Source organism: Rhodopseudomonas palustris (genome assembly GCF_003031265.1).
In the GTDB taxonomy this organism is placed as follows: Bacteria; Pseudomonadota; Alphaproteobacteria; order Rhizobiales; family Xanthobacteraceae; genus Rhodopseudomonas; species Rhodopseudomonas palustris_H.
The window spans coordinates 113657-227577 of the sequence record NZ_CP019966.1 but is presented as its reverse complement, the minus strand read 5'-3'; the positions used below and the strand labels follow the sequence as shown (position 1 = coordinate 227577).

Genomic DNA, 113921 nt, shown 5'->3' with positions numbered 1-113921 from the left:
CGACGATGATGCCGCTGCGGGCGAGGTGATCCTGCATCAGGCCAACGAACAGCTCCTGACCTTTGACGTCGAGCGCCGAGGTTGGCTCGTCCAGCAGCCAGATCGGCCGCCGCACCACCAGCAGGCGGGCGATCGAGAGCCGCCGGCGCTGGCCGGCCGACAGATACGCCGCCGGCAGTTCGGCGGCGTGGCCGAGCCCGACCGCCGTGATGGCGGCGCTCAGATCGGTGCGCTCGCCGCCGAGAAAGTCGCGCCAGAAGCCGAGATTTTCAGCGACGCTGAGCGACGGCTTGAGCGCGTCGCGGTGGCCGAGATAGTGCGCCTGTTCGGCGACCGGCGTATCTGGTTCCCCGCCGTCGATCGTGATGGTTCCACCCTCAGGTGTCAGCAGCCCGGCGATCAGCCGCAGCAGCGACGTCTTACCGGCGCCATTATGTCCGATCAGCGCCAGCGCCTCGCCGCCGCTCGCCTCGAAGGCCAGTCCGGCGAATACCTCGCGGCCACCTCGTACACACCGTAAGTCGCGCCCCGACAGCCGCATGCATCCCAACCTGTTCCGCTCCGGGATCGGAACGGCCTGCTCACAAATCGATGCGCTCGCCTGTCATTGTCGAACTGGCGGCGCAATTGGAAAGGTTCTATAAGCCGGAACTTGATGCAGCACACGATCGGCGCCTGCAAGCCGGACGGCCTGCCCCTCCGGAGCCAGCATACAAGCTCGCCCAATCGAAAACGATAATCTGGGACCCGCCTTACATGACCTCGCTCGACAGCTTCAAATGCCGGAAGATCCTCAAGGTCGGCAGCAAGTCTTACGTCTATTACAGCCTGCCCACCGCCGAGAAGAACGGCCTGAAGGGGATTTCCCGTCTGCCCTACTCGATGAAGGTGCTGCTGGAAAACCTGCTGCGCAACGAGGACGACCGCACCGTCAAGAAGGCGGACATCATGGCGGTCGCCAAGTGGATGCGGAAGAAGGCGCTGGAGCACGAGATCGCATTCCGCCCGGCGCGCGTGCTGATGCAGGACTTCACCGGCGTGCCGGCGGTTGTCGATCTGGCGGCGATGCGCAACGCGATGCAGAAGCTCGGTGGTGATGCTGAGAAGATCAATCCGCTGGTGCCGGTCGACCTCGTCATCGACCACTCGGTGATCGTCAACTTCTTCGGTAACAACCAGGCTTTCAAGAAGAACGTCGCCGAGGAGTACAAGCAGAACCAGGAGCGCTACGAGTTCCTGAAGTGGGGCCAGAAGGCGTTCTCGAACTTCTCGGTGGTGCCGCCCGGCACCGGCATCTGCCACCAGGTCAATCTCGAGTACTTGGCGCAGACGGTCTGGACCAAGAAGGAGAAGATGACGATCGGCCGCAAGACCGGCACCTTCGAAGTCGCCTATCCGGACACGCTGGTCGGTACCGACTCGCACACCACCATGGTCAACGGTCTCGCCGTGCTCGGCTGGGGCGTCGGCGGCATCGAGGCGGAAGCTGCGATGCTCGGCCAGCCGCTGTCGATGCTGCTGCCGGAAGTGGTCGGCTTCAAGCTCAAGGGCGCGCTCAAGGAAGGCGTCACCGCCACCGACCTGGTGCTCACCGTCACCCAGATGCTGCGTAAGCAGGGCGTGGTCGGCAAGTTCGTCGAATTCTTCGGCCCGGGCCTCGACAACCTCTCGGTCGCCGACAAGGCCACGATCGCCAACATGGCGCCGGAATACGGCGCGACCTGCGGCTTCTTCCCGGTCGACGGCGAAACCATCGATTACTTGAAGACCTCGGGCCGTGCCTCGGCGCGGGTCGCGCTGGTCGAGAAGTACAGCAAGGCGCAGGGCCTGTTCCGCACCTCCAAGTCGCCGGACCCGGTGTTCACCGTGACGCTGACGCTGGACCTCGCCACCGTCGAGCCGTCGATGGCCGGCCCGAAGCGCCCCGAAGGCCGCATCGCGCTGTCGTCGGTCTCGGAAGGCTTCGCCACCGCGATGGCCAACGAGTACAAGAAGGCGCTCGACGGCGCCCGCTACAAGGTGGAAGGCCGCAACTTCGATCTCGGCCACGGCGACGTGGTGATCGCGGCGATCACCTCGTGCACCAACACCTCGAACCCGAGCGTGCTGATCGGCGCCGGTCTGTTGGCGCGTAACGCCGCGGCCAAGGGCCTCAAGGCGGCGCCGTGGGTGAAGACCTCGCTGGCCCCGGGCTCGCAGGTCGTCGCCGAGTATCTGGCGAATTCGGGTCTGCAGAAGGATCTCGACAAGGTCGGCTTCAACCTCGTCGGCTTCGGCTGCACCACCTGCATCGGCAACTCCGGCCCGCTGCCGGAAGAAATCTCGAAGTCGATCAACGACAACGGCATCGTCGCCGCCGCGGTGCTGTCGGGCAACCGCAACTTCGAAGGCCGCGTCTCGCCGGACGTGCAGGCCAACTACCTAGCCTCGCCGCCGCTGGTGGTCGCCTACGCGCTCGCCGGCTCGGTGACCAAGAACCTCGCGGTCGATCCGATCGGCACCGGTAAGGACGGCAAGCCGGTGTACCTGAAGGACATCTGGCCGAGCACCAAGGAGATCAACGCCTTCGTCAAGAAGTACGTGACCTCCAAGATCTTCAAGGCGCGCTACGCCGACGTGTTCAAGGGCGACACCAACTGGCGCAAGATCAAGACGGTCGAGTCCGAGACCTACAAGTGGAACATGTCGTCGACCTACGTGCAGAACCCGCCGTACTTTGAAGGCATGACCAAGCAGCCGGAGCCGATCACCGACATTGTCGACGCCCGCGTCCTGGCGCTGTTCGGCGACAAGATCACCACTGACCACATCTCGCCGGCCGGTTCGATCAAGCTGACGTCGCCGGCCGGTAAGTACCTGACCGAGCGTCAGGTGCGCCCGGCCGACTTCAATCAGTACGGCACCCGCCGCGGCAACCACGAAGTGATGATGCGCGGTACCTTCGCCAACATCCGCATCAAGAACCACATGCTGAAGGGCGCCGACGGCAACATTCCGGAAGGCGGCCTGACCAAGCACTGGCCGGACGGCGAGCAGATGTCGATCTACGACGCCGCCATGAAGTACCAGGAAGAGAAGGTGCCGCTGGTGGTGTTCGCCGGTGCCGAATACGGCAACGGTTCGTCGCGCGACTGGGCCGCGAAGGGCACCCGTCTGCTCGGCGTTCGCGCCGTGATCTGCCAGAGCTTCGAGCGCATCCATCGCTCGAACCTGGTCGGCATGGGCGTGCTGCCGCTGACCTTCGAAGAGGGCACCTCGTGGGCCTCGCTCGGCCTCAAGGGCGACGAGAAGGTCACGATCCGCGGCCTCGAAGGCGACCTGAAGCCGCGGCAGATGCTGGAAGCCGAGATCACCTCGGCCGAGGGCAAGCGCAAGCGCGTGCCGCTGCTGTGCCGCATCGATACGCTCGACGAACTCGATTACTACCGCAACGGCGGTATTCTGCACTACGTGCTGCGCAAGCTCGCGGCCTAACAGCCGCGATCTTCGTCGATAGGCGCAGAATGCCTCACTGCGAAGTGAGTGGCAGGTGAACGGAAGGCGGCCTATGCAAATGGCCGCCTTTTCGTTTTAAGGCTCCTCGATGGATGGCGGCGCGCCGCCGTCCCGAAGCATTCGGCAAAGGCGGTTCGGCAAACGACGATGAATGGTGTTGGTGGATTTTCGCGGTGGTCCGGCGCACTCGGCCTGTGCGTGACGATCGCGACGGCCGATCTTGCTGCCGCCGAGCCCCGCGCCGTGGTCGAGCTGTTCACCTCGCAAGGCTGCTCGTCCTGTCCGCCGGCGGACAAAATCATCGGCGAACTCGCCCGCGATCCGTCGGTGATCGCCCTCAGCCTGCCGATCGACTATTGGGACTATCTCGGCTGGAAGGACACCCTGGCCGACTCCCGTTTTACCGCTCGCCAGAAAGCTTACTCGCAAGTGCGAGGCGATCGGGACGTGTTCACCCCGCAGGTGATCGTCAATGGGTCGGCGCACCTTGTCGGCAGCAACCGCGCCGGCATCGAGGGCGCGATCAAGACCACCGACAAGACCGCCGGGGTGATGACCGTGCCGGTCTCGGTGGCGGTCGAAGGCAAAGAGATCAAGGTCTCGGTCGCCGCGGCGCCCCAGGGCGAGACGACCAAGAGCGGCGAAGTCTGGATCTGCGCGGTGTCCAAAGCGATCCCGATCGAGATCGGGCGCGGCGAGAACCGCGGCCGGCACGTCACCTACCACAACGTGGTGCGCAATCTGCTGAAGGTCGGCGATTGGACCGGCGCGGCGGAGCACTGGACGGTGCCGCTTGAGAACGTCGTCGGTGACGGCGTCGATGCGGCGGCGGTCTACGTGCAGAACGGCAGCCGTGAGAAGCCCGGCGCGATGCTCGGGGCCGCGTTCACGTCGCTGAACTGATCGTCTGCCGGGTGCGATCTGGCGGAAATAGCCAGAGCTGCTTTGCGCGCTTGGCTGCGCGCTTCCCGACTGGGAGCAAGCCGGCCCCTCAAAACAAAAAAGGACCAACTTGCGTCGGCCCAGGAGGGGGATCGAGGTTCTGCGTACAGGCCCGATCCCGACTGCTTCGGGGGGCTGGGGGCTGAGGAATCCGAAGCCGAAGGGACCGGGCCAACGCAGTGATAGTGTTATTGCAAGCGGGCTTGGCGGGCGCTGGGCGAAAATCGGGCGGCAATAAGAATTCGGCTAACGAAGGCGTGAGCCGCGTGCGCAAGGGCGCTGTTTCGGCGCCTGCTGCTTTCGGTCCCCTTGCGGCCCGTCGCCGGCGGCGCAATCATGTCAGCGTCGTGACAGGAGGCGCCGATGGATATGATTTCCGGGGAGGCTGACCCCAGCGAGAGCCGCGCAGCGGAGCGCCCAGGCACCGCACCGCTGCAGGGACTGGTTACTTTCAACCGCCTGGAGCTCAATCGCATCCTCAATCTCTATGGCCGGATGGTCGCGGCCGGCGAGTGGCGCGATTACGCCATCGACTTCCTGAAAGACACTGCGGTGTTCTCGATCTTCCGCCGCGCCTCGGAAGTCCCGATCTATCGCATCGTCAAGGATCCGCGGCTCGCCCGCAAACAGGGCGCGTATTGCGTCATCGGCGCTTCCGGCCAGATCCTGCGCCGCGGCCATGAACTCGAACGTGTGCTGCTGGTGATCGACCGCAAGCTGGCGCTGGTCTGACCTGAGCTGCGGCGGAGCCGGGGCGAAGCGTCTCGGTGGCCCCCCGCGTCATCGCTCGGCTTGTCCGGCGACCCAGTATCCCAGAGCGCCAGTGATCAGCGTCAACTCTCTCGAATACTGGGCCCTCCGCTTTTCGGAGGGTTACGGCATTATGGGCTGTTCGGCAGCGCTTCTGCTTCGGGCACCGTCTGCCCGCCGTCCCCCAGCGTCCGCTGCATCAGCACCGAGTCCAGCCAGCGACCGAACTTGAAGCCGACGTCGGTATGGGTGCCGATCGGCACGAAGCCGCCTTTGCGGTGGAGGGCGATCGAGGCGGCGTTGGCGGAATCGCCGATCACCGCGATCATCTGGCGGAAGCCGCGCTCGGTGCATGCGGTGATCAGGTCACGCAGCAGCGCGCTGCCGATGCCGCGGCGGTGGGCCGCCGGATCGAGATAGATCGAGTTCTCGACCGTGAACCGATAGGCCGGCCGCGGCCGGTAGGGGCCCGCATAGGCGTAGCCGGCAATCGCCCCGTCCGCCTCCGCGACCAGATACGGAAAGCCGGCTTCGGTCAGAGTGCTGAACCGCCGCGTCATCTCGGTAAGGTCGGGCGGGCTCAGCTCGAAGGTCGCGGTGCCGAACCGCACCGCCTGCTCATAGATTGCGGTGATGGCCGGCAGGTCGGCGGTGATCGCCGGGCGGATGACGAGGTCGGACATGTGAAATTCGGACTCGGAGCGGATCGCCAATCTCAGCGTCATACGCGGGCTTGACCCGCGTATCCATCCTCTTCGCCATGACGCTTGGCTGGCTTGCAGGAGGCTGCCTGCAGCAGGATGGATCGCCGGGTCGAGCCCGGCGATGACATCTGACATGCGAAGCGTCCTGCTGCTCCCGGCGGTCCCGGTCCGTCAAAACAAAAGCCCCGGCGCTGGGCCGGGGCTTCGAGCTGTCAGGTCTGGGAGGAGACCGTTATTCCTTCTGTCCGAGCAGCTGAAGCAGCAGCGTGAACAGGTTGATGAAGTTCAGGTAGAGCGACAGAGCGCCGGTAATGGCAGCCCGCTCGGCGACGTCGCCGCCCATCGAGCCGTAGCCGTAGATGTAGTCGTTCTTCAGGCGCTGGGTGTCCCAGGCGGTCAGGCCGGCGAACACCAGCACGCCCACCACCGAGACGATGAACTGCAGCATCGACGAGGCGACGAACAGGTTCACCAGGCTGGCGATCACGACGCCGAACAGGCCCATGATCAGGAACGAACCCATCCCGGTCATGTCACGCTTGGTGGTGTAGCCGTAAAGGCTCAGCGCACCGAACGCGGCCGCGGTGATGAAGAACACCCGGACGATCGAGGTGTGGGTGTAGACCAGGAAGATCGACGACAGCGAGATGCCCATCAACGCCGAGAACGCCCAGAACAGAAGCTGTGCGGTCGCCGGCTTCAGGCGGTTGATGCCGAAGGAGATGACAAACACCATCGCCAGCGGGGCGAGGATGAAGACCCACTTCAGCGGGCTGACGAACATCGCCACGCCGAACGAGGTCAGCATGGTGTTGCCGACCCGCGCGGCAGCCGCGCCGGCGTCCGTGGTCACGGCGCCCATATAGACGCCGAGCGCCGCCAGGCCGGTGATGGCCAGGCCGATCGTCATGTAGTTGTAGATGCGCAGCATGTAGGCGCGCAGCCCGGCGTCGACGGTCGCGGTTTCGACGCGTCCGGCGGCCCGGCCGAAGGGAGAAGTGTAGTTGCGGTCCAAGTCCGACATGGTCGAGATCCCGAGTTGGTCTGGCCGGTCGCGAAGGGTGGCGAAAGCCAGTACTAATTTATCCGGACGGTGGCGAAGAATGTGCGCTTAAAGTTGAGCCAAGATCCCAGTCAGGACCCAAAATTAACGTCTGTTCATCGAGCCGTCCGACCCATGCTGATATGTGGGAAACTAACACGGACGGGGCAAGCTTTAATGCGCGGCTGAATGTCGCTCCGCTCTGAAGGGTAAAGAAATCGGCGTCCGACCTTGGTCGAAAATGGCCATTTCCCAGTCGTAACAGGACCCGCCAGAGCGGTGCGCCAGCGCGCCGCGCCGCCCGTTCCGCCGGCGCTGCATACTATAAATTTCGCAAAACGGAAGCTGGTTTCTGGTTGAGCGCCAGCCACGTGCCGATCAGTCCGAGGCCGACCGTGACCACCAGAGCGGCCACCACCACGCCGGCCGCCGAGCCGGCCTGCCAGGCGAAACTCAGCGTCATTAATCGTGTGACAATCAGCCACGCGGCGACCGAGCCCGCCAGCACGGCGAACGCCGCGGTGGCGAGACCAATCAGCGCATATTCGAGCGCAAAGGCGCCGATCAGCCGTCCCCGGGTGGCGCCCAGCGTCTTCAGGATCACCGCGTCATAGACCCGGTGGCGATGGCCGGCAGCGAGCGCGCCGCCCAGCACCAGGATGGCGGAGATCAGCGTCACCGCGCTGGCGCCGCGCACCGCCAGCACCAGGTTCGACACCACGCCGCCGACCGTCTCCAGCGCTTCGCGCACCCGCACCGAGGTCACCACCGGAAACCGGTCGGCGACCTGCTTGATCACCGCGGCGTCGCTCTGCGGCGTGCTGCCGCTTTCGGTCAGCGTGGCGATGTGGGTGTGGGGCGCGCCGCGGAAGGTGTCCGGTGAAAACACCAGGACGAAATTGATCCCGAGGCTCTGCCAGTCGATGCTGCGCAGGTTCGAGATCGTGGCGGTGATCTCGCGGCCGAGCACATTGACGGTGACCTTGTCGCCGATCGACAGCCCAAGTCCCTGCGCCAGCTTCTTGTCGAACGACACCAGTGGCGGTCCGCTATAGTCCTTGGGCCACCAACGTCCCTCGACCACCTTGGAACCGGCCGGGACATCGGCCGCATAGGTCAGGCCGCGATCGCTCTGCAGCACCCACTCGGCGTCCGGCGCCGGCTTGAGGTCTTCGGCGCGAACGCCGCGCGCGGCGACGATCCGGCCGCGCAGCATCGGCACGTCTTCCAGCGTGGCGTTCGGCGCGATCTGGCGCAGGAATGTGCCGAATTGATCAGTCTCGCTGGAGGGGATGTCGATGAAGAAGAAGGTCGGTGCCTTCTCGGGCAGCGCAGCGCTAAACTGCCGCCTCAGGTTACCGTCGATCTGCGAGACGGTGACCAGCACCGCAAGGCCGAGACCCAGCGACAGGACCACTGATGGTGTCAGCGCACCGGGGCGGTGAATGTTGGCGACGGCGAGCCGCAGCATAGTGATGCGCGACCGCGGCAGCCGGCGCGCGATCGCCATCAGTCCGGCGGCGACGCCGCGCAGCAGCACGAAGATCGCCAGGGTGGCGCCGATCACGGCCAGCGCAACGCGCTTGTCGTAGGCGAGCCCGATCACCACCGCGAGCAGCACCGCGACGACCGCGGCGATCAAGGCGATGTGCTTCAGCCGGGGGCGATGGCCGTCGGCGGTCGCGGCCTCGCGGAATAGCATCGCCACCGGGACGTCACGCACCTGCGCCAGCGGCCACAATCCGAACGCCAGTGCGGTGAGCAGGCCGTAGACCAGCGATAGCGCCAGCTCACCGGGATGCAGCGCCGCCACCACCGGCAGCGGGAGTAACTGCCCGAACAGTCCAACCAGCGCGAACGGCATCGCGGCGCCGAGCGCCAGCCCGATCGCCGCCCCGATCAGCGCGAGCACGATCACCTGGGTGAGATAGATCGCGAACACGTCGCGCCCGGTGGCGCCGACCGCCTTCAGCGTTGCGATCACGTCGCGGCGGCGATCAATATGGCTCTTCACCGCATTGGCGACGCCGACGCCGCCGACCACCAACGCGGCGAGGCCAACCAGGGTCAGGAATTGAGTGAAACGGGTAATGGTGCGTTCGAGCTGCGGCGAGGCGTTGCCGCGGGTGCGGATTTCCCAGCCGGCCTGCGGCAGTGCCGCGCGGGTGTCATCGACCAGCCGCTGCGCTGCGCGATCGTCCGTACCGTTGTCCGGCAGCCGGACCCGGTAGGTCCAGCGCACCAGGCTGCCGGGCTGCAGCAACTGGGTCGCGCGCAAGCCGTCGTCGCTGATCAAGAAGCGCGGACCGAAGCCGATATTGCCGGACAGCTTGTCCGGCTCGGCCGCCACTGCGCTGCGGATCTGGAAGGTGGCGCTGCCGATCGTAACCTTGTCGCCGATCTTCAGATCGAGCCGCGCCAGCAGGGCCGGATCGGCGGCTGCCCCAAAGGCATCGTCACGCCGGGCGAGCAGGTCGGCCACCGGCATCGGCGGTTCGAGTTTGAGTGCGCCGAGCAGCGGATAGGCGCCGTCGACGGCCTTCAGCTCGACCAGAGCCGAGCGGCCATCGTCGGTGCGTGCCATGCCGCGCATCGTGGCGGCGACCGAGACATCGCCGCGGCTGCGCAGGAACGCCACTTCGTTCGGCGTCGCTTCGCGCTGGATCAGCGAGAACGCGGCGTCACCGCCGAGCAGCGTGCGTCCCTCGCGGGCGAGCCCGTCGCCGAGGCTGGCTGCCACCGAACCGACGCCGGCGATCGCCATCACGCCGAGCGCGATGCAGGCGATGAAGACGTAGAACCCGTTCAACCCTCCGCGCATCTCGCGAAGCGCGTAGCGGAGTGGCAGCGACCACGAACGGATGCGGGGCGGCGTCTCGGTCAGGACCGTCATCGATCAGGCCGACCGTGCGCGTGCGGCGGAGCCCGGCTGTGTGGTGTCGATCCGGCCAGAGCGCAGTCGCACCACGCGGTCGCAGCGTTGCGCCAGCCCGGAATCGTGCGTGACCAACACCAGCGTCATGCCGCGCTCGGCATGTTTGGCGAACAACAGGTCGACGATCTGCTTGCCGGTGGTCTCATCGAGATTGCCGGTCGGCTCGTCGGCCACCAGGATCGCCGGATCGGGCGCGAGCGCGCGGGCGAGCGCGACGCGCTGCTGCTCGCCGCCCGAGAGCTGCGAGGGGTAATGATGCAGACGTTCGCCGAGACCGACCGAGGCGAGCTCGCGGGCCGCGCGATCCGCGGCACCAGCCTGACCGGCCAGCTCCAGCGGCACCGCGACGTTTTCCAGCGCCGTCATTGTCGGGATCAGATGGAAGGACTGAAACACGATTCCGATCTGGCGGCCGCGGAAGCGGGCCAGCGCGTCCTCGTCCAAACCATTGAATGAGGTGCCGCCCACCACCACCTGACCGCTGTCGGGCCGCTCCAGCCCGGCCATCACCATCAGCAGGGTGGACTTGCCGGAGCCGGACGGGCCGATCAGCCCGATCGTCTCGCCGGTGCCGACGCGCAGGCTGATATCCTTGAGGATGTGCACCCGCGCGGCGCCGCTGCCCAGCGACAGGTTGACGTTGGAGATCGCGATGCTGTCCGGCGCGCCGCCGGCCAATGACGAGGGTTCAATGAGACTGTCCATGGCTGCCTCATATGGCTATTCAATCGTGGCGGTCGAGGGGTGGGCGCGCACGATCGCGCTGGTCCTGGGACTTGGAATGATGGCGGCGCTGCCTGGACAAAGTGCGCGGGCCGAGACCGCCGCAAAGCCGCTGAAGGTGGTGGTGCTCGGGGACTCGCTGACCGCCGGCTATGGCCTGCCGGCTGCCGATGCGTTTCCGGCCAAGCTGCAAAAGGCGCTCAAAGCCAAGGGCATCGACACCGAGATGGTGAATGCCGGCGTGTCGGGTGATACGGCCAGCGGCGGCCTGGAGCGGCTCGACTGGTCGGTGCCGCCCGATGCCGATGCGGTGATCGTCGAGCTTGGCGCCAACGATGCGCTGCGCGGCACCGATCCGAAGGTCCCGCGCAAGGCGCTCGAAGAGATCCTGAAACGGCTGAAGGCGCGCAAGCTGCCGGTGCTGCTTGCCGGCATGCTGGCGCCGCCGAATTACGGCAAGGATTACGCCGCGCAGTTCGACGCGATCTACCCGGATCTCGCCAAGCAATACGACGTGCCGCTGTATCCGTTCTTCCTCGACGGCGTCGCTGCGGTGTCGAACCTCAATCAGGCCGACGGCATTCATCCGACCGCGGCGGGCGTCGACATTATCGTCGAGCGGATTTTGCCCAGTGTCGAGGCGCTGCTCCGCCCGCTCCTGGTGCAAAGCCGCTGAGAAAGCGGCAGTTCCGCCTTAAGGGCCGGATTGCCCTCAGCTTTCTGGGCCCCACGAGGGCTGCGCTGTAGCGCTGTTACACAAACGCGCTACACAATCGTATCGTTGATTCGCCGGACGTTTTGCGGACTGCCGTGCCCCACGCGGGACGGTCCCCACGATCGGGATAGGCAGCCGCAATCGGCCTCAGGTTCGAGGGTGTGCCGATGCCGCGTTTGTTTACGGGACTGGAGATTCCGGCCGAGATTGGCCAGACCCTGTCGAGTTTACGTGGCGGACTACCGGGGGCGCGCTGGGTCGATCCGGACGATTATCATCTCACCTTGCGGTTCATCGGCGACATCGACGGCGTCACCGCCAACGAGATCGCCTCGACGCTGTTTCGGGTCAATCGCAAGCCGTTCGAAGTCACGCTGCAGGGGCTGTCGAGCTTCGGCGGCAAGAAGCCCCGCGCGGTGGTCGCCTCGGTGGTGCCGTCAAAGCCGCTAATCGAGCTGCAGGCCGAACTCGAGCGGCTGATGCAGCGGGTCGGTCTCGATCCCGAGGGACGGAAGTTCACCCCGCACGTCACGCTGGCGCGGCTGCGCGGCGACGTTTCCAGCCGCGATGTCGCCGACTATCTGTCGATCCGCGGCTACTTCCCGTCCAAGGTGTTCAAGGCCGAGCGGTTCGTGCTGTATTCGGCCCGCGCTTCGACTGGCGGCGGCCCCTATATCGTCGAAGCGCCGTACGAGCTGAATGCCTGACCAGGCACCTCGTTATCGCGCATAGCTCTCCGACCGATTCCCGGCTTGCATTTTGCCGCCCGATCAGGCGGTAAAAGGCCGCATGTCCTCGCCGCACTCGCTCCGCCAGCAATATCAATCCCTGATCGCCTCCGGCAGCATCGAAGCCGATCCGGCGCAGGCTCGCGCGGTGCAGGCCTTCACGCTCCTCAACGAGACGCTCGACGGCTATAAGCCACCGAAAAAGCAAGGCTTTTTCGGACGTCTGTTCGGCGGCGGCGATGCCGGCCAGGCCCCCCCGCAGGGGCTCTACATCCATGGCGAGGTCGGCCGCGGCAAGACCATGCTGATGGATCTGTTCTTCGACGCGAGCCCGATCGCGTTGAAGCGACGGTCGCATTTTCACGAGTTCATGGCCGAGACCCATGATCGCATCAACGGCTTCCGCCAGGCGATCAAGCGCGGCGATATTCCGGATGCCGACGTGATGGAGCTGACGGCGGCCTCGATCCTCGACGAGGCCTGGCTGCTCTGCTTCGACGAATTTCACGTCACCGACATCGCCGACGCGATGATCCTCGGCCGGCTGTTCACCAAATTGTTCGAGCTCGGCACCGTGGTGGTGGCGACGTCGAACGTCGCGCCCGATGATCTCTACAAGGGGGGCCTCAACCGCTCGCTGTTCATGCCGTTCATCGGCCAGGTGAAGCGGCATATGCGGGTGATCCGGCTCGACGCGCGAACCGATTACCGTCTGGAGAAATTCGCCGGCATGAAGGTCTGGCTGACGCCGGACGATGCCGAGGCGGCCGCGACCATCGACCGGGCGTGGCACCGGATCACCGGGACGACGAAGGGTGAGCCGCGCGACATCTCGATCAAGGGCCGTATCCTGCACGTGCCGCAGGCCGATCATCACGTCGCGCGCTTCTCATTCGCCGATCTGTGCCAGAAGCCGCTGGGCGCCAGCGATTACCTGCGGCTCGCACATGAATATCACACGCTGATGATCGATCATGTGCCAGTGATGGACTACGCCGATCGCAATGCCGCCAAGCGGTTCATCGCGCTGATCGATACTTTGTACGACAACTCGGTGAAGCTGATGGCCTCAGCCGCTGCTGAGCCGGCCCGGCTTTACCGCGCCACGGAAGGCTTCGAGGCGCTGGAATTCAATCGCACCGTCTCCCGTCTCACAGAAATGGGATCGGAATCGTATCTGGCGCTGCCGCATGGCCGGCGCGACTCCACCGCGACCGGTGAAACCACCGGACTGGTCGAAACCTAGGTGTGTTCCGAGCCTCCCGCAGTTTGCAGGGCGGCTGGCCCAACAAATGGGCGCTCGCCGACTTGAACGCATGGGGCGAAAGCGATAACCACCCAAGCGGATTTCCCACCCTCCCCACCCACGGGCTCAAAGGACTGCTTTCCCATGGCGCGCGATAAGATTGCTTTGATTGGCTCCGGCCAGATCGGCGGTACGCTGGCACATTTGATCGGGCTGAAACAGCTCGGCGACGTGGTGCTGTTCGACATCGCCGAGGGCGTGCCGCAGGGCAAGGCGCTCGACATCGCAGAGTCTTCGCCGGTGGACGGTTTCGACTCCAAGCTGACCGGCGCCAACTCCTACGAGGCGATCGAAGGTGCCCGCGTGGTGATCGTCACCGCCGGCGTGCCGCGCAAACCGGGCATGAGCCGTGACGATCTGCTCAGCATCAACCTCAAGGTGATGGAGCAGGTCGGTGCCGGCATCAAGAAGTACGCGCCCGACGCGTTCGTGATCTGCATCACCAACCCGCTCGACGCGATGGTGTGGGCGCTGCAGAAGGCCTCGGGCCTGCCGGCCAAGAAGGTCGTCGGCATGGCCGGCGTGCTCGACTCGGCGCGGTTCCGTTACTTCCTGGCCGACGAGTTCAACGTCTCGGTCGAAGACGTCACCGCCTTCGTGCTCGGCGGCCATGGTGATACCATGGTGCCGCTGGTGAAGTACTCGACCGTCGCCGGCATTCCGCTGCCGGACTTGGTCAAGATGGGCTGGACCTCGCAGGCGCGCCTCGACGAAATCGTCGACCGCACCCGCAACGGCGGCGCCGAGATCGTCAACCTGCTGAAGACCGGCTCGGCGTTCTACGCCCCGGCGTCGTCGGCGATCGCGATGGCCGAGAGCTATCTGAAGGACAAGAAGCGGGTGGTGCCGGTTGCGGCTCACCTCAACGGCGAATACGGCGTCAAGGACATGTATGTCGGCGTTCCGGTGGTGATCGGCGACAAGGGTGTCGAGCGCATCGTCGAGATCGAACTGGCCGGCAAGGACAAGGAAGCGTTCGACAAGTCGGTCGCTGCCGTTCAGGGCCTAGTCGAGGCCTGCAAGAAGATTGCGCCCGATCTGCTCGGTCGCTGAGGAACGTCTAACGAAACTGACTGCGCCGGCTCCTTGAGGGCCGGCGCAGCGTCGCGGTTCAACCGGCTGGATGCGATCTGGCGAGGGGCAATTCCATGAATATTCACGAATACCAGGCCAAGGCGGTGCTGCGCGAGTTCGGCGTGCCGGTGGGGCACGGCTTCCCGATCTTCAAGGCGTCCGAAGCGGAAGCCGCTGCCAAGCAGCTCGGCGGCCCGGTCTGGGTGGTGAAGAGCCAGATCCACGCCGGCGGACGCGGCAAGGGCAAGTTCAAGGAAGCTTCGGCCGGCGACAAGGGCGGTGTCCGCCTCGCCAAGTCGATCGATGAGGTCAAGGAATTCGCCAAGCAGATGCTCGGCGCCACGCTGGTGACGGTGCAGACCGGCGCCGACGGCAAGCAGGTCAACCGCCTCTACATCGAGGAAGGCTCCGAGATCGACAAGGAGTTCTACCTGTCGCTGCTGGTCGATCGCGCCACCTCGCGGATTTCCTTCGTGGTTTCGACCGAAGGCGGCATGTCGATCGAAGACGTCGCCCACGAGACCCCTGAGAAGATCGTGTCGTTCACCGTCGATCCGGCGACCGGCATCATGGGCCACCACGGCCGCACCGTCGCCAAGGCGCTGAACCTCAAGGGCGATCAGGCCAAGCAGGCCGAAGCGCTGGTGGCCAAGCTGTACGCCGCGTTCGTTGCCAAAGACATGGACATGCTGGAGATCAACCCGCTGGTGCTGACCAAGCAGGGCGATCTGAAGTGCCTCGACGCCAAAATCTCCTTCGACGGCAACGCGCTGTACCGCCACACCGACATCCAGGCGCTGCGTGACGAGACCGAGGAAGACGCCAAGGAAATCGAAGCGTCGAAGTACGACCTCAACTACGTCACCCTCGACGGCACCATCGGCTGCATGGTCAACGGCGCCGGCCTCGCGATGGCGACGATGGACATCATCAAGCTGTACGGCATGTCCCCGGCCAACTTCCTCGACGTCGGTGGCGGCGCCAGCAAGGAGAAGGTGACGGCGGCGTTCAAGATCATCACCGCCGATCCCAACGTGAAGGGCATCCTGATCAACATCTTCGGCGGCATCATGAAGTGCGACGTGATCGCCGAGGGTGTCGTCGCTGCGGTCAAGGAAGTCGGTCTCGACGTGCCGCTGGTGGTCCGCCTCGAAGGCACCAATGTCGAAGCCGGCAAGAAGATCATCAAGCATTCCGGCCTCAACGTGCTGCCCGCCGACAACCTCGACGACGCCGCGCAGAAGATCGTCGCCGCCGTGAAGGGAGCCTGAGGCCGCTTCTCGGCCTCTCCGCTGCCTCCGACCATTCCGTTCGACCGCGAAAGCATCACCGACCATGTCCATTCTGATCGACAGCAACACCCGCGTTATCTGCCAGGGCTTCACCGGCAAGAACGGCACCTTCCATTCCGAGGCGGCGATCGCCTACGGCACCAAGATGGTCGGCGGCACCTCGCCGGGCAAAGGCGGTTCGACCCACCTCGGCCTGCCGGTGTTCGACACCGTCCGTGAGGCGCGCGACAAGACCGGGGCGGACGCGTCGGTGATCTACGTGCCGCCGCCGGGCGCCGCGGATGCGATCTGCGAGGCGATCGACGCCGAGATTCCGCTGATCGTCTGCATCACCGAGGGCATCCCGGTGCTCGACATGGTGCGGGTGAAGCGGTCGCTGAACGGTTCGAAGTCGCGTCTGATCGGGCCGAACTGCCCGGGCGTGATGACCGCCGGCGAGTGCAAGATCGGCATCATGCCTGCCAACATCTTCAAGCCGGGTTCGGTCGGCATCGTGTCGCGCTCCGGCACCCTGACCTATGAGGCGGTGTTCCAGACCTCGGCCGAGGGCCTCGGCCAGACCACCGCGGTCGGCATCGGCGGCGACCCGGTCAAGGGCACCGAATTCATCGACGTGCTGGAGATGTTCCTGGCCGACGACAAGACCGAGTCGATCATCATGATCGGCGAGATCGGCGGGTCCGCCGAAGAAGACGCTGCCCAGTTCCTGATCGACGAGGCCAAGCGCGGCCGCAAGAAGCCGATGGTTGGATTCATCGCCGGCGTCACCGCCCCTCCCGGCCGCCGCATGGGCCACGCCGGCGCGATCATTTCGGGCGGCAAGGGCGATGCGGCCTCGAAGACCGCCGCCATGGAAGCGGCTGGCATTACGGTGTCGCCGTCGCCGGCGCGGCTCGGCAAAACGCTTGCCGAAAAATTGAAGTCCTAATTCAAACCTTGTGTCGTTCCGAGCTTACATTTCCCTAGAATAGGATAAAAGGTGCACTATGTTGCTGATCCGGTAACCGGATCAGCTTATCGCGATTAAGTCGCGATCTCATAATCAGGAAGCAATCATGTCTCGCCAGGACGCGAATGCGGCTTTCGCCCTATCTTCGTTTCTGCAGGGCGCCAACGCCACCTACATCGACGATCTATACTCCCGGTATGAAAGCGATCCGTCCTCGGTCGATGCCGACTGGCAGGCATTCTTCCAGAGCCTCAAAGACGCCCCCGGCGACATCCAGAAGAACGCCGAGGGTCCGTCCTGGGAGCAGGCGAACTGGCCGCTGACCCCGGGGGACGAGCTGACCTCGGCGCTCGACGGCAACTGGAACCAGGTCGAAAAGGCCGTCGGCCAGAAGATCCAGGCCAAGGCCCAGAGCCGCGGCGTCGAGCTGTCCTCCGCCGACGTGCTGCAGGCCACCCGGGACTCGGTCCGGGCCCTGATGCTGATCCGCGCCTACCGTATGCGCGGCCATTTCCACGCCAAGCTCGATCCGCTCGGCCTGTCGCCGGCGAAGGATCACGAGGAGCTGGACATCCGCTCCTACGGCTTCACGGAAGCCGATCTCGACCGCAAGATCTTCCTCGATCACGTCCTCGGCCTCGAATACGGCTCGCTCCGCGAGATCGTCGCGATCTGCGAGCGCACCTACTGCCAGACCATGGGCATCGAGTTTCTGCACATCTCCAATGGTGCGCAGAAGGCCTGGATCCAGGAGCGGATCGAAGGTCCGGATAAGGAAATCAGCTTCACCCGCGAGGGCCGGCGCGCGATCCTGATGAAGCTGATCGAGGCCGAGGGCTTCGAGAAGTTCTGCGACCTGAAGTTCACCGGCACCAAGCGGTTCGGTCTCGACGGCGGCGAAGCGCTGATCCCGGCGCTGGAGCAGATCATCAAGCGCGGCGGCAATCTCGGCGTCCGCGAAATCGTGCTCGGCATGCCGCATCGCGGCCGCCTCAACGTCCTGACCCAGGTGATGGCCAAGGCCCATCGGGCGCTGTTCCACGAGTTCAAGGGTGGCTCGGCCAACCCGGACGAGGTCGAAGGCTCGGGCGACGTCAAATATCACCTCGGCGCCTCGTCGGACCGTGAGTTCGACCACAACAAGGTCCACCTGTCGCTGACCGCCAACCCGTCGCACCTCGAGATCGTCGATCCGGTGGTGCTCGGCAAGGTGCGCGCCAAGCAGGATCAGCACGGCGATCTGCCCGAAGAGCGCATCTCGGTGCTGCCGCTGTTGATGCACGGCGACGCCGCGTTCGCCGGCCAGGGCGTGGTCGCCGAGTGCTTCGCGCTGTCCGACCTGAAGGGCTACCGCACCGGCGGTTCGATCCACTTCATCGTCAACAACCAGATCGGCTTCACCACCTATCCGCGCTATTCGCGCTCCTCGCCGTATCCGTCGGATGTGGCGAAGATGATCGACGCGCCGATCTTCCACGTGAACGGCGACGATCCGGAAGCGGTGGTGTTCGCCGCCAAGATCGCGGTCGAGTACCGGCAGAAGTTCCACAAGCCGGTCGTCATCGACATGTTCTGCTACCGGCGGCACGGCCACAACGAAGGCGATGAGCCGTCGTTCACCCAGCCGCTGATGTATCGCAAGATCGCCGGTCACCCGACGACGCTGGAAATCTACTCCAAGCGCCTGATCGCCGACGGCGTCATCACCGAGGGCGAGGTCGAGAAGGCGCGGGCCGATTGGCGCGCCCGGCTCGACGCCGAGTTCGAGGCCGCGTCCAGCTATCGCCCGAACAAGGCCGACTGGCTCGACGGCAAGTGGGCCGGCTTCAAGTCGGCCGACCAGGACGAAGAACCGCGCCGCGGCATCACCGGCGTCGATCTTCCGACCCTGAAGGAGATCGGTCGCAGGATCACCAAGGTGCCGGAGGGCTTCCGCCTGCACCGCACCGTGCAGCGCTTCCTCGAAAACCGCGCCCGCGCGATCGACTCTGGCAACGGCCTCGACTGGGCGACCGGCGAAGCGCTGGCGTTCTGCACCATGCTGCTGGAAGGCCATCGCATCCGGCTGTCGGGTCAGGACTCCGAGCGCGGCACCTTCTCGCAGCGCCATTCGGTGCTGATCGATCAGGAAGACGAGACCCGCTACACCCCGTTCAATCACCTCTCGCCCGACCAGGGGCACTATGAGGTGATCAACTCGCTGCTGTCCGAAGAAGCGGTGCTCGGCTTCGAATACGGCTACTCGCTGGCCGAGCCGAACGCGCTGACGCTGTGGGAAGCTCAGTTCGGCGACTTCGCCAACGGCGCCCAGGTGCTGTTCGACCAGTTCATCTCGTCGGGCGAGCGCAAGTGGCTGCGCATGTCGGGCCTGGTTTGCCTGCTGCCGCACGGCTACGAGGGTCAGGGCCCCGAACATTCGTCGGCCCGTCTGGAGCGCTATCTGCAGATGTGCGCCGAAGACAACATGCAGGTGGTGTATCCGACCACGCCGGCGAACTACTTCCATGCGCTCCGCCGTCAGCTCAAGCGCGAGATCCGCAAGCCCTTGATCCTGATGACGCCGAAGTCGCTGCTTCGCCACAAGCGGGCGGTCTCGCGGCTCGAAGAGCTCGGCCCCGATACCAGCTTCCACCGCGTGCTGCTTGACGACGCGCAGACGCAGCCGGACGACAAGACCAAGCTGGTGGCGGACGCCAAGATCCGCCGCGTCGTGGTGTGCTCCGGCAAGGTCTACTACGACCTCTACGACGAGCGCGAGAAGCGCGGCATCGACGACGTCTATCTGCTGCGCGTCGAGCAGCTCTATCCGGTGCCGGTGAAGACGCTGGTGCACGAGCTGTCGCGTTTCAAGGAAGCGGAGCTGGTGTGGTGTCAGGAAGAGCCGCGCAACATGGGCGGCTGGCACTTCATCGAGCCGTATCTGGAGTGGGTGCAGAACCAGATCGAAGCCAAGCATCGCCGGCCGCGTTACGTCGGCCGTCCCGCTTCCGCGGCGACTGCGACCGGCTTGATGTCGAAGCACCTGGCGCAGCTCAAGGCGTTCCTCGACGAAGCGTTGCGTTGACGCATCGGGCCGCCGCCTGACTGCGGCCCTTCGGTTTTTCCTGAGTTTGGATCACGGGGCGGGCGCCGGCGCGACAGCCGCGACGCTGCAAAAGGACGAAGACGATGACTGAAATTCGCGTTCCGACGCTCGGTGAATCGGTGACCGAGGCGACCATCGGCCGCTGGTTCAAGAAGCCGGGCGAGGCGGTGGCCGTCGATGAGCCGCTCGTCGAGCTCGAAACCGACAAGGTGACGATTGAAGTGCCGGCCCCGTCGGCCGGCACGCTCGGCGAAATCGTCGCCAAGGACGGTGAGACTGTCGCGGTCGGCGCGCTGCTCGGCCAGATCACCGATGGCGCCGCCCCGGCCAAGCCGGCCGCCGCGGCTCCGGCGAAGGCCGCTGCCCCCGCCGCTGCGCCTGCTCCGGCGGCTCCGGCCCCCGCGGCTGCTCCCGCTGCCAAGGCTCCGCCATCCGACGCGCCGCTGGCCCCGTCGGTGCGCCGGCTGTCGACCGAGAGCGGCGTCGACGCCTCGACCGTGCCGGGCTCCGGCAAGGACGGCCGCGTCACCAAGGGCGATATGCTGGCGGCGATCGAGAAGGCGGCCTCCGCGCCGACCCCGGTCAGCCAGCCCGCCGCCGCCGTGCAGGTCCGTGCGCCATCGCCGGCCGACGATGCCGCGCGTGAAGAGCGCGTCAAAATGACTCGTCTGCGCCAGACCATTGCGCGCCGGCTCAAGGAAGTTCAGAACACCGCCGCGATGCTGACGACCTTCAACGAGGTCGACATGACCAACGTCATGGCGCTGCGCGCGCAGTACAAGGACGTCTTCGAGAAGAAGCACGGCGCCAAACTCGGCTTCATGGGCTTCTTCACCAAGGCCTGCGTTCAGGCTCTGAAGGACATCCCGGCGGTGAACGCCGAGATGGACGGCACCGACCTGATCTACAAGAACTACTACCACATCGGCGTCGCCGTCGGCACCGACAAGGGGCTCGTCGTGCCGGTGGTGCGCGACTGCGACGAGAAGTCGATCGCCGACATCGAGAAGAGCATCGTCGACTACGGCAAGCGTGCCCGCGACGGTCAGCTCAAGATCGACGAAATGCAGGGCGGCACTTTCACGATCACCAATGGCGGCATCTACGGTTCGTTGATGTCGACCCCGATCCTGAACGCGCCGCAGTCCGGCATTCTCGGCATGCACAAGATCCAGGAACGTCCGGTGGTGATCGGCGGCAAGATCGAAGTCCGCCCGATGATGTATCTGGCGCTGAGCTACGATCACCGCGTGATCGACGGCAAGGAAGCGGTGACCTTCCTGGTCCGCGTCAAGGAGAGCCTGGAAGATCCCGCGCGTCTCGTGCTGGATCTCTAAGACTGGAGTAAGTGCCGGCGGCGCGTCCCTGCGCGCCGCCGCTGACCTTGGGGGAAACGATGCCGCCGATGCCGACCGAGATCACGGTGCTGGGCTGGAGCGTGGTGCTGCTGATCGTGCAGATGTTCCTGGCTTCGATCCCGACGACCATGGAGCTCGGCGGCGACTATCAGGCGGGGCCCCGGGACGAGCCGCGAACGCCGAAAGGCCGCTTCGCCGGCCGCGCCAACCGCGCCTTCCGCAATCTGCTCGAAACCTATCCGGCCTTCGTCGGCCTCGCGCTGGCGTTGGCGGTCACCGGCAAGACCGGCGGCTACGCCGCAACGGCTTCGGTAGTCTGGCTGATCGCCCGCGCATTGTATGCGCCGCTGTACATCATCGAAATCCCGTTCGCCCGCAGCATTGTGTGGTTCGTGTCGCTGCTGGCGCTGATCGCGATGCTGGTCCGGCTGCTGAGCTGAGGCGCCCATGAACGATCGCGTCGTCATCATCACCGGAGGCAGCCGCGGCATCGGCCGCGCCACGGCGCTGGGTTGTGCGAAGCGCGGCTTCAAGGTCGTGATTGGCTACGCCAGCAATTCCGCCGCGGCCAACGAGGTGGTGACCGAGATCGCAGCCAGCAACGGCAAGGCGATCGCGGTGAAATGCGACGTCGGGCACGAAGAGGACATCCTGGCGCTGTTCGCTGCCGCGGACGCTTTCGGTTCGCTCGGCGCGCTGGTCAACAATGCCGGCATCGTTGGCCCGACCGCGCGGGTCGACGAAATGTCGGCCGAACGCATCCAGCGCATCATGGCGGTCAACGTTACCGGCAGCATTCTGTGCGCCCGCGAGGCGGTGAAGCGGATGTCGACCCGGCACGGCGGCCAGGGCGGCGTGATCATCAATCTGTCGTCGGTCGCGGCGAAGCTCGGCTCACCGAACACCTATGTGGACTACGCTGCCTCCAAGGGCGCGGTCGACTCGTTCACGGTCGGTCTCGGTCACGAAGTCGCCGGCGAGGGGATTCGCGTCGCGGCGATCCGGCCCGGCCTGATCGACACCGAAATTCACGCGTCCGGCGGCGATCCGGAACGCGCCCACCGGCTCAGCGTGAACGTGCCGATGAAGCGCGTCGGCCGCGCCGAAGAAATCGCCAACGCCGTCGTCTGGCTGCTGTCGGACGAGGCTTCCTATGTCACCAGCGCCATCTTCGACGTGTCGGGGGGACGATAGTCGCTCCGGCGCCAACTCACAGGATTGATCTATGGCCACCTACGATCTCGTCGTCATCGGTACCGGCCCCGGCGGCTACGTCTGCGCGATACGCGCGGCACAGCTCGGCCTCAAGGTGGCGGTGGTGGAAAAGAACCCGACGCTCGGCGGCACCTGCCTCAATGTCGGCTGCATGCCGTCGAAGGCGCTGCTGCACGCCTCCGAGCTATTCGAGGAAGCCGGGCATTCGTTCGCCAAGATGGGCATCGGCGTGTCGGCCCCGAAGCTCGATCTGCCGGCTATGATGAACTTCAAGCAGCAGGGGATCGACGGCAACGTCAAAGGCGTCGAATACCTGATGAAGAAGAACAAGATCGACGTACTGGCCGGCAGGGGCAAGATCCTCGGCACCAGCAAGGTCGAGGTGACGGGTGCCGATGGCAAGGCCACCAGCGTCGAGACCAAGTCGATCGTGATCGCTTCCGGCTCGGCAGTGGCTCAGCTCAAGGGCATCGAGATCGACGAGAAGCGCGTGGTGTCGTCGACCGGGGCGCTGTCGCTCGACAAGGTGCCGGGCAAGCTGATCGTGGTCGGTGCCGGCGTGATCGGACTCGAGCTCGGCTCGGTGTGGCGCCGTCTCGGCGCCGAAGTCACCGTGGTCGAATTCCTCGACCGCATCTTGCCGGGCATGGACGGCGAGGTGGTCAAGCAGTTCCAGCGCATTCTCGAAAAGCAGGGCTTTGCGTTCAAGCTCGGCGCCAAGGTCACCGGCGTCGACACCTCGGGCGCCAAGCTCGCCGTGAAGGTCGAGGCGGCGGCCGGCGGCAATCCGGAGACGCTCGAAGCCGACGTCGTGCTGGTTGCGATCGGCCGCGTTCCCTACACCGAAGGCCTCGGCCTGAAGGAAGCCGGCGTTGCGCTCGACGAGCGCGGCCGGGTGGTGATCGACGATCACTTCGCCACCAGCCTGAAGGGCGTGTACGCGATCGGCGACGTGGTGCGCGGCCCGATGCTGGCCCACAAGGCGGAGGACGAAGGCGTCGCGGTCGCCGAACTGATCGCGGGCAAGGCCGGCCACGTCAATTACGATGTCATTCCGGGCGTGGTGTACACGACGCCGGAAGTGTCGAGCGTCGGCAAGACCGAAGAGGACCTCAAGCAGGCCGGCGTCGCCTATACGGTCGGCAAATTCCCGTTCACTGCCAACGGACGCTCCAAGGTCAACCAGACCACCGACGGCTTCGTGAAGATCTTGGCCGACGCCAAGACCGACCGCGTTCTCGGCGTTCACATCATCGGCCGCGAGGCCGGCGAGATGATCCACGAAGCGGCCGTGCTGATGGAGTTCGGCGGCTCCGCCGAGGATCTGGCCCGCACCTGCCACGCCCACCCGACCCGATCGGAGGCCATCAAGGAAGCCGCCCTTACGGTCGGCAAGCGCGCCATCCATATGTGACGGAGAGCCGGCCTTGGCCGGCGCGACGGATGGTGGCGTGATGAAAGGTCGATTGTGGCAGCCCCTGTGGGTGCTGCTGGCGGTTCTGTTCCTGATCGAGGCGTGGTTCTGGGACCACGTCGAGCCGCTGATCGCGCGTATCGTCGCGCTGATTCCGCTGCGCGAGCTCAAAGAGCGGCTGGCGCGCTGGGTCGACCATCTGTCGCCTGCGATGACGCTGCCGGTGTTTTTGGTGCCGGTGGCGCCGCTGTATCCGCTGAAGCTGTTCGCGTTGGCGTTGCTCGCCCAAGGCCACTGGATCGCCGGGCTCGGCATCTTTGCGGCCGCGCAGGTGTTCGGCCTCGGCGTTGCCGCCTTCATCTTCGACGTCACCAAGCCGAAGCTGCTGCAGCTTCGCTGGTTCGCCGCCACCTACCGCTGGGTGATCGAACTGCGCGCCAAGGCGCATGCCATCGTGGCGCCGATCATGGCCCAGATCCGCGCCAAGCTCGCCGAGCTGCTGAAGGGTGACGGCGACGGCTGGGGATCGAAGGCGCTGCGCCGGATCGGCGCGCTCCGCCGGCGCATTCGCACGGCGCGGTAGGCTCAGGATTCAAATCGCTTCGTCGCGCGAACCGAGGCTCGGTCCGCGCGATGTTCGTTTTGGCTCACATCAGATGCACGGCGTGCGGCGCGAACAGGCCGATCGCCATGAAGCCGAGGCCGCCGATCGCCAAGAGGCCGGACAGCCAGGCCAGCACCATCATGCCGGTGATGATCGTCGCCGATGCCAGTACGATGCCGATCTGGAAGGCCGCCGAGGCGACTTCGTAGTGATGATAGCGAGCCATCGCCAGGTCGCGATCATGTTCGGCATGCTTGGCGCGTTCGGCGAGCTGTTCGGAGCCTTCGCCGGTCTCCGGTTCGGAGCGATAGCGCGCCGCGGTCTTCTGCCAATCGTCGATTTGCTTTTGCAGCGCCGCCTTGGTGGCCTCGTCCGGCACGGTGCCGAGGCTGAGCCGCGCGTGTTCGGATACCGCCTGCACCGTGGTGCGACGGATACTCTTAGCCTGGAAGAACGCCCACAAGTTCGAGGCTTCGACGTTCTTGGCGAGAGCTTCGGTCTGCGCACCTTTGCCGAGCGTTTCTGAGAACGCCAGGAACAGCGCGATCACTGAAATCAGCAGCGCGATGCCCTTGTTGGAGCCCGATGCATGCTCGGCATGCTCCGCGTGCTCCATGCTTTCGTGCGCCCCCATCGTCCGGAATCTCCTGTCACAGCAATCATTACGCCTGCATCGAGCAGGCCTTGTAGCACCGCGATCTTGTCAGTTGGATAAATGGCAGGGTCAAGGCCGCCGGCACCGGACTAACAGCTTAGCCGAGGCACGCCCGCTGCTCAGGCCCGGGGATGGGCGCTGTTATAGACTTCCAGCAGCCGCTCGGTATCGATCCCGGTATAGACCTGCGTGGTCGACAGCGAGGCATGACCGAGTAATTCCTGGATGGCACGCAGATCTCCGCCGCGACTAAGCAAATGCGTCGCAAACGAATGCCGCAGCGCGTGGGGTGTCGCGCTGTCGGGCAGCCCGAGGCCACCGCGCAGCCGCTCCATCGCCAGCTGAATGATTCGCGGGCTGAGCGGTCCGCCGCGGGCGCCGACGAACATCGGCCCATCGGGCGGCAGGTTGTAGGGGCAGGCCGCTGCATACTCGGCGATCTGCTCGAGCACGTTTTGCAGCACCGGCACCATCCGGGTCTTGTTGCCTTTGCCGTGCACGATCAGGGTGTCGCCCTTGCCGGGCGCTGGCACGTCACGGCGCTTCAGGCCGAGCGCTTCGGAGATACGCAGGCCGGATCCGTACAGCAGCGCCATCACGGCGGCGTCGCGAATCAGCACCCAGGTCTCGCGCTCCTCACCGGCGCGCTCGTCGGCGTCGGCAAGCCGCTTGGCGGCCGCAATCGGCAACGGCTTCGGCAGGCTCTTCTTGATCTTCGGCGCCCGCACCGAGGCCAGCGCCCCGACCCGGCCCTTGCCTTCGCGTTCGAGAAAACGCCCGAACGAACGCAGCCCCGCCAGCGCACGCATCAGCGAGCGGCCGGCGATCTCATCCGCCCGTCGCGCCGCCATGAAGGCGCGGACGTCGGTCGCCTCCAGCCGCGCGAACCGGCCGAGCGTGACTTCACCGCCCCAATGCTCGGCCAGGAATTGCAGAAACTGCCGGACGTCGCGCGCGTAGGCTTCCAGCGTCTTGCCGGACAGCCGCCGCTCGGCCCGCAGATGCGACAGCCATTTCGCCATCTCGGCGGTGAGATCGGCGGCCGCACAGGAGAGTTCGAGCGGCGCAGGCGCTGGGTGGGTTTTGGACATGTGTCTTGTTGCCGACCAGAACGGATGCTCTCCGTCATTGCGAGCGAAGCAATCCAGCTCAGTGCAGTAGCTTTTTGGATTGCTTCGTCGGCTTCGCCTCCTCGCAATGACGGGGATAGTGTTTCCGAATCATAGCCGATTTCCTTTCCCATTGATGAAACCGGGCTTTGGCGGCACACCGGGCCGATGGATGATTTGCCGATCAGCAGCCCGGCCTCCCACGCGCCTGCCAGCGTCGTCGACGTCCTTGTGCCGGTTGCGATCGATCAGGCCTATTCGTACCGGGTGCCGCGCGGCCTTTCGCTGAAGCCCGGCGACGTCGTGGCGGTGCCGCTGGGCGCCCGCGAAGTCCTTGGCGTGGTCTGGGCGGAGAATCCGAATCCGGACCCGCGGTTGCACAACCGCCTCAAGGATGTGGCTGAAAAGCTCGACGTGCCGCCGCTGCGCGACGAGCTGCGCCGGATGGTCGACTGGGTTTCGACCTACACGCTGTCGGCGCGCGGGATGGTGCTGCGGATGTGCCTGCGGATGGGCGAGCATCTGGGCCCGGAGCGGCAGCGCCTGGGCGTGCGGCTGGTCGGCTCGCCGCCGCAGCGGATGACGCCGGCGCGCCGGCGCCTGCTGGAGATCCTGTCGGACGGGCTGCTGCACGGTAAATCCGACCTCGCCAAGGAAGCCGGCGTCAGCCCCGGCGTGATCGACGGACTGGTCGACGAGGGGACGCTGCAGGTCGAGCCGATGCCGCGTGAGAACCCGGCACCGGAGCCCGATCCGGATTTTGCGCCGGCTGACTTTTCACCCGAGCAGGCCCGCGCTGCCGAAACCATGCGCGGCCTGGTGACCGCTGGCGGCTTTCAGGCGGCGCTGATCGACGGCGTCACCGGCTCCGGCAAGACTGAAGTCTATTTCGAGGCAGTCGCCGAGGTGATCCGGCAGGGCCGGCAAAGCCTTATCCTGATGCCGGAGATCGCGCTCACCGGGCAGTTTCTCGAGCGCTTCTCCCAGCGATTCGGCGTGCGGCCGCTGGAGTGGCACTCCGAACTGACCCCGCGCGCCCGCGCGCGCAACTGGGCGGCAATCGCCGCGGGCCAGGCTCGCGTCGTGGTCGGCGCCCGGTCGGCGCTGTTTCTGCCTTACGCCGATCTCGGGCTGATCATCGTCGATGAGGAGCACGACCAGGCCTACAAGCAGGAAGACGGCGTGCATTATCACGCCCGCGACATGGCGGTGGTGCGGGCGTCGATTGCCAAAATTCCGATCGTGCTGGCGTCGGCAACGCCGTCGGTCGAGACCGAGGTCAATGCTCGCAAGGGCCGCTACACGCGGATTCCGCTGCCGTCACGGTTCGGCGGACAGCACATGCCGCAGATCGAAGCGATCGATCTGCGGCGCGAGCCGCCGATGCGTGGCCGCTTCATTTCGCCGCGGCTCGCCGAGCAGATCGGCTTCGCGATCGAGCGCCGCGAACAGGCGCTGCTGTTTCTCAATCGCCGCGGCTATGCGCCGCTGACGCTGTGCCGCGCCTGCGGGCATCGCTTTGCCTGCACGATCTGCGACGCCTGGCTGGTCGATCACCGCTTCCGGCAGCGCCTGGTGTGTCACCATTGCGGATTCTCGATGCCGCGGCCGCCGGCCTGTCCGCATTGCGGCGCCGAGGGCTCGCTGGTTGCGGTCGGGCCCGGCGTGGAGCGGCTGCAGGAAGAGGCTGCGAGCCTGTTTCCCAATGCCCGCACCATGGTGCTGTCGAGCGATCTGATCACCTCGATCGAGACGATGCGGGCCGAGCTGAACGAGATCGCGGAGGGCCGTGTCGACATCATCATCGGCACCCAGCTCGTCGCCAAGGGCCACAACTTCCCGCGGCTCAATCTGGTCGGCGTCGTCGATGCCGACCTCGGCCTGTCCAACGGCGATCCGCGCGCCGCCGAGCGCACCTTCCAGCTGCTCAATCAGGTGATCGGCCGCGCCGGCCGCGATCAGGGCCGCGGCGTCGGCTTCCTGCAGACGCATCAGCCCGAGCATCCGGTGATGAAGGCGTTGGTCGCCTGTGACCGCGAGGCGTTTTACGCTAGCGAAATCGACATCCGGGAGCGCACGCTGTATCCGCCGTTCGGCAGGCTCGCGAGCCTGATCATATCGGCCGGTGATCGGCCGACCGCGGAAGGCTTCGGCCGTCAGCTCGCGAGCGCTGCGCCGCTCGATGAGCGGGTGCAGGTGCTGGGCCCTGCCGAAGCGCCGCTCGCTGTGATCAAGGGGCGCTATCGATTCCGGTTGCTGGTGAAATCGGTGCGCGGGTTCGATCTGTCGAACTACTTGCGCTCTTGGCTCGCCAAAGGACCCAAGACCAAAGGTAATCTGAAGCTAGAAGTCGACGTCGATCCGCAAAGCTTTCTCTGATCTTCAGCGCCGCCCGGACGACAAAAGAAAAGCCTGCCGTCATTGTCGACGGCAGGCTTTTGTCACGTGACGTCAGCGCGGCGTGCGGCTTGTTGCCGAACCAATCCGGACGTCAGGTGTTGTATCTGCAGAGGAAGCAGAACCGCTTCGCGGTTACATCACTTCCGCAACGACCCGGCCGACTCCACGGCTGGTCAGGCCGATCGCGCGCGCAGCGCCGGTCGACAGGTCGAGAACACGGCCGCGAATGAACGGACCGCGATCGTTGATGGTGACGACCACGCTACGGCCGCCGTGGGTGACGCGCAGCTTGGTGCCGAACGGCAGCGTGCGGTGCGCGGCGGTCATCGCGTTGGCGTTCATGCGCTGGCCCGACGCGGTGCGGCTGCCGGACTCATTGCCGTAGTACGAAGCCATACCGGAGAAGCTGCGGCCACCGCCGCTCTCCACCGACGCATTGGCCGAGCGCCAGTCGCTGTGGTGGCTATGGTGGTGGTGGCGGTGATGCCGGCTGTTCGCCGAGGCTTCGCCTACCGATCCGCCAAGGAAGACAGAGGCGACGATCATCGCCGCGGCCGCAGCCGGCCCGGTGGTGAGCAGCGCCGGTGTTTTCTTTCGAACCATATCCTATCCTTAAGTCGAGTATTGCCCCATATGCGGCAAGTGGAACCCCCGTCCCTATGTTCGTGGTCGAACGAGTGGCCTTGTAATGAGGCTGAATATAGGCGGTCAATCCTCCATATTTCGCGCTGCAATATTTGGTGATCTTTCGCAGTACAGCGCGGTACTCTGATATTAACAACTATTTTACTTCTCGAATACTTCGAGTGCTTGTCGTATACTGAATTACGAAGTTTTCATGAACGCCGGCGGCGAATCACGCAAGTAATCGATTGTTAAGGCTGAGCGCGTGCGCCGATGGCGGTTTTGCAACCCCAAATAGAGAAGTTGCGACCAGCGGGATTAGCCCCATGCGTGGCGCGAGGGGGCTCCGAGCCTTGTGCTTGGCGCCCGCGAGGCTCTTCTCCGGCTTAGTGGGCAGGTCTTTTCGGCTTCGCGACAGATCCAGGCCCACGTCCGTTCTGGCGCCGAACGGTGCGCTCACGACTGCCGCGACGTGTTCTGTCAGGCGCCTCGACGATTGATCTGCAACAAGGCGCCGCGGGCTCGTGCCATCGTGTTGCACCTGCGCGCGCGCTATGTTAGCAAAGCCGCGATTTTAAAGGCCGCCGGACCATCGTGCCGGTCAGAAATCGAAGTCCAGCTTGAATTCCAAGGGCTTAAATCGGGGGCGCCGCTTCGTGGCGACGGTTTTTTCCTTGGCCATTTGACAGCAAGAAGAGCGCGCTCGTGGCATCTGAAGATCCATCGGTTTCCGGAGTCTCCGGTCGTTACGCGACCGCTTTGTTTGAACTGGCCCGCGACGAAAAATCCATCGATGCGGTGTTGGCCGATCTGGACAAGTTCAGTGCCATGCTGGCGGGCAGCCCGGATCTCGTCCGTCTGGTCCGTAGCCCGGTGTTCGCCTCCGAGGTGCAGGGCAAGGCGCTGGCCGCGGTGCTCGACAAGGCGGGCATCACCGGCATCAGCGCCAATTTTCTGAAGGTGCTCGCTGCCAACCGTCGGCTGTTCGTCGTCGCCGACGTGATCCGCGCCTATCGCGCGCTGGTCGCCAAGTTCAAGGGCGAGGCGACCGCCGATGTGACCGTGGCCGAGAAGCTCAGCGACAAGAATCTCGAAGCGCTGAAGGCGGCGCTGAAGTCGGTGACCGGCAAGGACGTCGCCCTCAATATCAACGTCGATCCGGCGATCATCGGCGGGCTTGTCGTCAAGCTCGGTAGCCGCATGGTCGACAGTTCGCTCCGCACCAAACTCAATTCGATCAAGCACGCGATGAAAGAGGCAGGCTGATGGACATCCGCGCCGCGGAAATTTCCGCGATCCTCAAGGACCAGATCAAGAATTTCGGCCAGGAAGCCGAAGTCTCCGAGGTCGGACAGGTGTTGTCCGTCGGCGACGGTATCGCCCGCGTTTATGGCCTGGACAACGTGCTCGCCGGTGAAATGGTCGAGTTCGAGAACGGCACGCGCGGCATGGCGCTCAATCTCGAAACCGACAACGTCGGTGTCGTGATCTTCGGTGCCGACCGCGAGATTAAGGAAGGCCAGACCGTCAAGCGCACCCGTTCGATCGTGGACGCGCCGGTCGGCAAGGGTCTGCTCGGCCGCGTCGTCGACGCTCTGGGCAATCCGATCGACGGCAAGGGTCCGATCCAGGCGGTCGAGCGCAAGCGCGTCGACGTCAAGGCGCCCGGCATCATTCCGCGCAAGTCGGTGCACGAGCCGATGGCGACCGGCCTGAAGTCGATCGACGCGCTGATCCCGATCGGCCGTGGCCAGCGCGAGCTGATCATCGGCGACCGTCAGACCGGCAAGACCGCGATCGCGCTCGACGCCATTCTGAACCAGAAGTCGCTGAACGTCGAAGGCGCGCCGGAGAGCCAGAAGCTGTACTGCGTTTACGTCGCGGTCGGTCAGAAGCGCTCCACCGTCGCCCAGTTCGTGAAGGTTCTGGAAGAGCAGGGCGCCCTGGAATACTCGGTCGTCGTCGCCGCCACCGCCTCGGACCCGGCTCCGATGCAGTACATCGCGCCGTTCACCGGCTGCACCATCGGCGAGTACTTCCGCGACAACGGCATGCACGCCGTGATCATCTATGACGACTTGTCCAAGCAGGCCGTCGCTTACCGCCAGATGTCGCTGCTGCTGCGCCGTCCGCCGGGCCGCGAAGCGTATCCGGGCGACGTGTTCTATCTGCACTCCCGCCTGCTGGAGCGCGCCGCGAAGCTGAACGACGAGAAGGGCGCAGGTTCGCTCACCGCGCTGCCAGTGATCGAAACCCAGGCCAACGACGTGTCGGCCTACATTCCGACCAACGTGATCTCGATCACCGACGGCCAGATCTTCCTGGAAACCGACCTGTTCTTCCAGGGCATCCGCCCGGCCGTGAACGTCGGTCTGTCGGTGTCGCGCGTCGGTTCGTCGGCGCAGACCAAGGCGATGAAGAAGGTCGCCGGCAAGATCAAGGGCGAGCTCGCGCAGTACCGCGAAATGGCGGCGTTCGCACAGTTCGGCTCCGACCTCGACGCTGCGACCCAGCGCCTGCTGAACCGCGGTTCGCGCCTGACCGAACTCCTGAAGCAGCCGCAGTTCTCGCCGCTGAAGATGGAAGAGCAGGTCTGCGTGATCTGGGCCGGCACCAACGGCTATCTCGATGCGCTCCCGCTCAACAAGGTGCGCGCGTTCGAAGACGGCCTGCTGACGCTGCTGCGCGGCAAGGAGTCGAGCATCCTGGAAGCGATCCGCACCAGCCGCGATCTCAGCGACGACTCCGCTGCGAAGCTCAAGGCGGTGGTCGAGAGCTACGCCAAGACGTTCGCTTGATGCTGTCATGGCCGGGGTCTTCCCCGGCCATCCACGTCCTCGACGTGGCTATTCGACATCGTGGATGCCCGGGGCGAGCCCGGGCATGACGAATGTGAGGTTCGCGGTCGGATCACAGGTCAGATCGCCGGGGTGGACTGAGAATGGCTTCACTTAAAGACATGCGCGTCCGCATCGCCTCGACGAAGGCGACGCAGAAGATCACCAAGGCGATGCAGATGGTGGCCGCCTCGAAGCTGCGCCGCGCCCAGATGGCGGCGGAAGCAGCGCGGCCCTACGCCGAGAAGATGGAAGCGGTGATCTCGAATATCGCCGGTGCCGCAGCGGGTTCGCCCGGCGCGCCGGTGCTTCTGGCCGGCAACGGCAAGGACCAGGTTCACCTGCTGCTGGTGTGCACCGGCGAGCGCGGCCTGTCCGGTGCGTTCAACTCCTCGATCGTCCGCCTCGCTCGCGAGCGCGCGCTCGAGCTGATGAGCCAGGGCAAGACCGTCAAGTTCTTCTGCGTCGGCCGCAAAGGTTACGAGCAGCTGCGCCGCAACTTCGAGAAGCAGATCATCGACAATGTCGAGCTGCGCTCGGTGCGTCAGATCGGCTTCGTCAACGCCGAGGACATCGCCAAGAAGGTGATCGCCCGCTTCAATGCCGGCGAGTTCGACGTCTGCACGCTGTTCTACTCGCGCTTCAAGTCGGTGATCTCGCAGATCCCGACCGCCCAGCGGTTGATCCCGCTGGAAGTGGCGGCGCCCGCCGCAGGCGCGGTGGCGACCTCTTACGAATACGAGCCGGAAGAGGACGAGATCCTCTCGGGCCTCCTGCCGCGCAATCTCGCGGTGCAAATCTTCCGCGCTCTGCTCGAGAACAACGCGTCGTTCTACGGCGCGCAGATGAGCGCGATGGACAACGCCACCCGCAACGCCGGCGAGATGATCCGCAAGCAGACGCTGGTCTACAACCGCACCCGGCAGGCGATGATCACCAAGGAACTGATCGAGATCATCTCGGGCGCCGAGGCGATCTGACGCGACTTCACAAGGTTTTACGTCCGGTCGATCGACCGTGGACGGGTTTTCGGACTTCAGGGAGACAGTTGAAATGGCTACACCCGCCAATCAGACCGGACGCATCACGCAGGTGATCGGCGCCGTCGTCGACGTTCAGTTCGAAGGGCATCTGCCGGCCATTCTGAACGCCATCGAAACCAAGAACGGCGACAACCGCCTGGTGCTCGAAGTTGCGCAGCACCTCGGCGAATCGACCGTCCGCACCATCGCGATGGACACCACCGAAGGTCTGGTTCGCGGCCAGGAAGTCACCGACACCGGCGCGCCGATCTCGGTGCCGGTCGGCGACGGCACGCTCGGCCGCATCATGAACGTGATCGGTGAGCCGGTCGACGAGCAGGGCCCGATCAAGTCGGAAGGTCTCCGCGCCATCCACCAGGAAGCCCCGGCCTACACCGACCAGTCGACCGAAGCTGAAATCCTCGTCACCGGCATCAAGGTCGTCGACCTGCTCGCGCCCTACGCCAAGGGCGGCAAGATCGGCCTGTTCGGCGGCGCCGGCGTCGGCAAGACCGTGCTGATCCAGGAACTGATCAACAACGTCGCCCGCGCCCACGGCGGTTACTCGGTGTTCGCCGGCGTCGGCGAGCGCACCCGCGAAGGCAACGACCTCTATCACGAGTTCATCGAATCCGGCGTCAACAAGAAGGGCGGCGGCGAAGGCTCCAAGTGCGCCCTGGTGTACGGCCAGATGAACGAACCGCCGGGCGCCCGCGCCCGCGTCGGCCTGACCGGTCTGACCGTCGCCGAGCACTTCCGCGACCAGGGTCAGGACGTGCTGTTCTTCGTCGACAACATCTTCCGCTTCACCCAGGCCGGCTCGGAAGTGTCGGCGCTGCTCGGCCGTATCCCGTCGGCGGTGGGTTATCAGCCGACGCTCGCGACCGACATGGGCGCGCTGCAGGAGCGCATCACCACCACCACCAAGGGTTCGATCACTTCGGTGCAGGCGATCTACGTTCCGGCCGACGACTTGACCGACCCGGCGCCGGCGACCTCGTTCGCCCACTTGGACGCCACCACCGTGCTCAACCGTGCGATCTCGGAAAAGGGCATCTACCCGGCGGTGGACCCGCTCGACTCGACCTCGCGCATGCTGTCCGCCTCGATCGTCGGCGAAGAGCACTACACCACCGCGCGCATGGTTCAGCAGATCCTGCAGAAGTATAAGTCGCTGCAGGACATCATCGCCATTCTGGGCATGGACGAACTGTCCGAAGAGGACAAGCTGACCGTGGCCCGCGCCCGTAAGATCGAGCGCTTCCTGTCGCAGCCGTTCTTCGTCGCCGAAGTGTTCACCGGCTCGCCGGGCAAGTTTGTCGACCTCGTCGACACCATCAAGGGCTTCCGCGCGATCTGCGAAGGCAAGTACGACCACCTGCCGGAAGCGGCGTTCTACATGGTCGGCACCATCGAAGAGGCGGTCGAGAAGGGTAAGAAGCTCGCCGCTGAGGCGGCCTGAGCCGAGAGAGCACGTCATGGCCGGGCGTGTCCCGGCCATCCATCGACTCAAATCGTTTCCTGATGGACCCGCGGGTTGAGCCCGCGGGTGACCGCAGAGAGAGCAGCGAGCATGTCCACCTTCCACTTCGATCTGGTTTCGCCCGAACAAGTCGCCTTCTCCGGCCAAGTTGATCAGGTCGATATTCCGGGCGCCGAGGGTGACTTCGGTGTGCTCGCCGGTCATGCGCCGGTGGTGGCGGTGATCCGTCCGGGCATCCTCACCGTGACGGCCGGCGCCAACAAGCAGAAGATCGTGGTGCTCGGCGGCATCGCCGAAGTGTCCGAGAAGGGCCTCACCGTTCTGGCCGATGTCGCGACCGCGGCACCGGACTTGGACCTGCAGGACTTCGCCGCGACCATCCAGACCATGGAGCAGCAGATCCCCGGCAAGGTCGGCGACGAGCTCGACCGCGCGATCGAGCGCCTGGATCACTTCAAGAGCATCCAGCACGAGCTCAACACCACTGCGATGCACTGACGTCGCGACCGGGTGTTCTGAAGTTTCGAATGGCCGGGCATCGTCCCGGCCATTTGCTTTTGAGGCGGCGCTCTAAACAGTGGTCATTGCCGGGCTTGACCCGGCAATCCATCTGTTTTCTCAAGAATGATGGATGCGCGGGTCAAGCCCGCGCATGACGTACGGTAGTGAAGAAGGCGCCGCAGCTAAGCTTGAGCGGCGGCAAACCGCGAAAAACTCCGCGCAACTTCCCGATAGACTTCGCGGCGGAACGGCACGACGAGATCGGCGACGCGGTCGAGGCGCTCCCAGCGCCAGGCATCGAATTCTGGCGGCATGTTGTTGCGGACGGCGAGCGGATCAATCTCCGCCTCGCTGCCGGTGAAGCGCAGCGCGAACCATTTCTGGCGCTGACCGCGAAACACGGCGAGGCGGTGGGCTGGGCCGTCGTAAGGCGGGAAGTCGTAGCTGACCCAGTCGGTTTCGCCGAGGATCTCGGCGTTGGTCACGCCAGTCTCTTCCCAAAGTTCGCGCATTACCGCGATCCGCGGCTCTTCGCCTTCGTCGATACCGCCTTGCGGCATCTGCCATTCGAGGCCCGGCAGAATGATCTCCGGGCCGTCGTCGCGAAACCGTCGCCCAATCAGAACGCGGCCGTCGCAGCCAAACAGCGCGATGCCGACGTTGCGGCGATACGGGAGTGACTCGACAGACGGGCGCGCGGTCACGACGCCATCAGGGTGCGGAAGTAGCCGATGGTCTCCTTGAGACCGTCGGCGAGCGGCACCTTCGGCTCCCATCCCAGCTCGCGGCGGGCCAGCGAAATGTCGGGCTGGCGCTGGCGCGGATCGTCCGACGGCAGCGGCATCATCACCAGCTTCGACTTCGAGTCGGTCATCTCGATCACCATCTCGGCGAGCTGCCGAATGGTGAACTCGACCGGATTGCCGAGATTGACCGGTCCGATGAACTCATCGCCGCTCGCCATTAGCCTGGCGAAGCCGTCGAGCAGGTCGGTGACGTAGCAGAACGACCGCGTCTGGCTGCCGTCGCCGTAGATGGTGATGTCGTTGCCGGACAGCGCCTGGACGATGAAGTTCGACACCACGCGACCGTCGTTGGGATGCATCCGCGGCCCGTAGGTATTGAAGATTCGCGCGACCTTGATCCTCACCTTGTGCTGACGGTGATAGTCGAAGAACAGCGTCTCGGCGGCGCGCTTGCCCTCGTCGTAACAGGCGCGGATGCCGAGCGGATTGACGTGGCCCCAATAGCTCTCGGGCTGCGGATGCACGTGGGGGTCGCCGTAAACCTCGCTGGTCGAGGCCTGGAAAATCTTGGCGCGGGTGCGCTTGGCGAGGCCCAGCATGTTGATGGCGCCGTGCACCGACGTCTTCAACGTCTGCACCGGATCGTGCTGGTAGTGCACGGGCGAAGCCGGGCACGCGAGATTGTAGATGTCGTCAACTTCGACATACAGCGGGAAGGTGACGTCGTGGCGCATCACCTCGAATCGGGGCGTACCGACCAGATGTTCGATGTTGCGCCGCCAGCCGGTGAAATAATTGTCGACGCACAGAACTTCATGGCCTTCGGCCAACAGCTTGTCGCACAGGTGCGAGCCGATGAAGCCGGCGCCGCCGCTCACGAGAATTCGTCGGGACAATCGCATCGCTGGGTCCTGGACAGGGGCGGGTTCGGACGCGCCTCAGTCGCGGGAACGGGTGCCCATTTGGCTCGAAACGCCCGGCCGGACGCGGTCGCGTCGGCCGTTTTCCGCCGCATTGAATGGCAAGAAACCCCATGCTAGGCAAGCGCCGAAACCGTGGCTCGCTGCTGCGAGCGGCTGCCACCGGCTGCGGCGACCGCCGTCCCGGCGGTGTCGCCGACCCACGCGGGCGGCGCGTCGCCTGCTGCGACTTGCGCCAGGCGAATTCAATTCATGACCACGCCCGTCGATACCTCCAAGCTCCGCATTCTCGAAATCGGCGGCGGCTATTTCAAACTGCAATATCCAGAGCGCACCACCTGCCTGTGGACCTGGACCAAGCTGACCGACGACTTCGGCAAGCTCGACGGCTTCTCGACGCCGGACCGCGTGCTGCGCGAACTGCGCGCCGCCGGCCGAGGTGAATACGACGTCGTGGTGGTGAACAGCCTGCGCTATTCGCCCTGGCATCCGCGCTATTGGGCGCGCGGCATCTTCTACACCCCGACCAATCCGTGGGCCGCGCTGACCCGCCAATTCGGCCCCAGCGTGTTCCGCTGGGTGAAGTCGCCCGTGCCGGTGGTCGCGGTCGAGATGGACGATCACTTCGCGATCTCGAAGAGCAGCGTCTTCCTGCTCGACAAGGCGAAGGCGTATTTCAAACGCGAGCTGCCTTGCGACAAATGGCAGGCGCTGGCCGGCACCGTGCATCCGCATCTGCCGACGCTGCGCTATCGCCGCAGCGAGAAGTGGCAGCGCCGGATCGACAAGCTGCAGCCGATCTCGCTGCCGCAATTCCGGTTCGACCCACGTTGGCGGGACGCACCGTTTCCGGAGAAGACACACGACATCTTCTTCATCGGCTCGGTCGACGGCAATTCCACGGTACGGCGCGACGGTCTGCCGGAGCTGGAGCGGCTGCGGGCGGCGGGCGTGCGGATCGATCAGCCGACCGAGCGACTGCCTTACGAGGCGTTTATGGAGCGGATGTCGCATTCCTGGCTGGCGTGGTCGCCGGAGGGCATGGGCTGGGACTGCTACCGGCATTACGAAGCGCCGATCGTGCAGTCGGTGCCGCTGATGAACAACCCGACCATCGTGCGCTATGCACCGCTGCTGTCCGGTCAGCACGGCGTGTACTACGACATCGAACCCGGTGGGCTGGAACGCGCCGTCACGTCAGCGCTGGCGGATAAGGACAAGCTGCGCCGCATGGCGTTGGCTGCGCGCGACCACGTCTTCGCCCACCACACCGTGAAGGCGCACTGCGATCATATCCTGCAGACCGCGATGGCCGCCGGATGATGGTCTCGCGGCCCCTTGCCTCCGCGCGACGAGGCGGCGAGATTGGTCACGGAGTTCCCGCGTCGTTGCGAGGAGCGTAGCCACGGAGCAATGCAGGGCTCAGTTCACCGAGCCCTGGATTGCTTCGCTGCGCTTGCAACGACGAAAGGATCGGCCGCCTCACACCGCCGCGGCGAGCTGCGAGAATTCCTTGACGACGCGCTCGTAGACCGGGCGCTTGAACGGCACGATCAACTCCGGAAGATTGTGCATCGGCTCCCAGCGCCAGCTGGTGAACTCCGCCTTGTGGCCGCCGCCGGGGTGGACGACGTTGATCTCAGAGTCCGCGCCGGTGAAGCGGGCCGCGAACCATTTCTGGCGCTGGCCGCGATAGCGACCCTTCCAGGCGCGGCCTGCCACGGTGCGCGGGATATCGTAGATCAGCCAGTCCGGCACCTCGGCGAGCTTCTCGACCGAGTGGACGCTGGTTTCTTCATAAAGCTCGCGCTTGGCGGCTTCCCAGGTGTCTTCGCCGGGATCGACGCCGCCTTGCGGCATTTGCCAGACGTGGGTGTCGTCGACGTGTTCGATGCCGCCGGTGCGGCGCCCGATGAAGACGAGACCCTCCCGGTTGATCAGCATCACGCCGACGCAGGTTCGATAGGGCAGGTCTTCGTAGCGGGCCATTCCGTCAGTGCCTTCCGCATCCCCGAGGTTGGGGTGACTCAACTTGATTTTGATTTCAGCATCGCCGTTGTCAATGGCGCCAGGAGGATCCCGCGACTCTCCAAGCTCTTGCTCCAGTTGACAATTCGTTCAATCGTCACCGGAAGCGCAGAAGCCATGCCGACAGCGCTGCCCCGCTCCTTGGCGATGCTCTCCAGCCGCGCCAGCGCCTTGTCGATATCGGCGCCGGCCGGCACCTGATCGATCGTGAGATCGGCCCGCGCGAATGGGATCGCGAGCGATTTCGCCAGCGTTCCGGCGACGCTGCGCGGCGCGGTGCCGTCATCGAGATAGCCGAGTCCGCGCTTGGCGGCGTCGCGGATCACCGCCTGCATCGCCGGCTCGGTGGCGACGAACCGCGCGCCCATGAAGTTCGACAGGCCGACATAGCCCTGGATCCGGCTGAGATGCCAATTCAGGCGGTCGAGATTCTGCTCCGGTGCGCTGGAGGTCAGCAGCGTCTGCGGTCCGGGGTCGTTGTCCGGATAATCAAACGGCTCCATCGGAATCTGCAGAATGACTTCGTGGCGCTTGGTCCGCGCTTCGGTCGCCAGCTTGCCCGGGTCCGATCCGTAGGGCGTGAACGCGAGCGCCACCGCGGCCGGCAGCTTCATCACTGCATCGTTGGTGCGGGCCGCGCCGATGCCGAGCCCTCCGACCACGATCGTCACGGTCGGCATCCGCTCAGCCTTGGCGCGATCGGCATCGGTTGTCATCGCGTAGGCCGAGAACGGTTTCAGCCCGCCGGCCATCACCGGGATCATGCCGTAGCGCGACTGCTCCAGCAGTTTCGGGTTGATGCCGTCTGAGGTCGCTGGTCCTGCCGGAGGCTCGCCCTTGTCGGCGCTGTCGGTCCCGACCACGACGTCCTGACGCGTGCCCTTGGAGCCGTCGATGATGGTGATGGTCTTCTGACCGGCGGCCGCGTCTTTCGACTCAGCGGCATCCTTCTTCTCGGCGGCAGCCGCCGGAGCATTCTCCGGCTTGCCGCTTTGATCCTTCCCGGCTTCGGCCGAGGTCTGCTTGGCCTCTTCCGGGCTTGGTTTGATCTCGACCCGCACCACCGGCTCGCCGCCAAAGGGATCATTGCCGAACAGCGCGAAGCCGAGGAACACCAGCACGAACAGGCCGAGCAGCGCCGCAACCCCTTGGGTGGCGTTGAACGGCAGCCGGTAATGGCGCAGCCGCTGCCACCGGTTCCGCTTCTGACCCAGCGGGGTGCTTAGTTCGTCCGCCGCCACTGCCAACGATCTCCCGAATCAGTCGCAGGCGACGATAGCACGACACACCCGGAGACCGCCGAGGGACGCCGTGTGAGGAAGGGCCACCCAGCAAAAAGGGCGGCCTGCAGGCCGCCCTTTCAGCAGATACATCAACCTTGAGACGAGCGATCAGTTCGCTGCCTTGTTGCCGGCCGGCTTGTCGATCGCAGCCTTGTCGCCGGTGGTCTGCTTGTCGGCCGGAGCCGAAGCGTTGACCTTGATGCCGTGCAGCAGATCGGCGGCGGCCTTCAGCGCCTTGTCGTCCTTGGCTTCCGGCGGCACGTAGGACTGCGAGCCGGTCTTCTCGTCGCCGTCGGCGCCCTTCAGATGGCCGCGCAGCGAGGCTTCGCCCTTGGTGTCGGTCCGGGCCTTGAGGTCGGCCGGCACGTCCTGCATCACTTCGATATCCGGAGTGATGCCCTTGGCCTGAATCGACTTGCCCGACGGCGTGTAGTAGCGCGCCGTCGTCAGCCGCAGGGCGCCGTTGCCGGAGCCGAGCGGAATGATGGTCTGCACCGAACCCTTGCCGAACGAACGGGTGCCGACCACGGTGGCGCGCTTGTGATCCTGCAGCGCACCGGCGACGATTTCCGACGCGGAGGCCGAGCCGCCGTTGACCAGAACGATCACCGGCTTGCCCTTGGTGAGGTCGCCCGCATGGGCGGAGCGGCGCTGGGTCTCTTCGGCATTGCGGCCGCGGGTCGAGACGATTTCGCCGCGATCCAGGAACGCGTCCGACACCGTCACGGCTTCCTCGAGCAGGCCGCCCGGGTTGTTGCGCAGATCGAGGATGAAGCCTTTCAGCTTGTCGGCGCCGATCTGGTTGGTGAGGTTCGCGATCTCCTTCTTGAGCCCTTCGGTGGTCTGCTCGTTGAAGGTGGTGATGCGGATGTAGCCGATGTCGCTGTCTTCGACGCGCGCGCGCACCGAGCGGACACGGATGTTGTCGCGCACCAGCGTGACTTCGATCGGGTTGTCCTGGCCCTTGCGGACGATCTTCAGCCGGATCTTGGTATTGACCGGGCCGCGCATCTTCTCGACCGCCTGGTTCAGGGTCAGGCCCTGCACCGCCTCGTCGTCGAGATTGGTGATGATGTCGTTGGCCAGGATGCCGGCCTTCGACGCCGGGGTATCGTCGATCGGCGACACCACCTTGATCAGGCCGTCTTCCATGGTGACTTCGATGCCGAGACCGCCGAATTCGCCGCGGGTCTGCACCTGCATGTCACGGAAGCTCTTGGCGTCCATGTAGCTGGAGTGCGGATCGAGACCGGCCAGCATGCCGCTGATGGCGGATTCGATCAGCTTGGAATCGTCCGGCTTCTCGACGTAGTCGCTGCGCACCCGCTCGAACACGTCGCCGAACAGATTGAGCTGGCGGTAGGTGTCGGAGGTGGCGGCGCGAGCGGTGGCGCCCATCAGCATCGTGCGAGGTTGGGTGACGAAAAGTGTCAGCGCGGCACCGGTGACGGCGCTGAGGAGGATTACCGAAGTCTTGCGCATCATCCGCGAACCTTCTCGCCTTCATTTGCGGCCCACCATGGGCCTGGATCGATGGGAGTGCCGTCTTTACGGAACTCGACGTAGAGCACGGGCTGACTGGCGTTGGCCGCGAGGATCGAGGCGACCCGCGAGGTCGAACCCATGGTCGCGACCGGCTCTCCCGTGAGCACGAACTGCCCGATATTGACTGAAATGCGCTCCATCCCGGCGATCAGGACATGATACCCGCCACCGGCATTGAGGATCAAGAGTTGTCCATAGGAGCGGAACGGGCCGGCATAGACCACCCAGCCATCGCAAGGTGTTGTAATCTGGGCGCCGGCGCGCGTCGCCAGTGAGATGCCGCGCTCGACGCCGCCAACCCCGTCGGGGCGCCCGAATTCGCGGATTTTGGTGCCGTTGACCGGCAGCGGCAGCATGCCCTTGGCGGAAGCGAATGCGATCGCCGGGCTCAGCCGGCCGGGGTCCTTCAGCGCCGCCAGGTTGGCCTTGCCGGCAGCCGGAGCGCCCTTCTGATCGGCGGCGGCCGCAGCCTTCGCGGCGCTCTTGAGGTCCTGCTCCATCTTGGCAATCAGGCCCTGGAGGCTGTCGACCTGGCGCGACAGCGTCAGCGCCCGGCCGCGCTCGGCCTCGATGTCCTTTTCGACCGCACTCTGTTGCCGCTGCCGCTCTTCGACCAAGGCGGCGAGCCGGGTCTGGTCGGTGGTCAGGTTATTGCGGTCGGCGGCGAGCTGGTCGCGCTCGGCGGCGATCTTCTGGCGCACCGCGATCAGTTCGCCGAGATCGATAGCGAGACGCTCTGCGCGGGTCCGCAGCTCCGGCACCACGGCGCCTAGCAGGATCGCGGTGCGCAGCGACTCCAGTGCGTCTTCGGGGCGAACCAGCAGTGCGGGCGGGGCGCGGCGCCCGGCGCGCTGAAGGGCGGCCAGCACCTCGCCGATCTCGCCGCGGCGGGCGTCCAGCGATGTGCGGATTTCAGTCTCGCGCGCGTCGAGCGGGCGCAGGCGCGCTTCGGCGTCGCTGATGCGGGTTTCGACCGCCCGCACCTTGGCGGCGACGTCGATCAGTTCCTGATTGAGCTTGGTGCGGTCAGCGCCGATCGCCGCCAGATCGGCCTTGAGCTTGTCCTGCTGCTCGGCGGCGCTCTTCTGCTGCGCCCGTGCCGCTTCGAGCTCCTGCTCATGCTGCTTGATCAGGTCCGCCATCGACGGCGTCGCCGTCGTGGCGGCCGGGGCGGTCTGGGCCTTCGCCGAGGAGATCAGCGTCCCGTTCGGACGCGCCAAGTCGCCCGCCCACAAGCCCGCAGCGAGCCCGGCGGACAATAGAACCGCGGGCCGCCAAGAGCCGGCAGCCGCAGTGTGCCTCGCAGCCGTGTTGCGCGGTGCATGCATCGGTTCGCTACGGCGTCGGTTACGCACGATGGTAAGGATGTCCCGCCAAAATCGTCGCGGCCCGATAGATCTGCTCCAGCAGCATCACGCGAACCATTTGGTGCGGCCATGTCGCCCCCCCGAACGACATGCTCAGCTTTGCCTTGCGCCGCAATTCAGGCAAAAGTCCGTCTGCTCCGCCGATCACGAAAATAGTACCGGGCACCTGCTCGTCCCGCCAGCGGCCGAGCTGAGCGGCGAAGGCGGTGCTGCCGAGGCTCTGTCCGCGCTCGTCGAGCGTGACCAACACGGCGCCATCCGGCACCTGAGCGATAATCGCGGCGGCTTCTTCCGCCATCCGGGCCGGCGCCTCGCGGGCGCGGCTTTCGGCAATTTCATGGACGTCGAGGCCGCGGAAGCCGAGCTTGCGGCCGAGGTCGTCGAACCGCGCACGATAGCGCTCGGCGAGCTCACGCTCCGGCCCCTGTTTCAGCTTCCCGACAGCCAGGATCAACAATCGCATCGGCTCACGCGCCCTTTGCGCGAGAGCCGCGCTACCCATCCGTCAGACACGCGTCTTCAGCCGCGCCGACGCCACACGGACTACGATGACTACAGCGTCTTCGCCGGCGCCGGACCTTGCGTCCACAACCGTTCGAGGTTGTAGAACTCGCGGACCTCGGGACGGAAGACGTGCAACACGACGTCGCCGGCGTCGATCAGCACCCAATCGCAGTTCGGCAAGCCTTCGACGTGCGGCGCGGCGATGCCGGCCTGCTTCAGGGCCTTGACGACGTTCTCGGCGATCGCGCCAACGTGACGGTTAACCCGTCCAGTGGTGACGACCACGTAGTCGAACATCGCTGATTTGCCGCGGAGGTCGATGGTCACCGTCTCCTCCGCCTTCATGTCGTCGAGGCGGGAGAGGATCAGTTGCAGCGTCGCTTCCGCATCCGGCGCAGCCTTGAACTGCGATGCATCCGGCGCGATCGCCTCAGGGGTCGGTACTGGCGCAGTCCTGGTTGACGCGGACCGCGAAGCCTTTGCCGCGACCGATTTCGGCAAAGCCGACGTAGACAATACAGAAGTGGTCAGGGACCTTTCCTTTCACTGTATCGCGGGTGCCGACTCCCGGCGCCCACAGGCCATTCTAAAGCAATTTCCAGCAAAGTGGAATCCAGGGCGCCTTGCAGGAGCCGTAAACGCCGCCGCGCCGTCTCGCAAAAGTCACACATCCGATGTGGGGAGCGCCGCGCCGAGAGTCCAGCGAACGCGACCATCATGTCTTCCAGCTTCCGTCGGGGTTCCGCAAAGCGGTCGACGACACCGGCGATTTCAGCCCGGTGAGAAACACCCAGGCGGGCGGCTGGCGATCCGCCAGGGTTGCTGCTTCATTGGTAGGAATTCGCATTCGCATCAAACGCTGGGCGGCGGGAGCCGCGAGCGCGCGGAGGCTGGTGGGGGGACGATCGATCACAGCGATCGGGACCTCGGCCGCGATCTGCTGCCACTGCTGCCAGCGATGGAACTGAGCCAGATTGTCGGCGCCCATGATCCAGACGAAGCGAGCGCCAGGACAATGCCGGCGCAGATAGCGGAGAGTGTCTGCAGTGTAGCGGGTGCCGATGACGGCTTCGAGACGACTGACCTGGATGCGCGGATCGTCCGCGATCGCTTGCGCCGCGGCAACCCGGGCGTCGATCTCGCGCAGGCTGGAGATATCCTTTAGCGGATTGCCCGGTGATACCAGCCACCACACCCGATCGAGCATCAGCCGTTTGAGCGCGAACTGACTGATCGCGCGATGTGCCAGATGCGGCGGGTTGAACGAGCCGCCGAGCAGGCCGATCCGCATTCCCGGCGTGAACGGCGGAATCGCGCGGCGGGCTGCGGCGAGGTCCGTCGTCACCTCAGCCTCGGCGGCACGGCAGCATCACGGCCGGGTTTGTCCGCTGCCATGGATGCGATACTTGAACGTCGTCAGCTGTTCGGCCCCGACCGGTCCGCGGGCGTGGAATTTGCCGGTGGCGATTCCAATCTCGGCACCAAAGCCGAACTCACCGCCGTCGGCGAACTGCGTCGATGCGTTGTGCAGCACGATCGCGGAGTCGACTTCGCTGAGAAACTTCTGTGCCGCCTGCGCATCCTCGGCGACGATCGCATCGGTGTGATGCGATCCGTGATCGTGAATATGCGCGATCGCCGCGTCGACACCATCGACCAGCTTGGCGGCGATGACCGCGTCGAGATACTCAGTATCCCAGTCCTCATCGCTCGCCGGCTTTACCCGGGGATCGACCTGTTGCACGGCCTGATCGCCGCGCACTTCGCAACCCGAGTCGATCAGCATCGTCACCAGCGGAGCGAGATGCGTCGCTGCGGCCGCGCGGTCGATCAGTAGCGTTTCGGCTGCGCCGCAGACGCCGGTACGGCGCATCTTGGCATTCAGCACGATCGACTTGGCCATCTCCAGATCAGCGCTGCGATCGACATAAACGTGATTGACGCCTTCCAGATGCGCGAACACCGGCACCCGCGCTTCGCTTTCGACGCGGGCGACCAAGCTCTTGCCGCCGCGCGGCACGATGACGTCGACCGTTCCATCGAGGCCCGAAAGCAACAAGCCCACCGCGGCCCTGTCGCGGGTCGGCACCAAAGTAATCGCCGCATCCGGCAGCCCGGCCTCGCGCAGACCCTGCACCAGGCAGTCATGGATCGCACGGCACGAGCGGAAGCTCTCCGAGCCGCCGCGCAGGATCACGGCGTTGCCGGACTTCAGGCACAGCACGCCGGCGTCAGCCGCAACGTTGGGGCGGCTTTCGAAGATCACCGCCACGACCCCGAGCGGCACGCGGACGCGCTCGATGGTCATGCCGTTCGGCCGCTGCCAGCTTTCGGTCACGGTGCCGACCGGGTCGGCGATGCCGCGCACCACCGCGATGCCTTCGGCCATCGCTTCGACGCGCGCGGGCGTCAGCGTCAAACGGTCCAAGAATGCCGACGTGGTACCGGCCGCTTTCGCATCGGCGACATCCTCGGCGTTCGCCGCCAGGATCTTGTCGGCGCCGGCGCGGATAGCCCGCTCCATCGCTTCCAGCGCGCGGTTCTTCTGCTCCGGCGGCGCCAGCGCCAGGGTCCGCGCGGCGGCGCGGGCCTGCCGACCCAGGTCGGTCATCAGCGTCGTGAGTTCGGCGCTGCCGTCGATGGCTTTGAGCGAGGCGGTCATAGCGTTGAGCCTGAAAAATCCGTGGTAGGTCATGTAAATAGGGGGAAAAGGCCGCTCCGCCAAGCCGGTTGCGGGGAAACCGGGTGATCCCGGTCCTTTCGGCAATCGACGAGGTTGCCGCGATTTGGCGGTTCATTGCTAACCGGACGTCCACGAAACCCCTGCTTGCTAACACGCGGCAGGGGCACCGAAGGACTGCGCGTCAGGCCGGCGCCGTGCCGACGACCAGATCGTCGCGATGGATCATCTCGGCCCGGCCGGTGATCCCGAGGATCATCATCACGTCCGGCGACGACCGGCCCTTGATCTTCTCGGCATCCTCAGCGTCGTAAGCGACGAGGCCACGGCCGATCTCATGGGTGTCCGGTCCGCGCACAATCACCGCATCGCCGCGGGAAAACTGGCCGTCGACCCGGATCACACCGGCTGGCAGCAGGCTCTTGCCGGCGCGCAGCGCGCTGACGGCGCCGGCGTCGATCGTCAACGTGCCCTTCGGCTCCAGCGTACCGGCAATCCAGCGCTTTCGCGCCGTCACGGGATTGGCCGGCGTCAGGAACCAGGTGCACTTGCCACCTTCGGCGATCGCCTTGAGCGGATGATCGATCTTGCCAGAGGCAATCAGCATGTGAGTGCCGGCGGAGGTCGCGATCTTGGCCGCTTCGATCTTGGTGCGCATGCCGCCGCGCGACAGCTCCGAGCCGGCAGCGCCTGCCATGCCCTCGATTTCGGCGGTGATCGCTTCGACCACGGGAATCAGCGTGGCGTCCGGATTGCTGCCAGGCGGTGCGGTGTACAGCCCGTCGATGTCGGACAGCAGGATCAGCAGATCGGCGCTCGCCATGGTGGCGACGCGCGCCGCCAACCGGTCGTTATCGCCGTAGCGGATCTCGGTGGTGGCGACGGTGTCGTTCTCGTTGATCACCGGCACCGCGCGCCATTCCAGCAGTTTGGCGATGGTCGAGCGGGCATTGAGATAACGACGCCGTTCTTCGGTGTCCTGAAACGTCACCAGGATTTGGCCGGCGCCGATGCCGTGGGCGCCAAGCACTTCGGACCAGGTCCGGGCCAATTCGATTTGGCCGACTGCCGCTGCCGCCTGGCTTTCCTCAAGCTTGAGCGGGCCGCGCGGCAGCTTCAGCCGGCTGCGCCCGAGCGCGATCGAGCCGGACGACACCACCATCACGTCACGGCCGCCACGATGCAGCTCGGCAATGTCGGCGGCGAGCGCAGTCAGCCACCCGGCTCGGACCTCGCCGGCGACCGAGTCGATCAGCAGCGACGAGCCGACCTTGACGACGATGTGGCGGAAATCGTGAAGCTTGGGGCTGGCCATGGAGATATCGATCACAACGTCGCGGTGCGCAAAGCAGTGCGACTGGCAGGAAGAGGCTCGTTTTGCAGCACCAGGACGGGCCGCGCAAGCCGTGCGAACGGATCAGCAGACCTGCCGCGATCGAGGCCGGACGCGAGGAATCACGCGTCCTGCGGTGCCCAGGGCTTGGCTTCGGCGGGATTGTCCGCAGTGCCGATCGCCTTGTCCGAGACCGGCGCTTCGCCGATCACCGCAACCAAAGCCCGCAGCGCCTCAGGCACGCCCTGACCGGTTATGCCCGACAGCAGCAGCGGCGTCTTCTTGGCGGCGCGCTTCAGCCGGTCCTTCTGCTTCTTCAGCTCGTCCGGTTCGACCGCGTCGATTTTGTTCAGCGCGACGATTTCGATCTTGTCGACCAGCGTCTCAGCATAAGCTTCGAGTTCGCCGCGCACCGTCTTGTATGCCTTGCCGGCGTGTTCGCAGGTGGCGTCGATCAGGTGCAGCAGCACCCGGCAGCGCTCGATATGGCCGAGGAAACGGTCGCCGAGGCCGGCGCCTTCATGGGCGCCTTCGATCAGACCGGGAATATCGGCCAGAACGAATTCGCGGCCGTCGCTGTTCACCACTCCGAGCTGCGGATGCAGCGTCGTGAACGGATAGTCCGCGATCTTCGGCTTGGCGGCACTGACCTTGGACAGGAAGGTCGACTTGCCGGCGTTCGGCAGCCCGACCAAGCCTGCGTCGGCGATCAGTTTCAGCCGTAGCCAGATCCAGCGCTCTTCGCCTGGCAGGCCAGGGTTGGCGTGGCGCGGCGCCCGGTTGGTCGAAGATTTGAAATGGGCGTTGCCGAAGCCGCCATTGCCGCCTTTGGCCAGGACGAAACGCTCGCCGACTTTGGTGAAGTCGTGGATCAGCGTTTCCTTGTCCTCATCGAAGATCTGAGTGCCAACCGGCACCTTCATCACGATGTCTTTGCCGCCCGCGCCGTGGCGGTCGCTGCCCATGCCGTTGCCGCCCTTCTGCGCCTTGAAGTGCTGCTGGTAGCGGTAATCGATCAGGGTGTTCAGGCCGTCGGCGGCTTCGACGATGATGTCGCCGCCGCGGCCGCCATTGCCGCCATTGGGGCCGCCGAACTCGATGAACTTCTCGCGGCGGAACGCCACGCAGCCGTTCCCGCCGTCGCCGGAGCGGATGTAAACCTTAGCTTCATCGAGGAATTTCATGGGTCATCCGTATCGTAAGGTCGGGGGGCGCGGCAACACTTCGATCACCGTCCGCTGCTGCCGCGGTCTGAAAGTCGAAGCGACCCTCCGCCGCCTTGCACCAGCCCGAGTCCCGGGGCGATAAGCGGCGGTCACAACCGTCCGGGCCAAATATGGGGCTGTTCGCCAAAATCGCCACCGCGTCCGACCCGCGCACCGCCCGGATCGCCGGCATTTTGCTGATGCTGCTGGCGATGCTGGCGTTTTCGTTCTCCGATGCGGCCGGCAAGACGGTGGTGGCGACCTATTCGGTCGGGCAATTGCTGCTGCTGCGGGCGCTGGCCGGCTTGTTCGTGCTGTCGCCGCTGATCTGGCGCCAGCGGAAGGCGTTTCTGCGGTTGGAGCGGCCGGGGGTGCAACTGGCGCGGATGGTGATCGCGGCCTGCGAAGTCGCGGTGTTCTATCTGGCGGCCGCCTATCTGCCGCTCGCCGACGTCATCACCTTCTATCTTGCCTCGTCGCTGTTCGTCTCGGTCGGCGCCGCGTTGTTTCTGGGGGAGACCATCGACCGGGCGCGCGGAATCGCGATCGTCGTCGGCTTTGTCGGCGTGCTGATCGCGCTTCAGCCGTCGACCCAGACGATGAGCTGGCCGGCGCTGATTGCGATCCTCGCCAGCGTGCTGTTCGCCGGCCTGCTGCTACTGACGCGGTTTCTGCGCCAGACGCCCGACATGGTGCTGGCCTCGCAGCAATTCGCGGGCACGCTACTGCTCGGCCTCGTTCTGGCGCCGTCCGGCTGGATCACGCCGTCCGCAACTGATTTGGTGTGGTTTGCGATCTCGGGCGCGGTGTCGGCGGTCGGTCTGCTGTGCGTCAACCGTTCGCTGCGGCTCGCGCCGGCCAGCGTCGTGGTGCCGTATCAGTACACGATGATCATTTTCGCCGCCGCGTTCGGCTGGCTGCTATTCGGCGATGTGCCGTCGCGGGCGACCGTGGCCGGCGTCGCGATCATTATCGCGGCCGGGCTGTATCTCGGCTGGCGCGAGCGCAGCGCGCCGCGGCCGTCCGAGGGCGGTTGACTACTCGCCGACCCGCAGCGCCAGTCCGCTGAAACGTTCGCTGAGCACGCGCGCGCGTTCGCGGCGTTCCTCGATCAGAAGCTTGCGCTCGGTCGCCTCGAACGCGTCGAGGTCGGCACGGAACTCATCACGCACGTCGCGGACGGCGACGGTTTGGTCGGGCGAATCGGACATCGGGACCTCCCTGGTCGAGCTGACGCCTAACTACACGTGGTTGATGAAGATCGCGTATGCGCGAAGTTGCAGGCGGCGCGATCAGCCGGCGATGGTTAAGCGCCAATTGAACGCGCCTGCTCGCACATCAGATGCCGAAACGGCGGTCGAGATCGACGAACCGGAAGCTGAGCTGCTCGGTCCGCTCGCGGTGCTGCTCGGCTTCGGCTGCGCGGTCGGCGGTGAGTTCGACCTGCTCGATCGTCGCAGGCGCGAGCGGCTTGATTTCTTCGGCGAGGTCGCGGGCGAGGACGGCTTGGATGTAGCGATGAGCGGACATGTCGGAACTCCCTGTTTGGAAGTCCGTCCTACGCAGCCTGGGCCGCGCGCTGAACTCGGTTCCCACCGAGGCTGACGGCTCGTCCTCCGGCCGTGGTTAAGCGGTGGGTAACGGCGAGGGCGCGGCTTGATACGTCTGTCCCGAAACAACATCGGCCGGGTCACAACCCGGCCGATCCGTTCACTTCAATGATAGCGTGTCGAGGTGCTGATCAGCAGCGCCGCTTGGTGGTGCCCCACTTCTTCAGCGACGACCACACCCCGCGGGTGAGGCGGAAGCAGTCGACCGGGGTCGACGATCCGATCGACTCGAAGCGGTGCAGCTCGACGCCGGTCCATTGGAAGCCGCACTTCTCCAGCACGTTGCGCGATGCCGGATTGATCACACGGGCGGCCGAGATCATCTGCTTGGCGCCGTGCACCTCGAAGGCGAAGTCGATCACCGCCCGCGCGGCTTCGGTGGCGTAGCCGTTGCCCCAATGCTGCACGCCGAGCCAGTAACCGAGCTCCGGAGTGTCGCGGTCGCTCCAATCGACGCCGACCAGTCCGATCGGCTCGAGATCCTCGGCCTCGATCAGAAACACGCTGTCGCTGCTCTTGGGCAGCGCGGTCACGAAGCGCGCGGCGTCGTCGCGCGTGTAGGGAAACGGCATCCGCCGGGTCATCTCGACGACGCGGCGATCGTTGGCGAGCGAAGCGATGGCCTGGATGTCCGCGAGAACCGGTTTACGCAGCGTCAGCCGCTCGGTCTCGAGGACGCAAGGTCTCGCCTCGCGCAACGAGGGCGTGGTGGTCGGGATCTCCTGCAACATGGCGGGCTCCTGAAGGTGCGCCGTGAAAGGTACGCAAAGAAAAAGGGGAGGCCGGTTTTCCCGCCTCCCCTGGAGCCCTTAGTTGTGCTCCGCCGGTTTGACAGGACCCGGCGGACACATATTTTTGTCCACCGTCTATTCGGCCGCCTGCATCGCAATCGGGAGTACCGATACGTAGGTGCGGCCGTTGGCTTTGGCGCGGAATTCGACACGGCCTTCCACCTTGGCGAACAAGGTGTGATCAGTGCCCATGCCGACGTTGAGGCCGGGATGCCACTGAGTGCCGCGCTGACGCGCAATGATGTTGCCGGGAATCACGTGCTCGCCGCCAAACGCCTTCACGCCGAGGCGCTTGCCTGCGGAATCACGTCCGTTGCGCGAGGAACCGCCCGCCTTTTTATGAGCCATGGCTCGTCTCCAAAATCCGAAATACCTTTTAGATGAATCCCGTTACGGAATCATCCCGCTTTTTTGTCACGTCTGCTGCGCGCGGCGCCTTATTCGGCTGCTTCCGCAGCCGGGGCAGCCTTTGCGCGCTTGGCGCGGGGGCCGACCGAAGGCTTCTTGCCGTCGGCGAGGATCTCGGTGATCCGCAGCACGGTGATTTCATCGCGGTAGCCGCGCTTGCGCTTGGAGTGCTTGCGACGACGCTTCTTGAACGCGATCACCTTCGGGCCGCGCTTGTGGTCCAGCACTTCGGCCGCCACGGTAGCGCCGGCCACGGTGGGCGCGCCGAGAACCGGGGTGTCGCCGCCCAGCACGAGCACTTCGCCGAGCTGGACAATGCTGCCGACGTCGCCGTCGAGCTTGCCTACTTCGAGCACATCTTCCGGAACGACACGGTATTGCCGGCCGCCGGTTTTGATGACTGCGAACATCTTTTTCTTCCTTCGTGTTCGATCCCGGCCTCGGTTAACCCGGACCGGCTTTTTGGTCAGTCGATGACGGGGTGCGACGACGAAGCGTCGCGGCTTTGGTGCGGATGGACTTGAGCCGGGCGAAAGCTTCGCCTCTGGCCGCACAAAACAAATCGGCGCGAGACCTGCCCGCGCCGGTGCGTGACTTATACCCGCCACTCCGCGTCCGTCAAGGCGGAAGCCGGCAAAATGCAGCCGCGTGCGGGCCGGACGCTAAAACCAGCCGTTGCGAACGCGATGCAACCAACCGGTTCCCGGATCGTTGTCGTTCGGTTTTGAACGGGGGTACTCTCGATGGCTGAGGACAGTCTGACCACCACCAACGCCGGCATCGCCGCACACGGCGCCACCCGGCTGCCTTCAGTCGAGATCGACAGCTACAATATCGAGATCAAGGACGAGGACGGCTTTCTCGGTGACCGCGCCTCCAAGGGGGCGTTTCAGCGCCTGCTCGACGATTGGCGCAAGGCGTTGCGCGAGACCGGTGACGATCCGTTCGGGCGGCGCGACACCAAGAAGATCGCCAAAAGCGCGCTCGACGAAGCGCTGGCCGGCGACGACGTCGCCGCCGCCGCGGTGGTTCACAGCGCGATCGAGGATTTCGCCCAGGAGCTCGCTCACGTCACCAAGCGCTTCCTGCGCACCAAGGCCTGGGCCGAGACCGAGTGCATCGTGGTCGGCGGTGGCTTTCGCCAGAGCCGGGTCGGCGAGCTCGCGATCGCCCGCACCGACATTCTGCTCAAAGCGGAAGGCCACGCGGTCGATCTGGTACCGATCCGGTTTCACCCCGACGAGGCGGGGCTGCTCGGGTGCCTGCATCTGGCGCCGTCCTGGATCTTCGAGGGCCACGACAGCATCCTGGCGGTCGATATCGGCGGCTCCAACATCCGCTGCGGCGTGGTCGAGACCGCCTGGAAGAAGGCGCCCGACCTGTCCAAAGCCTCGGTGTGGAAGTCGGATTTGTGGCGGCACGCCGACGACGAGCCGACTCGCGAGGGCGCCGTGAAGCGGCTGACCCGCATGCTCAAGGACCTGATCTCGGAAGCCGAGGACGAGGGCTTCAAGCTGGCGCCGTTCATCGGGATCTCGTGCCCCGGCGTGATCAATGCCGATGGCTCGATCGAGAAGGGCGCCCAGAACCTGCCGGGCAACTGGGAGAGCAGCAAATTCCACCTGCCGCGCAGCCTGCTCGAAGGCATCCCGATGATCGGCAGCCACGATACCGCGATCCTGATGCACAATGACGGCGTGGCCCAAGGCCTCAGCGAAGTGCCGTTCATGCAGGAATTCGAGCGCTGGGGCGTGCTGACGATCGGCACCGGCCTCGGCAACGCCCGCTTCACCAACCGCCGCGACAAGGACAAGGCCAAGAAGGACCGCGAGAAGGATAAGGAAAAAGACAAAGAGAAGGACAAGGAGAAGGGTAAAAAAGACAAGGATAGCAAGGAGAAGGCCTGAGCCCGTTTGGCTGCCGGGCCTGCGCGGCCGGTGATCTGGAGCCTTCGGATCAAATCTGGCGAGAAAATCCGCCGCACCCCGCCTTGTCTATCTGTCGCTCCTCGCCTAGAACACGCCCCGACCACCGGGCGTGAATCGCCCGCTTTGGCACCAGGAGAGGTGGCAGAGTGGTTGAATGCACCGCACTCGAAATGCGGCATAGGTGCAAGCCTATCGGGGGTTCGAATCCCTCCCTCTCCGCCATTAGCCTGCAAACTGGTGTTCTGTTCGAGTGCCTCTGAGCTCCGCTGCGCCTTTCGCGTCGCAGGGGAGCAAGCTGCGGCCGCGCCGGATGACGTCGGCGACTCTAGCCCGACTCAATCGTCGATTGAAAAGCGCACGACGAAATGACCGCGGAATAGGCCGTCGGGCGGGGGCGGCGGCCGGGCGGTTTTCATCATCGAATCGATCGCGCGGTCCAGTGCATCGCTGCCGGTCGAACGGGTGATTCTGTAGTTGATTACTTGACCGGATGCGCCGATCGCGAACGACAGTGAAGCCGTCCCCTCCTGGCGAGTCTGGCGCGCGGAATCCGGATACACCTTGCGGCGATTGAATTCGGCGACCACCAGCGCTGCGTAGCTCGCCCGGGACGTGGCGGTCGATGTCTGCTGTCCTGTGTCCGCACCCATGCGTGTCCGGACGCGTGATATCTCGGAATCCCCGGCGTCGTCGGAGGTCGCGGCTGCGTGGCGCGAGGAGGGGCGAGCTGGTGCGGCGGGGTGCTTGTGGTCGCTCTTGCTGTGACGCCTGTCCGATCGCGATGGCTGCGGCCGGTTCGGCTTCGCCGAGGTCTCGACGCGGATTGGGGATTTCGGCGTCTCGACAACTTCCGGGGAAGGTTCGGGGGAGGGCGGCTGATCGTTGGCGTGCGCCGGTTCGTTGGCCGCTGGCGAGCTCTCGGGCGGTTCAGGTTGCGAACGCTCCGCCGGCGCCGGCGCCGCGACGGCTTCGGGGATATCGATGGCTGCCTCGCCGGCCGCGATGATCGTCACTTCCATCGGCGTTTCGATCGCCAGCGGCGACGACCTCTCTGTCCAGTGCAGGAAGACCATCGCGTGACAAGCGGCGACCGCGCCGACCAGCAGAAGTCGCCCGCCCGGCGAAAGCGCCAGAGTCGGCCTCTTCATCTCTGATCGCGTGGTTTGTAGTCCGGGCGCGGTGCGCGGCCACGAGGGTCGCGTTCGGTCAAGATCGCGATGCGGGACAGACCGTGGGCACCGAGTTGGTCGAGCACGGTCACCAACGCCCCGTGCCGGCATTCGCGATCGGCGCGGACATGGATGGCACGCGTTTTGTCGCCGGCGGCCAGCGTCAGGATGGCATCGCCGAGCCCGTCCACCGCGACGCCCTTGTCGCCGAGTTGGGCGTTGCCGTCGCGATCGAGCGTGACGACGATCGGCTCGGATTGCTCGACCGGTTGCGCGGTCGTCGCTTTCGGCAGATCGACCGGCAGGCCGGCGGTGAGCATCGGCGCGGTCACCATGAAGACGATGAGGAGGACGAGCATCACGTCGACGAGCGGCGTGACGTTGATCTCCGCCTGCGGGCGGAGTTCATTGCCCCGCGAGCGGATCGCTTCAAGAACGCTCATGGCGCGGCACTCCTATCGCGATCTCGCGGTGGCGCGCTCGAGGTCCGCCCCGATCAGGCGCTCGGCCTCTGCCTGCACGAAATCGTCGAGCGCGATCGCCGTCCTGTTGAACAATGCGCCGATGCGGTTGTAACCGATCGACGCCGGGATCGCGGCCGCGAGCCCCCAGGCGGTGGCCGCAAGCGCCTCGGCGATGCCGGGTGCGACCACGGCAAGGCTGGTGTCGCGCGCTTCGGCGATGCCGGCAAAGCTGGTCATGATTCCCCACACCGTCCCAAACAGGCCGACGAAAGGCGCCACCGAGGACACGATGGCCAGATTGGGCAGCCCCGCTTCGGCCTTAAGGATCAGGTCGCGCGCGGCCCGCGTCATGGCATCGACGACTTTGGCCCGACGATCGGCTTCGCTGGTGCCTCGCGGCGATGCATCGCGCGCTGCTGCGCCCGCGGCGGAGACCGTGGCGAGGATCGTTGCTTCGTCGCCGTCGCGGCTGCGGCGGAGCGCGGCCGACAGCCGCATGAACGCCACCACCGCTTCCGCGATCCAGACCCAGCTCAGGATCGATGCCGCGAGCAACAGGACCAGCACGGTTTTGACGACCGGCCCGGCCTGGGCGAACACGGCGGCGGGGGTGAGCGAGATGTCGTGCATCGAATTCTCCGTCGCAGGCCCCGTATCGACGGGGCCTGCTTGCATCCGCCATTCGGTCAGAAGGTGCCCTTGAAGCCGACGTAAAACGTGCGGCCGGGCTCCGGATAGCCCCAAGCAAGCTGGTAGTTTCTGTCGAAGATGTTCTTCACGCCGCCAGACACGGTGAAATTCTCACGCACCTTGTATTCCGTGGCGAAGTTGGCCAGCACATAGGCGCCGGTCTTCACGTAGCTGGAGACCGTCTTGTTGTTGATCACCTCCGTCTTCTGCGACCATCGTTCGTCTGCGTAGGTCACGTTCGGCGTCAGCGTCAGCCCCTCGATCGGACTGTAGGTCGCGTAGACCATGCCCTTCACGGTCGGAATGCCGGTCTGCTCGATCGTCGGGTCGATCGGATTGGTGAGCACATTGTGGATGTAGGAGATGTTGCCGCCCGCGATCAGCGTCGGAGAGAAAGCATAGTCGATCGCGAAATCGACGCCGTAGCGGTAGCCGTCGCCGACATTCTGATATTGCGTGATCGCGGAGACCTTGCCGGTGATCGGGTCGGTGTAGCTTTTGCCGGTCGCGACCGACTGCATCATGTTCTCGACCGTGGCGTAGTAGCCGAGGATCGAGACCTGGCTTTTCGGGGCGAACGCGTTGGTCCAGCCGATCTGGTAATTGATGGCACGCTCCGGCGCCAGATCGGGATTGGAGGCGCCGGTGCCGAACCGTGAGCTGAACCGCTCGAACAACGTCGGGAAGCGAGTGCGGTCAGAGATGTTCGCAAACAGCTTGGCGGTTTCTGAATAGCGCCAGACCGCCGCGGTTTGCCAGTTCAGAGCCGAAGAATCGGTCAGCCTGTAGTTGATCCAGTACGGTTCATAATAGACCGACTTGTTGACCTGTCCCAGCACGTATTCCTCGGCCTTGCCGAGGTGGCGCCAGTCGTAGCTGACGCCCTGCACCCAGTCGATTTCTGGACCGAAATGCACGGTGTTCTCGGTCGCGACCGAATAGGTGTCTTCGGTCGAGGTCTGGGCCGGTTCATCGAAGCAATTGATGTTGGCCGTCTTGGTGGTGGCGCAGGTCTTGCTCTTCGGCGTTGTCGTGCCGTTCAGGCCGTAGCGGTCGGTGTAAAGCTCGTTCCACTCGGAGTGGTTGTCGCGCCGCACGTGAGTGGCGAATTTCAGCGTATCGAACCGGCCGAAATCCTTGCCGACCTCGATCGAATTGCCGATTGCCCAATCCTGATAGATCGAGCGCGACGCGCTGCTCGAATAGCGCAGCGTCTGCGCTGCGTCGTCCCACATGTCTATCGCGTTGTCGAACGTTTCCCAGAAGGTTCGCGTCTTGACGTAGGCGTCATCGCCGATCGCGGTTTTGGTCGCCGCCGACAGGATCTGCACGTTCCAATACGGCCACGACCAGTATTTCTGCGACGCCGTCGGCTCGACATTGTAGGGCGCACCCTTCTGGCCGTTCTGGCGGATGAAGTTGATCGAGTACTCGTCCTCCGGATTCGGCGTCCATCCGGCTTTCAGGTTGACGCTCCAATCGTTCGACGACGAGAAGTCGCGGCGTCCGCCGTTCTCGATCGAGGTCGGCGTAAAGCTCGACGGCAGCTCCCAACCGTCGATCTTCTGCCAGCTCGCGCTTGCTTGGAAGTAATAGTCGTTCTGCTTGCCGCCGACCCGCCCGTAATTGCGGAATCCGTCGAATCGGCCGCCGTTGCCGAACTCGGCCTGCGAGCGCCACTCGCCTTCGATCGGCCGTACCGGCTTTTTCGTCACCAGGTTGATGGCGCCGCCGAGCCCCCCTGGACCGTCGAGCACGGAGACGTAACCCTTGGCGATCTGAATCTCGGAGATGTCGTCGGTGAGGAAGCGGGAGAAGTCGATCCGGTTGTCGGCGGGAAGATAGATGCGCACGCCGTCGATCGACAGCGGCACTTGCAGCCGGTCGAAACCGTGAACATAGATGTTGGTCTCGTTGCGCTGGCTGCCGGTGGTCCCGGCGGCTACGCCCGGCACGAGGTCGATCGCCCTGTCGAGCGTGTGCTTATCGAAGCGCTCGGTCTGCTGGTTGGAGATCGTGCTGCCGCCGAAGTTGTTGAACTCCGATGAGTTGGCGCCTGCCGCGGTCACATGAATCGTCCCCAATTCATAGACGCCTTCGTTGCCCGCTCGTGCAGCGTCGACTGAAGTCATCGTCGCTGCGCTCGCGAGCAGGATGCTCAACTGGCTCACTCGTTTCATTTTTGCCCCCTGTGAACGACGCCCCTTTGCGTCGGAAAACGAGAAGCGCCGCGGGCCTCGGTCGGCCGCCGGCGATAATGGTGTCGTGAGGTCGGTGCTCCCGCCGATCCGATCGAGCGTCACGCGACCGAGACGCGACGGTCCTGCGGTAAGCGCGTCGTCGTGCTGGGTTGTCCGGGCGGAGATACCGATCTGGAGCGTCGCCGGGTCCCCGCACGCCGAGCGACAGGTCGCTCCCTTGGCCGGCAGAAATTCTGGGAAAGCCATCACGACGTCACAATCGTATAATCCAATTACATATAATATTTGCGCTGTCCGCTTTACGGACCGCAATGGGCAAAATCGGTCACTTCGAGCGTAAGTGCCTCGGCGTTGAGCAATTCGGTATCTGAATATGCTACGTCAATCAGAAGTGGGTATTTTCAGTACCAGGCGTTGCATCTGTGCAACTCTGTAGGAAGCGATCCTTGATCGCGAGCTCGCATCGCTAGCGAAGGCTGGGCGTGCGAACTTCGGCCGCCCCGTAGTCGAAGGTCGAACTTGTTTCTTTTATTTACATACATCTCACTATGCCCTTACCTGCGTCGAGACTTTTCGATGGGCAGCAAAGGGCATGTGAGCCGAGACATGGGCGTGACCGACGACATTCGAGCTGGTGAACTCGCCTCAGACTGGTCTGGAAGCCCCGACGCCGGCGTGGTCTTCATCGGCCGCATCCACACGCCGTGGAACAGGCTGGAGGAGTGCCCGCGCCACGGCCGCGCCGATGGTCCGGTTTGCCGAATCGAAGTGTTCGAGACCTGGCTGCCGGCTCTCGCCGGCATCGACGACGGCACATTGCTCGAAGTGTTCTATTGGCTGCATCGGTCGCGGCGCGATCTACTGCTGCAGTGCCCGCGCAATGACGGCGACGCGCGCGGCACGTTTTCGATCCGTTCGCCGCTGCGACCGAATCCGATCGGCACCTCGATCGCCCGTGTCGACCGCCGCGACGGCGCCAACCTGTTCGTTCGGGGGCTCGATTGCTTGGACGGCACGCCGCTGGTCGATCTGAAGCCAGACCGCGCCGAATTTATGCCGCTGGCGCCGCCGAAGCCGGGCGACTTCCAGGTCGGCGAGCCGCGGCGATGATCGGGCCTGCCCGGCGTCTGGTCGTCCTGCTTGCGCTGACGCTGCTGATCTTCGCCGTGTGCGCGCCGGTTGTCCACGCGCGCACCGTGACGGACTCCGTGGGCCGCCGCGTCGAGGTTCCCGACACCATTACCCGAGTGTTCGCGGCGGGTCCGCCAGCCGGGATCTTTCTCTATGTGGTCGCACCGGAAAAGATGATCGGCTGGGGCCGCGCGCCACGCGACATCGACAAGCCGTTCCTGCAGCCGATGGTCCGCGATCTTCCCGAACTCGGACGGCTGACCGGGCGAGGCGATACCATCAGCGCCGAGCGATTGATGGCAGCGAAGCCGGATCTCATCATCGATCTCGGGTCGGTCAACGAGACCTATCGCTCGATTGCCGACCGCATTCAGGCGCAGACCGGGATTCCCTACGTCCTGATCGACGGTCGCTTCGAAAACACGCCCGCTGCGATCCGGCTGCTCGCGCAGATCCTCGGGGTGAGCGCGCGCGGTGAGGAATTGGCCAAAGCCAGCGAGGCGATCTTCGCCGAAGTCGACCGTGTGGTTGCGACCGTGCCCGAAGCGTCGCGTCCGCGCATTTATCTCGCGCGCGGCAATGACGGCTTCGAGACGGGATCTCGTGGCTCGATCAATACCGAGATCATCGAGCGGGTCGGCGCCGTCAATGTCGTCGAAGGCATCCGCGAGGCTGGCGGGCTCGCGCGCGTGTCGCCTGAGCATGTGATCGGCTGGGCACCGGATACGATCATCACCATCGATCCCGCCGTGCGGGATCTGATCATGAGCCGTCCCGAGTGGCAGCCGGTCCCGGCGGTTCGGAACAAGCGTGTGTTTCTGTTGCCGAACCAGCCGTTCGGCACGATCGACCTGCCGCCTTCGCTCAACCGGCTGATCGGTCTGCCGCTGCTGCTGCATGCGCTCTATCCGGCGCAGGCAACGTCCGATCTGAAGACCGAACTGCGCGACTTCTATCGTCTGTTCTATCAGGTCGATGTGCAGGACGCCGATCTCGACAGGCTCCTCGAAGGGCTTCGTCGCTGAGGTGCCGATCCTGCGCGTCACGCCGGTCGTCGCCGGCCTTGCCATCCTGTTGCTGGTCGTCGCGGTGATCGCCGCCGGGATCGGACCATATCGCATTGCGCCGGGCGACGTTGTTGCGGCGATCGTGGCGTGGATCGCTGGCGGCCACGTCGACGGGCAGATCGCGGCGGTGCTGTTTCAGGTGCGGCTGCCGCGCATCGCCGCGGCGATCTGCGTCGGCGCGGCGCTGTCGGCCGCCGGTGCCGCGTATCAAAGCCTGTTCCGCAATCCGCTGGTGTCTCCGGACATCCTCGGCGTTTCGCAGGGCGCGGGCTTCGGCGCCGTCATCGGCATTCTGTTCGGGCTGCCGGTGGTGATGATCGAAGCGCTCGGCTTCGTGACCGGATCGCTGATGGTGATCCTGGTCGTGACGCTGGCGTGGTCGCTGCGCCAGCGCGGCGATATCCTGATGCTGGTGCTGTCCGGTATCGTCGTCGGCGCGCTCGCGGCAGCGGCGATTTCGCTGGTGAAGATCGTCGCCGACCCTTACGCGCAACTGCCGATGATCACCTATTGGCTGCTCGGCAGCCTGGCCAGCATTCGGCCCGACGACATCGCAGTCGTCGCGCCGACGGTCGCGGTCGGCATGATCCCGCTGTTCCTGCTGCGCTGGCGCATCAGCGTGCTGTCCTGCGGCGACGACGACGCACGTGCGCTCGGCGTCGATGTCCGCCGCACCCGGCAGATCGTCATCGTCGCGGCGACGTTGATCACCGCGAGCGTGGTCGCGATCTCTGGCATCATCGGCTGGGTTGGCCTGATGGTGCCGCATCTCGCCCGGCTCCTGGTCGGGCCGCGCTTCGACCGGCTGCTGCCGGTGTCGATTCTGATCGGCGCGGCCTTCATGGTCGTGGTCGACACCATCGCCCGCACCGCCGCAACGATCGAGATTCCGATCGGCGTGCTGACCGCCCTGGTGGGCGGCGGTCTGTTCGTCTGGCTGATGACGCGGCGGGGATCTCGTTCGCTGTGGAGGCGCGAGTGAGCAAACGCCTCGTGCTCGACGGCGTCGCGATCGGTTATGACGGCCAGCCGCTCGCCGAAGGAATCGACCTTGCTCTGTCGGGCAGCAGCATCACTTGCCTGATGGGGCCGAACGGTGTCGGCAAGACCACGCTGTTCAAGACCGTGCTGGGGATTCTGCCACCGCTGCGCGGCCGGATCGTCATCGGCGGTCACGATATCTCGACGCTCCGCCCGGAGCAGATCGCGCGCCGCATCGCGCATGTTCCGCAAGCTTACCAGGGCGATCCGACCCATACCGTGCTCGATATCGTGGTGATGGGCCGAACCGCGCGGCTCGGTCTGTTCGCTTCGCCCGGCCGCGACGATTATGCGGCGGCCTGGCGAGCGCTGGAGGCGCTTGGTATCGCTGACATCGCCGACCGATCCGCCGACCGCATCTCCGGCGGTCAGCGGCAATTGATGCTGATCGCTCGCGCCCTGACGCAGGATACCGAACTGATCATCATGGACGAGCCCACCGCCAGTCTGGATCTCGGCAACCGCTTCGGCCTGCTCGACCAGATCCGCGCGCTGTCGGCGCGCGGCCTGTCGCTGCTGGTGTCGACCCACGAACCCGAGCACGCGTTTGCGATCGCCGATCACGTCGTGATCCTGGGGTGCGACCATCCGGTCGCAGTCGGGCCGGTCGACCGGATCCTCACTGCCGAACGGTTGCGCGCGCTTTACGGTCTCGACCTCGCGATCGAGACCACCCCGATGGGACGGCGTGTCGTCACACGCTGCGACCTGCCGGCGACGCCGGCCCGCTAACTCAGCTCCAGGAGATCCGCCCGATGGCCCCGCTTCCTCTCGCCGTCATGGTCTACGAGCCCGGGGACGCACTGGAGGAGATCCTGGCCGCCGCACGCGACCGCCTTGTCAGGCTTCCGAAAGTTCGTATCGCCGGGCTCGTGCCGCGGCTTGGACCGCGCCATTCCAACGGCCGTGCCTCATTTTGGCTCGATGATATCGTTCGCGGCGATTCGATCGCGTTGTCGCTGGATCTCGGACCGGGCTCGACCTCGTGCATTCTGAACGCCGATGGCCTCGCGATCGCGCGGATGCGACTGGCCGAAGCGATTGCCGGCCGGCCCGATCTCGTGTTCTTCGGCCGATTTGCCAAGGAAGAGATCGCCGGACGCGGCATTCGCGAAGAGATCGGGCTGGCGCTCGTGCAGGACGTTCCGGCGCTGGTCGCCGTGGAGCGGGCGATGCTGCCGGGCTGGATCGCGTTCGCCGCCGAAGGCTGGACGATGCTACCGGCCGATGCCGACGCCGTCGTCGCCTGGTTCACCGCGCTTGCGGCCGAGCGCCAATCCGCGGACACCTGATCGCGAAGCCACGGTGCGAGCGCTGCCCGCACGAGCGCCTCTGCCGGCGTTCGCTTTCGCGTCCGCACCAGATCGCCTAGGTTAGCCGCTGGCAAGCGACCCGCGGCACGAGCGATGGCAGACCATAAGATCGACGCATATCTGGTGTTGCGCAGCGGTGGACGCCTTCTGGCGGGTCGGGACCGGATTCACCTGCTCGAGGCCGTCGCCGAACACGGCAGCATCAGCAAGGCCGCGAAGGCGATGGGTCTGAGTTACAAGACCGCCTGGGAAGCCGTCGACGCCATCAACAATCTGCTGCCGACGCCGGCGTTCCTGACTCGGACCAGCGGCCGCGTCGGTGGTGCCGCGGACATTACCCCGGAAGGGCGTCGGTTGATCACCGTGTTTCACCGACTCGAGGAGCATCTGACGAAGATCTCGACGCTGATCGCGGAAGAAGGGCTAGAGGAAATCGGCGACGCGCTGCTGTGGGCGAGCGGCTTCAAGGTCTCTGCGCGCAACAAGTTCATCGTTGAGGTCGTCAACATCCGACGTTGGCCGGTCGACGTCGAGGTCGAACTCAAAGTGTCGGACGACCTTACCATCCACGCGACGATCACCAACGCCGCTGCCGAACAGCTCGATCTTGCGCCTGGGCGCAAAGCGCTTGCTTTGATCAAGGCGCCGTTCGTGCGCCTTGTCACGCCCGACGAGGCGTCGAAGCTGCGCCGCAACGTGTTTCGCGGTGTGGTCAAGCGCAGGGTCGACGCCGAGGTGCATTCGGAAGTGAATCTCGACATCGGAGGCGGCAAGACCATCGTTGCGGTGGTCCCGCGCCAAGATGCCGAAGATCTCGGAATCGCGGAGAACGCCGAGGCCGCGGTGACCTTCGAAGCCGATCACGTCATCATCGCAGTCCAATAAGGCGCGGGCCTAACGTCGACGCCCGGCGGCCCCGTGCCAGCGGCCGAATAGCCGTGTCCGTCGCGCAGCCCCCGGAGTCAGACGCGGGCCTGGCCTCACGCTCCTGTCTTTAAGGTTAACGAGTCGTTAACCTTTTCCGCGCCAGGAAGGAGATCGGGCTGGATGCGTAACACCGGCTCTTTTCGGAGAGTGTGTGAATGAACCAATTCAAGCTTGGCGACGAAGTCTGCAAGGACAACGGACGGCGCGGCGTCGTCCGCGCGATCTTCGTGAATCGGGATGCCGCCCGGATGTGTGCGGTCGAGATCAATGGCGCGCTGGATTTCGTCGAGGAATCCAAATTGTTGCCGCAGCTGCGGGCCGACCTCGCGGCCTGACGCTCCCACTTGGCCCGCCTCGTTGATGCGTCAGCGAGGCGGTTGTTCTGAGCTCCTAAGATCGCCGTCTGCAAAGTTCTCGCTCGCCGAGCGTGAGCGAGTGATCGCCGGATCGCGCGACGAACGCGCTCGGCCAGTTCTACTGCCGTTGTGACTTCATTGGCGGCTCAAACTGGTTCGCTCGATCGTTGGCGCCTGCACACCACGCGCGAGGAGCGCCGCTTTCCCTTTATCGGAGCACGGCGGCCGTCACGTTCCCGGCTGGGCCGGACGTCGTGACGGCAGGCCCAGCGCGTGGCGATTTGCCGCCGGCTTCCGCTAGCATCCCTGCTCGCACATGCACGTTGCCTCCAGCGAATCCGCTGAGCGGCGCCCGCCATCGATCGCGCTGGCCGATTCTGTCAGCGCCGCTCGCAAGACAGTGCTCGCGATCCTGGGGAAGACGCGATGATCGAGCCGTATTGCGGATCGGCGCCGCTGCCTGCGGAGCTGATCGCCCGATGGAATCTTGATCCGGTGCTGATCGCTGCCCTGGTGGTCGGAAGCTCGGCTCATCTTGGGACGGTGGCTCGATCGTCGCAGGCTCCGAGTCGCAAGGCGTACGTGGCGCCCCTGCTTGGATGGGCGCTCCTGGCCGTGCTTTTTGTCTCGCCACTATGCGCGTTGACATCGGCGCTGTTCTCGGCGCGCGTCACTCATCACGTTGTCCTGGTCGCCGTGGCTGCCCCGCTGCTGGCGCTGCCGTGGAGGCGAAGCAAGCTGGCGCACCTGCTGGCGCGGGCTTCGGCTGCTGTCTTCATCCTCCACACGGTGTTGCTGTGGCTGTGGCATGCACCGGCGCCTTACGCGGCCGCGTTGGCTGATCCCGTGGTGTTCTGGGTGATGGAGCTGAGCCTGCTCGGCAGCGCCGTGGCGCTGTGGCTGGTGATTCTGTCGCCAGTCACGCCGATCGGACGAACACTCGGGCTGCTGTTGGGATCGGTCGTGCAGATGGGGATGCTGGGCGCCGTCATCACGTTCGCGCGGACGCCGTTGTACGACGCGCATCTCGGCGTCACCACGGCATGGGGGCTGTCGGCGCTGCAGGATCAGCAGCTCGCCGGTCTGATCATGTGGGTGCCGGCGTCGCTGCCCTATCTTGCGGTCGCGCTGGTTCTACTGGCGCGTCGGCTCGACCGCCCGATGATCGCCCATGAACCGGCCCGATGATCGCGTGGCTGAAAGTCGTTCATGTCCTGGCGCTGATAGTGTGGTGTGCCGGGCTGCTGGCGCTCCCCGGTCTGTTCGTGCACCGCAGCCGTCTTTCGGACATCGCGGCGGCCGAACTGCACCGGCTGACCCGAACGCTGTTCATCAAGATCACGTCGCCGGCGGCGTTCGTCGCCGTGGTGGCGGGCACGTGGCTACTGTTCCTCCGCGAGGCGTTCACGGCTTGGATGATGCTGAAGCTCGTCGTGGTCGGGCTGCTGGTGGTGATCCACATTCGCAGCGGCTACCTGATCCTCAATCTCTTCGGCGCACATGGGCACTACGCGGCCTGGCGGCGCTGGATCATGACGACCGCGACGCTGGCTACGATCACCGGCATCCTGACGCTGGTCCTCGCCAAGCCCGAGTTGTCGCCGAACGGCCTGCCAACCTGGCTGACGCAGCCCGGCGGACTTCAGTCGTTGGTCGAGACCATCAGGCCGACGCCGTGATCGAAAACCAATTTGCCGCCGTGCCATCCGGCAAGACCGACGAACACGGTGCCGAGCGCCGAGATCATCAACCCGACCGGCAGCACCGGGTCCTCGTTCACCAACCGCCATCCCCAATTCGCCCCGGCGATCGACACCAGCGTGATGCCTGCGACTGCATGCGTCCAGCTCGTGGTCCGCTGGCGGATGCCCTTGACCAGCAACAACTCGGCGGTGCCGGCGATGCTGGCCGCGACGCCGAGCCAGAAAGCGAAGCCGCTCGCCCACAGTCCGGCTCGGGCCCAGAACGGATCGGCGCTCCACCAATAGAAGACGTCGCAGCCCAAGGTGGAGATCACCAGCGCGATCGGAAATGCCACCAGCATCGCGTGGACCGGATGGCCGGCGAACGCCACCACCGAGCTGGTGTCGTATTCGCTGATCTCCTCGACAACGGATTTGGGCATCGCTCACCTCTTCGTTCGGTAATGCGGCGAGGACGCGCCGGTTGCATCGTTGCCGCTGCGACGATGCTGCTGGCCGGATGCGGCGGTCCGCTGTCGACACTGGACCCCGCCGGTCCCTCGGCGGCGGCGATCGCACAGTTGTGGTGGCTGATGCTCGCCGGCGCGGTGGTGCTGTTCGGTTTGGTGATGGTGTTGCTGCTGTGGGCGTTCGTTCGGCGCAGCGCTGCGCCGGACAGGCCGAAGCTGTGGCTCGCGGGTGGCGGCTTGGTGCTGCCGGTCATGGTGTTGATGCCGCTGCTCGGCTTCGGATTGCTGACCGGCGAACGGCTGCTGGCACATCCGCGTGCCGCCGAGGTGACGCGGATCGAGGTCGAAGCGCGGCAGTGGCAGTGGACCTTCCGCTATCCGGCGACAGCCGGCGGAACGCGCGTGTCCGTGAACGAACTGCATCTCCCGGTCGGGCGTCCGGTCGACCTGCACGTCACCAGTCCGGACGTGATCCACGGTTTCTGGATCCCGCGGCTCGGCGGCAAGATCGTCGCGATCCCCGGCCACATCAATGTCATCCGGCTCAGCGCCGATCGGCCCGGCAGCTATCACGGCGTCTGCGCCGAGTTCTGCGGCGGCGGCCACACCGCCATGGATTTCCGCGTCACAGCGCATGCCGACGACAGTTACGAAGGCCGCCTGGCCGAACTGCCGCGGGATCGCCGATGATGGACGGCATCGATCATCGGCCCCGGCCTCCGATCGCTGCGATCCGGCTGCACAAGCAGCTCGAAGCGGTGTGGGGCACGCCACCCGGCTGGGCCCGCCTGTCGGCGGTGAACCACAACATCGTCGGCCGGCGCTTCATCCTGACGGCCTTCGTGTTCTTCGGCATCGGCGGCGTGCTGGCGATGCTGATCCGGGCGCAGCTGGCGACGCCGCGCAGCGCGTTTCTCGGGCCGGAGGTCTACAACCAGATCTTCACCATGCACGGCACGGTGATGATGTTTCTATTCGCGATCCCGATGTTCGAAGGGTTTGCGATCTACCTGCTGCCGAAGCTGCTTGGTGCCCGCGACATGGCGTTCCCCCGGCTCGGCGCCTACGGCTATTGGTGCTACCTGTTCGGCGGCTCGATCCTGGTGATCGCACTCGCGATCGGGCTGGCGCCGGATGGCGGCTGGTTCATGTACACGCCGCTGACGTCGAAGACCTACAGCCCGGGCATCAACGCCGATATCTGGCTGATCGGTGTCACCTTCGTGGAGATCTCGGCAATCTCGGCGGCGATCGAGATCATCGCCACGATACTGAAGCTGCGCGCGCCCGGCATGTCGATCGACAAGATGCCGCTGCTTGCCTGGTATCTGCTGGTCACCGCCTTCATGATGCTGGTCGGGTTTCCGCCGCTGATCCTGGGCTCCGTTCTGCTGGAGCTGGAGCGCGCATTCGGTCTGCCGTTTTTCGATCCGACCCGCGGCGGCGATGCGCTGCTCTGGCAGCACCTGTTCTGGCTGTTCGGCCATCCCGAGGTCTACATTATCTTCCTGCCGGCCGCCGGCATGGTGTCGACCATGCTGCCGACCTTCGCCCGACGGGAAATCATCGGTTACGGCTGGATCGTGGTCAGCGTGGTGGCGCTGGCGTTCCTCAGCTTCGGGCTGTGGGTCCACCACATGTTCACGGTCGGGATTCCGCATCTGGCGCTGGCGTTCTTCTCCTCGGCCAGCACCGCGGTGGCGGTACCGACCGCGGTGCAGATCTTCGCCTGGCTCGGCACGCTGGCAGCCGGGCGGCCGCAGCTCAAACTGCCGATGCTGTATCTGCTCGGCTTCTTCTCGGTATTCGTGATCGGCGGCCTCACCGGCGTGATGCTGGCGATCGTGCCGTTCAACTGGCAGGCGCACGACACCCATTTCGTGGTCGCGCATCTGCACTACGTGCTGGTCGGCGGTTTCGTGTTTCCGATCCTGGCGGCGACCTATTATTGGCTGCCACACCTTACCGGGCGTGTGCCGCGCCATAGCCTCGGCGCACCTGCGTTCTGGCTGATCCTGATCGGCTTCAACCTGACCTTCCTGGTGATGCACTGGACCGGCCTGCTCGGCATGCCGCGCCGGATCGCCAGCTATGGCGCGGAGACCGGATGGGAGTGGCCGAACCTGCTGTCGTCGATCGGCGGCTTCATCATGGCGATCGGCTTTGCGCTGTTCACGGTCGACGTGCTGATGCATTGGCGGCACGGCAAACGCTGCAATCGTAACCCTTGGGGCGCGGGTACACTGGAATGGGCGACCGCGACGCCGCCGCCGAGCTACAATTTTGCGTCTCTTCCGCTGGTGGCGTCGCGCCTCCCGTTTGCTGAGCAGCCCGATCTTGGCGCCAGGCTGGCGGCTGGTGCCGGTTATCTCGGCTTCGTGCGTGACCAGGCGCTGGAGACGCTCGGGGTCGACGCGATCTCGGGCCGCATCGAGCAGATTGTCCGCCTGCCGAACCGTAGCTTTCTCCCGTTCGTCAGCGCGGTCGCGACCGGTGTCTTCTTCCTGGCAGTTCTGTTCAAACTCTATCTGGTGGCGGTCGGTGCGCTGGTTGGAGTGATTGCGACGCTGCTGCTTTGGGCGCCCTCGTCCGGTGGGCGTTGCGACCGCGGGCCGCTCCCGGTCGGCAATGGCAAGACCGCGGTGCTACACAGCGAAGCGGCCTCGCCACCCGCGCTGTGGGCGCTTTGGTTGGCGCTCGCCGCGGACGCCACGGCTTTTGCGTCCCTCGGGTTCGGGTTGCTGTTCTTGTGGGTGGTCGCCCCCAACTGGCCGCCGCCGGAGCTATTACCCTGGTCACCATGGGGGACGGCGTTGACCATTGCCGGGTTCGCGGTCGCACTGGTCGCCAGCTATTTGGCGACGACACGGCGGATACTCGCGCGCGCCAACCGGCGCGAGGCCGCGCTTGTGTTCGCCGGCCTCGGGCAGATCGGCGGATTGGTCGGCTGTGCTGTCATTATATCGGCCGCGCCGGATCCGACGCGGCACGCCTATGCGGCCGTCACCCTGGTGATGCTGCTGTACGCCGGCCTGCACGCGGCGGTCGGGCTGGTGTTTTCAGGCTTCGGCCTGTGGCGGAGCCGTGCCGGTTTCATATCGCCGGCTCGCAGCCTCGATCTCAGGCTCGGTGCGATCTGGGCAGGCTTCACCGCCGCCATTGCCGTCACGGTGGTGCTGACGGTGTTCGGCTTGCCGCTGCTGATGCGGACAACGTCATGAAGCCGCGGCTTGCGCTGCTGCTGATCCCCGCCGGCTTCGTGATCTGGGCCTCGGCCTTCACGCTGCTGTATGCAGCGCTGTCGCTTGGCTGTGCGTTCGGCTGGCAAAACGATGCCATCGGCGGCGTCCCGCCGTTGCGGCTGACGCTGCTCGCGATCTGGCTCGTCCATCTGGCCGCACTGGCCGGGCTGCTGATCTATTGCGTGCGACTGCGATCGGCCGCGAACGCTCGGACGTCCAGATTCTTGCGACGGGCCGCGATCGGATCGGCCGCGGCGGCCATCGCCGCAACGGTCTGGACCGGGGTCGTGATTCTTGTGGCGACGCCCTGCCTATAAAAAGAGAGATGTGTCCGACGTCACGGCGCCGGACAACGATCAGGTTGCTACGGTGGAGGTCACTTCCGGCGTCGGCAATGTGATGGTCGGCTCCTGCGCGTCGGGGGTGAGTGACGGCTGCAGTGGCGCGCCGTCTTTTGGATGGAGTCTCAGCCGCTCGGTGGCGATCGTCACGACGTCGTCCCAACGCGCCAGGAAGACATCGACGCAGGTTGGGTCGAAGTGGAGGCCGCGGCCGTTTTCGAGGTGCTGCCGCGCCACCGGCAGCGGCATCGCCTCTTTATATGGGCGGGCGGTTGCCAGCGCGTCGAACACGTCGGCGACCGCGACGATCCGCGCCGCGATCGGAATTTCCTCGCCCTTCAGTTTGTTCGGGTAGCCTTTGCCATCCCAGCGCTCGTGATGACCGACCGCGATGTCGGCGGCGAGCTGAATCAGTTCGCACCGGCTGCCGGCCAGAATCGATGCGCCGATCGTGGTGTGGGTCTGCATCACGGCGATCTCGTCCGGAGTCAGCTTGCCCGGCTTGAGCAGAATATGGTCGGGGGTCGCGACCTTGCCGACGTCGTGCAGCGGTGCAGCCAGATAGATGTCGCGGCACAGCCTTTCCGGCAGTCCCAACCCTTCCGCGATCATCCGGCTGTACTTTGCAACCCTGAGGGTGTGATCGCCGGTGTCGTTGTCGCGATATTCGACCGACAGCGCCAGCCGAAGAATGATCTCTTCCTCGCGCTCCTGCAGCGCGTGGGTGGCGCGCGCCACCTCGCTCGCCAACAGCGCCGCGCGGTCGTTCAGCTTACGGACTGCCGAGCCGAGCCGGATCATGTTGCGCAGGCGGACCTGGGTCTCGAGGCTCTTCGGTCGCTTCGGCAGGAAGTCGGTCGCGCCGGCTGCGAGCGCTTGCAACCGCACTTCGTCGCTTTCGATCGAGGTGATCATCACGATCGGGATGTCGGAGAATTTTGGCAGCGAGCGCAGCCGCCGGATCAGACTGATGCCGTCCATCTTCGGCATCTCGTAGTCGGCAAAGACGATGTCGATGTCGAGGTTGCGGGCCGTTGCCAGGGCCAGCACCGGGTCGGTGAAAGCCGTCACCTCAACCTGGCCGTCGGCTTCGATCGTTCGCTTCAAGTAGTCCAACGCGGACCGACTGTCGTCCACAACCAGTGCTTGAATAAGCATATTGCGCAACTCACAATGCGTACGCCAAATTCAACCTAACACCTATCTATTAAGTGCGAACTAAGCGTCTGCCGCCTGCGTATCTTTTGATCTAATACTAAAAGCGTGAATTGCCTCGTAGTTCACCGTAGTGGCAACCACGAGCCGCGCGGCAGGCACTAAGTGTTTTCCGCAGACGCAGTTTAGCGAGGCGCAGTACACTATCTTAATAATTAGCAGTCAGGCTTTCCCCTATCGACAAAGTAATCGCAGAGACGATGAGTCGTCTCGCGGCTGGGGATAGCAATGACGTTCGATCCCACCGAAGCGGGAGCCGCGCTTCGGCTTCCTTCCGACTGTAGTATCTCGTCCATCCGAAGCATCCACGAAACGATCCAGGAAGCGCTCGGTCGCCAAGGCCCGCTCGAGATCGACTGTTCAAAAGTGAACAGGGCCGACCTCACCTCGATCCAGCTTCTGCTGTCGACCGCCAAGACCGGAGAGGCTCAGGGCCGACCGGTAGTGCTGACAGAACTCTCCGAGGTGCTTCTCAACACCATTCAGCGCGCCGGCTTCACCGGCGACGAAATAATCGACAAGCATTTCCCGCAAAAGAAAGGTGGCTCGTAATGGCCACGATCCTCACCGTCGACGATTCCCCCAGCATCCGCCAGATGATCAAGGTGACGCTCGAGCCGGCCGGCCACAGCGTCGTCGAAGCCGGCGACGGCGCCCAGGGCCTGTCGAAGGCGCAGGCCACCAAGGTCGACCTCGTCATCACCGACCTCAACATGCCGGTGATGAATGGCCTCGAACTGATCAAGGCGCTTCGCAAGCAGCCCAACCTGGTCGGCCTGCCGATCGTGTTCCTCACCACCGAATCCAATGACGCGGTCAAGCAGGAAGCCAAGAGCTGCGGCGCCACCGGCTGGATCACCAAGCCGTTCAAGCCGGAGCAACTGCTCTCCGTGGTGAGCAAGCTGGTGCGGTCATGACCACGATCGATCCGGCAGCCGTCTTCCGCCAAGAGGCGGCCGAGCTGTTCGAGGTGCTGGAAGCAGCGCTGCTCGATCTCGGCCAGAATCCCGACGACCGCGAACTGGTCGACTCCGCGTTTCGCGCCCTGCACACCATCAAGGGCTCGGGCGCGATGTTCGGGTTCGACAAGGTCGCCACCTTCACCCACGAATTCGAGACCGCGTTCGAGCGCGTCCGCAAGGGCGAGATCAAGCCGACCCAGGATCTGGTCTCGGTCGCGCTGGCCGCCAAGGATTTCATCCGCGCGCTGATCGAAACGCCGGATGAGACCGATGCGATCATCGGCGACGCGATCCTCGCCGATCTGAGCCGGTTCGTGTCGCCGGCCGAAGCCATCGAAGCACCGGTGTCGTCGCCCATCTCGGCGCCGGCCCCGACGCCGGTGTCGGAGCGCCGCCAGGTCGGCTGGCATCTCCGCTTCGAATTCGACTCCCAGATTCTGCGCAACGGGTCCAATCCGCTCGACCTGCTCGACGACCTCAGCAAGCTCGGCTCCTGCTTCGCGATGCCGCTGACCGACGGCATTCCGTTCCTCGACGAGCTGGTGCCCGAGGATTGCTATCTGAAGTGGGACGTCTCGCTGCATTCGGATTGCGACAAGGCCGCGATCGACGACGTCTTCATGTTCGTCCAGGACGAGATGCAGCTGTCGCTGGAGCCGTTGTTCGAGGGCGAAGCCGCGCAGCCGGTGCCGATGCTCGAGCTGCCGGATGTTTCCATTCTGCCGCCGGAGCCGCCGCAGGGCGCCGAGGGCGCGAAGCCCGCGCCGCAGGCCGCAACCGCCGCCCCAGCCGCGCCGACCGTGGAGCGCCGCAGTGGCGAGCCCCGCCGCGCCGACGATCGCGGCATCGCCACCGTTCGGGTTCAGGCCGAACGGCTCGACGAGCTGATGGATCGGGTTGGCGAGCTGGTGATTGCGCAGGCGCGCCTGACCCAACTCGCAGCCTCCGGCAACGACATCTCGATCAAGCTGATCGCCGAAGAGATCGAACGCCTCGCCTCGAGCCTGCGCGACACCACGATGGGCGCCCGCATGGTGCCGATCGGCTCGCTGTTCGGCCGCTTCCGCCGCTTGGTGCACGATCTGTCGCGCGATCTCGGCAAGCCGGTGGAATTCATCACCTCGGGCGAGGACACCGAACTCGACAAGACGATGATCGAGTGCCTGGCTGATCCGCTCGTCCATCTGATCCGCAACGCGATTGACCACGGCATCGAAGCGCCGGCCGCGCGGGTCGCCGCCGGAAAGCCGGAGCAGGGCCGGATCGAACTCGCCGCCGTGCATGCCGGCGCACAGGTTCTCGTGACCGTGAAGGACAATGGCGGCGGTCTGAATACGGCCCGGATCCGCGCCAAGGCTGAGGAGCAGGGACTGATCGCGCCGGGCGCTACCGCCTCCGACCAGGAAATCCATCAGTTCCTATTCCACCCCGGCTTCTCGACGGCGCAGACCGTTTCGGCGCTGTCGGGGCGCGGCGTCGGTATGGACGTCGTCAAGCGGACCATCGAGAACATGCGCGGGTCGATCGACCTGTCGACCGTCCCGGGTGACGGCACCACCGTCACGCTGCGCTTGCCGCTAACGCTGGCCATCATCGAAGGTCTGCTGATCCGCGTCGGAAGCGGCCGCTACATCATTCCGCTGTCCGCGGTCGAAGAGTGCGTCGAACTCACTGCCGAGGACGAGCGCTCGCGCAGCCGCAACTTCCTCAACGTCCGCGGCAATCTCGTGCCGTTCCTGCGCCTCCGCGAAATCTTCGACGCGGACGGCGAACCCGATCAGCACCAGAAGACGATCATCATTTCGACCGGCGAGACCCGCGTCGGTCTGGTGGCCGATCAGATCATCGGCAACCACCAGACCGTCATCAAATCACTGTCGAAGCTGCACTCCGACGTCACGATGTTCTCCGGCGCCACCATCCTGGGTGACGGAACGGCAGCGCTGATCCTCGACGTCGTGCAACTCGTCGGCCTCGCCCAAGCCCAGTCCGAAAAGCAGATCAGCGAGGCCGCCTGATGAGTAACGATCGGGTTCAAAGCGCAACCGACGGCGACGCCGACGCGATGCAGGTGGTGATGATCGGACTCGGCGACGAGAAGTTCGCGATCGACGCCGGCCTCGTCCGCGAGATCATCGATCCGATCCCGGCCACCAAGGTCGCCGGCGCAAAGGCGTTCGTGCCGGGGGTGATCAACGTCCGCGGCAACGTCATTCCGTTCGCCGACCTACGCATCCGCTTCGGCATGCCGGTGCAAACCCACACCGCCGACAGCCGCATCGTGGTGCTCGAAGTCCGCCTCGACAACGAGGCGGTGCTGGTCGGCGTCAGTGCCGACCGCGTCTACGAAGTCACCGAGATTTCGCGCACCGACGTGCAGCAGACCCCGCGTGTCGGCATGCATTGGAAGCCGGAATACATCCGCTTCATCACCAAGTGGCGCGATGAATTCGTCGTCGTGCCGAACATGGAACGGATCCTGAATTGAGCGCCCTCGGTCAGACATCCGGCAGTACATGCCGCCAACCAGCGTTGAAGTGAGGAAGACATGGCCGAAACCGCGCAATATCTGACGCTCGGACTCGCCGGAGAAACGTTCGGAATGGCGATCCGCAACGTTCGCGAAATCCTCGATATGCGGCCGATCTCCCGGCTGCCGCACGCGCCGGAATTCATGCTCGGCATGATCGACGTGCGCGGGACCGGCTATCCGATCCTCGATCTTCGGCTGAAGCTCGATCTGCCGGCGGTGCCGCCGACCGAGGCGACCCGCATCATCATTCTCGACGTGCCGGTCGCCGGCCGCGTCGTCGGCGTCGGCTTCGTCGCCGACTGCGTCTACGAAGTCACCGACATCGAGGAGAGCTCGCTGGAGCAAGTCCCCGACGTCGGCGGCAAGTGGAAGTCGGACTACATCGCCGGCATCGGTCGCAAGGGCGATCGCTTCGTCATCATCTTCGATCTGGCGCGCCTGATGGCCGGCACCGACATGTCGGCCGGCGCTGCCGTGGCCCCTTCTAACGATCTGGCAGCCTGAGCCGCCCGGTCGCGATCTGTTGTTGCGTGAGTTTGACCGAAACCTTCGACCCTAAGGAAGCTCGAAATGAGACTAACTGTTAAAGCAAAGCTGGCCGGCGCCTTTGGTGTCGTGATCCTGCTGTCCGCCATCACCGGCGGAATCGCCTACGTCAAGCTGACGCAACTGGCTGAGACCTCGGAAGGCCTGGTGTCGCGCTCGCAGCGGATCGACAAGGCCGGCGAACTGCAGAACAACATTCTGTACCAGACCCGTGCCCAGCGAGACATCATCATCGCCTCGACCGACACGGAGCTGCAGAAGGTTGCCGAGGAGGTGAAGCAGTATCGCAAGGATGCGCTGCGCATCCGCGACGAGATCGCTGCGATCGCCACCGAGACCGGCAAGCGGATGCTCGAGAAGTTCTCGGTCGCGTACGACAAGATGAACGCGACCGAAGATCAGATCATCAAGTTCGGTACGCTCAACTCCAACAACCGCGGCGCCCAGCTCTGGACCTCCGAAGGTTTGCCGGTTGTCAAGGACTGGAACGAGGCGGTCGACAGCACGCTGGCGGAAGCCCGCAAGCTGCCGGTCTCGGCTGAGCGCGCGACTGCGCTGATTTCGATCCTGTCGATCCGTGCCGACGGTGAGGCGGTCCAGAAGAGTCTGGCGCTGTCGTTCTATGCGTCGAACCTCGAAGACCTGAATTCCACCGTCAAGGCGCTTGGCGACGCTACCGAGCGTCTGCGGTCGAGCGCGCAGCAGAGCGTCGCAGCGCTGTCGGCCGTCGGGCTGTCCTCGTCGGCCATCACCAGCCAGTCCGAGCGCTTCGCCAAGATTGCCGGTCGCGTTTCCGACATCGTCAAGGAAGGCGGCAACATCCGCGCCGCGGCGTTGGCCGGAACCGAAGGACGGGCGACCTCGACGGTCGCGATCCAGGCTGCGACCGACTACGTCAACTACGTCAAGAAGGCGATGGCCGAGATGAGCGAGCAGGCGGCGTCCGACGCTGCCAGCGCCAAGCTGCTTCTGATCAGCATCGTGATCGCCTCGCTGCTGGCCGCAGTTGCCTCCGCGCTCTGGATCGCCATCAACATCAGCCGCGGCCTGACGCAGGCAGTGGGGCTCGCCAACGCCGTTGCGATCGGCGATCTCAGCAAGAAGATCGACGTCTCCAGCAACGACGAAGTCGGCGATCTGGTGAAGTCGCTGAACGCGATGACCGCCAACCTCAATGCCACCGCCAGCGTCGCCGACGAGATTGCCCGCGGCAACCTCACGATCGAAGCCAAGCGGCTGTCGGAGAAGGACACCCTGGGCATCGCACTTGAGCAGATGGTCGAAAAGCTCCGCCAGATCGTGTCGGAAGCGCTCACCGCGGCTCAGAACGTCTCTGCCGGCAGCCAGGAACTGTCGGCCAGCGCCGAGCAGCTGTCGCAGGGCGCCACCGAGCAGGCATCGTCGGCCGAAGAAGCCTCCTCGTCGATGGAAGAGATGGCGGCGAACATCAAGCAGAACGCCGAGAACGCCAGCCAGACCGAGAAGATCGCCGCGCAGTCCGCCAAGGATGCCGAAGCCAGCGGCGCCGCCGTTGGTCGGGCCGTCGACGCGATGCAGACGATCGCTGAAAAGATCACCATCGTGCAGGAGATCGCTCGTCAGACCGACCTTCTGGCCCTCAACGCCGCGGTCGAAGCCGCCCGCGCCGGCGAACACGGCAAGGGCTTTGCGGTGGTCGCTTCGGAAGTCCGCAAGCTTGCGGAACGCAGCCAGGCGTCGGCGACCGAAATCGGCGAACTGTCCGGCGAGACCGTGAAGGTCGCGCAGGAAGCCGGCGAAATGCTCGCCAAGCTGGTGCCGGACATCAAGAAGACCTCGGAGCTGGTGCAGGAGATCTCCTCGGCCTGCCGCGAACAGGATGTCGGTTCGTCGCAGATCAACCAGGCGATCCAGCAGCTGGACAAGGTCGGTCAGCAGAACGCCAGCGCCTCCGAGCAGGTCTCTTCGACCTCGGAAGAACTCGCTTCGCAGGCCGAGCAGCTGCAGTCGACCATCGCGTTCTTCCGCATCGACCAGGACAAGTCGAAGGCGCACGGCGGGACGATCGACAAGGCTGTCAACCAGCTTCGTGCCAAGGCGGCCCATATGGCTTCGGTCGACCGCGGCACTAAGAAGCCGGCTGCCAAGCCGCAGCGTCAGCTCAAGGCCGCGGGCGGTGGTGGCTTCGCCTTCGCGCTCGGTGACGGTGAAGACGATCGCGACGCTGACTTCCAGCGCTAAGGGAGAGGCGGGGTCAAGGCCCCGCGATCCCGGACGAAACAACGGTGAACGCCCCGGGTCGGGCGTTCACCTTCGAGGAACGCCGGCAGGCCGTCGTGCCGCGACGAAGCCGGTGTTGAATGCCAGACGAACGGTCGCTGGACCGAATTGACGAGTAGCTTGATGGTCCACGCCAAACGCCAGCTTTCCGACAGGCAATTCCGGTCCCTTGCCGAACTGATCGAAGACCAGGTCGGCATCAAGATGCCGAATGCCAAACGTCTGATGCTCGAAGGACGGCTGCACAAACGCGTTCGGGCGCTGAACTATTCGGGCGTCAGCGAGTATGTCGATAACCTGTTCGACAAGTCGGTGCTGGAGGATGAACTGACGCATCTGATCGATGTCGTCACCACCAACAAGACCGACTTCTTCCGCGAGCCGCAGCATTTCGACTTCCTGAGAACCGTCGCGGTGCCGGATCTCTTGAAGCTGCCGAACCGCAAGTCCAACGATTTGAAAGTCTGGAGTGCGGCCTGTTCGACCGGCATGGAGGCCTACACCACCGCGATGGTGCTGGACGACATGGTGAGGGCCGGGTCGCGGTTTCAATTCCGGATCCTCGGCACGGATATCTCGACCGCCGTGCTGCGCGTCGCCACCGCGGCGATCTACAATCGCGAGGTCACCGCGCCGGTGCCGCCGCAGTTCGTCGAGCGTTACTTCCTGAGCTCGCGCGACCGCAGCCGCGATGAAGTGCGGGTGGTGCCCGAGCTGCGCCGGCTGACCAATTTCACGCGGATGAACCTGATGGACACGTCCTACCCGGTGGACCGGGACGTCGACGTCATCTTCTGCCGCAACGTGCTGATCTATTTCGACCGCGCGACCCAGCGCAAAGTCGTCGAGCAGCTGTGCTCACATCTGCGACCGGGCGGCTACCTTCTGGTCGGCCATTCCGAGTCGATGATTCACAGCGCCCTGCCGAAGTTAAGGCAGGTTCAACCAACCGTCTTTAAACTGTAGGGATGATTGGAGCGCATCAGATGGCGAAGCAGAAGATCCGAGTCCTGATCGTCGACGACTCCGCCTCGGTGCGACAGGTCCTCGGCACCATCCTGGCCGAAGACCCTGAAATCGAAGTGATCGGGACCGCGTCCGATCCGTTCGTCGCGGCCAAGCGGCTGCAGAACGAACTCCCCGACGTCATCCTGCTCGATATCGAGATGCCGCGGATGGACGGCATGACGTTCCTCCGCAAGATCATGGCGCAGCATCCGATCCCGGTGGTGATCTGCTCGTCGCTGACGCCCGAGGGCTCGGACTTGATGTTCGAAGCGTTCGAGGCCGGCGCCGTCGATATCGTGCCCAAGCCGCGGATCGATACCCGCCAGGCGCTGATGGAGAGCTCCGGCCGCCTGCGCGAAGCGATCAAGTCTGCGGCCCGCGCCCGCGTCCGCCCCCGCGCGGCTCGCAAAGTCATCGAACAGAAGCTGACGGCGGATGCGATCATCCCGCCGCCGGTCGCCGGGCGGTCGCGTCCGACCACCGAACGGATCGTGTGCATCGGCGTCTCCACCGGCGGCACCGAGGCGCTGTACGACGTGCTCGAAGTGCTGCCGCCGAACTGCCCCGGCATTCTGATCGTGCAGCACATGCCGCAGGGCTTCACCGCGGCGTTCGCCAAGCGGCTCAACGCCGGTTGCCAGATCAACGTCAAGGAAGCAGAGGACGGCGATCCGGTGCTGCCGGGCTGGGCCTACATCGCCCCCGGCGCGCGGCACATGCTGCTGGTCCGCAGCGGGCTGCGCTATCAGATCGCCATCAAGGACGGCCCGCCGGTGTCGCGGCATCGTCCCTCGGCGGACGTGCTGTTTCGATCGGCCGCCCAATATGCCGGCGCCAACGCGCTCGGCATCATCATGACCGGCATGGGTGACGACGGCGCCCGCGGCTTGCTCGAGATGCGCAAACTGGGCGCCTACACCTGCGCGCAGGACGAAGAGAGCTGCGTGGTGTTCGGCATGCCGAAGGAAGCGATCGCCTGCGGCGCTGTCGAGAAGGTGGTGTCGCTGAACCAGATCCCGCGCGAGATCATGGCCTGGCAGCAAGCCAAGCAGCCTGCCTCAGCGGATTGAAGTTGTGTCCCGATTGAAACATCCGATTGCCGACGCCGTTGCGTCGATCGAACTCGTTGCGTCGCGAATTGAGACTACCTTCGCCCAGGTCGGCGGTCAGCTCGGCGAAGGCCATGGCATCTTCCAAGGGCTCAATGAGGCCCTGACCGACCTCGCGCGTGAACTGTCTTCGGCGCAGATCGAAGGCGCGTCCGGCGCGCTGCGCGACATCGCGGGCCGCCTGAAGAGCCTCGCCGACACGCTGCCGGCGGAAAGCGCGCTGCTCGATCAGCTGCGCCGCAACGTGGCCGAGGCAGGCTCGCTGCTGAAGCAATTGCTCAAGCACGTCGAGATGATCACCACGATCGCGCGCAGCGCCAAGATCGAGTCGGCCTCGCTCGAGGGTGATCGGGAAGGCTTCATCGCCTTCACCCGCGAGGCGTACGATCTCGGCAAGGCGGTGCAGTCGTCGATCGAGGCCTGCGTCAAGGATCAGCAACTGCTGGCGGCGGCGGTGGAAACCACCTGGGGCCGGCAAAGCGAATTCGAGCGGCGCTACCGGCCGCAGCTTGGTGCTTCCGGCGGCGAATTGATGTCGGCGTTTTCCGATCTCGGCCGCCAGCGCAACGACAGCGTCGGCGTCGCCGAGCTGGCCGGCAGCAGCGCGCGCACCATCAGCGAGGTGGTCGGCCGCTCGATCATCTCGCTGCAGGCCGGCGATAGTACGCGCCAGCGCCTGGAGCATGTTTGCGCAGGCCTGCGGCGCGCCGCCGATCCGGAGCCGACCCTGGTGCCGGACATGACCGAGGTTCAGCCGCTGCCCCGGCTGCTGGTCAATCTCGAAGCGGTGCAGCTCCACGACACCCAACAGGAGTTCGACGCCGGCATCGGCGACATCGTCCGGGCGCTGTCGACGATTCTGACCGAAGTCGCGACACTGGTCGAAAAGGGCCGGTCGCTGCATGGTGGCCGGGAGGGCAGTTCGGCCTCGTTCCTGTCGCGGGTGCGGCAGACTCTCGCCCAGGCCTCCAGCCTGATCGCGATGTGCGAAGACGGCGGGCGCTCGATCGACGAGGCGCTCAGCGTAGTCGAAAACACGCTGGAGAAGTTTCGCGAGGCGATCGCCAATTTGTCCGACTCGGTGGTCGACATTTCGCTGATCGGCATGAATGCCGGGCTTCGCGCCGGGCATCTTGGCGCCAAAGGTCGTGCCTTCGTGGTGATCGCGCATGAAATGAAGTTGACCGCCGACCAGATGACCGGGGCGGCGGCCCGGCTGAGGCCTCTGCTGAGCGAGATCGCCAAGGTCGGTGACGACCTTCGCAAGTCGCGCGTGAGCAGCGATCAGACCAAGCTGACCAGCATGGAGAATGCCATTCTGCAAACCCTGCACGATGTCGAGGCCGGCAACGATCGTCTCGGTGGATTGATCGGCCGGCTGATCGAGGAAGGTGCCAAGTTCGACGCGGTGATGAACGGCGCCCGCGAACAGATGACATCGCTTGCCTCCAGCGCCTCGACGCTGCCGGCGGTAGCAAAATGCCTTGAGGAAGCCGGGGGTGATCTGGGCCGTGCTTCCTTCAGCCATCAGGACGAAGCCGTGCTCGATGAGCTCTACGTCCGCTACACGATGGAGCGCGAGCGCGACGTCCATCGCCAGTTCCTGCTACCGTTCGGAATCGCCACCAAGCAGGCGGCGCCCGCCGCAACTGATTGCGATTTCGAGTTGTTTTAGCGCTTAGCGCTTCTTCTTTGCTCCGCCCCGACGGCCCCACCTTGCTAATATGACACTCTGTCCCGTTTCCCGTCGGGCCGGACTGGTTATTTCTGATCTGTGTCATCACGGTTTCAGCGCAAATCAGCTTTGATTAGCTGATCGATGCGGGCGGTACCCTGGGGCGGGGTCGGGATGACGCAGGTAGTTTACGGAGTCTGGGACGGTGTTGCCTACGACGCACGAGCCGGCGCGGCCGAGGCGCGGGCGGCGGACTACGCGCTGGCGAACTTCGATGAGTTCGACGATGGTAACGCGATCCGCGCCTTCATCGCCGACCGCGGGTTCTTCGTGTTCGATCCCACGGTTTCGCTGGTCGATGCGTTATTCCATTACCTGAAAGCCGCCGCCGAACAATCCTGCGGTGCCTGCACACCCTGCCGGATCGGCACGGTGCTGATCCGCGATGCGCTCGATCAGATGCGCCGCGGGCTGGACGCCGCGCTGACGCTCGACGACATCGTGATGCTGGGCGAGCAGATCCGGCAGACCTCGCTGTGCGGGCTGGGGCAGACCTGCGCGGTCGCGCTGTTGGCGGCGCTGCGGGATTTTCGCGAACGGATCGAACAGGAGCTGGCACAGCACCGGCCGATCCCGGCGCAGCACGGCATGGCCTATGTGACGGCGCCGTGTATCGAGGCCTGTCCCTCCAAGGTCAACGTGCCGCGCTACATCGACTACATCCGCGACGGCAAGCCGGAGAATTCGCTCGGCGTGCTGCTGCAGAAGTACCCGATGGCGGCCACCTGCGGCCGGGTCTGCGTGCGCTATTGCGAGCAGGCGTGCCGGCGCAAGTTCGTCGACGAAGCCGTCGGCATCAAGACGCTGAAGCGCTACGTCGCCGACCAGCAGAGCGGACCGCACGCGCTGAAATTCACCCGCGACATGATCCGCAAGCCGCTCGCCGACGGCATGCGGGTGGCGGTGGTCGGGGCCGGCCCGGCCGGCATCTCCTGTGCCTATCACCTATTGCTGCGCGGCTATCACGTCGACGTCTTCGACAAGGCCAGCCAGGCCGGCGGCATGGCGCAGATCGGCATCCCGAGCTACCGGCTGCCCAAGGATACGCTGGCCCTGGAGACCGACATCATTGTCGACCTCGGCGGCCGGTTCCTGTTCGATCAGCGCCTCGGGCGCGACTTCTCGATCGACGATCTGTTCGCGCGCGGCTACCGCGCGGTGTTCCTGGGGCTCGGCTGTCAGCAAGGCGCCCGGCTCGGCGTTACGGGCGAAGACAATGCCTACGCCGGGTACTTCAGCGGCATCGACTTCCTGCTCAAGGTTCACGACCACGTCGACGGCATCGCCCCATTGGTGCTGAGCGGCGAAGTGGTGGTGGTCGGCGGCGGCAATGTCGCGATGGACTGCGTGCGATCGGCGATCCGCCTCGGCGCCGACAAGGTCCACGTCGTCTATCGCCGGACGCTTGCCGACATGCCGGCCGATCCGGCCGAGATCGAAGCCGCTCGCGCCGAAGGCGTCGAGTTTCACGTCCTCAGCGCGCCGGCCCAGATCGTCATCGAGCACGGCAAGGTCTCCGGCGTGGTGCTGACCGGGATGCAGGCGAGCGAGCCCGATGCCGGCGGGCGGCGCTCGGTGAAGCCGATCCCGGGCAGCGAGACGGCGATGCACTGCGACGTGCTGATCGCCGCGATCGGCCAGCAGGTCGAGGACGGTCCGCTGATCGAGAGCGACGGCATCGCGTTCGATCGCTGGCGCTGCGTCGCGACCGATCGGGTGTTGGCCACCTCGCGTCCGGGCGTGTTCGCCGGCGGCGATTGCGTCACCGGTCCGTCGACGCTGGTCTATGCGATGGCCGCCGGCCTGAAGGCGGCGCGCAACATCGATGACTGGATCCAGCGCGGCTCGGTGCGGTTCTTCAAACGCTCGCGGATGCGCAAGCTGATCGCCGACAACCATATGCTGGCCAACGAGATCGTCGAGGCGCCGGTTCGCAACGCCTACCGGGTGCACAATCCCGAAATCGATCCCGAGCTGCGCAAGCACATGTTCGGCGAGGTCGAGCAGACCATCGACGCCCGCGCCGCCTATGCGGAGACCCAGCGCTGCATGCGCTGCTATCGCGTCTATTCCGTCGTCACCAAGCATCCGATCCCGGAAGGAGCGGCTTGAAGCGATGTGCATGCCCGATCAGGCCAGCCTGTCCGCCCGCGATCCCGCCGAGGCAACGATCACGCTCTCCATCAACGGCGTCGCCTGCGCCGGCTTTGCCAACGAGACCATCCTGTCCTGCGCGCGGCGCTACGACGTCTACATCCCGACGCTGTGCGAACTGGAAGACATCGATCACGCCCCCGGCGCCTGCCGGGTGTGCCTGGTCGAGATCCTGCAGGCCGGCAAGGACACGCCGCAGATCGTCACCGCCTGCAATACGCCGGTGCGCGACGGCATGGAGGTGCAGACCCGCTCCAAGAAGGCGCGCGACATGCAACGCCTGCAGGTCGAACTGCTGATGGCCGATCATCTGCAGGATTGCGCCACCTGTATCCGCCACGGCAGCTGCGAGCTGCAGGATCTGGCGCAGTTCGTCGGGCTGCAGCAGAATCGGTTCTTCGATCGCGAGCGGACCGAGGCGCGCCCGGTCGATCAAAGCTCGCCCGCGATGGTGCGCGATATGCGGCGCTGCGTCCGCTGCCAGCGCTGCGTCGCGATCTGCCGTTATCACCAGAAGATCGACGCGCTGGCGATCGAAGGCAGCGGGCTGGAGCGGATGGTGGCGCTGCGCGACGCCGACGGCTACCCGAATTCGGTGTGCGTTTCCTGCGGCCAATGCGTGCTGGTGTGCCCGACCGGTGCGCTCGGCGAGCGCGACGAGACCGACCGCGCGCTCGACTACATCTGCGATCCGAACGTCGTCACCGTGGTGCAGTTCGCCCCCGCAGTGCGGGTGGCGTTCGGCGAAGAATTCGGCCTGCCGGCCGGCACCAACGTCGAAGGCCAGATCATCGCCGCTTGCCGCAAGCTCGGCGTCGACGTCGTGCTCGACACCAACTTCGCGGCCGACGTGGTGATCATGGAGGAGGGCGCCGAGCTGCTGGCGCGGCTGAAACAGGGGCGGCGGCCCACCTTCACGTCGTGCTGTCCGGCCTGGATTAACTTCGCCGAGATCCACTATCCGGACGTGCTGCCGCTGCTGTCCTCGACCAAGTCGCCGCAGCAGGTGCTGTCGACCATCGCCAAGAGCTATCTGCCCGAACAGCTCGGCGTGCCGGCCGAGCGCATCCGGGTCATCTCGATCATGCCGTGCATCGCCAAGAAGGACGAGGCGGTGCGGCCGCAGATGGTTCACGACGGGCAGCCCGAGACCGACCTGGTGCTGACCACACGCGAATTCGCCCGGCTGCTGCGCCGCGAGGGCATCGACCTGAAGGACCTGCCGTCGTCGCAGTTCGACCGCCCGTTCCTCAGCGCTTATTCCGGCGCTGGCGCGATCTTCGGCACCACCGGCGGTGTGATGGAAGCGGCGGTGCGAACCATCTACGCGTTGGTCAACGGCCGCGAACTGGACCGGATCGAGCTGACGCAGCTCCGCGGTTTTGAAGGCCTGCGCGAGGCCGTTGTCGATCTCGGCGGCCCGGTCGGTGAGGTCAAGGTCGCGATGGTTCACGGCCTCGGCGACACGCGACGGCTGGTGGAGTCGGTGCTGAGCGGCGAGGCGAACTACGATTTCATCGAGGTGATGGCCTGCCCGGGCGGCTGCGTCGACGGCGGCGGATCGCTGCGCTCGAAGAAGCAGTATCTGCCGCTCGCGCTGAAACGGCGCGAAACCATCTACAATGTCGACCGGGCTGCGAAGGTCCGGCAGTCGCACAACAATCCCCAGGTGCAGGCGCTGTATCGCGAATTGCTGCAGGCGCCGAATTCCGAGATCGCGCACCGGCTGCTGCACACCCACTACGCCTCGCGCAAACGCGAGCTGCAGCACACCGTCAAGGAGATCTGGGACGATCTCACCATGAGCACGATCCTGTACTGACTGGGGAGCGCAAAGGATGGCGTCGCCACAGCACTTGGTCCCCACTCGGCGCGATGTGGTGCGCGGTCTTGCGGCACTGCCGGCGCTGGGGCTGACGCGGACGCGGACGTTCGCCGCGGAGCCGCTGACGTTGTGGGGGATTCCGGCGACGCCGTCGGCGCTGTTCGTTCGCGCCGTCGCGTCGGAGCGGCTGCAGCAGGCCGTGCCCGGGATTCGCTTTCAGCTCTGGAAGAGCACCGACCAGATGCGCGCGGGGATTGCGTCGGGACAGTTCCGGCTGTTCGCGACCTCGACCTACGCGGCGGCCAATTTCTTCAATCGCGGCGCCGGAACGCCGATGCTGAACGTCGTCACCTGGGGCGTGCTCTACGTGATGGCGCGCGATCCGGCCATCAGGTCGGTCGCCGATCTCGCCGGCCGCAGCATTCTGCTGTCGAACAAGAATGAAGCGCCCGATCTGTTGTTTCGACTGGTGCTGCGCTGGGCCGGACTCGATCCGGACCGCGACGTCCGCTGCGAATATGTCGGCTCGCCCGGCGAGGCGGTGCCGCTGTTTCTCGCCGGCCGCAGCGACGTCGCCGTGCTGCACGAGCCGGCCGCCACCACTGCGCTGCTCCGCGGCCAGCAGGAGGGCAAGCCGGTTTATCGGGTGTTGGATATCGCCGAACTCTATGGTCGCCACACCGGGCGCGGGCCTCGGATTCCGCAAGTCGGGCTCGCGGTCAGCACCGAGCTGCTGAACTCTCAGCCCGAGATCACCGCCGCCGTGCAGGCCGCTTGCGCTGAAGCGAGTAGCTGGATTGCGGCACATCCGCGCGAGGCCGCCGAGCTTGCTGCGCCGGCGCTCGGGCTGCCGGCCGAAGTGATCGCCGCGTCATTGCCGCATGTCCGCCTCGACGTCGTTCCGGCGCGGCAGGCGCGTGACGACATCGAAGCGTACTTCAAGAATCTCATGGAGCTCGATCCCGGCGTCGTCGGCGGCCGGCTGCCGGACGCAGCATTCTATGCGGGGTAACGCGCGGATCTCGTGGGCCTGGAGCCTCGTCGGCATCGCGCTGTTGCTGGCGCTGTGGGAGATTGGCCATCGGGCGTATGGGCCGCTGGTCCTTCCGGGGCTCGGCGACACGGTCTTGACGCTGTGGCGCATGATCCGGGCCGGGCAGGTCGGGCCGGCGCTACTCGAGACCGCCGGCAATGCCGGGCTCGGCTGGATCATCGGCGTGCTGATCGGCTCGTGTGCCGGGATGCTTGCCGGCCTGCGCGAAGAGGCGCAGCGCGCGCTGCAGCCGGTCGCGATCATCCTGCTCGGGGTGCCGGCGATCGCCTGGGTGGTGATGGCGCTGCTCTGGTTCGGCGGCCGCTGGGCGGTGGTGGTGACGGTTGCGGCCGCCACCGGGCCGATGCTGTTCGGCGCGGCGCTCGAGGGCATCCGCAGCCTGGACGGCACGCTGGCCCGGATGGCGCGGGTGTACCAGGTGCCGCTGTCGGCGCGGCTGACCGAAGTGTATGGGCCGCAGTTACTGAGCCATCTGTTCCCCGCGCTGGTGACGACGCTGGCGATGTCCTGGAAGGTCGCGGTGATGGCCGAGCTGCTCGCCGGCGCCGGCGGGATCGGCGATGGTCTGGCCACCGCGCGCGCTCATGTCGACACCGCCGAGACGATGGCCTGGGTGGTGGTCGTGGTTGGCGTGCTGATCGTGGTCGATGCCGGCGTGTTGCAGCCGCTGCAGCGCCGGCTATGGCTATGGCGCGACGACGAGCGGAGCGGTGGCCGATGAGCGGGCCGCTGCTGCAGTTCCGCGGTGTGCGGTTCGGCTATCAGGCGCCGGTGCTGCGCGGCATCGATTTTGACGTCGTGGCAGGTTCGATCACCGCGGTGATGGGGCCGTCCGGAAGCGGCAAGAGTACGCTGCTGGCGCTCGCCGCGGGGCTCTTGATGCCGGACGACGGCGCCGTGCATCGCCGCAGTACGCGGCTCGGCATGGTGTTTCAGGACCCCGCGTTGCTGCCGTGGCGCAGCGCGCTCGACAACGTGGCGTTTCCGCTGATCGCGCTCGGCTTGCCGAATGGCGAGCGCCGCGAGCGCGCACGCGCGATGCTCGCGAACGTAGGCCTCTCGGGCGACGATGCCGGCAAATATCCGCGCCAGCTCTCCGGCGGCATGCGGCAGCGCGTAGCGCTGGCGCGCGCGTTGGTGATCGAGCCGGATCTGCTCCTCTGCGACGAGCCGTTCAGTGCGCTCGACGCGCTGGTGCGCGCCGAGCTGTGGCGGATCGTACGGGACATCCATGCGCGCAGCGGCTTGACGATGCTGATCGTCACCCATGACGGCCCAGAGGCGATGCAATGCGATCGTCTCGCCATCCTGTCGGCAGGCCGCCTCGAACAAGTCGGTGCGCCAGCCGAAATCCTGCGTCATCCGGCCAGCGACGTCGTGCGAACTTTCGTGGCGGCCGCCACCGGCAGCTGACCGCCTCACTCACGCGGCGGCGAATGCGCGCCGTTGGCGAGGAAGAACAGTTCGACCAGCCGCCCCTTCTTGCCGGACAGCGCGAAGATGCACTCCGGCGATTCGGCGTCAAGTTCGGCGATCGGCACCTTGGCGATGCGATCGACCCGGCTGGAGCCGTGCTCCCACATGAAGCCGACACCGAGATGGTTGGCGACCGCCTCCAGCATGCCTTCGCGGGTGTTGACCACGATCGACGGGACCGGACGCAGCCCGGCAGTGCGGAATGCGCGATCGACGGCGCGCTGTGTTGAAGAATCGCGGGTGCGGAACACCAGCGGATAGCGCATCAGCTCGGCGATCGTGATCTGCGGTTTCTTCCTCAGCGGATGGCTCGGATGACACAGCGCCACGACGCGCTGCTCCAGGCAGATCTCGCGGCGGAAGCGCCGGTCGGCCGGCACGTCCGGCAGCACGCCGATATCGACGCGCTGATCGACCACGGCGGCGACAATCGTCGACCAGCTTCCGATTTCGATCGCGACCTGCACCTTGGGGTACATCTGCTTGAAGGTTGCGATCAGCGCCATGCCGGGCATCGAGTTGCCGAGCCCGACGCGGAGTTCGCCGCCGGCCAGCTCCTCGCGCTGCGACAGGATCGACAGCGCGTCGGTCTCCACCGCCTGCATCCGGCTGGTGGCGCCGTAGAGCTGCCGGCACAGCGAGGTCGGAATCAGATTGGCGCCGTGGCGCTCGAACAGCGTCACGCCGAACTCGCCTTCGAGTTCGCGCACCGATTGCGCCACCGCCGATTGTGTCACGCCGATCCGCCGCGCCGCGGCTGCAAAGCTGCCGGCATCGAACACGGCGTTGACGGCACGCACCCGCGCCGACGTCAGAGCCATCCCGCTCGCTTCTCCGCCTCACCAGGAAACCTGGTGAGGGTCATAAGCCAAGCTGCTGACCGTTATGTGACTGTCAGACGCTGCCCTTAACCCTGTGCCGCATCGCAACGAGGCCAGGGGACAGGTGATGGCGAAGATCGAGCTCAGCGCGATCCGCAAATCGTTCGGCGACACCGAAGTCCTCAAGGGCGTCGATCTGTCGATCCACGACGGTGAGTTCGTGTCGCTGGTCGGCCCGAGCGGCGCCGGCAAGTCGACGCTGCTGCGGGTGATCGCCGGGCTGGAGCCGCAGAGCTCCGGCGAAGTGAAGATCGGCGGCGTTGCGGTCGATCACGTCCGGCCGAGCGCGCGTAACCTCGCGATGGTGTTTCAATCCTACGCGCTGTACCCGCATCTGTCGGTGTTCGACAACATCGCGGTGCCGCTGCGGATGAAGCGTCTGTCGGCGCTGGAGCGGGCGCCGCTGCTGGGCCGGCTGATCCCGAACCGCTACCGGGTCGAGCGCAGTATCCGCGCCGATGTCGAGCGCGTCGCGTCGCAGCTCGAGATCTCGCCGCTGCTGACACGAAAGCCCGGGCAGCTCTCCGGCGGCCAGCGCCAGCGCGTCGCGGTCGGCCGCGCTTTGGTGCGCGAGCCGGTCGGCTTCCTGTTCGACGAGCCGCTGTCCAATCTCGACGCCAAACTCCGCGTGCATATGCGCGCCGAGATCGCGCAGCTGCATCGCCGGCTGAAAGCGACTTTTGTCTACGTCACGCATGATCAGGCCGAGGCGATGACGATGTCCGGCCGGATCGCCGTGATGATCGGCGGGGAGCTTGTTCAGGTTGGCACGCCGAGCGATGTCTACGACAATCCGCGCGATATCCGCGTCGCCGAATTCATCGGCAGCCCGAAGATCAACGTGCTGCCGGGTGCGGTGCAGACCGACGGCCGCATCGTGATGCTCGATCGCGTGCTGGCTGCTCGCGCCACGGCGAGCGCCGGTCCCTGCCGTGTTGCGATCCGGCCGGAGCGTCTGAGCCTCGGCGGCGGCGATTTGTCCGGCGTCGTCGTGCACGTCGAGAACATGGGGGCCGAAGCGTTCGTGCATCTCGGCTGCGACGGGCTGACCGATCCGGTGGTGATCCGGCTCGAGGATCCCCTGCGGCTGCCGGCGATCGGCAGCACCCAGCGGTTCGGTTTTGCGCCCGAAGCGATCCGGCTGTTCGACGCTGCCGGCAAGCGCATTGCGATCCGCACTGAAGCTTCGGTCGAGATAATCCGGGAGGTGGCTCATGTCTGAGGTCACCATGTCCGATGCCGCGGTCGCGCTACGCGATCTCGATGTCCCGGCGACCGCGCGCGCTTTGGCCAAGCCGCGTCGTCGCGGTCGCGGCGCCGTCGCCTACGGGCTTGTCGCGCCGGCGTTCACGCTGATGCTGCTGATGCTGCTCGGTCCGCTCGCCGGCGTCATCGCGCTGTCGTTCACCGATTATCAGCTCGGCGCGCCGTCGTTCGCCTGGATCGGCCTCGCCAATTATCAGCAGCTGTTCGCCGACCGGGTGTTCTGGATCTCGCTGACCAATACGCTGACCTATGCGGTGATCGTGGTGCCGGGCTCGGTCGCGCTCGGCCTCGGCGTGGCGATGCTGATCGAGAGCGGCACGCATCTCCGTGCCTTCTATCGCACCATCTACTTCCTGCCGGTGATGGCGACCCTGATCGCGATGGCGATCGTGTGGGAGTTCATGCTGCATCCGCAGTTCGGTCTGGTGAACGGGCTGATCAAGATGGTGGGCCTCGCGCCGCATCCCTGGCTGCAGGATCGCGGCACCGCGCTGTACGCGCTGTGCGCGATCGGGATCTGGCAGGCGGTCGGCTTCAACATGGTGCTGTTCCTCGCCGGGCTGATGTCGATCCCGAAGCATCTCTATGACGCTGCTGAGATCGATGGTGCCGCGAGTGCGTGGTCCCGGTTCCGGCTGGTGACGTGGCCGATGCTCGGGCCGGTGACGCTGTTCGTGGTGGTGATCACCGGCATCCGGTCGTTTCAGGTGTTCGACACCGTCCACGTCCTCACCAAGGGCGGACCGTCAAAATCCACCGAGGTGCTGATCCACACCATGTACATGGAAGGCTTCGAGTTCTTCCGCTCCGGCTATGCCGCCGCGGTGACCGTGGTGTTTCTCGGCCTGGTGCTGCTGCTGACCTTGGTGAAGTCGCGGCTCGCCGCCAAGCAGGTGCACTACGCATGAGCGCCGCGCGACGAAGCCTGATCCGCTCGAGCTTTCGCCACGCCGCTCTAATGTTCGGCGCGGTGTTGATGCTGGCGCCGTTCGTCTGGATGCTATCGACCGCGTCGAAGCCGCCGGACGAAATCTACTCCAGCGATCTGCATCTGATCCCGCGCCATTTCGCGCTGTGGGACAACCTCCGCACCGCGTTCGGCAAGGCCGATCTCGGCCGCTTCCTGCTCAACGGCGTGATCGTCACGGTTGCGATCTTCACCTGCCAGGTGCTGATCGCACTGCCGGCCGCCTATGCGCTCGCCAAGCTGCGCTTCATGGGGCGCAAGGCGCTGTTCGCGCTGGTGCTGTTCGGCATCCTGATCCCGCCGCAGGCGACCGCGATCCCGGTGTTCCTGCTGCTGCATCAGCTCGGTGCGCTCGACAGCTACGCGGCGCTGGTGCTGCCGTTCACCATCTCGGTGTTCGGCATCTTTCTGATGCGGCAGTTCTTCATGACCGTGCCGGACGATCTGCTGGACGCCGCGCGGATGGACGGGATGTCGGAGTTCGCGATCGTCTGGCGGGTGATGCTGCCGACCGCGATCCCGGCCGTCACGGCGTTCGGCATCTTCTCGGTGGTGGCGCACTGGAACGACTATTTCTGGCCGCTGATCGTGCTCAACAGCCAGCAGTATTACACGCCGCCGCTCGCGGTGGCGCATTTCCGCAATGCCGAAGCGGGCACCTCTTACGGCCCGCTGATGGCTGCGGCGCTGGTGATCATCACGCCACTGGTGATCGCGTTCCTGCTGGCGCAGCGCCGCTTCATCGAAGGCATCACGCTGACCGGACTGAAATAACCCGCATCGACCCGAACAGGAGACTTCGCATGATGAAGAGATGGATCGCCGCAGCCGCGCTGTCGCTGGTTGCCGGATTCGCCCACGCCCAGCAGCAGACCGAGGTGGTGCTGCAATATCCCTATCCGGAGCTGTTCACCGAGACCCACAAGCGGATCGCCGAAGAATTCGCCAAGGTGCATCCGGAGATCAAGGTGACGTTCCGGGCGCCTTACGAGTCGTATGAAGAGGCCACCCAGAAGGTGCTGCGCGAGGCGGTGACCAATCAGCTGCCGGACGTCACCTTCCAGGGCCTGAACCGCATCCGCGTGTTGGTCGACAAGACCATTCCGGCGCCGCTCGACGGCTACATCGCGGCCGAGAAGGATTTCGACAAGCAGGGCTTCCATCAGGCGATGTACGACATCGGCACCGCCAGCGGCAAAGTCTATGCGCTGCCGTTCGCGATCTCGCTGCCGATCGTCTATGTCAATCTCGACCTAGTGAAGCAGGCCGGCGGCGACGTCAATAATCTGCCGACCACCTGGGACGGCCTGTTGGATCTGGCCAAGAAGGTCAAGGCACTCGGCCCCGACACCAACGGCATCAGCTACGCCTGGGACATCACCGGCAACTGGCTGTGGCAGGCGCCGGTGTTCGCCCGCGGCGGCACCATGCTCAACGCCGACGAAACCAAGGTGGCGTTCGACGGCCCCGAAGGCCAGTTCGCGATGCGTACCATCGCCCGTCTGGTCACCGAAGGCGGCATGCCGAATCTCGACCAGCCGTCGATGCGCGCCACCTTTGCGGCCGGCAAGACCGGCATCCACATCACCTCGACTTCGGACCTGAAGAAGACCACCGACATGATCGGCGGCAAGTTCGCGCTGAAGACCATCGCGTTCCCGGACGTGGTCAAGCCGAACGGCCGTCTGCCGGCCGGCGGCAATGTCGTGCTGATCACCGCCAAGGATAAGGCCAAGCGCGACGCTGCCTGGGAAGTGGTGAAGTTCTGGACCGGTCCGAAGGGCGCGGCGATCATGGCCGAGACCACCGGCTACATGCCGCCCAACAAGGTCGCCAACGACGTCTATCTGAAGGACTTCTACGCCAACAACCCGAACAACTACACCGCCGTCAGCCAGCTTGCGCTGCTGACCAAGTGGTACGCGTTCCCGGGCGACAACGGCCTGAAGATCACCGACGTGATCAAGGACCATCTCAACTCGGTCGTCTCCGGCGCCCGCGCCAAGGAGCCGGATGCGGTGCTGGCCGACATGACCCGCGACGTCCAGAACCTGCTGCCGAAGACCGTCGGCGCCGCCAAGTAAACGCGCCCTTCAGCCTGCGACGGAGTGCTCCTGTGCGCTCCGTCGCCTTTGTCTTTCGGGAGCGGGCCATGAAACTGATTCACCTCAGCGACATCCACCTCACCACCCCGGGCGGCACGATCGGTGGCCGCAATCCGCGGCTGAATTTCGAGCGGGCGCTCACCCATATCCTGCGCGACCATCACGATGCCGAGCTGATGGTGATCACCGGCGATCTGTCGGATTGGGGCGACGGCGACGACTATGACTGGCTGAAGGCGCAGCTTGACGCGTTCCCGATTCCGGTGCGGCTGTGTATCGGCAATCACGATCGCCGCGAGAATTTCCTGAGCGTGTTTCCGGACTATGCCGACGAGTACGGCCTGGTGCAGGGCGTGGTCGACACCCCGGCCGGCCGTTGCCTGCTGCTCGACACCGCCGAAGCCGGCACCCATGCGGGTCGCTATTGCGAGACGCGCAGGGCGTGGTTGACCCGGCAACTCGCCGAACACCCCGGGCCGTTCCTGCTGTTCATGCATCACAATCCGATGCCGACGCATCTCGGCCCGATGGACCAGATCGGGCTGCTGGACGATGGCGCGTTTCGCCAGATCGTCGGCCGGCATCGCGACCGCATCCGCCACATCTTCTTCGGCCATTGCCATCTGCCGCTGGCCGGCTCGGTCGCCGGCGTGCCGGTCAGCTCACTGCGCGGCACCAACCATGCCAGCTATCCGCTGTTCTCGGAGCACCGGATGCTGAGCGCCTCCGACCTGCCGGAGTCCTACGGCGTGGTGTTCTTCGGCGACGACTACGTCACCGTTCACATGGTCGAGTTCGGCTACACCGGCGAGATCCGGGTCGAGGGCTCGCCCGACTACAACGCCTGGAACAGGGAGACCATGCTGCGATGAAGTTCGTCGTTCTCACCGATACGCATTTCGTCGCCCGCGGCAGCCGCATCTACGGGCTCGATCCGGCCGAGCGGCTCACCGCCGCGGTGGCGCGGATCAACCGCGAGCATCCCGACATCGCGTTCGTGATCGTCACCGGCGATCTGGCGCATTGGGGCGAGGAGCCGGCCTACGACAATCTGGCTTCGGTGCTGGCGGGATTGCGCGCGCCGACCATCCTGATGATGGGCAATCACGACAAGCGGGACGCCTTCGCCAAATTCTTCCCCGGCGTGCCGCGCGATGCCAACGGCTTCGTGCAGACCATGCAGGTGTTCGAGGCGGCGACGATCGTCACGCTCGACACGCTGAATGAAGCCGCGCCGAACCACGAGGGGCTGTTGTGCGAGGCGCGGCTGGCGTTCCTCGAACACGCACTGGCGGAAGCGCCGGCCGACCGGCCTCTGCTGCTGTTCCAGCATCACCCGCCGTTCGACACCGGCTTGCGCTACATGGATACGATCCGGCTCGCCAATCCGGATGCGGAGTGGGAGGTGATCGCCCGCACCCGCAAGCCGGACTATCTGTTCATGGGGCATCTGCACCGGCCGATCTCGGGCGTGTGGCGCGGCATCCCGTATCACATCCAGCGCGGCCTGGCGCATCAGGTTGCGTTCGATCTGGTGGCCGAGGGCCATATCCCCGGCTCGCACGAGCCGCCGGACTACGCCCATGTCAGCGTCGAAGCGGATCGCATTGTGATCCACCAGTGCTCGTTCATGTATGATGGGCCGCTGTTCTCGCTGCACGACAGCGTTGCGCTGCATCGCGTCTCGTTCTGACGCGCCTCAGTGGCCTCCGAGCCGCCGCTGCTGTGTTGCGCCGGCGGCTGCGGAGCCGACGCACAGCAGCGTGTCGCCGGGCTGCAGCACGACATCGTCTGCGGGCGTCTCGATCGTGCGGCCGCTTCGGATCAGCCGCAACACGATCGCCCGCCGCCGTAGTGGGTGCGCGGCGTCCTGGTGCTCCGGATCGACGCAAAGCTCCGCCACCGTCACCGGCTGTTTCAGCGCGCCGTCGCTGCCGACGAGGTTCGGTGCGTGGTCGGTGTCAAGCACCGTGCTCCAGAACTGCGGCGTGTCGTTGCCGAGCGCGGCGCGCAGCCGCTCCGACAGGGTGAACGCCCAGAACGCATCCTGGTGACGTGCGGCTTCGAGGAAGTCCGCCAGCAGCGGCGTGCGCAGCGCGGCCAGACACTGATTGGCGATGATCTCGCTCGGCACCATGGTGATGTCGGCGCCGAGCTTGGCGAACAGCATCCGGCTGCTACGCTGGTTCTGCCGGGCGATCACGAAGATCTCGGGCTTCAGCCGCCGCGCCGCCAGCGCGATCGCCAGATTCTCGGCATCATCGTCGGTACCCGCGACGACACCTGACGCATGGCCGATGCCGGCCTCGTGCAGCGCCGCAACATCGGCGCCGCGGCCGTGGACGGCGTGATGACCGTCGACCCGTGAGCCGACCGGATCGATCACTGCCGCGGTGAAGCCGCCGCGCTGCACGGCGGCCACGACTTCGCGGCCGAACCGGCCGTAGCCGCAGACGATCCAATGGCCCGGCGCCGCAGGCATCCGCGCCGGCGCGCTCGGAAACAGATAGGCGCCGGGTGCGCTGGTCAGCCAGGCGATCAGCCGGTAGACGTCCGGGGCCCGCATCGCCAGCGTCAGGTGTTCGGCGAATTCGCGGAATGGATTGATCACCCGGTGCGTGCCGAGCGAACTCATCGACGCCGCCGTTGCTTGGGTATCGGCGCGGCCGATCACCGGCAGGCCCGGTCGCAGGATCGACGCCGCGATCGCGACCGCGAGGTTGACCTCGTCGTCGTTGCACAGCGTCAGCACGCCGCTGCATTCGGGCTTCATCAGGCCGGCGGCGGTCAGGATTTCGGGCGAACGGGCATCGGCGACCAGCGCCGGCGCTTTGCCGTTCAGCCCCTCGATCTCGAGTTGCTGTACCGAGCGTTCGTCCTTGTCGATCGCGATCAGCCGGCAGCCGAGCTGGTGCAGCGCGTGCACCACGGTCATGCCGGTGTCGCCAAGCCCGCACACCAGATAGAACGGCTGATCGAGCTTCTCGACCGCGCGGCGAAACCGGCGGTCGACCAGCGCCTGCTGAAACGCCTTCTCCTGAACCAGGCTCAGCAGCGAACCGAGTAGCCATGCCCAGCCGATCACCGACAGATAGATGATGATGGTGACGAAGCCGCGCTGCTGGTCGGTGAACGGATGCGGCAGCTCGCCGAAGCCGATCGTCGTCGCCGTATAGGTGACAAAGTAGAACGCCTCGAACAGCGTCATCCGCCACGGGCGTCCATCGGCATCGATCCCCGGGATCAGCATCAGGCCGAGTGTCGACAACGTAAACACCAGCGCCAGCAGGATCAGCGGCGGGCGCAGCCGCGACAGCCCGAGGCGGACGATGCTACGCATCGCCCGGCTCCGCAGCGGGGGCGAGCGTGAAGTAGAACGTCGAGCCCTCGCCGGGGCGGGATTGCACCCAGATCCGCCCGCCGTGATGCGCCACGATCCGGCGCGTCATCGCGAGGCCGGCGCCGGCGCCCTCGGCCCGTTGCTCCGGCTGATCGACGCGGTGAAACATCTGGAAGATCAATTGCTGGTTGGCGTCGGCGATCCCGACGCCGTTGTCGCGCACATAGTAGCGCGGCGGCGGACCGTCCTCGACGCCGATTTCGATCCAGCGCTCCGGCTTGTCGTTGTAGCGGATCGCATTGCCGATCAGATTGGTGAAGACTTCGCCGATCCATTCGCGGTGGCCTTGCGCCGTGCCGAGCCGCGTCGGCCGGCGGACGTCGATGCGGTCTTCGGCGATCCGGCGCGCGAACGGCGCCAGGGCGTCATCGAGCACGGCGTCGAGGTCGACCGTCTCGGAGGCTGCTTCGCTGCCGCCCCGGCTGCGGTCGAGCAGCGCATCGACCAGCGCGTCCATCCGCTGCGTCAGTTTCAGGATGGTGGCGACCTGCTGGCGCCCTTCCTCATCCAGCACCTCGCCTTGGCGTCGGCGCAGCGAGGTGGTGAGATGGTGGATGCCGCGCAGATGTTCCTTGAGTTCGGCGGAGGCGACATCGGTGTAGCGGCTGAGCTCAGAATGCGATGCATCCAGCGCCCGATTGATACGCTCGATCCGGCCCTTGCGAGCCACGACGATCTCGGCGATCGCGGTGGCGAGCCGTGAGGCGGCGTCCTTTTCGTCGTCACGCCACGGCACCGCGCGGCCCTGCACGCTCTCCTTCCACAGCGCGAAGGAGTTGCGCGGCCGCAGCCGCTGCATCCCGTCGGCATCACTGATTTCGACCGGCTTGCGCGGGTCGCCGGCCCATTGCACATCCTCGATCTGCTCGGGCCGCAGCCAGGTGATCAGCATTGGCTGATCGGGCAGCGGCCGTACCGCCAAAACACCGCTCGCCTGTTTGGCGACGGCTTGCGCGGCGGAATCGAGGCCCGGCAGCCGATCAGTGGCGAACACCGGTGTGGCGCGATCGAGCAGCCGGTTCGTCAGTTCGCGCAGCGGCCCGGGGGCTGGTGTATCGCCTCGGGTTGCTAAGTCGCCGCCGGACAGCACCACAATGCCGCCGGCATCGATCATCGCATTCAGCAAATCGAGCGAGCCCGAGGTGCGTAACGCTGCGCCGACGTCGGCCTCGTTGGTCAGCAGGCGGGTGAGCTCGTCCGCGGCTGCCTTGCGGGCGCTGATCCGTTCGAACTGCTCGGCGTCCTCCTTGGCCGACATCAGCAGCGACAGCGTGTGGGCGAGAAATTCCGCCGCCATCCGCATTTGGTGCGAGATGTGGCGGGGCGCTGCATGATGCATCGCCGAGATCAGGCCCCAAAGCCGGCCTTCCTTCACCAGCGGCATCACCAGTGTCGATTGCACGCCCATGTTCTTCAGATAGCCGGTGTACATCACCGAGACGCTGCGCAGGCTCGCAAAGCTCATGTCGACCGGGCCGGTGACCAGCGGTGAGTTGGCGGCAAGCAGAGGTACCGGCGTGTAGCCGACATCCGGCAGATGCCGCACCCAGCTCAGTGCGAACAGCCGCCGCGCCGGCGCCGGGATGTCGGTCGCCGGATAATGCAGCCCGAGATATGGTTCGAGATCCTCGCGTCTCGCTTCGGCGATCACTTGGCCGCTGCCGTCTTCGGCAAAGCGATAGGCCATCACCCGGTCGTAGCCGGTGAAGGCGCGAATCCGCTCGACGGCGAGATCGAAGAACGGCTGCACGCCTTCGGTGGCTTGCAGCGCCGCGAGGTCGGCGCGGACTTCGGAGTACAGGTTCGAAGCTGCGCCGGCGGCTTCCGGTTCGGCTTTCTCGAATTCGAGGATGATCAGCCCGCCGCAGCGATGGGCGAACAGATGCCAGCCCTGGTCCGAGCCGAGGAAGGACTCCCGGGCGATGTTGACCGGTCCGCTGTCGAGCGGCATCCGGTGCAGCGAGCCGATCAGCTCGCGCCAGCCCGGCCCGAGCACGGCAGCGATCGGGGCGCCGATCACCGCTTCCGGCGGCTTGCCGATGAACGCCGCGCAATTGGCGCTGGCATGCAGCACGCGATCGGACTGCTCGTCGACCGTGAGCATTGCGCCGTGCGGCTGGATCGCTTCCGGATATTGCACCAGTTCGCGGTCGCAGCTCGACAGATCGACATTCCTGGCGGTGACGATGCCGCCGCTGTCGGCCTCACCCATCACGTCCTCGCTCGGCCTCCCGCCATCCGCTCAAGCATCCGCCCGACGGCACAGCTTGTGATGGTGCCGTGGCGGATGCTTTGACCCGGATCAGCGCGGCGGCAGGTTTCGCGCAGCTTCCAGATGCGGCGTCAGCAGGTCAACCACCACCCGGCGCTTGTCGCGCATGATCTCCGGCTCGCCCATCTGGCCGACTTCGTGCAGCCAGGTGCCGCACCATTGAAACGGCCCGTCATAGGTGGCGAGACCTTCCCGGTACGGCACGAAGCGCGACGGCGATTGCTGCAGCTTGGCAAGGTCGAGCTTGCTGTACAGCGGCCCCCAATTGCCGCCGCCGGTATCCAGGCCGAGGAACCAGTCCTGGCCGAAGTCGAGCGGCAGGTCGCGCACCGCGGAGAACCGCATCATGGTGAAACCGGCCCACAGAAACCATCGCTCGCTCGGTGGCTCGGTGGTGCGGACGTAGCCATAGACGTCCTGGGTGGCGAGCGGCGCGAACGGATCGTCCGGCGCGGTCGGAAACAGATCGTGGTCGAGCAGGCCGAACATCTCCGGCGCGCCCGGCCGGATGATGTTGTGCCAGATCCAGTTCAGCACGATGCCGTGCGAGCGGCTGCTCTTCTGCCACGGATTATCGGGCGCGCGCAGATAGGGGATGCCGTGAGTCTTGGCAATCCGTTCGATCTCGGCGGCGCGGTCGTCATCGGGCGAATTGTCGACCACGATGTAGATGGCATCGGGCACGAACAGCCGGATCAGCGGTATCTGCAGGTCGATCGCCTGCGGGTCCTGATACGCCACCGTGAACAGCGCGCGCCGGTCGGTGATCATCTTCGCCACCGCGGCGGGATCTCCCACCTTGGCGGGTTGCTGCCGATAGCGCCGATCGATCCGATTATACCGCGCGGTCTTCAGGCCCTGCGACAGCGGGCGCAGCCGCTTCCAGTCGGCGAGGGTGTATTCGGAGAGCTTCTTCGGCACGGCTAAGTCTCTGTTCTGTCGGGGGCGGCGCGCCCGCTGTCCTCAGCAGCTTCGCTCCGCCGGGGCAAGTCCGGATACACGGCTTGCGCCGCTCACGGGTTCGCCGCCAGCTTGAGCAGGTAGCCGCCGTAATTGCTCTTGGCGAGCGGCTGCGCCAGACGTTCGAGCTGGCGCGTATCGATCCATCCGAACCGGAAGGCGATCTCCTCGGGGCAGCAGATCTTGAAGCCCTGGCGCTTCTCGAGCACGCGCACGAACTCGCTGGCGTCGAGCAGGCTATCGGGCGTGCCGGTGTCGAGCCAGGCGAACCCCCGGCCCATCTTCTCGACCCGCAGCTTGCCGCGTTCCAAGTAGTCACGATTGACGTCGGTGATCTCGAGCTCGCCGCGTGCGGAGGGCTTCAGGTTCGCTGCGATCTCGACGACGTCCTGGTCGTAGAAATAAAGCCCGGTCACCGCCCAGTTCGAGCGGGGCTGTGCCGGCTTCTCCTCGATCGAACGCGCGACCTGATCGGTATCGAATTCGACGACGCCATAACGCTCCGGATCGCTGACCTGATAGGCGAACACCGTGGCGCCCTCCGGATGCTGGGCGGCGTTCTGCAGCAGAGGGATCAGGTCGTGGCCGTAGAACAAATTGTCGCCGAGCACTAAGGCGGACGGCTGGCCGGCCACGAAATCGGCGCCGATGATGAACGCCTGCGCCAGCCCTTCGGGCTTCGGCTGTTCGGCATAGCTGAACGACATGCCCCACGAGGCGCCGTCGCCGAGCAGTTGCTGGAATCGCGGCAGATCGGCGGGCGTCGAGATCACCAGGATGTCGCGGATGCCGGCCATCATCAGCGTGGCTAGCGGATAATAGATCAGCGGTTTGTCGTAGATCGGCATCAGTTGCTTCGACACCGCGGCCGTCATCGGATGCAGCCTTGTTCCGCTGCCACCAGCCAGAATGATACCTTTGGTGATCATGTCAGTTTGCGTCCTGCGCTAGCAGCCGCTCGATACACGGCTGCAGCGATTGCCGCCAGTGCGGCAGGCGAATGCCGTGAGCGGCGGCGAGCGCCGAGCCGTCGAGCCTGGAATTCGCCGGCCGCCTGGCGGGGGTCGGATACTCGGTGGTCGGAATCGGGATCACTTTCGCGGATGGTCCGCCGGCTGCTCGTGATGCGGCGAAAATCGCTTCGGCGAACTCGGCCCAGGTGGCGGTTGCGTCCGCAGTCATGTGGAAGATGCCGCGCAAATCGAAACGTGTTGGCTCCGCCCGCAGATTCCGGACGACGCCCAGCACCCCGTCGGCGATATCGAGCGCGCTGGTCGGGGAGCCGACCTGATCGCAGACCACCCGCACCTCATCGCGCTGCTGGGCCAGGGCCAGCATGGTGCGGACGAAATTCTTGCCGAACGGGCCATATACCCAGGAGGTCCGCAATACCGCGTAATCAGCAGTTGCTTCCGCCACGGCGCGCTCGCCGGCGAGCTTGCTGGCGCCGTAGACGCAGAGTGGGTTGGTCGGGTCGGTTTCGCGATACGGTCGCTCGCCGGTGCCGTCGAACACGTAGTCGGTCGATAGCTGCACAATTGGCACACCGAGCTTTGTGGCCGCGCGAGCGACGGCGCCTGCGCCCTCGGCGTTGATCGCATAAGCGAGGTCGGGCTCGCTTTCGGCCTGATCAACGGCCGTGTAGGCCGCGGCGTTGACCACCGCCTCCGGCTCGAGTGCGATCAATGCTGTTTCGATCTCGCTCGGGCGCGTCAGGTCAATCTCCGGCCGGGCCAGCAGGATGATCTCGGCATTTGTGCCTGCAGCGCGCTCGTGGAGCGCCTGCGCGACCTGACCGTGACGACCGGTGACGACGATCCGCATCGCGCTACTCGAAGTAGTTTGGCAGTGATGCGAAAGGTGGCAATTTCAGATCCTTGTCCGACAGCACGGCCTGATCGGCAGAGACAGGCCAATTCACGGCGAGATCGGGATCATTCCAGGCGATGCCGAGATCATGCGGCGGCGAATAGTAGTTGGTCACCTTGTAGGCTACCACCGTGTCGGGCTCGAGCGTGCAGAAGCCGTGGGCGAAGCCGATCGGAATCAGCAATTGCTTGCCGTCCTCGGCGGACAATTCCTCGGCGACCCACCGGCCATAGGTCGGCGATGAGCGGCGCAAATCGACTGCAACGTCGAGGATGCGGCCCTTCGCGACCCGCACCAGCTTGTCCTGCGCAAACGGCGCGCTCTGGAAATGCAGCCCGCGAACGGTGCCGACTGCCGCCGAAATCGATTGGTTGTCCTGGACGAATTCGAGTGCAATGCCGTGATCGACGAAGCGCTGCCTGTTGTAGGTTTCGGAAAACGTGCCCCGCGAATCCGCGAATGCTCTCGGCGTGATAATCTTCACCGCCTCGATCGCGGTGGACGTCACTGTCAGCATGACCCTGTTGTTGCTCCGTTCGCCGTTAGACCGCCACGCCGAGGCGCTCGCCGCGGTACACGCCTGAACGGACCCGCTCCCACCACGTCCGATTGTCGAGATACCACTGTACGGTCTGACGCAGGCCGTCGTCGAAACTGTAGCGCGCACGCCATCCGAGCTCGCGCTCGACCTTGCTGGCATCGATCGCATAGCGGGCGTCGTGACCGGGGCGGTCGGTGACGAAGCTGATCAGCTTTGTCCGTGATCCGATCGCCGCATCGGGTGCGAGTTCGTCGAGCAGGCGGCAGATCGCCTGCACGACTTCGAGGTTGGTGCGCTCGTTGCGTCCGCCGATATTGTAGCTTTCGCCGATCTCGCCGCGCTCGGCGGCGAGCAGCAGCGCATCGGCGTGATCCTCGACGTGCAGCCAGTCGCGAACGTTGGCGCCCGTGCCGTACACCGGGATCGCTTCGCCGTGCAACGCCTTGATGATCGCCAGCGGGATCAGCTTTTCTGGGAAATGATAGGGGCCGTAATTGTTGGAGCAGTTGGTGATCACCACCGGCAGGCCGTAGGTGTGGTGCCAGGCCCGCGCCAGATGGTCCGACCCCGCCTTCGAGGCGGAGTAGGGCGATTTCGGCTGATACGGCGTGTCTTCCCGGAACAGTCCTTCGGCACCTAGTGAACCGAACACCTCGTCGGTGGAGATGTGGTGAAAGCGGAAGCCGGACTTGCGGGCCGGTGGCAGGGAGCGCCAATGCGCCAGCGCCGCCTGCAGCAGCGAATAGGTGCCGACGATGTTGGTCTGGATGAAGTCGCCGGGACCGTCGATCGAGCGGTCGACATGGCTCTCCGCGGCAAGATGCATCACCACGTCGGGCGAAAATTCCTCGAACAGCAGCCGCATGGTGCTCTGCTCGACAATGTCGGCTCGGACGAACCGGAAGCGCGGATCGTCCGACACCGGCGCCAGCGAGTCGAGATTGCCCGCATAGGTCAGCTTGTCGACCACCAGCACCTCGTACAGGGTGGTCCCGATCAGCCGCCGGACCACCGCAGAGCCGATGAAGCCGGCTCCGCCGGTGACGAGAAAACGCTTTGTCATCAATATCCTGGAGCGTCGTTGTGGGCGCAATCTAGCGTTGGACCAGAACCTTGTCATTGGCCGGTTGGGCAGCAGATCAGTCTAGGTGGCTTCCGATGCCTACCGCCCCGGGATCTGTTCACACCTTCACCGCGAGCTGGTCACCGACGCCCGTTCCCTACCCAGGAGCTTCTGTCTGTTGCGGCACGGTATGTTCACGGAAAAGTTGCCGATTTCATGGTTCCAAGCGGGCATCTGATGCAAATCCGTCGCATTCGTGATTGACAATTTCTGCGTTGCGATAGACTAAAGTTTGCAGTGCCACGCCCCCTCGCTGCGGGGCCGCCGCGGGAGCCGCGAATGCTCCCGTTCAGATGGCAGCGGTCCAGGCAGAGGAGCAGCGCCTTGAGTTTCCTGAAGAAAGCCTTCTACCAAATCCCCGTCATCGGCTGGCTGGTGAAGGATGCCGCGCACGGCAGCCCGGAGGCGCCGTACTTCTTCCTGTTCAATGCCGTCGTGGTCGGCGCCGCGTTGATCTACACCTTTGGCTATCCGCTGGTGATCACCGTCGCGGTGGCCGGCGCGTTCGCCGGGATCGCTGGCCTGGTGGTGCTGACCGCTGGCGATGCTTTCGACAAGCGCGCCAAGCAGCCCGCAACCGACGTCCGCCGCGCCAAGACGGCGACGGTTCGGCCGCTCAAGAAGGCTGCCTGATCGGCATCTTGTCTCACCGGCGGCTTTCGTCGGCAGCTTCGAAATTCAAAAAATCCCGGCAGGTATGACCTGCCGGGATCTTTCATGGTCGCATCTGTTCGGTCAGGCCTGCCCTTGCGAGGTTTACGCCGCCTCGTCGCGGTAGTGATACCAGCGATACAGCATGCGCTGGCCGATCCGGCGGAACGGCGAGAAGCTGTGAGTCGGCAGCGGCGACGTGAAGATCGGCAGATCTTGGCCCTTGAAGCGCTGTCCGGCGATCATCTGCGCCATGCGGCGCCCGGCCTGGGCCGAATACGACACGCCGTTGCCGCCATAGCCGAGTGCGTAGACCAGCTTCTGCGCCGGATCGGGCTGGAAGATTCGCGGCATCATGTCGTGGCTGACGTCGACCCAGCCCCACCACGAGTAATCAATCTCGATGCCTTGCAGCGCCGGGAATTTGCGATGCAGGCCGTCGATCAGGAGCTGCAGGTGCTTGGGATGATCGGCGTCGGCGCCGGTGATCGACGAGCGGCTGCCGATCTGGATGCGGTTGTCCGGCAGCAGCCGGTAGTAATAACGCAGCGTGCGGGTATCGGTCAGTACCAACTTGGTCTTGAAGCCGGTGGCTTCGAGCTCGGCCGGAGTCAGCGGTCGGGTGACGATCGAGTTCGACAGGATCGGCATGCAGCGGCCGCGCAGCAGCGGCGTCAGTCCAGGCGCCGTGTAGGCGCCGGTGGCGATGCCGACCGCGCGCGCTTTCACGGTGCCGCCCGGAGTGCGGAGATAGAACGCGCCGCCGCGGTGTTCGATCTCGATCACCGGACTGCCCGGATGCACGGTGGCGCCGAGGTCGCGGGCCATCTGCTGATAACCGAAGGCGAGCTTGGCCGGATGCACGCCGGTGCCGCGGGGCTCCAGCGTCGCGCCGACCGCCTCGGCCTCGTTGACGTAGTCGCGGCGCAGCTCGTCGGCGGAGATCACCTTGGTGGGCTCACCGAACACCTCGCTCAGCACCTTGGCTTCGGCCGCAATCTTCTCGAAGTTGCGTGGGCGATGCGCAATGTAGAGGTGACCGCCGCGCTGCGGCTCGCTGTCGATAGGGCTCTGGCGGATCAGCTCTTCGAACGTCTCGAAGCCGTCGCTGACTTCGGCGTGCAGTTTCAGAGCGATATCGCGGCCCCAACGCTCGATCCATTGCGAGCGCGTCAACCGGCCGGCGGCATTCTGGCCCTGGCCACCGTTGCGCGTGCTGCAGCCCCAGGCGACGCGATTGGCTTCGAGCACCGCGGCCTTGATGCCATGCTCGCGTGCGAGGAACACGGCGGACGCCAGGCCGGTGAAGCCGGAGCCGACGATCGCCACATCGACATCGGTGTCACGGCTGATCGGGCCGTCGTCTTCCGGCAGCGGACCGCAGGTCGCGGTCCAGTAAGTCGGCGCGTAGTCGCGGTTGCGGCCGGGGCCTTCACTCACCAGAGGATCGTAATGCGGATCGTAGGCGGCGAGCGGCGGGGTCTTCACGGGCTTGTTCATGCCGATGCCCCCGCTGCCGGCAGCACCGGGCGATCCTTGCGGAAGGCGCTCTTGCTGAAGATCTTGTCGCCGCGGAAGCCGAACAGATCGACGCCCTCGGCCTCGATCTTGCCGCCGTCCTTGGTGGTGGCGCGGAAGATCCACTCGGAGATGCCGCGATCGCCGAACACGGCATGGCGGGTGCACTCCCAGCTCACATCCGGAAACGTCGTGAAGGTCGTCTCGAACGCAGCGCGGACATCGGCGGTGCCGACGATGCGGCGACCGCAAGCTTCGGGTCCGGCCGCGGCATCGAACACGATGTCGTCGGTCATCGCGGCCATCACCGCGGCGCCGTCGTGGCGGTTGAACGCGTCGAAGAGCTGATGCAGCGTCTGCAATCGCTGAGTATCGAGATCGGACATGTCGATTCCATCGTGGTGGGCGCGCGAGCGTGTCCGTGATTGATGCGGACCCGCCGGCAGCTTCGTGCAAAGCGTGTCACGAGCCGCCGTAGGTGCCTTAGAACCAGATGGCGCGGTCTCGGCGGACCAGACGCGAAGCGCTGGCGTCTGGCCCAATGGCTTGGAGCGCGCTGGACCTTCGCGGCGGACGCCGGATCGCCAAGGTGATGCGATGATCAACATCGCCACCCGCATCAATCCCGCCATCGCCCCCGCCGTGACGGAGGTGATCTCGCAACTCCAAGCCCGTCACCTGATCGGCAACACGCTGGTGCCGTCCGTCGGCGGTGCCACGCTCGACGTCATCGATCCTGCAACCGGGCAAGTGATCGGCAAGGCGCCGGCCGCGACCGGCGACGATGTCGCTCGCGCGGTGGAAGCGGCGTCCGCAGCATTTCCGGGATGGGCAGCGACGCCGGCGCGCCAGCGCGGCAAGCTGATAGCGGCTGCGGCGAGCGCAATCGCTGAGCGGAGCGACGTGATCGCCACCGTGCTGGCGCTGGAAACCGGCAAGGCGATCCGCACCGAGTGCCGCGGCGAGGTTGCGACCGCGATCGATATCACCACGATGTATGCAGGCCTCGCATCGGAGCTGAAGGGCGAGACGCTGCCGTTCGATCCGCAGATCCTCACCTATACCAGCCGCGAGCCGCTCGGCGTCGTCGCCGCGATCCTGCCCTGGAACGTGCCGTTGGTGCTGATGATGCTGAAGATCGCCCCGGCGCTGGTGGCGGGCAACACCGTGGTGGTGAAAGCCTCCGAAGAAGCGCCGTATGCGACCATCGAAATGGCCCGGCTGATGGCGAAGCTTCTGCCGGACGGCGTGCTCAACGTGATCTGCGGCACCGGCCGCGACTGCGGCGCGGCGCTGGTCGAGCATCCCGCCGTCGCCAAGGTGACGTTCACCGGCTCGCAGGCCGTCGGCGAGCTGATCTATCAGATGGCGGCGAAGAAGATCATTCCGGTCAGCCTCGAACTCGGCGGCAAGAGCCCGATGATCGTCTATCCCGACGCCGACATGACGCGGGTCATCGCCGGCGCGATCGCCGGCATGCGATTCACCCGCCAGGGCCAGAGCTGCACCGCGGCCAGCCGGATCTACGTCCACGCCTCGCTGATCGACGCTTTCGTGGCGACGCTGCGCGAGGCGGTCAGCAAGCTGAAGATCGGCGATCCGCTGGATGAAGCGACCGATATCGGCACCGTAATCTCGCAGCGGCAGAAGGCCAAGGTCGAATCCTACATCGATCTCGGCGCGCGTACCGCCGGTGCCAAGGTCGACCGCTGCGGCGAGCTGCCCGGCGCGGCGCATCTGAAGGACGGCCTGTTCCTGCAGCCGACCATCATCACCGGCGTGCCGGAGGACTCGCCGCTGATGCGCGAGGAGATCTTCGGGCCGGTGGTCTGCGTGCAGCCGTGGGACGACGAGGACGATGTCATTGCGCGCGCCAACGATAGCGACTTCGGCCTCGCCGCGACGGTGTGGACCAACGATCTGCGCAGTGCGCTGCGCACCGTGCAGCGGCTCGATGCCGGCTACGTTCAGGTCAACCAGAACCTCACCATCCAGCCGAACCTGAGCTATGGCGGGTTCCGCAAATCCGGCCTCGGCAAGGAAGCATCGCTGGAGGCGATGCTCGAGCACTTCACCAAGAAGAAGACCGTCGTCATCGATATGCGGTGACGACGGCGATGCATGAGCTGATCGCCGAGGCTTCCGCAAGCTTCCTGTCGACGTTGCCGTCGCCGATGGCGATCGCCGGTGTGCTGAGCGCGGTGCTGGCGGCGGCTCTGTTGCGCGGCTTCACCGGGTTCGGCTTTGCGCTCGCGGCGGTGCCGCTGATGGGCATGTTCATGGCTCCGGCTAAAGCCGTGCCGGTGGCCGTGCTGCTGCAACTGCTCGGCGGCCTGAACGATCTTCGCCGCAACCATCGTGATGCCCACTGGGCGTCGCTGCGCTGGCTGATCGTTGGCGCGGTGATCGGTTCGCCCATTGGGGCACTGGCGCTCAGCGTCGCTCCGGCACCGGTGGCGCGGATCGTGATCGCGACCATCACGGCCGCCGCGGTGGTCGTGCTCGGCCGCGGCTTCGCCATCGAGGCGATTCCGTCGCGGCCGGTGACGACCGGCGTCGGCATGCTGTGCGGCCTGTTCAACGGCCTCGCCGCGATGCCGAGTCCGCCGGCGATCGTCTACTACATGTCGGGGCCGTTCCCCGCTGTGGTGGTGCGCGCGTCGCTATTGGTGTTCTTCCTCGCCACGTCGATCGCCGGCTTCACCAGCATTGCGCTGGTGGGGCTCGCAACCGTGAATGTGCTGTGGCTGGCCGCGATGGCGTTGCCGGTGATGATGTTCGGCACCTGGATCGGCGAGCAGGGCTTCCGCCGCGGCAGCGAGCGGCTGCATCGCCACGTCTCGATCGCCAGCCTCGGCGGCGTCGCGCTGCTCAGCGCCGCGAAGGGAATCTCCGAGTTGATGTGAGGGCTCCGCTTCTCCCCATCATTGCGAGCGAAGCGAAGCAATCCAGTGCCGAGCACGGAGCTTCTGGATTGCTTCGTCGCTCCGCTCCTTCGCAATGACGCTGCGACGTCTGATCAGCCCTCGAGCTGCTTCGCCAGCACCTTGCCGAGCCGCTCGATGCCGACCTCGATGCGGTCGGTGCGGATCGAGGAGAAGCCGAGCCGGAAGCAGTGCCGGCTCGCGGTTTCGTCCATCGAGAATACGGCGCCGGGCTCGATCACGACGCCCTGTTCGAGCGCAGCTTCGGCCAGAGCGGTGGCGTCGATCGAAGTCGGGCAGGTCACCCAGAAATTGGTCGAGCCTGGACCGCGTGAGAAGCTGCAGCTCGGCAGATGCTTGGGCAGCAGCTGGTCCAGCAGTTTGGCGCGTTCCAGCAGCACGCGGCCGACCTGGGCGAGATGCGCCCGATAGTGGCCGAGGCCGATGAAAAGCGCGGCGACGCGCTGATTGTTGAGCGGAGGATGCCGCAGCATCAGCCGGCGCAGCGCGCGCAGTTCGCGGATCACCGGGGCGGGAGCGACGACGTAACCGAGCCGCAGCCCAGGGGCCAGCGCCTTCGACAGGCTGCCGACATAGAGCACGTTGCTGGCGCGATCGAGGCTCTTCAGCGGCGGCAGCGTCGCCGTCTCCGGCATCAGCTCGCCTTCGTAATCGTCCTCGACCACCACCACGTCGCCCGCCGCGGCGGCCTTCAACAGTTCGACGCGGCGCGGCAGCGGCATCGTCACGGCGGTTGGGCACTGATGACTGGCGGTGACATAGGCCAGCGCGCAGCTCTGGAAAGTCGCGTCCGGCACCAGCCCTTCGCCATCGACGGAAAGCGGCACCACGTTGGGCGTCAGCATCCGGAAAATGTTGCGGGCGTCCGGATAGCCCGGCTCTTCGATGCCGACCTTGGTCTGGCCGTTGATGAACAGCGTCGCGATCAGATACAGCGCGTGCTGAGCCCCGATCGTCATCATGATCTCGTCGGCGCGGGCGTGGATGCCGCGGCGCGGCAGCACCTGTAGCTGCAGTTGCTCGATCAGCGCCGGATCGTCACCGTCGATCAGGTCGCGGGCCCAGTTGTTGATTTCCGGAACGCTGAGTGCGGCACGGGCGCTTTCGCGCCAGTCGTTGGTCGGAAACAGACTCGGATCGAACTGCCCGAAGATGAACGGGTAGGGATGCGTTTGCCAGTCGAGCGGCTTGACGATGTTGCGATGCGCCGATGGCCTCACCGCGAAGCGATCGGCCCAGTGTTCGTCACCGCGGCTGGTGACCTCGGCGAGGCCGGGCGTTTCGGTGGCGAATTTCTTCGGCAGGCCGGCGACGAAGTAACCGCTGCGCTGCCGCGAGACCAGAAAGTTCTGATCAACGAGCTGCTCGTAAGCGATCACCACAGTGTTACGTGACACCTTCAGCACGGTGGCGAGGTCGCGGCTGGACGGCATCTTCATGCCGAGCGGCAGCCGGCCATCCTCGATCGCCGTCACGATGATCTGGCGAATCTGCAATTGCAGGAAAGAGCCGCCGCGGTTGAGGCCGCGAAACAACGCGCCCCAGAATAACTCGTCTTTGCCTAATGCGGCGGCATCTGAAGAGGCAATTGCACCGCCGTTAGGCGTGCGTGCCACAGTGGACTCCCGGAATGTGAGCTGTGCTAGCTTTCCCAAGACGCGATACCCTGACTGACACGACGACGCGAAACGGCTGTCATTGCGAGAATGAAGCTTTTACAAACCGTCTGCAAGAAGCGAGCCATGGGAGGCGGCAGTTGGCGCATAGCCCTGGCTCCATTCGTGCTCGGCATCTGGCGCTAGTGCCACGGGGACGATCGCTTCACGCTCGCAATCGCAAGCCTGGAGACTAAGCGTGCCGTCTGACACCGTCGTTTATTCCGCCCGCAAGATTATCACCATGAACCCGTCGCGGCCGAGCGCGACGCATGTTGCGGTGCGAGACGGGCGGATCGTTGCGACCGGCAGCGCTGACGAACTGATGGTAAGCGGCGCGCGGCTCGATACCCGCTTCGCCGACAAGGTGTTGATGCCCGGCTTCGTCGAAGGCCACAGCCACATCATGGAAGGCCTGATGTGGAAGCAGCCTTATGTGGGCGCGTTCGACCGCCGGTCGCCGGAAGGCAAAGTAGTGGTCGGTGTGCCGGACATCGAAGCGATCGTGGCGCGGCTGCAGCAGGCTGAAGCCGCGCTGCCCGACGATGGTTCACCGCTCTACGCCTGGGGTTTCGATCCGCTGCATATCGGCGGCAAGATGCTGACTCGGCAGGATCTCGACCGGGTGTCGACCAAGCGTCCGGTCCTCGTCGTCCACGCCTCGTTCCATATCAACAACGTCAACACGCTGACACTCGAGCGTGCCGAGCTGCTGCAGGCCACCAACATTTCGGGCGTCGTCGCCGGCGCAGATGGCCTGGCGAGCGGCGAACTGCAGGGCATTCCGGCGCGGATGCGGCTGTTCCGTGCGCTCGGCCACAATCCGCTCGCTGGTACCATCACCGAGGCGGACGTGCGGCGCTATGCGGCGTCGTGCTGCGTGCAGGGCGTCACTACGATCACCGACCTGCATAACGACCTCGCCGATCCGACCATCGAAGTCTATCGCAGTGCGACCAGCCAGGCCGATTTCGGCGTTCGCTTGGTGCCGGCGCTGGCCGCGGTGTCGCATACGCCCGAACAGGCGATCGCCAAGTTGGAAACGCTGCGCGGCCACGCCAGCGACAAGCTGCATTACGGTATCGTCAAACTGGTGGTCGATGGCTCGATCCAGGGCTTCACCGCGCGGCTGCGCTGGCCCGGCTATCACAACGGTGCCGCCAACGGCCTGTGGTACATCGCGCCCGAAGAGCTGCCGCGGCTGGTCGAAGCGTATCACCGCGCCGGCGTGCAGCTTCACATTCACACCAACGGCGACGAGGCCACCGAAGTGGCGCTCGATGCGATCGAGGCCGCACAGACAGTCGCGCCGCGTCCCGATCATCGCCATACCCTGCAGCATTGCCAAATGGCCAGCGTCGCGCAGTTCCGGCGGATGAAGAATCTCGGCGTTTGCGCCAATCTGTTCGCCAACCACCTGTACTACTGGGGCGATGCGCACTACGAGCTGACGATGGGGCCGGAGCGTGCAGCGCGGCTCGACGCCACCGGGACCGCCCAGCGGATCGGGGTGCCGTTCGCGATCCACTCCGACGCTCCGGTGACGCCGCTGGCGCCGCTGTTCACCGCATGGTGTGCGGTCAATCGCGTGTCGTCGAGCGGGCGTGTGCTGGGCCGGGATACCGAAGCGCTCACCACCGAGCAGGCGCTTGCTGCAATCACCATCGGAGCAGCCTATACTTTGAAGATGGATCATCTGGTCGGCAGCATCGAAACCGGCAAATATGCCGACTTCGTCGTGCTCGATGAGGATCCGCTGGCTGTTCCGCCGGAGCGGCTGAAGGAGATCGCGGTCTGGGGCACCGTGATCGGCGGCATGATCAAGGAGGCGCCCCGCGCATGACGGCAGCATCCGCGACCATTTCAGTCACGGTGATCGGCGGCTTTCTCGGCGCGGGCAAAACCACCTTCGTCAACCATCTGCTACGCAGCGGCGGCCCTCGGACGGCCGTGCTAGTCAATGATTTCGGCGAGGTCAATGTCGACGCGACGCTGATCCAGAGTCACGACGGCACCACGATGACGCTGACCAACGGCTGCATCTGCTGCAGCATCGGCACCAGCTTCATCGACACGATGTGCCAGGTCCTCGACGCCGCGGTGCCGTTCGAGCGAATCGTGATCGAAGCCTCCGGCGTCGGCGATCCATGGAAGATCGCCGAGATTGCGCTGATCGAACCGTCGCTGCGGCTCGATCGGGTGATCGTGTTGGCCGACGCCAGCCGGATTGCGCAACTGATCGACGATTCCAAGGTCGGCGACACCGTACGCGGCCAGTTTGAGCGCTGCGACATTGTCCTCCTGAACAAGACCGATCTGGTGAATGCCGATGCTCTGGCTGCCGCGCGTGCTGCGGTGCGGAGCCTGCGCCCGGACGTGCGCATCGTCGACACCGCGCAAGGCGCGATGCCGACGCTGGCGGAGCTAGAGACGGCTGCGTCGTCGAGCGGTTTCCGGGCCGACGCGGTAGATGCCGCGGCGATCAATCACGGCGCCACCTTCAAGAGCTGGGCGTATCGCCGCGCCGGCCGGTTCGACCGTGCCCGGCTCGCCTGTGCGGTCGACAAGCTGCCGCCGCAGCTGTTGCGGCTGAAGGGCTCGTGCCGCCTCGCCGGCGAAGACGACGTCAAAGTGTTTCAGATGGTCGAGAGCGTCTGGAGCCTGTCGCCGGCCGATGCCGGACCGGCCGAGCCCGGCATCGTGCTGGTCGGCGTCGGCACCGCCGATCTGCCGCCGCCGTCCGAACTCGACGCGATCCTCGACCGCGCTTTGGCGCCGGCCGGAGCGCTGTCGTGACGCCCGCCCTGCCAGTTTCTCCCCGCGAAAGCCACCCGGCTTTCCACGTCCTGCCTCGCCCATCCTTTCTTGCAGCGGAGTTCTGACCGATGATGTTGACGAAGCGATCCTTTGTAGTCGGAGCCCTCGGCGGCATTGCGCTGATGGGACTGCCGCTCGAAACCAAAGCGGAAGGTGCGGGGAGCGGCGGAACGCTGGTGATCGGTTCGACCCAGGTGCCGCGACACTTCAACGGTGCCGTCCAGTCCGGTATCGCCACCGCGCTGCCGAGCACGCAGATTTTCGCCAGCCCGCTGCGCTACGACGACAAGTGGAATCCGCAGCCTTATCTCGCCGAGTCCTGGGACGTGTCGAAGGACGGGCTGACGGTGACGCTGAAGCTGGTCAAGAACGCCACCTTCCACGACGGCAAGCCGGTGACCTCCGAGGACGTCGCGTTCTCGATCATGACCATCAAGGCCAACCATCCGTTCAAGACGATGCTGGCGGCAGTCGAGAGCGTCGATACGCCGGATCCGCACACGGCGGTGATCAAGCTGACGCATCCTCATCCGGCGCTGCTGCTGGCGATGTCGCCGGCGCTGATGCCGATCCTGCCGAAGCACGTCTATGGCGACGGCCAGGACGTCAAATCGCATCCGGCCAACCTGAAGCCGATCGGCTCAGGGCCCTACAAGCTCACCGAATACAAGCAGGGCGATTACTACACGCTGGAGAAATTCGACAAATTCTTCATTCCGGGCCGGCCGAAGCTCGACAAGATCGTGGTGCGGCTGATTTCGGATCCGAACGCCCTGATGGTGTCGGCCGAGCGCGGCGACGTTCATATGGTGCCCTACTTCACCGGCGTGCGCGACATCGAGCGGCTGGAGAAGGCGCCGAACGTCGTCGTCACCGACAAGGGCTTTGCCGGCATCGGTGCGCTCAACTGGCTCGCTTTCAACACCAAGAAGAAGCCGCTCGACGACGTGCGGGTCCGTCAGGCGATCGGCTATGCGGCCAACCGCGAGTTCATCGTCAAGAAGCTGATGGGCGGCAAGGCCTTGCCGTCGACCGGACCGATCGCGCCGGGCTCGCCGCTGGAAGAGAAGAATGTCGAGCAGTACAAATTCGACATTGCCAAGGCCAACAAGCTGCTCGATGAGGCCGGGCTCAAGCCGGATGGCTCCGGAGTCCGCACCACGCTGACGATCGACTACATCCCCGGCAATGACGAGCAGCAGCGTAACGTCGCCGAATATCTGCGTTCGGCGCTGAAGCGGGTCGGGATCAATCTCGAAGTCCGCGCGGCGCCCGACTTCCCGACCTGGGCCCAGCGTGTCGCCAATTTCGACTTCGACATGACGATGGACACGGTGTTCAACTGGGGCGACCCGGTGATCGGCGTCGATCGGACCTATCTCAGCTCGAACATCCGCAAGGGCATCATCTGGTCGAACACCCAGCAATACGCCAATCCGAAGGTCGACGAGATCCTCGGCCAAGCCGCCCAGGAAAGCTCGCCGGACAAGCGCAAGGCGCTGTATTCGGAGTTCCAGAAGATCGTCGTCGAAGACGCGCCGATCTTCTACATCAACGCCACTCCGTACCACACCTCGTTCGCCAAGGGACTCGGCAACCTGCCGACCACGGTGTGGGGCGTCGCCTCGCCGCTCGATGAGCTGTACTGGGCGACTCCGCCGAAGAACTGAT

General features: G+C 65.4%; 104 protein-coding genes and 1 tRNA gene (1 of these 105 cut by a window edge). 63 read left to right on the top strand and 42 right to left on the bottom strand.

The features are described from left to right. On the bottom strand, window positions 1–541 hold the 5' portion of the coding sequence (gene ccmA, locus RPPS3_RS01035; protein ID WP_107342452.1) for a heme ABC exporter ATP-binding protein CcmA. 62 nt of this gene lie to the left of the window's left edge; the window shows 541 of its 603 coding nt (coding positions 1–541); the start codon lies at window positions 539–541; the stop codon falls past the left edge of the window. A gap of 215 nt (window positions 542–756) precedes the next feature. On the opposite strand from ccmA, the gene acnA reads away from it, so the two are divergent. The 3 genes from acnA (at window position 757) to RPPS3_RS01020 (ending at window position 5169) form a co-directional block, all read left to right on the top strand. Further along, window positions 757–3474: an aconitate hydratase AcnA gene (gene acnA, locus RPPS3_RS01030; protein WP_107342451.1), complete on the top strand. Its 2718-nt coding sequence runs from the start codon at window positions 757–759 to the stop codon at window positions 3472–3474. A 168-nt stretch (window positions 3475–3642) separates the two neighbouring features. Continuing rightward, the gene (locus tag RPPS3_RS01025; protein WP_107342450.1) at window positions 3643–4398 is read left to right on the top strand and encodes a DUF1223 domain-containing protein; all 756 of its coding nucleotides are present in this window, start codon (window positions 3643–3645) and stop codon (window positions 4396–4398) included. Window positions 4399–4800: 402 nt separating this feature from the next. Continuing rightward, window positions 4801–5169 (top strand): DUF2794 domain-containing protein, encoded by a 369-nt coding sequence (locus RPPS3_RS01020; RefSeq protein ID WP_107342449.1) that lies wholly within the window; start codon window positions 4801–4803, stop codon window positions 5167–5169. A gap of 149 nt (window positions 5170–5318) precedes the next feature. Here the strand turns inward: RPPS3_RS01020 and RPPS3_RS01015 are convergent, their stop codons facing one another. From RPPS3_RS01015 to RPPS3_RS01000, 4 genes are all read right to left on the bottom strand, one after another. Further along, on the bottom strand, window positions 5319–5870 hold the full coding sequence (locus RPPS3_RS01015; RefSeq protein ID WP_107346373.1) for a GNAT family N-acetyltransferase: 552 nt from the start codon (window positions 5868–5870) through the stop codon (window positions 5319–5321). Window positions 5871–6123: 253 nt separating this feature from the next. Continuing rightward, window positions 6124–6915 (bottom strand): Bax inhibitor-1/YccA family protein, encoded by a 792-nt coding sequence (locus tag RPPS3_RS01010; RefSeq protein ID WP_011155766.1) that lies wholly within the window; start codon window positions 6913–6915, stop codon window positions 6124–6126. A 340-nt stretch (window positions 6916–7255) separates the two neighbouring features. Then, window positions 7256–9826, bottom strand: coding sequence for an ABC transporter permease (locus RPPS3_RS01005; protein WP_107342448.1), 2571 nt, complete (start codon window positions 9824–9826; stop codon window positions 7256–7258). Between the two features lie 3 nt (window positions 9827–9829). Continuing rightward, entirely contained in the window at window positions 9830–10573 is a 744-nt protein-coding gene (locus RPPS3_RS01000) for an ABC transporter ATP-binding protein (RefSeq protein ID WP_107342447.1), read from the bottom strand. On the opposite strand from RPPS3_RS01000, the gene RPPS3_RS00995 reads away from it, so the two are divergent. From RPPS3_RS00995 to RPPS3_RS00940, 12 genes are all read left to right on the top strand, one after another. After that, window positions 10572–11267 carry an arylesterase gene (locus tag RPPS3_RS00995; RefSeq protein WP_234820057.1) on the top strand — a complete coding sequence of 232 codons (696 nt, stop codon included), beginning with the start codon at window positions 10572–10574 and terminating at the stop codon, window positions 11265–11267. The genes RPPS3_RS01000 and RPPS3_RS00995 overlap by 2 nt on opposite strands. Before the next feature lie 206 nt (window positions 11268–11473). Further along, window positions 11474–12013 (top strand): RNA 2',3'-cyclic phosphodiesterase, encoded by a 540-nt coding sequence (gene thpR / locus RPPS3_RS00990; protein WP_107342446.1) that lies wholly within the window; start codon window positions 11474–11476, stop codon window positions 12011–12013. Window positions 12014–12095: 82 nt separating this feature from the next. Further along, the gene (gene zapE, locus RPPS3_RS00985) at window positions 12096–13280 is read left to right on the top strand and encodes a cell division protein ZapE (protein WP_107342445.1); all 1185 of its coding nucleotides are present in this window, start codon (window positions 12096–12098) and stop codon (window positions 13278–13280) included. A 144-nt stretch (window positions 13281–13424) separates the two neighbouring features. Beyond that, window positions 13425–14393 (top strand): malate dehydrogenase, encoded by a 969-nt coding sequence (mdh, locus tag RPPS3_RS00980; RefSeq protein ID WP_107342444.1) that lies wholly within the window; start codon window positions 13425–13427, stop codon window positions 14391–14393. Window positions 14394–14488: 95 nt separating this feature from the next. Then, window positions 14489–15685: an ADP-forming succinate--CoA ligase subunit beta gene (gene sucC, locus RPPS3_RS00975; RefSeq protein ID WP_107342443.1), complete on the top strand. Its 1197-nt coding sequence runs from the start codon at window positions 14489–14491 to the stop codon at window positions 15683–15685. Between the two features lie 64 nt (window positions 15686–15749). Then, window positions 15750–16634 carry a succinate--CoA ligase subunit alpha gene (gene sucD / locus RPPS3_RS00970; RefSeq protein WP_012493972.1) on the top strand — a complete coding sequence of 295 codons (885 nt, stop codon included), beginning with the start codon at window positions 15750–15752 and terminating at the stop codon, window positions 16632–16634. A 127-nt stretch (window positions 16635–16761) separates the two neighbouring features. Beyond that, window positions 16762–19719, top strand: a complete 2958-nt coding sequence (locus RPPS3_RS00965) for a 2-oxoglutarate dehydrogenase E1 component (RefSeq protein WP_107342442.1) — start codon at window positions 16762–16764, stop codon at window positions 19717–19719. A gap of 104 nt (window positions 19720–19823) precedes the next feature. Next, window positions 19824–21077, top strand: coding sequence for a 2-oxoglutarate dehydrogenase complex dihydrolipoyllysine-residue succinyltransferase (odhB, locus tag RPPS3_RS00960; protein ID WP_107342441.1), 1254 nt, complete (start codon window positions 19824–19826; stop codon window positions 21075–21077). A gap of 59 nt (window positions 21078–21136) precedes the next feature. Next, window positions 21137–21538: an MAPEG family protein gene (locus RPPS3_RS00955; RefSeq protein ID WP_107346371.1), complete on the top strand. Its 402-nt coding sequence runs from the start codon at window positions 21137–21139 to the stop codon at window positions 21536–21538. Between the two features lie 7 nt (window positions 21539–21545). Continuing rightward, window positions 21546–22292, top strand: a complete 747-nt coding sequence (locus tag RPPS3_RS00950; RefSeq protein WP_107342440.1) for an SDR family oxidoreductase — start codon at window positions 21546–21548, stop codon at window positions 22290–22292. Between the two features lie 31 nt (window positions 22293–22323). Continuing rightward, the gene (gene lpdA, locus RPPS3_RS00945) at window positions 22324–23727 is read left to right on the top strand and encodes a dihydrolipoyl dehydrogenase (RefSeq protein ID WP_107342439.1); all 1404 of its coding nucleotides are present in this window, start codon (window positions 22324–22326) and stop codon (window positions 23725–23727) included. A 40-nt stretch (window positions 23728–23767) separates the two neighbouring features. Beyond that, complete coding sequence (locus RPPS3_RS00940; RefSeq protein WP_107346370.1) at window positions 23768–24310, top strand: hypothetical protein; 543 nt, start codon at window positions 23768–23770, stop codon at window positions 24308–24310. A gap of 64 nt (window positions 24311–24374) precedes the next feature. On the opposite strand, the gene RPPS3_RS00935 is transcribed toward RPPS3_RS00940, so the two are convergent. Together RPPS3_RS00935 and RPPS3_RS00930 are read right to left on the bottom strand one after the other, a co-directional pair. Continuing rightward, a complete protein-coding gene (locus RPPS3_RS00935) occupies window positions 24375–24965 on the bottom strand; it encodes a DUF4337 domain-containing protein (RefSeq protein WP_107342438.1) in 591 nt (196 codons plus the stop codon). Between the two features lie 140 nt (window positions 24966–25105). Continuing rightward, window positions 25106–26077, bottom strand: a complete 972-nt coding sequence (locus RPPS3_RS00930) for a tyrosine recombinase XerC (protein WP_107342437.1) — start codon at window positions 26075–26077, stop codon at window positions 25106–25108. Between the two features lie 186 nt (window positions 26078–26263). On the opposite strand from RPPS3_RS00930, the gene RPPS3_RS00925 reads away from it, so the two are divergent. Beyond that, window positions 26264–28474, top strand: a complete 2211-nt coding sequence (locus RPPS3_RS00925; RefSeq protein ID WP_107342436.1) for a primosomal protein N' — start codon at window positions 26264–26266, stop codon at window positions 28472–28474. Window positions 28475–28627: 153 nt separating this feature from the next. Here RPPS3_RS00925 and RPPS3_RS00920 read toward each other — a convergent pair whose 3' ends face one another. Next, complete coding sequence (locus tag RPPS3_RS00920; protein WP_107342435.1) at window positions 28628–29098, bottom strand: septal ring lytic transglycosylase RlpA family protein; 471 nt, start codon at window positions 29096–29098, stop codon at window positions 28628–28630. A 726-nt stretch (window positions 29099–29824) separates the two neighbouring features. On the opposite strand from RPPS3_RS00920, the gene RPPS3_RS00915 reads away from it, so the two are divergent. The 5 genes from RPPS3_RS00915 to RPPS3_RS00895 all read left to right on the top strand — a co-directional run bounded on the left by RPPS3_RS00915 (window position 29825) and on the right by RPPS3_RS00895 (window position 34959). Next, a complete protein-coding gene (locus RPPS3_RS00915; RefSeq protein WP_107342434.1) occupies window positions 29825–30385 on the top strand; it encodes a F0F1 ATP synthase subunit delta in 561 nt (186 codons plus the stop codon). After that, a complete protein-coding gene (atpA, locus tag RPPS3_RS00910) occupies window positions 30385–31917 on the top strand; it encodes a F0F1 ATP synthase subunit alpha (RefSeq protein ID WP_107342433.1) in 1533 nt (510 codons plus the stop codon). Before RPPS3_RS00915 ends, atpA begins: the two co-directional genes overlap by 1 nt. 143 nt (window positions 31918–32060) lie before the next feature. Next, entirely contained in the window at window positions 32061–32936 is an 876-nt protein-coding gene (locus RPPS3_RS00905) for a F0F1 ATP synthase subunit gamma (protein ID WP_107342432.1), read from the top strand. A 73-nt stretch (window positions 32937–33009) separates the two neighbouring features. Further along, window positions 33010–34440, top strand: coding sequence for a F0F1 ATP synthase subunit beta (gene atpD, locus RPPS3_RS00900; protein WP_107342431.1), 1431 nt, complete (start codon window positions 33010–33012; stop codon window positions 34438–34440). Window positions 34441–34551: 111 nt separating this feature from the next. After that, on the top strand, window positions 34552–34959 hold the full coding sequence (locus RPPS3_RS00895; RefSeq protein ID WP_107342430.1) for a F0F1 ATP synthase subunit epsilon: 408 nt from the start codon (window positions 34552–34554) through the stop codon (window positions 34957–34959). Between the two features lie 185 nt (window positions 34960–35144). On the opposite strand, the gene RPPS3_RS00890 is transcribed toward RPPS3_RS00895, so the two are convergent. Further along, on the bottom strand, window positions 35145–35666 hold the full coding sequence (locus RPPS3_RS00890) for an RNA pyrophosphohydrolase (RefSeq protein ID WP_107342429.1): 522 nt from the start codon (window positions 35664–35666) through the stop codon (window positions 35145–35147). Further along, on the bottom strand, window positions 35663–36610 hold the full coding sequence (locus RPPS3_RS00885; protein ID WP_107342428.1) for a UDP-glucuronic acid decarboxylase family protein: 948 nt from the start codon (window positions 36608–36610) through the stop codon (window positions 35663–35665). Before RPPS3_RS00885 ends, RPPS3_RS00890 begins: the two co-directional genes overlap by 4 nt. A gap of 270 nt (window positions 36611–36880) precedes the next feature. Here RPPS3_RS00885 and RPPS3_RS00880 point away from each other — a divergent pair, with 270 nt between their 5' ends. Beyond that, entirely contained in the window at window positions 36881–37951 is a 1071-nt protein-coding gene (locus RPPS3_RS00880) for a glycosyltransferase (RefSeq protein ID WP_107342427.1), read from the top strand. 159 nt (window positions 37952–38110) lie between these two features. Here RPPS3_RS00880 and RPPS3_RS00875 read toward each other — a convergent pair whose 3' ends face one another. From RPPS3_RS00875 to obgE, 10 genes are all read right to left on the bottom strand, one after another. Next, on the bottom strand, window positions 38111–38617 hold the full coding sequence (locus RPPS3_RS00875) for an RNA pyrophosphohydrolase (RefSeq protein ID WP_107342426.1): 507 nt from the start codon (window positions 38615–38617) through the stop codon (window positions 38111–38113). Between the two features lie 38 nt (window positions 38618–38655). Then, window positions 38656–39897, bottom strand: coding sequence for a divergent polysaccharide deacetylase family protein (locus RPPS3_RS00870; protein WP_107342425.1), 1242 nt, complete (start codon window positions 39895–39897; stop codon window positions 38656–38658). Window positions 39898–40047: 150 nt separating this feature from the next. Then, complete coding sequence (locus RPPS3_RS00865) at window positions 40048–41424, bottom strand: S41 family peptidase (protein ID WP_107342424.1); 1377 nt, start codon at window positions 41422–41424, stop codon at window positions 40048–40050. Further along, window positions 41421–42812: a murein hydrolase activator EnvC family protein gene (locus RPPS3_RS00860; RefSeq protein ID WP_107342423.1), complete on the bottom strand. Its 1392-nt coding sequence runs from the start codon at window positions 42810–42812 to the stop codon at window positions 41421–41423. The genes RPPS3_RS00865 and RPPS3_RS00860 overlap by 4 nt, the downstream gene beginning before the upstream one ends. 19 nt (window positions 42813–42831) lie before the next feature. Continuing rightward, a complete protein-coding gene (gene rlmH / locus RPPS3_RS00855) occupies window positions 42832–43314 on the bottom strand; it encodes a 23S rRNA (pseudouridine(1915)-N(3))-methyltransferase RlmH (RefSeq protein WP_011155735.1) in 483 nt (160 codons plus the stop codon). A gap of 89 nt (window positions 43315–43403) precedes the next feature. Then, complete coding sequence (rsfS, locus tag RPPS3_RS00850; protein ID WP_107346369.1) at window positions 43404–43781, bottom strand: ribosome silencing factor; 378 nt, start codon at window positions 43779–43781, stop codon at window positions 43404–43406. Window positions 43782–44070: 289 nt separating this feature from the next. After that, window positions 44071–44700 (bottom strand): nicotinate-nucleotide adenylyltransferase, encoded by a 630-nt coding sequence (locus tag RPPS3_RS00845; RefSeq protein WP_107342422.1) that lies wholly within the window; start codon window positions 44698–44700, stop codon window positions 44071–44073. Between the two features lie 24 nt (window positions 44701–44724). Beyond that, window positions 44725–46017: a glutamate-5-semialdehyde dehydrogenase gene (locus RPPS3_RS00840; protein ID WP_107342421.1), complete on the bottom strand. Its 1293-nt coding sequence runs from the start codon at window positions 46015–46017 to the stop codon at window positions 44725–44727. A gap of 202 nt (window positions 46018–46219) precedes the next feature. After that, a complete protein-coding gene (gene proB / locus RPPS3_RS00835) occupies window positions 46220–47350 on the bottom strand; it encodes a glutamate 5-kinase (protein ID WP_107346368.1) in 1131 nt (376 codons plus the stop codon). Between the two features lie 140 nt (window positions 47351–47490). Continuing rightward, the gene (gene obgE / locus RPPS3_RS00830; RefSeq protein WP_107342420.1) at window positions 47491–48552 is read right to left on the bottom strand and encodes a GTPase ObgE; all 1062 of its coding nucleotides are present in this window, start codon (window positions 48550–48552) and stop codon (window positions 47491–47493) included. A 152-nt stretch (window positions 48553–48704) separates the two neighbouring features. On the opposite strand from obgE, the gene RPPS3_RS00825 reads away from it, so the two are divergent. Continuing rightward, window positions 48705–49610, top strand: coding sequence for a DMT family transporter (locus RPPS3_RS00825; protein WP_107342419.1), 906 nt, complete (start codon window positions 48705–48707; stop codon window positions 49608–49610). Here RPPS3_RS00825 and RPPS3_RS24570 read toward each other — a convergent pair whose 3' ends face one another. The 5 genes from RPPS3_RS24570 to rplU all read right to left on the bottom strand — a co-directional run bounded on the left by RPPS3_RS24570 (window position 49611) and on the right by rplU (window position 51792). Then, on the bottom strand, window positions 49611–49784 hold the full coding sequence (locus RPPS3_RS24570; protein ID WP_199852179.1) for a hypothetical protein: 174 nt from the start codon (window positions 49782–49784) through the stop codon (window positions 49611–49613). It abuts the gene before it with no gap. A gap of 127 nt (window positions 49785–49911) precedes the next feature. Continuing rightward, the gene (locus RPPS3_RS00820) at window positions 49912–50103 is read right to left on the bottom strand and encodes a hypothetical protein (RefSeq protein WP_107342418.1); all 192 of its coding nucleotides are present in this window, start codon (window positions 50101–50103) and stop codon (window positions 49912–49914) included. Between the two features lie 211 nt (window positions 50104–50314). Next, the gene (locus RPPS3_RS00815; RefSeq protein WP_107342417.1) at window positions 50315–50914 is read right to left on the bottom strand and encodes a GNAT family N-acetyltransferase; all 600 of its coding nucleotides are present in this window, start codon (window positions 50912–50914) and stop codon (window positions 50315–50317) included. 135 nt (window positions 50915–51049) lie between these two features. Further along, entirely contained in the window at window positions 51050–51322 is a 273-nt protein-coding gene (gene rpmA, locus RPPS3_RS00810; protein WP_011155727.1) for a 50S ribosomal protein L27, read from the bottom strand. Between the two features lie 89 nt (window positions 51323–51411). Beyond that, window positions 51412–51792 (bottom strand): 50S ribosomal protein L21, encoded by a 381-nt coding sequence (gene rplU, locus RPPS3_RS00805; RefSeq protein WP_107342416.1) that lies wholly within the window; start codon window positions 51790–51792, stop codon window positions 51412–51414. A gap of 333 nt (window positions 51793–52125) precedes the next feature. Between rplU and RPPS3_RS00800 the strand changes: the two genes are divergently transcribed. Both RPPS3_RS00800 and RPPS3_RS00795 read left to right on the top strand, forming a co-directional pair. After that, window positions 52126–53289: an ROK family protein gene (locus RPPS3_RS00800; RefSeq protein ID WP_107342415.1), complete on the top strand. Its 1164-nt coding sequence runs from the start codon at window positions 52126–52128 to the stop codon at window positions 53287–53289. Between the two features lie 153 nt (window positions 53290–53442). Next, window positions 53443–53532 (top strand) — tRNA-Ser (locus RPPS3_RS00795). Window positions 53533–53645: 113 nt separating this feature from the next. On the opposite strand, the gene RPPS3_RS00790 is transcribed toward RPPS3_RS00795, so the two are convergent. Genes RPPS3_RS00790 through RPPS3_RS00775 form a run of 4 tightly spaced genes read right to left on the bottom strand, consistent with a single transcriptional unit; the run spans window position 53646 to window position 57765 of the window. Beyond that, the gene (locus tag RPPS3_RS00790) at window positions 53646–54458 is read right to left on the bottom strand and encodes an energy transducer TonB (RefSeq protein WP_159060635.1); all 813 of its coding nucleotides are present in this window, start codon (window positions 54456–54458) and stop codon (window positions 53646–53648) included. Continuing rightward, window positions 54455–54922, bottom strand: a complete 468-nt coding sequence (locus tag RPPS3_RS00785; protein ID WP_107342413.1) for an ExbD/TolR family protein — start codon at window positions 54920–54922, stop codon at window positions 54455–54457. Before RPPS3_RS00785 ends, RPPS3_RS00790 begins: the two co-directional genes overlap by 4 nt. A 12-nt stretch (window positions 54923–54934) precedes the next feature. Next, entirely contained in the window at window positions 54935–55573 is a 639-nt protein-coding gene (locus tag RPPS3_RS00780) for a MotA/TolQ/ExbB proton channel family protein (protein WP_107342412.1), read from the bottom strand. Between the two features lie 56 nt (window positions 55574–55629). Next, window positions 55630–57765, bottom strand: coding sequence for a TonB-dependent receptor (locus tag RPPS3_RS00775; RefSeq protein WP_234820054.1), 2136 nt, complete (start codon window positions 57763–57765; stop codon window positions 55630–55632). Between the two features lie 675 nt (window positions 57766–58440). On the opposite strand from RPPS3_RS00775, the gene RPPS3_RS00770 reads away from it, so the two are divergent. The 9 genes from RPPS3_RS00770 to RPPS3_RS00730 all read left to right on the top strand — a co-directional run bounded on the left by RPPS3_RS00770 (window position 58441) and on the right by RPPS3_RS00730 (window position 65348). Further along, window positions 58441–58944 carry an SAM-dependent methyltransferase gene (locus RPPS3_RS00770; protein WP_107342410.1) on the top strand — a complete coding sequence of 168 codons (504 nt, stop codon included), beginning with the start codon at window positions 58441–58443 and terminating at the stop codon, window positions 58942–58944. Next, window positions 58941–59990: an iron ABC transporter substrate-binding protein gene (locus tag RPPS3_RS00765; RefSeq protein WP_107342409.1), complete on the top strand. Its 1050-nt coding sequence runs from the start codon at window positions 58941–58943 to the stop codon at window positions 59988–59990. Before RPPS3_RS00770 ends, RPPS3_RS00765 begins: the two co-directional genes overlap by 4 nt. Next, the gene (locus RPPS3_RS00760) at window positions 59941–61014 is read left to right on the top strand and encodes a FecCD family ABC transporter permease (RefSeq protein WP_434006765.1); all 1074 of its coding nucleotides are present in this window, start codon (window positions 59941–59943) and stop codon (window positions 61012–61014) included. Before RPPS3_RS00765 ends, RPPS3_RS00760 begins: the two co-directional genes overlap by 50 nt. Further along, window positions 61011–61805, top strand: coding sequence for an ABC transporter ATP-binding protein (locus RPPS3_RS00755; protein WP_107342407.1), 795 nt, complete (start codon window positions 61011–61013; stop codon window positions 61803–61805). The genes RPPS3_RS00760 and RPPS3_RS00755 overlap by 4 nt, the downstream gene beginning before the upstream one ends. 23 nt (window positions 61806–61828) lie before the next feature. Further along, complete coding sequence (locus tag RPPS3_RS00750; protein ID WP_107342406.1) at window positions 61829–62365, top strand: DUF2478 domain-containing protein; 537 nt, start codon at window positions 61829–61831, stop codon at window positions 62363–62365. 114 nt (window positions 62366–62479) lie between these two features. Beyond that, the gene (locus RPPS3_RS00745; RefSeq protein WP_107342405.1) at window positions 62480–63271 is read left to right on the top strand and encodes a TOBE domain-containing protein; all 792 of its coding nucleotides are present in this window, start codon (window positions 62480–62482) and stop codon (window positions 63269–63271) included. 197 nt (window positions 63272–63468) lie between these two features. Then, entirely contained in the window at window positions 63469–63648 is a 180-nt protein-coding gene (locus tag RPPS3_RS00740; protein ID WP_107342404.1) for a hypothetical protein, read from the top strand. Between the two features lie 447 nt (window positions 63649–64095). Further along, window positions 64096–64857, top strand: a complete 762-nt coding sequence (locus RPPS3_RS00735; protein WP_107342403.1) for a cytochrome c oxidase assembly protein — start codon at window positions 64096–64098, stop codon at window positions 64855–64857. Then, window positions 64854–65348, top strand: coding sequence for a CopD family protein (locus tag RPPS3_RS00730; RefSeq protein ID WP_107342402.1), 495 nt, complete (start codon window positions 64854–64856; stop codon window positions 65346–65348). Before RPPS3_RS00735 ends, RPPS3_RS00730 begins: the two co-directional genes overlap by 4 nt. On the opposite strand, the gene RPPS3_RS00725 is transcribed toward RPPS3_RS00730, so the two are convergent. Next, complete coding sequence (locus RPPS3_RS00725) at window positions 65312–65794, bottom strand: DUF2231 domain-containing protein (protein ID WP_107342401.1); 483 nt, start codon at window positions 65792–65794, stop codon at window positions 65312–65314. The two genes, RPPS3_RS00730 and RPPS3_RS00725, sit on opposite strands and share 37 nt — an antisense overlap. Before the next feature lie 63 nt (window positions 65795–65857). On the opposite strand from RPPS3_RS00725, the gene coxB reads away from it, so the two are divergent. Genes coxB through RPPS3_RS00710 form a run of 3 tightly spaced genes read left to right on the top strand, consistent with a single transcriptional unit; the run spans window position 65858 to window position 69380 of the window. Continuing rightward, entirely contained in the window at window positions 65858–66511 is a 654-nt protein-coding gene (gene coxB / locus RPPS3_RS00720) for a cytochrome c oxidase subunit II (protein ID WP_349626917.1), read from the top strand. Further along, complete coding sequence (ctaD, locus tag RPPS3_RS00715; protein ID WP_107342399.1) at window positions 66511–69042, top strand: cytochrome c oxidase subunit I; 2532 nt, start codon at window positions 66511–66513, stop codon at window positions 69040–69042. Before coxB ends, ctaD begins: the two co-directional genes overlap by 1 nt. Then, complete coding sequence (locus RPPS3_RS00710) at window positions 69039–69380, top strand: hypothetical protein (protein WP_107342398.1); 342 nt, start codon at window positions 69039–69041, stop codon at window positions 69378–69380. The genes ctaD and RPPS3_RS00710 overlap by 4 nt, the downstream gene beginning before the upstream one ends. A 39-nt stretch (window positions 69381–69419) precedes the next feature. Here the strand turns inward: RPPS3_RS00710 and RPPS3_RS00705 are convergent, their stop codons facing one another. Then, window positions 69420–70562: an HD-GYP domain-containing protein gene (locus RPPS3_RS00705; protein ID WP_107342397.1), complete on the bottom strand. Its 1143-nt coding sequence runs from the start codon at window positions 70560–70562 to the stop codon at window positions 69420–69422. 285 nt (window positions 70563–70847) lie between these two features. Here RPPS3_RS00705 and RPPS3_RS00700 point away from each other — a divergent pair, with 285 nt between their 5' ends. The 14 genes from RPPS3_RS00700 to RPPS3_RS00635 all read left to right on the top strand — a co-directional run bounded on the left by RPPS3_RS00700 (window position 70848) and on the right by RPPS3_RS00635 (window position 87217). Continuing rightward, entirely contained in the window at window positions 70848–71171 is a 324-nt protein-coding gene (locus tag RPPS3_RS00700; protein ID WP_011155712.1) for an STAS domain-containing protein, read from the top strand. Then, entirely contained in the window at window positions 71171–71536 is a 366-nt protein-coding gene (locus RPPS3_RS00695; RefSeq protein ID WP_011155711.1) for a response regulator, read from the top strand. Before RPPS3_RS00700 ends, RPPS3_RS00695 begins: the two co-directional genes overlap by 1 nt. Further along, window positions 71533–73599 carry a chemotaxis protein CheA gene (locus RPPS3_RS00690; RefSeq protein WP_107342396.1) on the top strand — a complete coding sequence of 689 codons (2067 nt, stop codon included), beginning with the start codon at window positions 71533–71535 and terminating at the stop codon, window positions 73597–73599. Before RPPS3_RS00695 ends, RPPS3_RS00690 begins: the two co-directional genes overlap by 4 nt. Beyond that, on the top strand, window positions 73599–74069 hold the full coding sequence (locus RPPS3_RS00685) for a chemotaxis protein CheW (protein ID WP_107342395.1): 471 nt from the start codon (window positions 73599–73601) through the stop codon (window positions 74067–74069). Before RPPS3_RS00690 ends, RPPS3_RS00685 begins: the two co-directional genes overlap by 1 nt. A 60-nt stretch (window positions 74070–74129) precedes the next feature. Further along, window positions 74130–74618, top strand: a complete 489-nt coding sequence (locus RPPS3_RS00680; protein ID WP_107342394.1) for a chemotaxis protein CheW — start codon at window positions 74130–74132, stop codon at window positions 74616–74618. Window positions 74619–74684: 66 nt separating this feature from the next. Continuing rightward, window positions 74685–76880 (top strand): HAMP domain-containing methyl-accepting chemotaxis protein, encoded by a 2196-nt coding sequence (locus RPPS3_RS00675; RefSeq protein WP_107342393.1) that lies wholly within the window; start codon window positions 74685–74687, stop codon window positions 76878–76880. A 162-nt stretch (window positions 76881–77042) separates the two neighbouring features. After that, complete coding sequence (locus RPPS3_RS00670) at window positions 77043–77885, top strand: CheR family methyltransferase (protein WP_107342392.1); 843 nt, start codon at window positions 77043–77045, stop codon at window positions 77883–77885. A gap of 20 nt (window positions 77886–77905) precedes the next feature. Continuing rightward, window positions 77906–78997 carry a protein-glutamate methylesterase/protein-glutamine glutaminase gene (locus RPPS3_RS00665; RefSeq protein ID WP_107346367.1) on the top strand — a complete coding sequence of 364 codons (1092 nt, stop codon included), beginning with the start codon at window positions 77906–77908 and terminating at the stop codon, window positions 78995–78997. Between the two features lie 4 nt (window positions 78998–79001). Then, the gene (locus RPPS3_RS00660; RefSeq protein ID WP_107342391.1) at window positions 79002–80711 is read left to right on the top strand and encodes a chemotaxis protein; all 1710 of its coding nucleotides are present in this window, start codon (window positions 79002–79004) and stop codon (window positions 80709–80711) included. Window positions 80712–80885: 174 nt separating this feature from the next. Beyond that, a complete protein-coding gene (locus RPPS3_RS00655) occupies window positions 80886–82883 on the top strand; it encodes an FAD-dependent oxidoreductase (RefSeq protein WP_107342390.1) in 1998 nt (665 codons plus the stop codon). A 4-nt stretch (window positions 82884–82887) separates the two neighbouring features. Continuing rightward, window positions 82888–84747, top strand: a complete 1860-nt coding sequence (locus RPPS3_RS00650; protein WP_107342389.1) for a 2Fe-2S iron-sulfur cluster binding domain-containing protein — start codon at window positions 82888–82890, stop codon at window positions 84745–84747. 16 nt (window positions 84748–84763) lie between these two features. Then, complete coding sequence (locus RPPS3_RS00645; protein ID WP_107342388.1) at window positions 84764–85762, top strand: ABC transporter substrate-binding protein; 999 nt, start codon at window positions 84764–84766, stop codon at window positions 85760–85762. Continuing rightward, complete coding sequence (locus RPPS3_RS00640; RefSeq protein WP_107342387.1) at window positions 85752–86525, top strand: ABC transporter permease; 774 nt, start codon at window positions 85752–85754, stop codon at window positions 86523–86525. The genes RPPS3_RS00645 and RPPS3_RS00640 overlap by 11 nt, the downstream gene beginning before the upstream one ends. After that, window positions 86522–87217: an ABC transporter ATP-binding protein gene (locus RPPS3_RS00635; protein WP_107342386.1), complete on the top strand. Its 696-nt coding sequence runs from the start codon at window positions 86522–86524 to the stop codon at window positions 87215–87217. Before RPPS3_RS00640 ends, RPPS3_RS00635 begins: the two co-directional genes overlap by 4 nt. Before the next feature lie 5 nt (window positions 87218–87222). Here RPPS3_RS00635 and RPPS3_RS00630 read toward each other — a convergent pair whose 3' ends face one another. Next, a complete protein-coding gene (locus tag RPPS3_RS00630) occupies window positions 87223–88101 on the bottom strand; it encodes a LysR family transcriptional regulator (protein ID WP_107342385.1) in 879 nt (292 codons plus the stop codon). Window positions 88102–88228: 127 nt separating this feature from the next. On the opposite strand from RPPS3_RS00630, the gene RPPS3_RS00625 reads away from it, so the two are divergent. The 6 genes from RPPS3_RS00625 to RPPS3_RS00600 all read left to right on the top strand — a co-directional run bounded on the left by RPPS3_RS00625 (window position 88229) and on the right by RPPS3_RS00600 (window position 94192). Then, window positions 88229–89383, top strand: coding sequence for an ABC transporter ATP-binding protein (locus RPPS3_RS00625; protein ID WP_107342384.1), 1155 nt, complete (start codon window positions 88229–88231; stop codon window positions 89381–89383). Next, window positions 89376–90335 (top strand): carbohydrate ABC transporter permease, encoded by a 960-nt coding sequence (locus tag RPPS3_RS00620; RefSeq protein WP_107342383.1) that lies wholly within the window; start codon window positions 89376–89378, stop codon window positions 90333–90335. Before RPPS3_RS00625 ends, RPPS3_RS00620 begins: the two co-directional genes overlap by 8 nt. Continuing rightward, window positions 90332–91168 carry a carbohydrate ABC transporter permease gene (locus RPPS3_RS00615; RefSeq protein ID WP_107342382.1) on the top strand — a complete coding sequence of 279 codons (837 nt, stop codon included), beginning with the start codon at window positions 90332–90334 and terminating at the stop codon, window positions 91166–91168. The genes RPPS3_RS00620 and RPPS3_RS00615 overlap by 4 nt, the downstream gene beginning before the upstream one ends. 29 nt (window positions 91169–91197) lie before the next feature. Continuing rightward, window positions 91198–92478, top strand: a complete 1281-nt coding sequence (locus RPPS3_RS00610; protein ID WP_107342381.1) for an ABC transporter substrate-binding protein — start codon at window positions 91198–91200, stop codon at window positions 92476–92478. A gap of 68 nt (window positions 92479–92546) precedes the next feature. Then, window positions 92547–93371: a metallophosphoesterase gene (locus RPPS3_RS00605; protein ID WP_107342380.1), complete on the top strand. Its 825-nt coding sequence runs from the start codon at window positions 92547–92549 to the stop codon at window positions 93369–93371. Next, window positions 93368–94192, top strand: a complete 825-nt coding sequence (locus RPPS3_RS00600; protein WP_107342379.1) for a phosphodiesterase — start codon at window positions 93368–93370, stop codon at window positions 94190–94192. Before RPPS3_RS00605 ends, RPPS3_RS00600 begins: the two co-directional genes overlap by 4 nt. Before the next feature lie 6 nt (window positions 94193–94198). On the opposite strand, the gene RPPS3_RS00595 is transcribed toward RPPS3_RS00600, so the two are convergent. The 7 genes from RPPS3_RS00595 to rfbB form a co-directional block, all read right to left on the bottom strand. Continuing rightward, window positions 94199–95839, bottom strand: coding sequence for a potassium channel family protein (locus tag RPPS3_RS00595; protein ID WP_107342378.1), 1641 nt, complete (start codon window positions 95837–95839; stop codon window positions 94199–94201). Continuing rightward, window positions 95832–98111 (bottom strand): ATP-binding protein, encoded by a 2280-nt coding sequence (locus RPPS3_RS00590; RefSeq protein WP_107342377.1) that lies wholly within the window; start codon window positions 98109–98111, stop codon window positions 95832–95834. The genes RPPS3_RS00595 and RPPS3_RS00590 overlap by 8 nt, the downstream gene beginning before the upstream one ends. 90 nt (window positions 98112–98201) lie before the next feature. After that, window positions 98202–99092 carry a hypothetical protein gene (locus RPPS3_RS00585; protein ID WP_107342376.1) on the bottom strand — a complete coding sequence of 297 codons (891 nt, stop codon included), beginning with the start codon at window positions 99090–99092 and terminating at the stop codon, window positions 98202–98204. A 92-nt stretch (window positions 99093–99184) separates the two neighbouring features. Further along, a complete protein-coding gene (rfbA, locus tag RPPS3_RS00580; protein ID WP_107342375.1) occupies window positions 99185–100060 on the bottom strand; it encodes a glucose-1-phosphate thymidylyltransferase RfbA in 876 nt (291 codons plus the stop codon). 1 nt (window position 100061) lies between these two features. Continuing rightward, a complete protein-coding gene (gene rfbD, locus RPPS3_RS00575; RefSeq protein ID WP_107342374.1) occupies window positions 100062–100955 on the bottom strand; it encodes a dTDP-4-dehydrorhamnose reductase in 894 nt (297 codons plus the stop codon). 4 nt (window positions 100956–100959) lie between these two features. Beyond that, the gene (rfbC, locus tag RPPS3_RS00570; protein WP_107342373.1) at window positions 100960–101517 is read right to left on the bottom strand and encodes a dTDP-4-dehydrorhamnose 3,5-epimerase; all 558 of its coding nucleotides are present in this window, start codon (window positions 101515–101517) and stop codon (window positions 100960–100962) included. Window positions 101518–101542: 25 nt separating this feature from the next. Further along, window positions 101543–102604: a dTDP-glucose 4,6-dehydratase gene (rfbB, locus tag RPPS3_RS00565; RefSeq protein WP_107342372.1), complete on the bottom strand. Its 1062-nt coding sequence runs from the start codon at window positions 102602–102604 to the stop codon at window positions 101543–101545. Between the two features lie 384 nt (window positions 102605–102988). On the opposite strand from rfbB, the gene RPPS3_RS00560 reads away from it, so the two are divergent. Further along, entirely contained in the window at window positions 102989–103297 is a 309-nt protein-coding gene (locus RPPS3_RS00560; protein WP_179906238.1) for a hypothetical protein, read from the top strand. A 123-nt stretch (window positions 103298–103420) separates the two neighbouring features. Here RPPS3_RS00560 and RPPS3_RS00555 read toward each other — a convergent pair whose 3' ends face one another. Further along, window positions 103421–104815 carry an NAD(P)/FAD-dependent oxidoreductase gene (locus tag RPPS3_RS00555; RefSeq protein WP_107342370.1) on the bottom strand — a complete coding sequence of 465 codons (1395 nt, stop codon included), beginning with the start codon at window positions 104813–104815 and terminating at the stop codon, window positions 103421–103423. Beyond that, entirely contained in the window at window positions 104812–105219 is a 408-nt protein-coding gene (locus tag RPPS3_RS00550) for a nuclear transport factor 2 family protein (protein ID WP_107342369.1), read from the bottom strand. The genes RPPS3_RS00555 and RPPS3_RS00550 overlap by 4 nt, the downstream gene beginning before the upstream one ends. Window positions 105220–105430: 211 nt before the next feature. On the opposite strand from RPPS3_RS00550, the gene RPPS3_RS00545 reads away from it, so the two are divergent. Beyond that, window positions 105431–106942: an aldehyde dehydrogenase family protein gene (locus RPPS3_RS00545; RefSeq protein ID WP_107342368.1), complete on the top strand. Its 1512-nt coding sequence runs from the start codon at window positions 105431–105433 to the stop codon at window positions 106940–106942. Window positions 106943–106950: 8 nt separating this feature from the next. Further along, a complete protein-coding gene (locus RPPS3_RS00540; protein WP_107346366.1) occupies window positions 106951–107739 on the top strand; it encodes a sulfite exporter TauE/SafE family protein in 789 nt (262 codons plus the stop codon). 113 nt (window positions 107740–107852) lie between these two features. Here RPPS3_RS00540 and RPPS3_RS00535 read toward each other — a convergent pair whose 3' ends face one another. Next, entirely contained in the window at window positions 107853–109394 is a 1542-nt protein-coding gene (locus RPPS3_RS00535; RefSeq protein ID WP_107342367.1) for a PLP-dependent aminotransferase family protein, read from the bottom strand. A 238-nt stretch (window positions 109395–109632) separates the two neighbouring features. Between RPPS3_RS00535 and RPPS3_RS00530 the strand changes: the two genes are divergently transcribed. The 3 genes from RPPS3_RS00530 to RPPS3_RS00520 all read left to right on the top strand — a co-directional run bounded on the left by RPPS3_RS00530 (window position 109633) and on the right by RPPS3_RS00520 (window position 113920). After that, window positions 109633–111276 (top strand): amidohydrolase, encoded by a 1644-nt coding sequence (locus tag RPPS3_RS00530; RefSeq protein WP_107342366.1) that lies wholly within the window; start codon window positions 109633–109635, stop codon window positions 111274–111276. Next, entirely contained in the window at window positions 111273–112229 is a 957-nt protein-coding gene (locus RPPS3_RS00525; RefSeq protein WP_107342365.1) for a CobW family GTP-binding protein, read from the top strand. The genes RPPS3_RS00530 and RPPS3_RS00525 overlap by 4 nt, the downstream gene beginning before the upstream one ends. 89 nt (window positions 112230–112318) lie before the next feature. Next, window positions 112319–113920 (top strand): ABC transporter substrate-binding protein, encoded by a 1602-nt coding sequence (locus tag RPPS3_RS00520; RefSeq protein ID WP_107342364.1) that lies wholly within the window; start codon window positions 112319–112321, stop codon window positions 113918–113920. The last annotated feature ends 1 nt before the right edge of the window (window position 113921 follow it).

Bases quoted from the DNA above. Each gene is read 5' to 3' on its own strand.
- rfbD (WP_107342374.1), bottom strand. From the start codon at position 100,955: ATGCGGATCGTCGTCACCGGTCGTCACGGTCAGGTCGCGCAGGCGCTC.
- RPPS3_RS00765 (WP_107342409.1), top strand. From the start codon at position 58,941: ATGATCGGGCCTGCCCGGCGTCTGGTCGTCCTGCTTGCGCTGACGCTG.
- RPPS3_RS00640 (WP_107342387.1), top strand. From the start codon at position 85,752: ATGCGGGGTAACGCGCGGATCTCGTGGGCCTGGAGCCTCGTCGGCATC.
- RPPS3_RS00625 (WP_107342384.1), top strand. From the start codon at position 88,229: ATGGCGAAGATCGAGCTCAGCGCGATCCGCAAATCGTTCGGCGACACC.
- RPPS3_RS00940 (WP_107346370.1), top strand. From the start codon at position 23,768: ATGAAAGGTCGATTGTGGCAGCCCCTGTGGGTGCTGCTGGCGGTTCTG.
- atpD (WP_107342431.1), top strand. From the start codon at position 33,010: ATGGCTACACCCGCCAATCAGACCGGACGCATCACGCAGGTGATCGGC.
- RPPS3_RS00930 (WP_107342437.1), bottom strand. From the start codon at position 26,077: ATGTCCAAAACCCACCCAGCGCCTGCGCCGCTCGAACTCTCCTGTGCG.
- sucD (WP_012493972.1), top strand. From the start codon at position 15,750: ATGTCCATTCTGATCGACAGCAACACCCGCGTTATCTGCCAGGGCTTC.
- RPPS3_RS00670 (WP_107342392.1), top strand. From the start codon at position 77,043: ATGGTCCACGCCAAACGCCAGCTTTCCGACAGGCAATTCCGGTCCCTT.
- RPPS3_RS00555 (WP_107342370.1), bottom strand. From the start codon at position 104,815: ATGAACAAGCCCGTGAAGACCCCGCCGCTCGCCGCCTACGATCCGCAT.
- RPPS3_RS00885 (WP_107342428.1), bottom strand. From the start codon at position 36,610: ATGCGATTGTCCCGACGAATTCTCGTGAGCGGCGGCGCCGGCTTCATC.
- RPPS3_RS01015 (WP_107346373.1), bottom strand. From the start codon at position 5,870: ATGTCCGACCTCGTCATCCGCCCGGCGATCACCGCCGACCTGCCGGCC.
- RPPS3_RS00695 (WP_011155711.1), top strand. From the start codon at position 71,171: ATGGCCACGATCCTCACCGTCGACGATTCCCCCAGCATCCGCCAGATG.
- RPPS3_RS00705 (WP_107342397.1), bottom strand. From the start codon at position 70,562: ATGCTTATTCAAGCACTGGTTGTGGACGACAGTCGGTCCGCGTTGGAC.
- RPPS3_RS00770 (WP_107342410.1), top strand. From the start codon at position 58,441: ATGGGCGTGACCGACGACATTCGAGCTGGTGAACTCGCCTCAGACTGG.
- RPPS3_RS00735 (WP_107342403.1), top strand. From the start codon at position 64,096: ATGATCGAGCCGTATTGCGGATCGGCGCCGCTGCCTGCGGAGCTGATC.
- RPPS3_RS00730 (WP_107342402.1), top strand. From the start codon at position 64,854: ATGATCGCGTGGCTGAAAGTCGTTCATGTCCTGGCGCTGATAGTGTGG.
- RPPS3_RS00545 (WP_107342368.1), top strand. From the start codon at position 105,431: ATGATCAACATCGCCACCCGCATCAATCCCGCCATCGCCCCCGCCGTG.
- RPPS3_RS00905 (WP_107342432.1), top strand. From the start codon at position 32,061: ATGGCTTCACTTAAAGACATGCGCGTCCGCATCGCCTCGACGAAGGCG.
- rfbB (WP_107342372.1), bottom strand. From the start codon at position 102,604: ATGACAAAGCGTTTTCTCGTCACCGGCGGAGCCGGCTTCATCGGCTCT.
- RPPS3_RS00630 (WP_107342385.1), bottom strand. From the start codon at position 88,101: ATGGCTCTGACGTCGGCGCGGGTGCGTGCCGTCAACGCCGTGTTCGAT.
- ctaD (WP_107342399.1), top strand. From the start codon at position 66,511: ATGGACGGCATCGATCATCGGCCCCGGCCTCCGATCGCTGCGATCCGG.
- RPPS3_RS00750 (WP_107342406.1), top strand. From the start codon at position 61,829: ATGGCCCCGCTTCCTCTCGCCGTCATGGTCTACGAGCCCGGGGACGCA.
- RPPS3_RS00615 (WP_107342382.1), top strand. From the start codon at position 90,332: ATGAGCGCCGCGCGACGAAGCCTGATCCGCTCGAGCTTTCGCCACGCC.
- RPPS3_RS00775 (WP_234820054.1), bottom strand. From the start codon at position 57,765: ATGACTTCAGTCGACGCTGCACGAGCGGGCAACGAAGGCGTCTATGAA.
- RPPS3_RS00745 (WP_107342405.1), top strand. From the start codon at position 62,480: ATGGCAGACCATAAGATCGACGCATATCTGGTGTTGCGCAGCGGTGGA.
- RPPS3_RS01000 (WP_107342447.1), bottom strand. From the start codon at position 10,573: ATGGACAGTCTCATTGAACCCTCGTCATTGGCCGGCGGCGCGCCGGAC.
- RPPS3_RS00680 (WP_107342394.1), top strand. From the start codon at position 74,130: ATGGCCGAAACCGCGCAATATCTGACGCTCGGACTCGCCGGAGAAACG.
- RPPS3_RS00520 (WP_107342364.1), top strand. From the start codon at position 112,319: ATGATGTTGACGAAGCGATCCTTTGTAGTCGGAGCCCTCGGCGGCATT.
- RPPS3_RS00550 (WP_107342369.1), bottom strand. From the start codon at position 105,219: ATGTCCGATCTCGATACTCAGCGATTGCAGACGCTGCATCAGCTCTTC.
- RPPS3_RS00685 (WP_107342395.1), top strand. From the start codon at position 73,599: ATGAGTAACGATCGGGTTCAAAGCGCAACCGACGGCGACGCCGACGCG.
- RPPS3_RS00675 (WP_107342393.1), top strand. From the start codon at position 74,685: ATGAGACTAACTGTTAAAGCAAAGCTGGCCGGCGCCTTTGGTGTCGTG.
- RPPS3_RS00895 (WP_107342430.1), top strand. From the start codon at position 34,552: ATGTCCACCTTCCACTTCGATCTGGTTTCGCCCGAACAAGTCGCCTTC.
- RPPS3_RS00540 (WP_107346366.1), top strand. From the start codon at position 106,951: ATGCATGAGCTGATCGCCGAGGCTTCCGCAAGCTTCCTGTCGACGTTG.
- RPPS3_RS01025 (WP_107342450.1), top strand. From the start codon at position 3,643: ATGAATGGTGTTGGTGGATTTTCGCGGTGGTCCGGCGCACTCGGCCTG.
- RPPS3_RS00995 (WP_234820057.1), top strand. From the start codon at position 10,572: ATGGCTGCCTCATATGGCTATTCAATCGTGGCGGTCGAGGGGTGGGCG.
- sucC (WP_107342443.1), top strand. From the start codon at position 14,489: ATGAATATTCACGAATACCAGGCCAAGGCGGTGCTGCGCGAGTTCGGC.
- RPPS3_RS00645 (WP_107342388.1), top strand. From the start codon at position 84,764: ATGGCGTCGCCACAGCACTTGGTCCCCACTCGGCGCGATGTGGTGCGC.
- RPPS3_RS24570 (WP_199852179.1), bottom strand. From the start codon at position 49,784: ATGTCCGATTCGCCCGACCAAACCGTCGCCGTCCGCGACGTGCGTGAT.
- RPPS3_RS00525 (WP_107342365.1), top strand. From the start codon at position 111,273: ATGACGGCAGCATCCGCGACCATTTCAGTCACGGTGATCGGCGGCTTT.
- RPPS3_RS00740 (WP_107342404.1), top strand. From the start codon at position 63,469: ATGAACCAATTCAAGCTTGGCGACGAAGTCTGCAAGGACAACGGACGG.
- odhB (WP_107342441.1), top strand. From the start codon at position 19,824: ATGACTGAAATTCGCGTTCCGACGCTCGGTGAATCGGTGACCGAGGCG.
- RPPS3_RS00760 (WP_434006765.1), top strand. From the start codon at position 59,941: ATGTGCAGGACGCCGATCTCGACAGGCTCCTCGAAGGGCTTCGTCGCT.
- RPPS3_RS00825 (WP_107342419.1), top strand. From the start codon at position 48,705: ATGGGGCTGTTCGCCAAAATCGCCACCGCGTCCGACCCGCGCACCGCC.
- RPPS3_RS00920 (WP_107342435.1), bottom strand. From the start codon at position 29,098: ATGGTTCGAAAGAAAACACCGGCGCTGCTCACCACCGGGCCGGCTGCG.
- RPPS3_RS00820 (WP_107342418.1), bottom strand. From the start codon at position 50,103: ATGTCCGCTCATCGCTACATCCAAGCCGTCCTCGCCCGCGACCTCGCC.
- RPPS3_RS00790 (WP_159060635.1), bottom strand. From the start codon at position 54,458: ATGAAGAGGCCGACTCTGGCGCTTTCGCCGGGCGGGCGACTTCTGCTG.
- RPPS3_RS00875 (WP_107342426.1), bottom strand. From the start codon at position 38,617: ATGGCCCGCTACGAAGACCTGCCCTATCGAACCTGCGTCGGCGTGATG.
- rlmH (WP_011155735.1), bottom strand. From the start codon at position 43,314: ATGCGATTGTTGATCCTGGCTGTCGGGAAGCTGAAACAGGGGCCGGAG.
- RPPS3_RS00655 (WP_107342390.1), top strand. From the start codon at position 80,886: ATGACGCAGGTAGTTTACGGAGTCTGGGACGGTGTTGCCTACGACGCA.
- RPPS3_RS01010 (WP_011155766.1), bottom strand. From the start codon at position 6,915: ATGTCGGACTTGGACCGCAACTACACTTCTCCCTTCGGCCGGGCCGCC.
- RPPS3_RS00610 (WP_107342381.1), top strand. From the start codon at position 91,198: ATGATGAAGAGATGGATCGCCGCAGCCGCGCTGTCGCTGGTTGCCGGA.
- RPPS3_RS01020 (WP_107342449.1), top strand. From the start codon at position 4,801: ATGGATATGATTTCCGGGGAGGCTGACCCCAGCGAGAGCCGCGCAGCG.
- rplU (WP_107342416.1), bottom strand. From the start codon at position 51,792: ATGTTCGCAGTCATCAAAACCGGCGGCCGGCAATACCGTGTCGTTCCG.
- RPPS3_RS00865 (WP_107342424.1), bottom strand. From the start codon at position 41,424: ATGATGCGCAAGACTTCGGTAATCCTCCTCAGCGCCGTCACCGGTGCC.
- RPPS3_RS00965 (WP_107342442.1), top strand. From the start codon at position 16,762: ATGTCTCGCCAGGACGCGAATGCGGCTTTCGCCCTATCTTCGTTTCTG.
- RPPS3_RS00700 (WP_011155712.1), top strand. From the start codon at position 70,848: ATGACGTTCGATCCCACCGAAGCGGGAGCCGCGCTTCGGCTTCCTTCC.
- mdh (WP_107342444.1), top strand. From the start codon at position 13,425: ATGGCGCGCGATAAGATTGCTTTGATTGGCTCCGGCCAGATCGGCGGT.
- RPPS3_RS00800 (WP_107342415.1), top strand. From the start codon at position 52,126: ATGGCTGAGGACAGTCTGACCACCACCAACGCCGGCATCGCCGCACAC.
- atpA (WP_107342433.1), top strand. From the start codon at position 30,385: ATGGACATCCGCGCCGCGGAAATTTCCGCGATCCTCAAGGACCAGATC.
- RPPS3_RS00590 (WP_107342377.1), bottom strand. From the start codon at position 98,111: ATGGGTGAGGCCGACAGCGGCGGCATCGTCACCGCCAGGAATGTCGAT.
- RPPS3_RS00860 (WP_107342423.1), bottom strand. From the start codon at position 42,812: ATGCATGCACCGCGCAACACGGCTGCGAGGCACACTGCGGCTGCCGGC.
- rfbC (WP_107342373.1), bottom strand. From the start codon at position 101,517: ATGCTGACAGTGACGTCCACCGCGATCGAGGCGGTGAAGATTATCACG.
- RPPS3_RS00925 (WP_107342436.1), top strand. From the start codon at position 26,264: ATGGATGATTTGCCGATCAGCAGCCCGGCCTCCCACGCGCCTGCCAGC.
- RPPS3_RS00620 (WP_107342383.1), top strand. From the start codon at position 89,376: ATGTCTGAGGTCACCATGTCCGATGCCGCGGTCGCGCTACGCGATCTC.
- RPPS3_RS00665 (WP_107346367.1), top strand. From the start codon at position 77,906: ATGGCGAAGCAGAAGATCCGAGTCCTGATCGTCGACGACTCCGCCTCG.
- RPPS3_RS00725 (WP_107342401.1), bottom strand. From the start codon at position 65,794: ATGCCCAAATCCGTTGTCGAGGAGATCAGCGAATACGACACCAGCTCG.
- obgE (WP_107342420.1), bottom strand. From the start codon at position 48,552: ATGAAATTCCTCGATGAAGCTAAGGTTTACATCCGCTCCGGCGACGGC.
- RPPS3_RS00785 (WP_107342413.1), bottom strand. From the start codon at position 54,922: ATGAGCGTTCTTGAAGCGATCCGCTCGCGGGGCAATGAACTCCGCCCG.
- rpmA (WP_011155727.1), bottom strand. From the start codon at position 51,322: ATGGCTCATAAAAAGGCGGGCGGTTCCTCGCGCAACGGACGTGATTCC.
- RPPS3_RS00880 (WP_107342427.1), top strand. From the start codon at position 36,881: ATGACCACGCCCGTCGATACCTCCAAGCTCCGCATTCTCGAAATCGGC.
- lpdA (WP_107342439.1), top strand. From the start codon at position 22,324: ATGGCCACCTACGATCTCGTCGTCATCGGTACCGGCCCCGGCGGCTAC.
- RPPS3_RS00840 (WP_107342421.1), bottom strand. From the start codon at position 46,017: ATGACCGCCTCGCTCAAAGCCATCGACGGCAGCGCCGAACTCACGACG.
- RPPS3_RS00710 (WP_107342398.1), top strand. From the start codon at position 69,039: ATGAAGCCGCGGCTTGCGCTGCTGCTGATCCCCGCCGGCTTCGTGATC.
- RPPS3_RS00950 (WP_107342440.1), top strand. From the start codon at position 21,546: ATGAACGATCGCGTCGTCATCATCACCGGAGGCAGCCGCGGCATCGGC.
- RPPS3_RS00600 (WP_107342379.1), top strand. From the start codon at position 93,368: ATGAAGTTCGTCGTTCTCACCGATACGCATTTCGTCGCCCGCGGCAGC.
- proB (WP_107346368.1), bottom strand. From the start codon at position 47,350: ATGGCCAGCCCCAAGCTTCACGATTTCCGCCACATCGTCGTCAAGGTC.
- RPPS3_RS00690 (WP_107342396.1), top strand. From the start codon at position 71,533: ATGACCACGATCGATCCGGCAGCCGTCTTCCGCCAAGAGGCGGCCGAG.
- RPPS3_RS00935 (WP_107342438.1), bottom strand. From the start codon at position 24,965: ATGGGGGCGCACGAAAGCATGGAGCACGCGGAGCATGCCGAGCATGCA.
- RPPS3_RS00780 (WP_107342412.1), bottom strand. From the start codon at position 55,573: ATGCACGACATCTCGCTCACCCCCGCCGCCGTGTTCGCCCAGGCCGGG.
- acnA (WP_107342451.1), top strand. From the start codon at position 757: ATGACCTCGCTCGACAGCTTCAAATGCCGGAAGATCCTCAAGGTCGGC.
- RPPS3_RS00595 (WP_107342378.1), bottom strand. From the start codon at position 95,839: ATGCGTAGCATCGTCCGCCTCGGGCTGTCGCGGCTGCGCCCGCCGCTG.
- RPPS3_RS00815 (WP_107342417.1), bottom strand. From the start codon at position 50,914: ATGTTGCAGGAGATCCCGACCACCACGCCCTCGTTGCGCGAGGCGAGA.
- RPPS3_RS01005 (WP_107342448.1), bottom strand. From the start codon at position 9,826: ATGACGGTCCTGACCGAGACGCCGCCCCGCATCCGTTCGTGGTCGCTG.
- RPPS3_RS00955 (WP_107346371.1), top strand. From the start codon at position 21,137: ATGCCGCCGATGCCGACCGAGATCACGGTGCTGGGCTGGAGCGTGGTG.
- thpR (WP_107342446.1), top strand. From the start codon at position 11,474: ATGCCGCGTTTGTTTACGGGACTGGAGATTCCGGCCGAGATTGGCCAG.
- RPPS3_RS00635 (WP_107342386.1), top strand. From the start codon at position 86,522: ATGAGCGGGCCGCTGCTGCAGTTCCGCGGTGTGCGGTTCGGCTATCAG.
- RPPS3_RS00650 (WP_107342389.1), top strand. From the start codon at position 82,888: ATGTGCATGCCCGATCAGGCCAGCCTGTCCGCCCGCGATCCCGCCGAG.
- zapE (WP_107342445.1), top strand. From the start codon at position 12,096: ATGTCCTCGCCGCACTCGCTCCGCCAGCAATATCAATCCCTGATCGCC.
- rfbA (WP_107342375.1), bottom strand. From the start codon at position 100,060: ATGATCACCAAAGGTATCATTCTGGCTGGTGGCAGCGGAACAAGGCTG.
- coxB (WP_349626917.1), top strand. From the start codon at position 65,858: ATGCTGCTGGCCGGATGCGGCGGTCCGCTGTCGACACTGGACCCCGCC.
- RPPS3_RS00605 (WP_107342380.1), top strand. From the start codon at position 92,547: ATGAAACTGATTCACCTCAGCGACATCCACCTCACCACCCCGGGCGGC.